Genomic DNA, 113,743 nt, shown 5'->3' on the forward strand with positions numbered 1-113,743 from the left:
AAGCAGCTTACTGAAAATGCTATCGCGAAATCGCATGCTCGGCCTTCTGTGTCTCGACAACCAGAAATGACCGATTTGCCTCGGTCGCGCCGGGCATGCACCGCGACATAGTGAATCATTCCCCGGACAGCCCTGCGCAAGGGCGGGGAGAGGGAGAGGAGAGACAGCTCACTTCGCCTTCAGGAACTCCGCCACTTCCAGCAGCACGAACTCGTTGTCGTCGGCCTTGTTGGGATCGCGGCTGGAGGAGAACGGCAGATTGTTGTCGTTGCCGACGATGATATGCGTGTCGTCGACGCGGTCGACGTTCTCGATGGTGAAGAAGGGGAAGGTGAGCACGCCGTCGTTGAGCGGCTTCCTCGCCTTCTTGTCGGGATCGCGGATCTTCATCAGGTCGATATAGGCGATCTTGCGCACGGGCTTGCCGACATTGGCGTCCGACAGCTCGATCTTGTAGATGCGCTTGAACTTGGCGAGATCGGGGAAGCAGTTCTCGCCGCGCTGACCCTGCGGGCAGGCCTTGTCGGCGGTGCCTTCGCCATTGTCGCGCTCGATGACCAGGCCGCTCGCCGCGTCGATCATGTTGAAGTCGCCGATGGCATTGCCGTTCTGCTCGAACACGTAGTGCCAGTAACGGCCGGTGAATTTTTCTGCGGCGATGTCGAACTCGAGGATGCGCGCGGCTTCCCTGCCGTTCACCTTCTCGACATCCTTCTTCTCGGCATCCCACAGCGGCCCCTCGAGCAGGCCGTACAGGAATTTGCCGTCCTTCGATCCGCCGAAGCCCTCATAGCCCTTGGAGCGGCGCAGGTTCACGGTGGTGTAGCTCGCGCCTGGCGCGCCCGGCGACTGCACCGACCAGTGATCCGGCGAGCGCACCGGCTTGCCGTCGGCCATGGTCTCGAATACGGCGAGCACCTTGCCGGTCTTGTCGGCCTTCAGGATATAGGGCCCGAGCTCGTCGCCGATCCAGAAGGTATCGCCGACGATCTGGAATCCCTCGGTGTCGAAATCGGCGCCGGTCAGGTAACGCTTCGCCGAGTCCTCATGCACGATGCGGAACGGCACCTTGCGGTCGGGATCGTGCAGGAACACGGTTTCGTGGCGATCGACCTTGCCGCTCGCCCAGTCGATCTTGTAGCGGTTGAGATACAGCATCGAGTCCGGCGAGTTGTAGCGCGAGCCCATGCCGTTGTCGGTGACGACCCAGAATTCGCCGTTGCCCATCGACTTGATGCCGGAATGGCCCTGCAGCGGCTGGCCCTTGAACGGCAGCGACACGCCGGTCGGCCGCTCGTAGGACTTGCCCATCACGCTGCCGACGGCGTCGACCCGCTTGCCGGTGGTGTACTTGCCCGCCGTCTTCAGATCGGCCGGCGCGTCGGCCGGCGCGTCGATGAAGCTTTGGGCCGGCAGCACGGCGTGACCCTTGAGGGTGGCCGGGAATTCGCCCTCGCCCTGCGCGTAGGCGGCGCCTGTAAGCAGCAAGACGGATGCGACGGAAGCGAGCAGTGACACGCGCATGGTTGTTCTCCTGAGAGTGACGATGCGCGGTGTTGTCGGGAACATGCGTGACGGAGCACTGACGGATCGATGACGCTGCCGTGACAGCGGTGGACAGCGCTTGCGGCGTTACGCCGCCATCTCGCGCATCAATCCGTCGTTGCCACAGGTTCAGCTGTTCGGACCGCGATCCATGCTGACGGGCTGCCAGCGGCGGAGCTGCGTGTTCTGCAATACCGACGGATTGACGCAGCTCACCGGCCACATGCCCTGCAGAACCAGCGACAATTCGTAGCCGACGCGACGCTTGCGCGCTTCGTCGAAACGCGCCGAGGCCGAGGCGACATGCGCAGTCAGCGTCACGTTGTCCATTCCGAGCATCGGGTTGTTGTGCGACGGCGGCTCCTTCTCCAGCACGTCGAGCGCAGCATGCGCGATCCAGCCTTCCTGCAGCGCCTTGATCAGCGCCTCCTCGTCCACGGTGGCGCCGCGGCCGGTATTGATGAAGGTTGCGGTCTTCTTCATCTGGCGGAAATGCTTCTCGCCGAGCATGTGGTGGACCTCGGGCCGCGCCGGCGCGTGCATCGAGATGAAATCCGATTGCGACAACACCTCGGACAGCGTCGCCGGCATCACGCCGTGATCGTAAATCAGCGTTTCCTGGATGAAGGGATCGAAGGCCATCATCCGCAGTCCGAACGGCGCGGCGCGTTTCGCCACGGCGCGGGCGACGCGGCCGAAGGAGATGAAGCCGAGCGTCTGGCCCATCAGCCGCGGGATCTTCAGCAGCTGCGGCCGGCCCTCTTTCCAGCGCCCCTCGCGCACCATCTTGTCCTGCTCGACCAGGCGGCGGAAGCCGCCGAGCAGCAGCGCCATGGCGTGGTCGGCGACCTCCTCGATGAAGGTGTCGGGCACGTTGGTGACGGGGATGCCGCGGGCGGTCGCGGCCTTGACGTCCACGCTGTCGACACCGACGGTGCCGAGCGTGATCACCTTGCAGCTCTCCAGTGCGTCGATGATCGCCTTGGAGATCGGCATGCCCTTGGCGTAGATCGCATCGGCATTCTTCGCGGCCGCGATGAATTCGGCTTCGTTGGCCGGCGCCTCGATGATCTCGGCCCCGATCGGGTCGAGCGCTTCCCGCTCAAGATCGTAGCCGCCGCCGGCGACCGTGAAACTCGCGCCCTTCGGCGTCAGCACCCTGTACTTCGGCATTTCCTGCTCCCGATTTGACTGGTCGGTGTTGCTTGTGGCCGCGACCGTCGCCCGGCCGCGCTCCCTGCAATTCCCGGTTGCTCAATCGGAGAGCATTCTCCTATTTCGCGTCCGGACTTCTACGGGGAACTTTCGTAAGAAACCGCTAAAGGCTCTCACGATAACGTGCAGCGAATCAATCCGCCAACTGCCTCTCCCGCCGCATATTTTCCGGAGACTTCCCTGTGAAACTGTCCAATCTGAAGATCACGCCCAAGCTCGGGATCCTGCTGGGTGTGACCCTCCTCGGTCTCTGCATGGCCGGCGTCCTTGCCGGCTACCTGATGCAGCGCGAGATGCTCAATGCGCGCGTCGAGCAGACCAAGGCCATCGTCGAGATGGCGAAGAACATGGCGGCCAGCTACAAGAAACAGATCGATGCCGGCGAAATGACCAAGGAGCAGGCGCGCGCCGAGTTCGGCAAGCGCGGCAACGCTCTCACTTACGACAACGGCAACGGCTATTTGTTCGGCACCGGCTATGACGGCATCACCGTGATGGCGCCCAACCCGGCGCACATCGGCACCAACCGCATGGATGTCGTCACCAACGGCCGCAAACTCTCCGTTGAACTGTTGGAAGGCGTCAAGAAGAACGGCGAGATACTGCTCTACTACGAATACATGAAGCCCGGCACGGAGAAGCCGATCCGCAAGCTCGGCTATGCCGTCGTCGCGCCGGGCCTCGACATGTATGTCGGCACCGGCGCCTATCTCGACGACATCGACGCCAAGATGGCGCCGATCGCCTGGCTGCTCGGTCTCGCCGTGCTCGGCATCGCCATCATCGCCGGCAGCATCGCCTGGCTGATCGGCCGCAGCATCTCGAAGCCGCTCGGCCTGCTCGGTGCACGCATGCAGGGGCTGGCCGAAGGCAAGCTGGACGGCGAGATTCCCGGCCTCGGCCGCGGCGACGAGATCGGCGGGATGGCCGCGACCGTGCAGATCTTCAAGGACAATGCGGTCCGCATCCGCGGGCTGGAGCAGGCCGAGGCCGAGACCCAGAAGCGTGCGGCCGCCGAACGGCGCTCGGCGATGGAAAGCCTCGCCAACGATTTCGAGCGCTCCGTCAGCGGCATCGTCCGCTCGGTCTCGACCGCGGCCACCGGCATGCAGGGCACCGCGCAATCGATGACGGCGACCGCCAGCGACGCCAGTGCGCGCGCCGCCACGGTGAGCGCGGCGTCCGAAAGCGCCTCCAACAATGTCGGCACGGTCGCGGCTGCCGCCGAGGAGCTGTCGAGCTCGGTTGCCGAGATTTCCCGCCAGGTCTCGCGCTCCAGCGAGATCGCCAGCAAGGCCGTGCAGGACGCCCAGCGCACCAACGGCATCGTGCAGGCGCTCTCCACCGGTGCCGAGAAGATCGGCGAGGTGGTGAAGCTGATCCACAGCATCGCCGCGCAGACCAACCTGCTCGCGCTCAACGCCACCATCGAGGCGGCGCGCGCCGGCGAATCCGGCCGCGGCTTTGCGGTGGTCGCTTCCGAAGTGAAGGCGCTGGCCAACCAGACCGCGAAGGCGACGGAAGAGATTTCCGCCCAGGTCGCGGCGATGCAGGCCTCCACCGGCGAGGCCGTCGCCTCGATCGGCGGCATCGGTCAGACCATCGCCCAGATGAGCGAGATCACCTCCTCGATCTCGACCTCGATCGACCAGCAGGGCGATGCGACCCGCGAGATCGCGCGCAACATCCAGCAGGTCGCGGCCGGCTCCAGCGAGATCAACGCCAATATCGGCAGCGTCACCTCGGCGGCGGCGGCCACCGGCACGGCGGCTTCCGACGTGCTGTCCAACGCCAAAGAGCTGGACAATCAGTCCGGCATGCTGCGCGACGCCGTCGACCAGTTCCTCGCCAAGGTCCGCGCGGCGTAATCCTTCTCAGCACCCGCCACGCATGCAAATGCCCGGCCTCGCGGCCGGGCATTCTTGTTTTGGCTCCATCCATTCGTCATGGCCGGGCTTGACCCGGCCATCCACGACTTCCTTGCCAAGTCGCACCAAAGACGTGGATGCCCGGGACAAGCCCGGGCATGACGGGAGTGAGCGGATGGCCTACTGCTTCTCGATCTTGGCGTCCGCGATCAGCTTCTCCCACACCTTGAGCTGATCCTTGACGAACGCATCGAACTCCTCCTGGGGGCCCGAAAAGGCCTCCATGCCGCGCTCCGCAAGTGCCGCCTTGATGTCCGGCCGTTCCACGATCTTGCGGATTTCCGCGTTCAGCTTCGTGACGACGTCCTTCGGCATGTTGGCGGGACCGAAATAGCCTTGCCAGGACGTGATGTCGAAGCCCTTCACCGTCTCGTCCATGGTCGGCAATTCCGGCATCAGCGCCGACTTCTTCTTGGTGGTGACGGCGAGCGCCCGCAGCGACCCCGCCTTGACATGGGGCAGGCCGGTCAGCACGTCGATGAACATCATGGAGGTTCGGCCGGCCATCAGGTCGGTCAGCGCCGGCGGCGAGCTCTTGTAGGGCACGTGCAGGAGATCGATGCCGGCCAGCTGCGCAAAGGTCGCGCCGGACACGATCGCCGCCGAAGAGCCGCTGGCATAAGAGTACTTGCCCGGCTCCTTCTTGGCCAATGCCACCAGCTCGGCGACCGACTTGGCCGGGATTTCAGGGTTGATCACCAGCATGAACGGCAAGTCGCCGGTGCGCGCGATCGGCGTGAAATCCTTGATCGGGTCATAGATCATGTTCGCGAGCAAATAGGGATTGGCCGAGTGCGGGGTGTTCGTGCTCACCATCAGCGTGTAGCCGTCGGGCGCGGAGCGCGCGACATAGCTCGCCGCGATCGAGCCGCTGGCGCCGGCCTTGTTGTCGATCACGGTGCCGACGCCCAGCGCAGTGCCGAGCTCCTTGGCGATGATGCGTGTCGTGGTGTCTGTACCGCTGCCGGCCGCGAACGGCAGCACCAGCGTGATGTTGCGGTTCGGATAGGGGGCCTGAGCAAAGGCGGCGGCCGACAGCAGCGTCAACGCCGCGGCCATTGCGCCACGCGAAATATTCTTCATCGTATGGATCATCCTCTGGCGTCTCCTGGACACGTTTCTTGGGCAGGTTGGCCGGCAAACTAGCCGGTCCGGACGCGAAGCGGAAGCCGGTCAGGCGATCCGTCGCAGCCACAATTCAGGCGCGCGCGGAAGCCTGCCTTGAGGCGATGACGATGCCGGCCAGCACCAGCGCGTAGCCCGTCAGGTGAAACAGGCGGAGCCGCTCGCCGAGCAGCAGGATCGCCATCGCCGAGCCGAATACCGGCACCAGATGCAGGAACGGCGCCGAGCGGTTGGGGCCGATCAGCGCGATGCCGCGGTTGAAGAAGAGATAGGCGAGCGTGGAGGGGAAGATCATCACGTACAGCATCGTGGCCGCGGTCAGGGCGTCCGGCTTCAGCGTGACGCCGTTCAGGAACTCCCAAACCGAGAACGGAAGCAACAGCACGGCACCGCAGCCGATGGTGAAGGAGATCAGCGAGAGCTGATGCGTCTTCGGCCGGTACGGCATCAGCGCGGAATAGAGGCCGAAGCTGAGCACGGCGGCGCCGAACATCAGGTCGCCGCGGTTGAAACGGATCGAGGCAAGTGCTGCGAGATCGCCGCGCAGGAGGATGACGAGCACGCCGGACAGCGACAGGATGATGCCTGCGAATTGCGCCAGCGTCAGCCGCACGCCGAACAGCACCAGCGACCACAGCGCCACGAACAGCGGCCCGGACGACTGGATCAGGAGCGCATTGAGCGCCTCGGTGTATTGCAGGGCCCAGTAGGAGATCGCGTTGTTGAACGCAAAGCCGGTGGCCGACAGCGCCAGCATCAGCGGCAGCTTTTCGCGCAGCGCCGGCCAGTCGGCCTTGAGATGCGGCCACGCGAACGGCAGCAGCATCGCGAATGCGCCGATCCAGCGCACGCAGGACAAGGTCATCGGCGGCACGTGGCCCGCGACGAAGCGCGCCAGCACGATGTTGCCGGCCCAGAACAGCGAGGTCAGGCTGAGCAGCAGATAGGGCTGGTTGTTGAGCCAGCCAACCGGATTGGCAGATGGCGCGGGCGCTGGATTTGTCATCTTGCTGTTGCCAACAAAGGCCGGATTTGCCCGGCACGGCAAGCCCCGTGCGTGCAAGGCTACCGTGCAAGGCTACAATGCCGGGAATCATGCGCGGGTGCAGGCCCGGGCCGCTACTCGCGGTGGCGCGTGCCCGCATCGCGCGCGGGGCCGGCTTCGCCATGACCGCGCTGCTGCTTCAGGCGATCGGCGAACTCCTGGCGCCGCCTGCGCCGCTCGCTGACCGGCCGCCACGGCGGAGGCGGGATCGCAATTCGCGGCCGTGCGCCGGCAATCCGGGCGACGGGCCGGTCGACGTCCTTCGACCATCCCCGATACCAGGCCACCGCGACCATGATCGCAAGGCCGCAGGCGCCCACGGCGAGCTGAGCCGGTACGCTGTTGGAGAACGCAATGAGGACGAAATGCGCCACGAAGGACAGGTACACGCCGACGCAGAACACCTCGAGCGAATGCTGGCCGCATTTGATCAGTGGCGCAAAGACCGGCCACTGCAGGCCGCGCCAGTCGATTGGCATGAAGTGGACGACCAGCACCATCAGTGCAGCCAGATGCGCCACCCGGTAGGGCGCCAGATAGGTCTTGTCATTGGGAACGAAGACCGCGCGAAGTCCCTCAGGGAACAGCGTACGCAGCGCGGGGACGGGCTCGGACATTGTCATGGCAAACGCAAAGACCAGGAAGGCGATGCTGAGCCACAGGCTCCAGCGCGAAAGCGCGACAGTCGCGAGCCGGGCGGCGCCGCCGAGCGCAAGCCAGGCGCCGATCAGGAACAGGAATTGCCAGGTGAAGGGATCGAAATACCAGACGCCCGTCGGATAGGAGGTGAGGTCCCAGTGGTATTGGCGGGCCGCGATGTAGAGCGCGAGCGAGGCCAGCATGACGGCGTCGGGGCCGTACAGCATCAGCCACAGCACCAGCGGAAACACCGCCATCAACACGATGTAGAGCGGCAATACGTCGAGGTTGACCGGCTTGTAGCTCAGGATGAGGACATGGGTCAGCAATTCGGCCGGGTGACTCAGCAAGTGAGCCACGTTGAATTCGTGCAGCAGGGCGGGAAGGTCGAAACCCTGCGCAATATGGTGGATGGACGCGGTGTAGACCAGGAACAGCAGCAGCTGCGCTATGTAGATCTGCCCGACGCGCTTCCACACCCGCGTCGCGCCGATGATGAAGCCCCGCTCCAGCATCATTCGGGCATAGACCAGGGTTGCCGTGTACCCGGAGATGAACACGAACATGTCCGCGCCGTCGGAAAAGCCGTAGTTGCGGATCGTCAGCCACGCCAGCAGGCTGTTTGGAATATGGCCGAAGAAGATCAGCCAGTTCGCCAACCCGCGGAACAGGTCGAGCCGCAGGTCGCGACCCAGATCCGGAAGGGCGGCGCGGACCTTCATTTGCCGGCTCGGCTGGAGGTCGTGTGTCGGCTGCAGGCGCAAATCTCGGCCAATTTGTGCTCCCGGGTCGGCCGCTGACGAGCATATACTCATATTTCTGCCTGCTTCCAGTACCGTTGACCTGGATCAACCGGTAGCGGGCCGGTCGCGCGTGCAATGGAGGAAGCGGATGGGCGTCGATCTCCTGAACATCGAGGGACTGAAGGAAATCGATCCGGAGGGGCCGGTCGTGATGGTCAATCTGATGCGCTTCCGCAAGCGCTCGCTCGACGGCGACGGCTCCGGCTGGGACGCCTATCTGCGCTACAGCGCTCTCACGGTACCGATGATCAAGGCCCGCGGCGGCACGCTGTTGTGGACCGGCGACGCCAAGGCGGTCGCGCTCGGCGCCGAGGCCGGCAACCGGTGGGACTATCTCGCACGGGTCTATTACCCCGGCGTCGCCGCCTTCCTCGACATGATGACATCGGCCGACTACGAGACGAACTGCGATCCCCACCGCCGCAACGGCTGCGAGGAGCATGTCATCATCTGCACGAAGGAAGCGTACAGCAAGTTCAGGATCGGGTAGGCAACCTCATGGAGATTATTCATTCGCCCGCGGCCAGGACAGGAAGTGCTCGAAACCGGACTACGCGGTCTGGGTGCTCAAATGCAGCAACGCGGGTGACAGGATCAGCCGGGTGCCCGACCTGCTGGCGAAGATCGAACAACTTCGGTGAGAAGCCGGCAAGCAGCGGGGCTCAGTCGTGCGGGTTGATCATCTTCGACGCCATGAACTCGGCGACTGCGGAGGAGTAGGCTTCCAGTCCCTCGAAGTTGAAATGCATGTCGCCGTCGCCCCAGTAGAAGTCTTCCGGGCTCGACCCGAACCGCTGCTTCAGCGTTGCGGTGGCGTTGAAGAAGAAAAAGCCGTTTGCGATGCATGTCTCCCGCACCGTGGAACTGACGAGATCGTTCCACACGCGTCCCTGGCCGTCAGGCTTCAAATGCTCCAGATGCGGATGGAAGACACATAGCACCCGCGTCCCGTCCTGCGTGTAGTCCTTCAGCACCTTGGCCAGCTCCTGCAAATTCCGGCGGAACACGGCGCGGGCGTCGGCGTATTTGCGCTCGACGTCGCCGCTCCGGTCCCTGGAATAATCAAACAGGCCGAAAGTCTCGCGCTGATTCTTCCTGATCACCGTCGGCATGTGCACGGAGGTCAGCCAAAGCTTCGAAATGAACCGCGTCAGGTAAAGCGCGTGCTCGCGAGTCTGCATCAAGCCGACGCTGCATTCGTGGCCGACAGGTGAAACCTTCACGCCGACATTGTTGCCCGACTCGTCGCGAACGACCAGCTTGCGATAGCGCACGAAGTCGTCATAGAAGTCGGTTTCATCCACATCCAGGACGATATATTCCGGACGCACGACAGGCAGCAGCCTTCTCGCCTGCGGCACGAAGATGGACGGAGAATAGGAAGTATAGCCAGCATTGTGGGTCTTCAGGCAAATTCCCCGGTGCTGCCTGAAGTATTTCGCGACGTGATACGGCAGGGTGTTCTTGTCGTCGTATCCTTCCATGAAGGAGTCGCCGAGGAACAGGACCGAAGTCGTGCGCTGGCAGCCGCTCAGCAGCTCGGAATCGTCGATGATCCGCACCCCGTTGGCATCGTAGGATCTCTCGTAGCTGAAGCCGCTCATGTCGCCGTAGATGCACATTTGCTGCTTGTTGGCGGCAGGCACGTGGTTCAGAACATTCGACTCCCAGCTCAGATCGACGTCGGCCAGTTCGAGGTCGTAGAGCGGCCCGAAATATTGCTGCGCCCGCAAGCCGATCTCGAAAATGGCGGCCCAGGCGACAATCAGCAACACGGCTTGTCCGAGGAAACGCAATTGTCGCCTCATGAGCAGGCTTCCCTGCCATCCAGGCGAATGAGGTTGCTTCCGACGAGTTCGCCCCGCAGGTTGACGCGAGCGCCTCCCGAGTTTCCCCCCGCAATCAGCATTATTGAACCGTGCCGTTCGCCCCGTTCCGCAATGCAATCCACCGAGGGGGCCAAAGTCAATCTATTTGAAAGTTAACCCATATAACGAAAGCGTGGGAGCACCCGCGGGTCGATTTGGCGCAAGTAGTCGCCGGGCGCCCGGCATGGCTGTCGTGGCCGGCAGGGCCTCGGCCATGGACGCCGGCGGCGCAATTCAGAACTTCCGCACCAGGTCCGGCGTGATCTCGGCGAGGCTCCGGATGCCCATCAGCGCGAGGTCGCGGTCGATCTCGTCGCGCAGCAGCGTGATCGCGCGCTCGACGGCCTCCTGACCGCCGGCGACCGCCGCATACAGGAACGGCCGGCCGACGAAGACGAAATGCGCGCCGAGTGCGAGGGCCTTGATCACGTCGGTGCCGCGGCGGATGCCGCCGTCGACCATCACGGTCATGCCCTTCGCTTCTGCAGCAATCTCCGGCAGCGTGCGCAGGCCGGCAAAGGTGTAGTCGAGCTGGCGGCCGCCATGGTTGGAGATCAGCACGCCGTCGACGCCACTTTCGCGCGCGATCCTGGCATCGTCGGGCGAAACCAGGCCCTTGATCACCAGCTTGCCCTTCCAGCGCTTGCGGATCAGCTCGACATGCTTCCAGGCGAGCTGGTCGCGCGCGCCGATATTGCGCATCAGGTTCTTCGACAGCACCGGGGGTCCTGCGGAAGCGTCCATGTTCTCGAAGCGCGGCATGCCGTGGTTGACGAAGGTGCGCGCAAAGATGTCGAACAGCCAGCGCGGATGCGTCGCGATGTCCCACGCCACGCGCGGCGTGATCTTCATCGGGGTCTGGAAGCCGTTGCGGATGTTGTTCTCGCGGTTCGGCGGCACCGGCACGTCGGCGGTGACCACGAAGGTGTCGTAGCCGGCCGCCGCGACGCGGTCGACCAGCGGCTCGATCCGCTCCGGCACGCCGGCGAGATAGGCCTGGTACCAGGCGTGCGGATTTTCCCTGATGACGTCTTCCAGCCGGATCAGCGACGCCGCGCTCAGGATCATCGGCACGTTCAATGCCCCGGCGGCGCGCGCATAGACGATGTCGCCGCGATAGGCGCACAGCGCCGACGAGCCCATCGGTGGAATGCCGAACGGCGAGGCATAAGTCCTGCCGAACAGCGTCGTGGTCTGGTCGCGGGCGGAGACGTCGTTGAGCACGCGGGGCACGAAGCCGTAATCGTCGAGCGCCTTGCGGTTATCGCGCACCGCCGCGTCGTTCTCGGCGCCTCCGGACACATAGCCGTAGAGAAACTTCGGCATGATCCGCCGCGCGGCCGGCTCGAAATCGTCGAGGCAGAGATAGCGCCGCAGGTAACGCGGCACGGCGCTCACGGGGCGGGTCATGGTCGGCGAGGGAGACGTCGGCGCAGCGGTCTTGTCGAGCACGTTGTTGTTTTCCGTTTCTGGCAGAGGGGCGTCAGCGCCGGGGCGGAGGCGGATTCGACTTGCTGATTGAGGCGCTGAAGTCGCCGAGCATCTTGCGGGTGTCGGATATCAGCGCGCCGGATTTCTTGTTGAAGCTCTCGACCAGCTCGCGAAACGACATGATGGTCGGAAGCAGCTCGCCGCCATACTTGTCGCTGCCGAGACTTTTCAGGAAGTTCTGGGTCTTGCCGAAGCCGTTGTCGAGGGAGACCATCGCCGACTCCGCGGACGAGATCACGCTGGTGATGCGCTCGCTCGAGCCGGCGAGCGTGGTGGTGAAGGATTCGAGGCCAAGCAACGTGTCCTTTACGGCGACTTCGTTCTCGGTGATGACCCTGTCGACGTTGCGCAGCGCGACGCGGATCTTCTCCTGCGTGCTCAGCGTTCCCTCCCTGTCGGCGGTCAGCGTCGGGATACCCTCGGGATCGACCGGCGGCGGCTGGCCGTCGACGGTGCCGCCGGTAAAGGAGATCGCGGCGATCCCGGTCAGCCCCTGGAATTCGAGGCCGACCTGGGTATCGGCGCGCAGCGGCGTATTGGGGTCGATCAGCGCGAGCGCGACGACGCGGCGCGGATGGTCGAGCTTGAGCGAGCGCACCTCGCCGACGCGCACGCCGGCAAAATTCACGCTGGAGCCGCGGCGCAGGCCCGATGCCGAGCCCTCGAACACGACGTGGAAAGGCACCAGCTGCTTGGTGCGCGCAAAGCGCTGGTAGCCGATCGTGCCGCCGAACGAGGCGCCGACGATCGCCAGCGCGATCGTCCCGATCATCACGTTCCTGGAGCGGAATCTCATGGCCTGCCCTGAATACTTGCTTCCAGAGATAGCGGATTTGCCGCCTCAAGTCATGCCGTCTTGGCGGCGCCAGGCGGCTTCCGCGAGGCCACGAACACCCCGGTCAGGACCAGCGCAAAGCCGATGAAATGGAACAGCTGCGGGCGCTCGCCGAGGAAGAGGATCGACATCACGGTTCCGAATACCGGCACCAGGTGGAAGAAGGGCGCGGCGCGGTTGGCGCCGATCAGCGCCACGCCGCGGTTGAAGCAGAGATAGGCGACGGTGGAAGGAAACACCGCGACATAGAACAGTGTCAGCAGGTTGGCGCCGTTCAGCGCCATCGCCGGCCGCGCATACAGCTCCCAGGCGAACAACGGGATCAGGCAGGCCGCGCCGCAGCCGAAAGTGAAGGCGACGAAGGAGAGCGGGTGGATCGCCGGGCGCTTCGCCGTCATCACCGAATAGAGCCCGAAGATCAGCAGCGCCAGCACGAAGATGAGGTCGCCGCGGTTGAAGTCGATGTCCTTCAGGCTGGTGAGATCGCCGCGCAGCATGATGACGAGGACGCCGACCAGCGACAGCGCGATGCCGATCGCCTGCGCCGCCGTCAGCCGCGTGCCGAACAGCGCCAGCGACCACATCGCCACGAACAGCGGCGCGGTCGGCTGCAGCAGCAGCGTGTTGATCGCCTGGGTGTGCTCCAGCGACCAGTACTGCATGGTGTTGAAGGCGCTGATGCCGGTGACCGACAGCAGCACCATGATGCCGGGCCGGCCGCGGATCGCGTTCCAGTCCTGCGCCAGATATTTCCAGGACAGCGGCAGGATGATCAGGAAGGCGAAGAACCAGCGCAGGAAGGACAGCGTCACCGGCGGGATGTGGCCGGCCGCGAGCTTGCCGACTACGGCATTGCCGGCCCAGCACAGCGCCGTGATGGACAGCAGCAGATAGGGCTGGTTGGCGATCCAGCGGATCGGCGAGACGTTCGCGCGTGTTTCGGTGGCAGACATCGACGGGCCCGGTTCATGCCGCCGCGCCCGGCCCGGAGATCGACGCCGGGCCGGAATCGTCGCCCGGCCCGTGCCAGTGACACGGATTTTCCGGGTCCATCAATGGGGCAGATGCATTGCGTCCATGCGCGCGTGTCTTCGCCATTGGTGGCTCAACAATGAGGGACGCACCATGTTCGGGCTCCCTCCCCCCTTGCGGGGGAGGGTTGGGGAGAGGGGTAATCACGGAAAGACTGCCGATGACGCCACCCCTCTCCCGGATTGCATCGTTCCGATGCAATCCGACCTCCCCCGCAAGGGGGGAGGTGAAGAAGAGTCACGCCGTCAGCGCGTGCGTCACGGCGCCGGCCGCGAGCGCGGCATCATTCGGATCGATCTCGATCTGCAACCCGCGCTGGCCGCCGTTGACGAACACGGTGGTGTGGGTCAGCGCCGTCTGGTCGATGGCGACGGGAACCTTCTTCCTCTGCCCGAACGGGCTGATGCCGCCGACATGGTAGCCGGTGATGCGCTCGGCATCGGAGGGCTGCATCATCCTGGCCGCCTTGGCGTCCATCGCCGCCGCCAGCTTCTTCATGCTGACTTCGCTGTCGGCCGGCACCACGACACAGACCGGGTTGCCGTCCACTTCCACCATCAGCGTCTTCAGCACGCGGTTCGGCTCGACGTCGAGCGCCTCGGCCGCCTGCAGGCCGATATGCTCGGCACCGGAATCGTAGACATAGGTGTGAAGCTTGAAGGCGATGCCAAGCTTGCGAAGCGCCGTCGTCGCGGGTGTTGTCTTGGGCATGTGAAAAAGCCCCGTAGTCGCGCCGGCCAGGGAAATATCCGGCCCAGGGGCCATGATTCCCGCAATCGCAGCCGCAATCAACGGCGGAAGTCGTCGCGCCGCGCGGCGGGCGCCCCCGGCGAGCGTTGAAGGGGATGGCGATCCCGCGCCGCCCATGAACGGATTTTCAGGGGATATCAATGGCTTGATGACCTTTTGGTAAGCCCGAAAACCCCTGTTCTTGCTTGCCTAGACAGCCCGCTTCCTTTATCCGGAGGGATGCCCGGCGAGCCGCCGGGCCGCTCGCAAGCAGGCGCGCGAAACGCACGATCCGGAGGAGACGGGGACCTCTCGTCCGGCAGCCGTGCCCCTAATCTCTGAAGCCTGAAGGATTGGACTTTCGAAATGGCCAATGTTGTCGTCGTCGGCGCCCAGTGGGGTGACGAGGGGAAGGGCAAGATCGTCGACTGGTTGTCGGAACAGGCCGACATCGTCGTGCGCTTCCAGGGCGGCCACAATGCCGGCCACACGCTGGTCATCAACGGCGCGACCTACAAGCTCGCGCTGCTGCCTTCCGGCGTGCTTCGCCCATCCAAGCTTTCCGTGATCGGCAACGGCGTGGTGTTCGACCCGCAGGCATTCTTGGATGAAGTGGAGAGGCTCCAGGGGCAGGGCGTTGCCGTCAGCCCCGACAATCTGCGCGTGGCCGAGAACGTCACGCTGATCCTGCCGCTGCACCGCGAGCTCGACGCGCTGCGCGAAACCGCGAGCGCTGCGACCGCGATCGGCACCACCCGCCGCGGCATCGGCCCTGCCTATGAGGACAAGGTCGGCCGCCGCGCCATCCGCCTGATGGACCTCGCCGACCACCAGACCTTGCCGCACAAGATCGACCGCCTGCTGGCGCATCACAATGCGCTGCGCCGCGGCCTCGGTCTTCCGGAATTCGACGGCGCCGTTATCCTGAAAGAGCTGATGGCGCTGGCGCCGCAGCTGCTGCCTTACGCTGAAACGGTGTGGCGGCTGCTCGACATCAAGCGCCGCGAGGGCAAGCGCATCCTGTTCGAGGGTGCGCAGGGCGCGCTGCTGGATGTCGACCACGGCACCTATCCCTACGTCACCTCGTCCAACACCGTGGCTGCGCAGGCCGCGACCGGAACCGGCATGGGCCCGGGCGCCGTCGGCTATGTGCTCGGCATCTGCAAGGCCTACACGACCCGGGTCGGCCAGGGTCCGTTCCCGACCGAGCAGGACAACGAGATCGGCCGCAAGATCGGCGAGCGCGGCCGCGAGTTCGGCACCAATACCGGCCGTCCCCGGCGTTGCGGCTGGTTCGACGCGGTTCTGGTCCGGCAAACCGTCCGGACCTGCGGCATCGGCGGCCTGGCGCTGACCAAGCTCGACATTCTGGACGGTTTTGACAGCATTCAGGTCTGCACCGGCTATCGGCTGGACGGCAAGGAGATCGACCATCTGCCGGCCGGCGAGGGGGCGCAGGCCAGGGTCGAGCCGATCTACGAGACCATCGAGGGCTGGAAGGAGCCGACCGCCAACGCCCGTTCCTGGGCCGATCTGCCCGCCCAGGCCATTAAATATGTTCGCAGGGTCGAGGAATTGGTGGGATGCCCAATCGCCTTGCTTTCCACCAGCCCCGAACGCGAGGATACTATCCTGGTCCAAAACCCCTTTGAGGCTTAACGGGATGTTACCGGAACGCCTGCATTGATGAGAGAATGGCTGATTACTACCCGCTGATCGCACGCGCTATTGCCGGCCTGGACCCCAATGCTCCGGGCGAGAGCCGCCGTGCGCTCTATGAGCGGGCCCGCGCCGCGCTGATTCAGCAGTTGCGCAGCGTCGACCCGCCGCTCAGCGAGTCCGAGATCACCCGCGAGCGGCTGTCGCTGGAGGAGGCCGTCCGCAAGGTCGAGTCGGAGGCCGCCCAGCGCGCCCGCGACGCCCGCGGCGGCGGCAGCTCCGCAAGCGCAACCAGCGCGCGGGATTCCTTCCGCCGCGCCACGCCGACCCGTCCGGCCGATGCCGGCAGCCCCCCGGCCGCGCCTTCAGGACGGCCCCGTCCGCCATCCCCGCCGCCAGCGCGGGGGCCGGAAGGCGACCGCCCGCGGCTGCCTCGCTCCGAGGCCCCGCCGCCGATGCCGCCGCGCCCGCAGCCGCCGCAGCCGCAGGTGCCGATGGCCGACCCGCAATTGCCGCCGCGGGGCGACCGGCCGACCCGCCGCAGTTTCGAGAACACCCCGCCGCCGGCGCAGCCGCCGCGGGTGCCCGGCTTCCGCGACATCGCTGCGGACGCCGACGATCTCGGCCGCGCCGCCGCGCAGGCCAACCGCAATGCGCGGAAAACCTTTGCCAATGTGCCGTCGCCGTCGCCCGAGTTCGACCGGCTCGAGCCCAACATGGAGAACCGCGGCGCCGATCCGGATCAGCCCTATGCCTGGGGCGACGATTCCATGGACGACGCGGACCGCTACGCGCAGCAGGCCCCTCCGCAGATGCCGACGCCGCCGACGCGCTCGCGCATCGGCTCGGCCGGCGAGCGCGAGCCGAAGCGGCAGCGCACCGCGGCGGCGTTTCCGTTCAAGAGCGCGATCGCCGTCGGCGTGGTGCTGATCCTGGTCGGCGCCGGCATCCTGTGGGGCAAGTCGCTGGTCAACACCGTGACCGGCCTGTTCAAGTCGTCACCCCAGGTGGTGGAAGCGCCGAGGGATACGGGTGCGCCCACCACGCGGCCGAAGATCCCCGATCGCGTCGGCCAGCCGTCGTCGTCGGACAACGTCGCCCCGGTCGCGCAGCGCGTCGTGCTCTATGACGAGGATCCGTCCGATCCCAAGGGCAAGCAATATGTGGGATCGGTGATCTGGCGCACCGAGCCGATCAAGGCCTCCGGCAACCAGAAGGCCGACATCGCCGTGCGCGCCGACATCGACATCCCCGACCGCAAGTTCAAGATGACCATGTCGTTCCGCCGCAACACCGACTCCTCGCTGCCGGCGAGCCACACTGCGGAGCTGACCTTCATCCTGCCGCAGGATTTCTCCGGCGGCGGCGTCGGCAACGTGCCGGGCATCCTGATGAAGTCGAACGAGCAGGCGCGCGGCACGCCGCTGTCGGCGCTCGCGGTCAAGGTCACCGACGGCTTTTTCCTGGTCGGCCTCTCCAATGTCGATTCCGAGCGCACGCGCAACCTTCAGCTCATGAAGGAGCGCTCCTGGTTCGACGTGCCTCTCGTCTATACGAACCAGCGCCGCGCCATCATCGCCATCGAGAAGGGCGCCCCCGGCGAACGCGCCTTCAACGACGCGTTCGCGCAGTGGGGGGAGTGAGGGCTTCCGGCGGCACAGACGCCGGAGTCAAGCCTGTCGCAACTCGGAAATCCATCGTATGACAGGGCCGCCTTCGGTTGATGAGAGGCCGGCATGAAACGCTATTTGATCTTTGCGGCCATCGGTCCGTTCGTCGGCGGGCTGTTGCTGCTGTTTGTGACGACCTGGCAGTCGGGCTATTGGGACCAGACCAGCATCGCCGAGGTCCAGAAATTCTTCATCGGCTTCATCAAGACGCTGCAATACAATTATCTGTTCGGCATCGTGCCGGCGCTGATGGTGGGCTCGATCGACGATATTCTCTATCACGTCAGGCGGATCGGCCCCTCCGTGCGCATCGTGCTGGTGGGCCTCGTGGGGTTTACCGCAGCGGTGATCTACAGCGCACGCGGGCCGGGCAGCGGTATCCTCCCGTACCTCCTTTACGGCATGGTCGGCCTGGTGCCGGCGATGCTGTCGTCATGGCTCGCACATAAATATGCCGACGAGCAGAAGGCGGCGGTGAAGGTGTAGGTTCTCTCAACGTCATTGCGAGCGAAGCGAAGCAATCCACCTCTCCCTGCGGGGATAGATCGATTGCTTCGTCGCTTTCGCTCCTCGCAATGACGATCGTGCCTACACATTCTCCCTCTCGATCGCCTCGATAACCCCCGCCGTCACGTCGGCGGTCCTCGCCTTGCCGCCGAGGTCGGGCGTGTGCAGGCGCGGATCGGCCGTCACCCGCTCGATCGCCTTCATCAGGCGCGTTGCCGCGGCCGGCTCGCCGAGATGCTCCAGCATCATCACGGCCGACCAGAAGGTGCCGACCGGGTTGGCGATGCCCTTGCCCATGATGTCGAAGGCCGAGCCGTGGATCGGCTCGAACATCGAGGGGAAGGCGCGCTCCGGGTTGAAGTTCGCCGTCGGCGCGATGCCGAGCGAGCCGGCGAGCGCGGCGGCAAGATCGGACAGGATGTCGGCGTGCAGGTTGGTCGCCACGACCGTGTCGATCGACTGCGGCCTGGTCACCATGCGCATGGTCATGGCATCGACCAGCATCTTGTCCCAGGTCACGTCGGGGAATTCCCTGGCCACCGCAACCGCGATCTCGTCCCACATCACCATGGCGTGGCGCTGCGCGTTGGACTTGGTGACGACGGTCAGCAGCTTGCGCGGCCGCGAGCGGGCGAGCTTGAAGGCAAAGCGCATGATGCGTTCGACGCCGGCCCGGGTGAACATGGCCACGTCGGTTGCGACCTCCAGCGGCGAGCCCTGGTGCGCCCGACCGCCGACCCCGGCATATTCGCCTTCCGAGTTCTCGCGCACGATCACCCAGTCGAGCTCGCCGCCATTGACGTGGCGCAGCGGCGAGGTGATGCCGGGCAGCACGCGGGTGGGCCGCACATTGGCGTACTGGTCGAAGGGCTGGCAGATCGCGAGCCGCAGGCCCCACAGCGTGATGTGGTCGGGGATGTCGGGATGCCCCGCGGAGCCGAACAGGATCGCGTCGTGCTTGCCGATCATGTCGCGGCCGTTCTCCGGCATCATGCGGCCATGCTTCTTGTAGTACTCGCCGCCCCAGTCGAAGTGATCGACCTTGAAACCGAAGCTGCCGTCGCGCTTGGCCAGCGCCTGGAGCACCTCGACGCCGGCGGAGATCACCTCCGTGCCGATGCCGTCGCCGGGAATGGCTGCGATTTTGTAAGTCTTCATGTTGGTTCCTTGACTACGCGTGATGCCGGCGACTTCGTAGGATGGGTTGAGCGAAGCGAAACCCATCAACACTGTCTCCGCCGATACGGTCGATGGGTTTCGCTTGCGCTCTACCCATCCTACGCACTTCCCTAGTTGCCCTTGACGCCGGCGGCCTTGATCACCGCGTCCCAGCGTTTCACTTCGGACGTGAGCTGCGATTTCAGCGCATCGGGCGTCGCCAGATTCTGCGCCACCGGCTCGGTGCCGAGATCGGCGAAGCGCTCGATCACCTTGGGGTCTTTCAGCGCGGCTTGCAGCGCCGCGACCAGTTTCTCCGTCGCCTCCTTCGGCAGCCCCTTCGGCGCCCACATCGCGTGCCATGCGGTGGCTTCGAAGCCTGGAATGGCCGCACTATCGAGCGTCGGCAGGTTCGGCAGCGAGGACACCTTGGCCTTGGTGGTGACGGCAAAGCCCTTGATGCGGCCTTCCTTGATCTGGTTGGTGGTGTTGGTGGTCTGGTCGCACATCACGTCGAACTGGCCGCCGAGCAGATCGTTCATCGCCGGTCCCGTGCCGCGATAGCCGACGCCGACCATCTCGACCTTGAGGTCCCGCATCAGCACCAGCGTGCAGAGATGCGAGGCCGAGCCGATGCCGGCATGGCCGTAGGTCACCTTGCCCTTCTCGCTGCGGATCCAGTCGATCAGCTCTTTCACGTCCTTGGCGGCGATGGCGTTCTTCGACACCAGCGTCATCGGCACGTCGGTGATGCGGCCGAGATGGTCGAAATCGTTGACGGGATCGTATTTGAGATTGTCGTACAGCGCGGGCGCGGTGGCGTGCGCGATGTGCCAGATCGCGATGGTGTAGCCGTCGGGCGCCGCCTTGGCGACGCGGGTCATGCCGATGACGCCGCCGGCGCCGCCGAGATTTTCCACGATCACGCTCTGCCCGAGCGTCTTGCCCATGGACTCGCCGATCAGGCGCGCCACCGTGTCGGTCGGTCCGCCCGCCGCCGCCGGCACCACCAGCGTGAGCGATTTGGTCGGATACGCCGCTTGCGCGGAGGCCGTCTGCGGCACCATCGCCGTTGCCAGCGCAACCGCGCCCGCCGCGAGTGCAAGCCTGATCGTAGCCATTGGGCATCTCCCTGGAGGATTTTCTGTGCCGCCAGTCTATGGCGCGCCGGGGCTCAAAGACAATTGCCGCGAGATTATACAAATTTATGATATAATAGGAGAGCAGGCAGGAAGGGCGCCATGGAACTGCACCAGCTACGCTGCTTCGTCGCGGCCGCCGAGGAGTTGCATTTCGGCAAGGCCGCGCGCCGGCTCGACATGATGCCGTCGGCGCTCGGCCGCCAGGTACGCATGCTGGAGGAAGAGCTCGGCACCCAGCTGCTGCTGCGCACCACGCGGCATGTGATGCTGTCGCAGGACGGCGCCGTGTTCCTCGACCATGCCCGGTCGCTCTTGGAAAAGGCCGACGCGCTCGGCCGCCAGTTCCGCGATCGCGGCCGCCGGAGATCGCAGGTGCTGCGCATCGGCGCGATCGATACCGCCGCCGCCGGTCTCATTCCCGACCTGCTCTACGATTTCAGAAAGCATCACGCCGGCGTCACCATCGAGCTCGTCGAGGACAAGACCATCCGGCTGCTGCCAAAGCTGTTGTCCGGCCGGCTAGATCTTGCCTTCGTCCGCCCGCCGGAGAAGGCCGACAGCCGGATCGACCTGCAAGTCCTGTTTCACGAGACGCCGGTCGTGGCCGTGCCCTCCCGGCACCGGCTCGCTACGCGCAGCCGGCTGTCCGTGGAGACGCTCGCCGCCCAGCCTTTGATCGTCCCCGAGCGCCGCTCGCGCCCGCACAGCCACGATCTCACGATGAAGCTTTTCGAGCGTGCAGGGCTTCGCCCGACGATCTCGCAGATCGCCGAGGAGAAGCAGACCATCGTCAATCTCGTCGCCGCCAGGGTCGGGCTCGCCATCGTGCCGCGCTGGACGGCGCGCCTGAAAGTCGCCGGCGTACGCTTCGTGCCCCTGGTGGTGAAACAGGCGGAAGACCTGCGCCTGTTGCCGCTCGCCGCCGCGCGGCTTCGAGATGCACCCGATCCGCTCTGCGACGCCATGCTGGCCGTGCTGCGGCTTCGGCTGCCGCGATACGCGGCGGGGGCGTGACCGCGCCACATCTCTCGGCCGTCATTCCGGGGCGCGCCTCTTGAACCAGCAAACACGCGGCGGCGTGACGCAACTTGCGGCGTGTAATTGCGTTACCATGTGATGGCCATGCCAGACGACGACATCATCGCGCCCCGCAAGGCCCGCTCCGGGCAAACCTCGCACGCCGGCTTCGGCGGCGCGGAGGCGCGCGGGCCGGTCATCGACCAGGAGGGGCGGGAAATTCCGGCCGAGAACCTGAACCAGCAGTTTCAGGGCTTCCACTTCGAATTCGGCGGGACGGCTTACGCCCCGCTCACCCGCGAGCAGCGGCTGGCGCGGCTGGAGGCGCTGGCCAAGCTTCTGGACGTCGCCTTCATCCTGCCCGGCACCAATATCCGCTACGGCATCGACGGGCTGATCGGCCTGATCCCGGTCATCGGCGACATCATCACGACGGCGATTTCGCTGTGGCTGGTGCGCGAGGCGCGCGCACTCGGCGCACCGTGGCATGTCACGGCACGGATGCTGGCCAATGTGGCGGTCGACGGTGTGGTGGGGATCGTACCGCTGGCGGGTGACGCCTTCGACGTCATGTTCCGCGCCAATGTGCGGAATGTGCGGCTGCTCCGCCGATGGATGGAGAAGCAGCCGCGAATCTAAATCTTACGCAGCATCCTTGTCGCTGGCCGCCGCAGGCTCGGGCTTGCGCGGGCGGCGCGGCAGCGGGAAGGCTTCACTCTCATAGAGCGAGCGGATGCCGCTCTGGTCGAAACGGGCTTCCTCGACCTGCAGATAGGCGCCGTTCAGCGAGTCCGCCGGCAACTCTTCGATCGCGAATTGGACGGCTTCCGCTGCGGTGCCGAAACGGCGATACGCAAAGCCAGCGCGCTTCTTCTTGCGGATGGCGGCGGGAAACAGTTCGGCGGAAGTGTTGAAGTTGAACGGACGCATGGGACGCATGGTCGAGAACCTCTTGATCTTCTTTTAGGTGTGGCGCGGGGATTCAGGGACGGCGGTATTCCGCAACCGGCGGCGCCGTACACGTCATTTCCGCCCCTAATATAGGCTTTCTTGACAGAAATGCGACCCCTATTGCGCTGCAATAGAGGAGATGATGAATCCACGCATAGCTCGCCGTGAATCGATATTATTATAATTATTTCAGATATTTATGGTGTATCAAATTTTGCGCAGCAGCTTCAGGACCACCAGCACGACCAGAATGACGCCGATCAGGCCCATGCCGGAATGGCCGTAGCCGAAGCCGTACCCGCCAAGCCGGCCGCTGAGGCCGACCATCAGGGCGATAATGAGAAGGACGATAAGGACCGTCGACACCATGGCTCTCTCCCGCAAACACTGGCAAGCCGCAGACCGGCGCCGCCGCGGGTCAAGAAAAGCACATTCATTCGCGGAAACAAGCGCGTCGTTGCGGGAGCGGATTTCATCCCAAGGTCATTCCGGGGCGCGCCTCGGAGAGAACCCGGAATCCCGTTCCGCATCGCTTCGCCCCCGGGGTGAGGCAATGACGGCGCTATTTCTTCTCGTCGATCGGAAGCACCTTCAGCGGCGTGGCATAGGGCTCGATGCGCAGCGATTCCGTCGAGATCAGGCCGATCCGGTGCACCGGCGCCTGCTCGAGATCGCCGGTGGGGGCCTTGCGCACGGCATATCGCCAGACGCTCAGCGACCCCCTGGCTACCAGCGCTTTCGCCACCCCGCCGGCATTGCCGTCCATCTGCTTGAGTTCGTCCTCGGACAGCCCGATCACGATCTCGTCCTTGGCGGTGATCACCTTGAACAGCGACACCTTGTCGGCGGCAAACGCGGGCTGAACCATCATGCTCCCCATCAGGCAGGCGAGGGCGAGGCCTCGGCCGGCACGGTTCGATATCTTCATTCCCTGACTTCCTCATGCGCGCGCGGGGCGAGCCCGAACAGGCAAAGCAAAACCCCGCGCGACCGGTTCTTGGTCGCGCGGGGTTCGAAACGCGTTCGATATGTCGGAGAGAGATATGATTCCATCCGCCGTCATGGCCGGGCTTGACCCGGCCATCCACGTCTCCCTTTCCGTGCCTCCGAAGGCGTGGATGCCCGGGTCAAGCCCGGGCATGACGAAGAAGACGGGGCTGCGAACTCTATTTCGGTTCGAGCTTCAGCGCGGCCGAGTTGATGCAGTAGCGCAGGCCTGTCGGGCCGGGGCCGTCGTCGAAAACGTGGCCGAGGTGGCCGTCGCATTTCGAGCACAGGACCTCGGTGCGGATCATGCCGTGGCTGACATCGCGTTCCTCGTCGATGTGGCTTTCGACCGCGGGCTGCGAAAAGCTCGGCCAGCCGCAGCCGGAATCGAACTTGGCGTCGGATTCGAACAGGGTCTGGCCGCAGCCGGCACAGGCATAGGTGCCCTTGCGATGCTCATGCTCGTACTCGCCGCTGAATGGCCGCTCGGTGGCCTTCTCACGCAGCACCGCATATTGCATCGGCGTCAGCTCCTTGCGCCACTCGGCCTCGCTCTTGTGGACCTTGGACTTGGTGTCGGACATCGCTCCTCCTTTGGATTAGATCGTCATTGCGAGGAGCGAAGCGACGAAGCAATCCATTTGCCCGCTTGCTGCGGTATGGATTGCTTCGCTTCGCTCGCAATGACGGCAATTGCTCCGTCAGTTGGTGGCCTTGGCCTTGCCCACCAGCGTCGGCTTCGCAATGTAATTGTCGGCAAAGATCTTCTTCAGGGCCTCGACCTTCGGAATGTCGTTGAAGACGATGTAGGGCTGGTTCGGGTGCAGCGTCAGATAGTCCTGGTGATAGTCCTCCGCCGCGTAGAAGGCGTTCAGCCTGTCGATCCTGGTGACGATCGGCTTCCTGTAGACCTTCGCCGCATTGAGCTGGTCGATATAGGCCTCGGCCACCTTCTTCTGCTCGTCATTGGCGAAGAAGATCGCGGAGCGATATTGCGGGCCGGTGTCGGGGCCCTGGCGGTTGAGCTGGGTCGGATCGTGCACGACCGAGAAGAAGATCTGCAGGATCTTGCCGTAGGAGATCTTCTTCGGGTCGTACTTGATCTCGACCGCTTCGGCATGGCTGGTCCTGCCGCTCGATACCAGATTGTAGTCGGCGGTCTCCTTGGTGCCGCCGGAATAGCCGGATACGGCGTTGATCACGCCGGCGGTGTGCTGGAACACGCCCTGCACGCCCCAGAAGCAACCGCCGGCGAGCACGGCGGTCTGGATGCCGTCGGCATCCCTTGCATCGACGGCGGGGGCGGGGATGATGACGGCTTCTTCGGCGGCACGCGACGGCGCGATCGCAAAGGCGGCGATGGCCAGCGCGCCGATGGCGGCGGCGCAGAGCGAGAGGCGGCTGAACTGGCTGCGGGGCATGGTTTCCTCGTCGGCAGGGTTGGAAGGCATACTAGAACGACGACCGCGCTTCGCAATCAGCTGGCGGTCCTCCGGCGTACCCCAAGATACGCGCCGGCACCTGGCCCGTTACGACGCCGCGCCACACGAGTTCGTGAACAAAAGCGGCTGAAATCCAAGGCGTTAGAGGGCATGGAACCGCGCTTGACCGCAGCCTTGCCGCCTCCAACAATGAACCGGCTTGGTCGACCCGCGACAACAAATCATCCCCGGAGCGTTTCGCAAATGCTGCGCGCCTTTTTCCTGTCCATCGGCCTTGTTGCCGTCGCCATGCCGGCCTTGGCGGCTACCGACGTCGAGACTTGCCGGGACAACCAGGCCGAGGCCGCGGCGCGCCTCATTGCCTGCAAGGCGGCGAGCGCGGACGACAATGTCACCGGCAAGCCGAAGAGCTTTGCCAATTGGTACATCGGCGACACGCTGTTGAAGAAGCGCGACTATGACGGCGCGCTGGCGGTCCTGAACAAGGCGCTCGAGCTCGATCCGAACAATGCGACCGTGTTGAACACGCGCGGGCTCGCCTACAGCAACAAGGGCGATGAGGAGCGGGCGCTGGCAGACTACGATCTTGCCTTGCAGGGGCGGCCGAACTTTCCGGCACCCTACAACAATCGCGGCCTGATCTTCCTGCGCCGCGGCGAGCTGCAGCGCGCCTACGACGAATTCAACATCGCCCTTTCGCTCAACCGCGGCGCCAACCGCTATACCAATTTGCTCAATCTCGGGCGCGTGCAGACCCTGCGCAAGCAATATGAATCGGCGCTCGCCTATTTCGCCGAAGGCAAGCCGCTCAATCCGGAAGGCTGGCAGATCCCGGGCTACCGCTGCATCACCTATACCGAGATGGGCCGGCTGGACGAAGCGCTGGCTGATTGCAATGAGGTGATCGCGAAGTATCCGAAGTTTTCCGGTCCCCTGGCCTGGCGCGCCGGCGTCTATCGTGCCAAGGGCAATCTCGACGCCGCCCTCAACGACTACAACGATGCGCTCAAGCTCAGCCCGAACTACGTCATTGCCTATGTCGGCCGCGGCCAGCTCCACGAGCAGCGCAAGGATCTGGCTGCCGCGCGCGCCGACTATCGCTCTGCCGGCGCCGCACTGACCAAGGTCGACGAATATGAGACCACGCTGGCGCGGCGTTTTGCCAGGGAGCGGCTGGCGGCGCTGATCGCAGCCGACCCGTCGCTGCGCAGCCAGACCACGGGACCGGTTGCCCCGCCGGGCGGCAAGCTGACCTCGCCCGCCGTGCCGGCCGCTTCCGTTACGCGCAAGGTCGCGCTGATCGTCGGCAACGGAGCCTATCGAAGCGTGCCCAAGCTCGACAATCCGCCGCGCGACGCCAGGCTGATCGCGGACACGCTGCGCGGGCTCGGTTTCGAGACGGTGACGCTCGCATCCGATCTCGCGCGCGACCAGTTCTTCACCGCGCTGCGCGACTTCGGCCGCAATGCCGAAAAGGCGGACTGGGCCGTGGTCTACTACGCCGGGCACGGCATGGAGATCGGCGGCATCAACTATCTGATTCCGACCGACGCCAGGCTCGCCGCCGACCGTGACGCGGAAAGCCAGGCGGTGGCGCTGGAACAGGTAATCGCCGCGGTCAGCGGCGCGCGCAAGCTGAAGCTGGTGATGCTGGATGCCTGCCGCGACAACCCGTTCGAGAAGAACATGCAGCACTCCATCGCGCTGAAGCTGGTCAGCAAGGGACTTTCCAACATCGAACCCGAAGCGGGCTTCATGGTGGTGTATGCCGCCAAGCACGGCGAGACCGCGCTCGACGGCGATGCCCTCAACAGCCCGTTTGCGATTGCGCTGGCGCGCGAGATCAAGGTGCCGAAGGTTGAGGTGCGAAGGTTGTTCGACATCGTCCGCGACGACGTCTGGAAAGCCACCAACCGCCAGCAGCAGCCCTTCACCTACGGCTCGCTGCCGGGACGGGAGGACTTTTTCTTCGTTGCGGAGAAATAGCTCGACCCTGACCCTCATGCTGAGGAGTCGCCAACGGGTCCGCGCAAAGCGCGGCCCGATGACAGGCTCCACGCCGTCTCGAACCATGAGGCCCCAGGATCGCTTACGGCCATCCTTCAAGACGCGCGCAAAATGCGAGCCCCTCAGGATGAGGTCCGAGTGCGTTGCGCTAGACGACGACGGAGAGCCGCTTCGCCGCCCGCGTGATGCCGGTGTAGAGCCACCGCGCCCGGCTGTCCTGGAAGGCAAAGCTCTCGTCGAACAGCACGACATCGTCCCATTGCGAGCCCTGCGACTTGTGCACGGTCAGCACATAGCCGTAGTCGAACTCGTCATAGGGCTTGCGCTGTTCCCACGGGATGCCTTCGATGCCGCCCTCGAAACATTCGCCGCGCACCGAGACTTTCGTCACCTTGTGCCCGAACTCCTCGTCGGGAGAGACGCGCATGGTGACGATCCTGGATTTCGACTGCGCGCGCGACTTCACCCGCCACAGGCCGCCGTTGAACAGGCCCTTCTTGCGGTTGTTGCGCAGGCACACCAGCTTGTCGCCGGCCACCGGCAGCGGCTCCTCGATGCTCTGCTTCTGCCGGATCCGCATGTTGTAGGCGCGGCGGGTGTTGTTGCGCCCGACCAGCACCTGGTCGGTCTTCATCACCCGCTCGGGATCCAGCTCCCTGCGCGAGATGACGTCGCTCTCGCCGTAGCGGCCGATCTCGAGCTCGCGGCCTTCGCGGATGTCCATCGACATCCGCACGATCGGATCGTCTTGCGCCTGCCGGTGCACTTCGGTGAGCATCGCGTCAGGTTCGGCATCGGTGAAGAAGCCACCGCCCGCGATCGGCGGCAACTGCGCGGGGTCGCCGAGCACGAGGAGGGGACAGTCGAACGACAGCAGATCGCGGCCGAGCTCGGCATCGACCATCGAACATTCGTCGACCACGATCAGCTTGGCCTTCGACGCCGGCGCATCGTCCCACAATTCGAAGCTCGGCTGCTCGACGCCGGACTCTCGGGCGCGGTAGATCAGCGAATGGATGGTGGAGGCGTTGTCGCAGCCCTTGTTGCGCATGACCAGCGCCGCCTTGCCGGTGAAGGCGGCGAATTTCACCTCGCCATCGACGCCTTCGGCGACGTGCCGCGCCAGCGTGGTCTTGCCGGTTCCGGCATAGCCGAACAGGCGGAACACGGGGGGCGTGCCGTTCTTGCCCGGTTTGGCCTTGAGCCAGTCGGCAACGGCCTTGAGCGCGGAATCCTGATGCGGCGTGAAGCTGGTCATGGTGTTGGGCGAGGGAAGAGGCGTGGCCTTTTGCCGCGACTCAGGGAGCCATCAACCTAACCATTGGAAACGACGGCGCAAGTCGCGCCGACACGCTGTGAACGCGGGAAAAAGCGTAGTATTCTCAGTGCTTTCAGTCTGCTAAATTTGCTGCACCGTTCGGCCAACCTCGTTTTGCATTGATCTAACGCAACGACGTTCTGCATCTGACACTTAGAATGATTACCCGGTGACGACGATGTCGACCGGAGATTCGCAATGTTGCGGTCTTCCCTTCTTCACGAGTTTTTGGAGCACGGGTCATCTGGCCCGTAGAGGACATGTCGCTCTCGCGTCGCGCATTGCTGTCTGCTGTATTTCCGATCGCATCCGGCGATGCGCCGAGCACGCCTAGCGTGGATGAGCGGCCGCCGGTTGCCAGCGTCTCCACCACAAACATCTGCGTCGAGCGGCATGGCGTGACCTGCCGGCGTTGCGCGGAGGTCTGCGATCATTCCGCGATCCGAATCCTTGCCCGCGAGGGGCAGGGCGCCGTCATCGATGCCGCGGCCTGCACGGGTTGCGGCGATTGCGTCCCCATCTGCCCCGTCGAGGCGATCATCATGGTACCTCGCGAGCGGGTCGAGCTCGCATCCGAAGTTGCAAGGCTGGTTGCCGGTCATGGCTGAAACCCAAAATATCTGCGGCATCGCCGTCTATCTCGCGCCGAATGCCGGAGCGGATCTCACGGCCAGAATCCGGGCGCTGCCCGGTGTCGAACTGCACGCCGCATCCGGCGAGCGCCGGCTTGCTGCGACCGTCGTCGATACGCCGTCATCGATGGCCATCGATCAGATCGCGGCGATCCATCGCATGCCCGGTGTTGTCGCCGCCTCGCTGATTTTTCACGCGGTGGATGAGGCGGACAGTGAGACCGATGCCTGCCGGGACAATTCCTGTGAAGACAATTCCTGCGAAGACAATGCGGCGTGCTGTGCACGTGCCGGCCATCAGGCCGACGGCACCACGCCGATCCAGCAACCCGTGATTCGCTGAGCGGAGACCGAAAATGGACACGCAATTGACCGATACCAATGAAATCAAGGCCACCCGCCGCGAGGCACTCAAGGCTGCCGCAGCGGTTGCCGCCGCCTCGACGATCGGGGCAGCGCTGCCGGAAGCTGCCATGGCGCAGGCCGGCAAGACCGACGGCATCCGGTGGGACAAGGGCGTCTGCCGCTTCTGCGGCACGGGATGTGGCGTCATCGTCGGCACCAAGAACGGCAAGGTCGTTGCGACCCAGGGCGATCCCGATGCGCCGGTCAACCGCGGCCTCAACTGCATCAAGGGATACTTCCTGTCGAAGATCATGTACGGCGAAGACCGGCTGATGCAGCCGCTGCTGCGCATGAAGAACGGCAAGTTCGACAAGAACGGCGAATTCGCCCCGATCTCATGGGACGACGCCTTCAAGATCATGGCCGAGAAGTGGAAGGCGGCGCTGAAGGCGAGCGGCCCCTCGGCGGTCGGCATGTTCGGTTCGGGCCAATGGACGATCTGGGAGGGCTACGCCGCGGCCAAGCTGTTCAAGGCCGGCTTCCGGACCAACAATCTCGATCCGAACGCGCGCCACTGCATGGCCTCAGCCGTTGCCGGTTTCATGCGCACCTTCGGCATCGACGAGCCGATGGGTTGCTACGACGACCTGGAGCAGGCCGATGCGTTCGTGCTCTGGGGCGCGAACATGGCGGAGATGCATCCGATTCTCTGGTCGCGCCTAACCGATCGCCGCCTGACGCATGAAGGCTGCGAGGTCCACGTTCTCTCCACCTTTGAACACCGCTCGTTCGAACTGGCGGACAATCCGATGATCTTCACGCCGCACGGCGATCTGGCGATCCTCAACTACATCCAGAACTACATCGTCAATACCGGGGCGGTGAACAAGGATTTCGTCGAGAAGCACATCGAGTTCGCGTCGACCGTGACCGATATCGGCTATGGCCTGCGCCCGACGAATGCGCTCGAGGTGAAGGCGGTCAACGCCTCGCACAAGGCCGGCAAGGACGGTGCGCTCGATCCGGCCGGAATGAAGGACAAGATCGGCTTCGACGAATACAAGAAGCTGCTCGAGCCCTACACGCTCGACTACGCCCACAAGGCCTCCGGCGTGCCGAAGGAGAATCTCGAGCGGCTGGCCAAGCTCTACGCCGACCCGAAGAAGAAGATCATCTCCTACTGGACGATGGGCTTCAACCAGCACACGCGCGGCACGTGGGTCAACAACATGATCTACAACGTGCACCTCCTGACCGGGAAGATCTCGGAGCCGGGCAACGGCCCGTTCTCGCTGACCGGCCAGCCGTCGGCTTGCGGCACCGCGCGCGAGGTCGGCACCTTCGCGCACCGCCTGCCGGCCGACATGGTCGTCACCAATCCGAAGCATCGCGCCGAGACGGAGAAGGTCTGGCAGCTCCCCGAAGGCACGCTGCCGGGCAACATCGGTTACCACGCCGTGGTGCAGCACCGCATGCTGAAGGACGGCAAGCTGAACGCCTATTGGGTCCAGTGCACCAACAACATGCAGACGGCCCCGAACATGAACGAGGAGGGCTATCCCGGTTACCGCAATCCGGCCAATTTCGTCGTCGTCTCCGATCCCTATCCGACCGTCACGGCACTTGCGGCGGACCTCATCCTGCCCACGGCGATGTGGATGGAGAAAGAGGGCGCCTATGGCAACGCCGAGCGGCGCACGCAGTTCTGGCGGCAGCAGGTGAAGGCGCCCGGCGAAGCGCGCTCCGACCTGTGGCAGCTCATGGAATTCTCGAAGCACTTCAAGCTCGAGGAAGTATGGCCGGAAGAGCTGATCGCCAAGAAGCCCGAGTGGCGCGGCAAGACCCTGTTCGACGTGCTCTATGCCAATGGCGAAGTGAACAGGTTCCCGATCACCGAATGCCAGAAGGGCTATGACAACTCCGAGAGTGCGGCCTTCGGCTTCTATGTTCAGAAGGGCCTGTTCGAGGAGTATGCGAAGTTCGGCCGCGGGCATGCGCACGACTTGGCGGACTTCGAGCAATACCATCAGACACGCGGCCTGCGCTGGCCGGTGGTCAACAACAAGGAAACGCTGTGGCGCTTCCGCGAAGGCTACGATCCCTATGTGAAGCCGGGCGAGGGCTTTTCCTTCTACGGCAAGCCCGACAAGAAGGCGCGGATCATCTTCTGCCCGGTCGAGCCGGCTGCCGAGACGCCCGACAAGGAGTTCGACCTGTGGCTGTGCACCGGTCGTGTGCTGGAGCACTGGCACTCCGGGTCGATGACCCGCCGCGTGCCCGAGCTGCATCGCTCCGTGCCGGCCGCGACGCTGTTCATGCATCCGGACGATGCGGCCGACCGCAAGCTCCTGCGCGGCCAGCCGGTGAAGATCCAGACCAAGCGCGGCGAAGTGGTCACGCGGGTGGAGACCAAGGGACGCAACAAGCCGCCCCGCGGGCTCGTCTACTTCCCATTCTTCGACGAGAGCCAGCTCGCTAACAAGCTCACGCTTGATGCGACCTGCCCGATCTCGAAGGAGACCGACTTCAAGAAGTGCGCCTGCCGCGTGGTGTCCGCCTGATTTCGATGGAATGAACTATGGCGGAGACAGGTGCAGGCATTCCGGGCGATCCGCGGCGCCGCAAGGCGCTGCAGGAGATGGCACGTTTCGGCGGCGGTGCAGCCGTCGCCGCGACGCTGCTGACCGCATTCGGCGTGTCCTCACGCGCCAAGCCCGCGCAGGCGCTGCGGCCTCCGGGCGCGCGGCCTGAAAAGGAATTCCTGTCGGCCTGCGTCCGCTGCGGCCTCTGTGTCCGCGACTGTCCCTACGACACCCTGAATCTCGCGGACTGGGCGGACGGTCCGGCGGTGGGAACGCCGTTCTTCGTGGCACGCAACGTGCCCTGCGAGATGTGCGACAACATTCCCTGCGTGAAGGCGTGCCCGACCGGCGCGCTCGATCATTCTCTCACGGACATCGCAAAGGCGAAGATGGGCGTGGCCGTGATCACCAGCCGCGAGACCTGCCTCAACCTGCAGGGATTGCGCTGCGACGTCTGTTATCGGGTTTGCCCCGCGCTCGGCAAGGCGATCACGCTGGAAACCTCGCACAACGTCCGCACCTCGAAACACGCCATCTTCGAACCCGTCGTCCACGCCGAATATTGCACCGGCTGCGGCAAGTGCGAGAAATCCTGCGTTCTGACCGAGGCCGCGATCAAGGTGCTGCCGATCGAGATCACCGCGCTGAAACAGGACGAGCACTACCGGCGCGGCTGGGAAGAAAAGAAGAAGGCCGGCGGCGCGCTCGTCGATGCGCCGCTCAAGCTGCCGGTGCGCAAGCCCGAGGCGGGAGGCGCACCATGACCGCGAAGGCCAGACCTTATGTGGAGGCGCGGAAGGAGAAGGGCCTTTGGGCGTCGTCGCAGTTCCTGCTGCTGCGCCGGACGAGCCAGCTGTTCTTCCTGGCGCTGTTCCTCTCGGGGCCGCTGTTCGGCATCTGGATAGCCAAGGGCACATTGGCGTCGTCCATGACGCTCGGCGTGCTGCCGCTGACCGATCCCTTCATCCTCCTGCAGTCGCTCGCGGCGCGGCACTGGCCCGAGGCGCTCTCGGTGCTGGGTGCGGCAATCGTGCTGGGCGGCTACTTGCTGCTCGGCGGCCGCAGCTATTGCGCCTGGGTGTGCCCGGTCAATCCGGTGGCCGATCTCGCCGCCTGGCTGAGGCGGCGGCTGGGAATCACATATACGGCCAAGATTCGCCCGGAGCTGCGGCTCTACTTCGTCGGCGCGGTCCTCGTCGCCTCGGCGCTGTCCGGCTCGATCGCGTGGGAGCTGATCAATCCGGTTACCGCGCTGCATCGGGCGCTGGTGTTCGGCCTCTGGTTCGGCGCGGGCGGTGCGGCGGCGATCTTCGTATTCGATCTGTTCGTGGCCAGGCATGGCTGGTGCGGCCATCTCTGCCCCGTCGGCGCGTTCTACGGCCAGATCGGCAAGGTGGCGCTGCTGCGCGTGGCAGCCGGCAATCGCACCGCCTGCAACGACTGCATGGACTGCTTCGCCGTATGCCCGGAGCCGCATGTCATAAGCCCCGCGCTCAAGGGCGAGCGCCTCGGCCTCGGTCCCGTTATCACCTCAGGCGACTGCACGCTCTGCGGGGCCTGCATCGACGTCTGCTCCAAGCGCGTCTTCAATCTGGGCCTGCGTGCCCGCAACGGCGCGCCCTCCACCGATTCCGCGATCGTGCCAGCTTCCGCTGTGCGCGTCGCCCCACCCCGTCGCAGTCCTTGAAAGGGTCATCCCATGACGCTTGTTCGATTTGTTCCACTGATTGCGGTCCTGGCCGTGGTACTCGCAGTTCCCTTTGCCGTGGTGGGCCCGCTGGCGCAGGAAGCCAAGGCGCCGAAGGCGTTGCGTGAGGCGCCGCTGACCGATGTGTCCGCGGCTCCAGACGTCACCAAGCAATCCGTGCCGGCGGGCGGCTTCGAGCGCGCCTATCGCCAGCAGCCGCCGCTGATTCCTCACAAGGTCGACGGCTACCAGATCACGACCGAGAACAATGCCTGCATGGGCTGCCATGACTGGCCCGGCAACACGCGGGTCAATGCGCCGAAAATCTCGGAAACGCACTATGTCGACCGGCAGGGCGTCCGGCTAGATAAGGTCGCGGGCACGCGCTACTTCTGCCAGCAGTGCCATGTGCCGCAGGTCGACGCCAAGCCGCTGGTCGGCAACATGTTCAAGAACGCGACGCAAGCGAAGTGAGGCGACAATGTCGGATACCAACACTGTCGCTGCTTCGGCAGCACCGCGGCCGGGCTTCCTCGGGAGGCTCTGGCGCTGGTTTCTCTCGCCCACGGCCCGCTTTGCCTGGGGTCTGATCATCATCGTCGGATTTGTCGCCGGCGTCATCTTCTGGGGCGGCTTCAACTGGGCGATGGAGGCGACGAACACGGAAACGTTCTGCATCTCCTGTCACGAGATGAAAGAAAACGTTTACGTCGAGTATCGCAACACGCCGCATTACTCCAATCGCACCGGCGTGCGCGCGAGTTGCCCGGACTGCCACGTGCCCAAGGATTGGACCCACAAGGTCGTTCGCAAGATCCAGGCATCGAACGAGTTGTTTCACAAGATGATGGGCTCGATCGACACGCCGGAGAAATTCGCCGCGCACCGTCTCGACCTGGCCAAGAACGTCTGGCGGTCCATGAAGACCACGGATTCGCGCGAATGCCGCAACTGTCACAAGTTCGATCACATGGAGTATTCCGTACAGGAGCCGCGAGCCTCGAAACTCCATCAGACCGCGTTTGCGCAAGGCAAGACCTGCATCGATTGTCATCAGGGCATCGCCCACAAGCTCCCGCCGAAGGCGCAGGAGGCCTACCGCGACATGCTGGATCACATCGACGAGGTCGGACCGCTGCAAAAACTGGTCGATTTCCTGCAGGACGCCGACGTGGCCCGCGCGAAGGCGGCGCGCTGAAGGCAGTTCCATGCGCTGATTGAAGGCGGGGCGGCAGGCCGCCCTGCCTGGCCATGTCGGACCCGTGCCGGCCTGCGTCCGCCAGTCGGCGTGGCGCGGCCGGGCGCCGCCTCGATCCGGGTCCGTGGATGGAATGAATGCTGACAGAAAGAGTTTTCCGACGGGCATTGATCGCCGTTGCGCTCGCGGGACTTGTCCTTGGCCTCGTGGCATGGGCGCTCGGGCGCACGGAATTGTCAGGATGGATCTGGGCGTCCGGCACGGCCCCCGTTGTCGCCGGCTTGCTGGTCGCGATGATTCGTGACTTTGTCGCGGGCCGCGTCGGGGTCGATGCGATCGCGTTTGTTTCGATGTTCGCGGCGCTCATGCTCGGGGAAAACCTGGCAGCGATCGTCGTGGCGGTCATGTATGCCGGCGGCAACGTTCTCGAAGACCTTGCGGTCGCACGTGCCGAACGGGACCTGAAGTCCCTGGTCGATCGGGCGCCGCGGACCGCCCACCGCCGGCAGGACGGTTCGATCGCCGACGTGCCGATCGAGCAAATCGCCATTGGCGATACAATTCTGGTGCGGGGCGGCGAAGTGATCCCCATTGACGGGATCATCGCAAGCCCGGGCGCAACGATCGATGAGGCGGTGCTGACCGGCGAGCCGATCCCGGTGGTGCGTCGCCAGGGCGAGCCGGCGAGAAGCGGCACGGTCAATGCAGGCGATACATTCGAGATGCGTGCCACCGCCACTGCCGGTGAAAGCACCTATGCGGGCATCGTGAAACTGGTCAACGCCGCGCAGACCGCGAAGGCGCCATTCATCCGGCTTGCAGATCGGTATGCCTTGTTGCTGTTTCCCGTCGCCCTGCTGGTGGCCGGCGGCGCCTGGCTGATGTCCGGCGATCCGATCCGCGGACTGGCGGTATTGGTCGCCGCCACGCCGTGCCCGCTGATCCTGGCAGCGCCGGTTGCGTTCATCGCCGGCGTCGCGCAGGCGGCGGGCCACGGCATCCTCATCAAGGGCGGGACTCCCTTCGAGGCACTGGCTCGAACGCACACGGTGATTTTCGACAAGACCGGAACATTGACGGTCGGGGGTGCCCGGCTTGTCGCCATTGAAAGCGCTCCAGGCGTCGGCCCCGATGAGGTTCTCCGGTTGGCGGGCTCGATCGAGCAAGCGTCGCACCATGTTGTGGCAGAAACCATCGTCGAACACGCCCGAAAGAAAGGCCTGGCCTTGGCCATCCCGACCGAGGTGCGCGAGACAATGGGTTCCGGCCTGCAGGGAAGAATTGGCGACCAACTCGTCTGCGTCGGCTCACATCAGCTGGTCCATGGCGGACGCAAGCCCGAGGAGTGGGCGGTGCGCGCACTGCGGCGCGCCGCCTGGCGATCGGCCCTCAGCGTTTTCGTATCCGTCGATGGTCGAGCCATCGGCGCCCTCCTGCTCGGCGATGAGCTTCGCCGGGAGACGCCGCGCGCCATACAGTCATTGCGATCGGCCGGGGTATCGCGGATCATCATGCTGACGGGCGACCGCGCCGATGCCGCAGAGGCAATAGGCGCAGCACTAGACCTCGATGCCGTGCTCGCCGATCGTGTTCCCTCCGACAAGGTTGATGCGGTCACCGTCGAGCAGCGCCTGCACCCGACCGTGATGGTCGGAGACGGGATCAATGATGCTCCCGCCCTGGCAGCAGCCGGAGTAGGCATTGCGATGGGAGCGAGAGGCGCCAGCGCCTCGTCGGAAGCAGCCGACGTCGTCATTCTGGTCGATCGCCTGGACCGGGTATCGGACGCGGTCTCCATTGCAAGACGCGCCCGCAGGATTGCGGTTCAAAGCATTCTGGCCGGCCTGTCCTTGTCCGGGATCGCGATGGCCTTTGCCGCCATTGGCTGGTTGCCCCCTGTCGCGGGGGCGCTCGCGCAGGAAGCGATCGATGTGGCCGTGATCCTCAATGCGTTGAGGGCTCTGATGCCCGGCCGTCGATTTGGCCATCCTGCCATGCCGGCCGCAACCGTTACGGCGCTGCTGCATGATCACGAGCGGGTGGAAGCCAGTCTGAACAGGCTTCGCGAAATCGCCGATGCGCTCGACGACGCCGAGCCGGGCACGGCGGTCACGTTGATCTTGGAGGCAAATCGCATCATCGAGCGGGAGATCGTGAAGCACGAGAAAGACGACGAGACGATCGTATACCCCGACCTTGCCAGGTATCTGCCCGATCGTCATGGCCTCGGCGCGATGGGACGCGCCCATCGCGAAATCATGCATCTCGGCCGCCTTCTGAGCCAGCTCGCCGACGGGCTCACGCCCAATGATGCGGATCGCTATCTCATCCGTGACGCCCAGCGCGTCATCGAATCGGTCGAGGCGTTGGTGCGCATTCATAACGCCCAGGAGGAAGACATCTACGAGCACGCCCAGCGACACGGGTCGCCGTAGCTCGAATTGCAGCTGCCCCTGCCGTTTCTCCCGCGCGGCGGAATAGCGGGGATGCTGGACTCAATCCTCCGCGGGAATAGACTGAGGACAACAAGAGATTGCCGCGGGGAGAGACGTCATGAAGTTCGGTATCTTTTACGAGCTGCAACTGCCGAGGCCCTGGGTCGAGGGCGACGAACTGAGGCTTTACCAGGATGCGCTGACGCAGCTCGAAACCGCGGATAGCCTGGGCTACGACTACGCCTGGGTGGTCGAGCATCATTTCCTGGAAGAATATTCGCATTCGCCTTCGCCGGAATCCTTCCTCGCCGCCGCCAGCCAGCGCACCAAGCAGATCAGGCTCGGTCACGGTATCTTCCAGCTCACTACCAACCACCCGGCGCGTGTCGCCGAGCGCGTCGCGGTGCTGGATCTCCTCTCCAACGGCCGCTGCGAGTTCGGCATGGGCGAGAGCGCATCGATCACGGAACTGACGCCGTTCGGCCGCGACATGGAGACCAAGCGCGAGGTGTTCGAGGAAGCCGTTCAGGCGATCTTCCCGATGTTCACCAGGATCGGCACCGAGCACCACGGCAAGTATTTCGACATTCCGCTCCGCAACGTCGTGCCGAAGCCGGTGCAGAAACCGCATCCGCCGCTGTGGATGGCCTGCTCGCAGTTGCCGACCATCGAGCGCGCCGGCGAGAACGGCTTTGGCGCGCTCGGCTTCCAGTTCGTCAGCGCCGATGCGGCGCATGCCTGGGTGCACGCCTATTACAACGCCATCACCAAGCGGCTGAAGAAGCTCGCCGACTACGTGATCAATCCGAACATGGCGCTGGTGTCGTTCTTCATGTGCGCCGAGACCGATGAAGAGGCTCGCCGCCGCGCCGACGGCGCCACCTTCTTCCAGTTCGCGTTGCGCTATTATGGTCAGGCCCAGAACCGCCAGCGTCCGGCGCCCGGCACCGTCAACATGTGGGACGAGTACAACAAGTGGAAGCGCGAGAATCCGGAAGCGCAGGAGGCGGCGCTGCGCGGCGGCCTGATCGGCTCGCCGGAAACCCTGCGCAAGAAACTGCGGCGCTTCCGCACCTCGCATATCGACCAGGTGATCCTGCTCAACCAGGCCGGCAAGAACAGCCACGAGCATATCTGCGAGTCGCTCGACCTGTTCGCCAGGGAAGTGATGCCGGAATTCCGGCACGATCCCGAGCATGACGCCTGGAAGAAGGGCGTGCTCGACGGCTCGATCCAGCTGGAGGAGATCGACACCGAGGCCTTCACGGACCGCTACGGCAAGCTCGCGGTCAGCGTGGCGCCGTCGAAGGTCGCAGCGGGTTAGGCAGTGCGGATGCCGATGTGATGAAACGCCTCGCCACCTGGGCTTTCTACGCCGTCGGCGCGCTCGCGATCGCCTATCTCGCGCTCTATGCCTATGTGACTTTCACCGGACGGGATTTCACGCCCGGCGATCCCATTCATATTTTCCGCAAGCCTGACGCGCCGAGCTATTCGTGAGCAGTATGCCGGCATAACGGCCCCCATTGCTTCGTGGACGGGATCCTCGCAGTGTCGGCGCGGGCTACCCCGCCACCGCCGCGCGGTGATAGTCGCCCGCACCGGCCGGCGTGATCGGGATGCCGCCGTCGGCGTATTCGTTGAGCTTGTTGCGCAGCGTTCTTATCGAGATGCCGAGGATGTTGGCGGCATGGGTCCGGTTGCCCAGGCAGTGCTTCAGCGTCTCCAGGATCAGGTCGCGCTCGACATCGGCCACGGTGCGGCCGACCAGGGCCCGCGTCACCTGCTCGGCGGCGAGCGTCGCATGCGCCACGGCCGGCGCGGTCTTGGCGAGGTCGAGGCGGTCGCCGTCCGGGGTGAGGATCGCATCGGCGCCGATCTCGTCGCCCTGCGCCATCAGCACCGAACGATGGATGGTGTTTTCCAGCTCGCGGACGTTGCCCTGCCAGCGGTTGGCGGTGAGCACGCGCTTGGCGTCTGCCGACAGCGGCCGCAACGGCACGCCGTTGGCCTCCGCGTATTTCTTGGCAAAGTGCTGCGCCAGTTCGAGGATGTCGGCCGGGCGCTCGCGCAGCGGCGGGATCTTCAGGTTGACGACGTTGAGGCGGAACAGCAGGTCCTCGCGGAAGGTGCCCTCACGCACGGCCTCCTGCAGGTTGCGGTTCGACGTTGCGATGATGCGGATGTCGACGGGCACGGGCTTGGTGCCGCCGACGCGGTCGATCACGCGCTCCTGGATCGCGCGGAGCAGCTTCGACTGCAGCCGCACGTCCATCTCGGAGATTTCGTCGAGCAGCAGCGTGCCGCCGGTCGCCTCCTCGAACTTGCCGATGCGGCGGGCGATCGCGCCGGTGAAGGCGCCCTTCTCGTGGCCGAACAGCTCCGACTCCAGCAGGTGTTCGGGGATCGCAGCGCAGTTGATCGAGATGAACGGCCGCTTGGCGCGGGCCGAGCGGGCGTGGACATAGCGCGCCAGCACTTCCTTGCCGGTTCCGGACTCGCCGGTGATCATCACGGAGGCATCGGAGCCCGCGATCTGCTGCGCCAGCTTGATCACCTTGCCCATGGCCTCGTCGCGCCAGACGAGGTCGCGCGAGTCGTTGGCGACGGCGGCGAGCACGGCGGCGATCAGCTCGGGGTCGGGCGGCAGCGGGATGTATTCCTTGGCGCCGGCATGAATGGCGGCAACCGCGGCGCGGGCGTCGTTGGTGATGCCGCAGGCGACGATCGGCACATGGATGTGCTCGGCTTCCAGCCGCATCACGAGGTCGCGGATGTCGAGCCCGACATCGACCATCAGCAGGTCGGCGCCCTTGCCGCCGCGCAGCACGTTCATCGCCTGCTCGTTGCCCTCGGCATGGGTCACCGAAGCGCCGTTGTCCATCGCGATCTTGGTGGCGGTGGTGAGCTGGCCCTTCAATGTGCCGACGATGAGAAGCCGCATGATAGTCTCCTGTTCTTATGCTTCGCCGTTCCCGGCGCCTTGTCGTCTGTGCGACGTGCTAGTTGCGTTCCGCCTTGATGATTTCCGTCATGGTCACGCCGAGCTTGTCTTCGACCAGCACGACCTCGCCGCGCGCAACCAGGCGATTGTTGACGTAGATGTCGATGGATTCGCCGACGCGGCGGTCGAGCTCGAGCACGGTGCCGGGCCCGAGCTTCAGGAGCTCGCCCACGTCCATCTTGGAACGGCCGAGCACGGCGGAAACCTGCACCGGCACGTCGAACACGGCTTCGAGATCGGCGGCGATGCGCGAGGCGTTCTCGTCCTCGTGGTAGCCGATATCGTCGGTGGGCGGCGCCTCGGCGGCGTTGAGGTCGGGAAGCGGGACCTGTGCGTCGGTGTCACTCATGGTTCATCCTCAGGGCCTCTCGCCCTCGTTGCGGGGTGCCAGGTAGCGCCCGACAAGTTCGCTGATCTTGGTCTCGATGGCGGCGCGATCCAGCACCACGCCGCCGTCGGCCCATTCGATCCGGCAGTCGCCGGTGGCAATCGTCGGCTCGGCCAGGATCACCAGCCGGCCTTCGAAGCCGGCGTGCGCGGCAAGCCGCTCGATTTGCGTCCGCGCGGCGTCGTAAAGGCTGTCGTTGATCCGCACCACCAGATGCGGCGTCGCCACCAGGTGCGAGAAGCAATCGGAGACCAGCGCGGTAATCTCGCCGAGCGGCTCGCGCGCGATCAATTCGGCACAGAGCTTGCGCGCGACCGCGACTGCGACGTCGACGGCCTCGGTCTCCATCCGGTTCTCGATGCCGTTGACGCGCGAGGCGATCGCCCTGATCGCGATGGCGATCTCCTCCAGCGCCAGCGCCGTGCGACGGTCGCTCTCGGCCTTGGCCTCGCGCTGCGCCGCATCGTAGCCGGCGCGATAGGCGCGCGCCTCGGCTTCGCCGATCCTCTCGGCGATCTCGGCCGCGGTCGCCGCCCTTTCCTTCTTGTCGGGGGCGGAGAAGTCGACGTCGAACAGGAATTTTGCGGGGGCTGCCATCAGTACACCAGCTCGTCGTCGGCGCGGTTCTTGGTCAGGGTGATTTCACCCTTGGCGGCGAGATCCTTGGCGAGGTTGACCAGCAGCGCCTGCGCCTCGTCGACGTCGCGCAGCCGCACCGGACCCATCGCGGCCATGTCGTCCAGCAGCATCTTGCCGGCGCGCGAGGACATGTTGCCGAGGAAGAAGGCGCGCACCTCCTCGTTGGCGCTCTTCAGCGCCACGCCGAGCTTGTCCTTGTCGACGTTGCGCATCAGCGTCTGGGCGGAGGCCGAATCCAGCTTGATCAGGTCGTCGAAGGTGAACATCAGCGCCTTGATGCGCTCGGCCGCCTCGCGGTTGTCCTCTTCCAGCGAGGTGATGAAGCGGGTTTCGGTCTGGCGGTCGAAATTGTTGAAGATTTCCGCCATCACCTCATGGGCGTCGCGGCGGCGGGTCTGCGACAGGTTCGACATGAATTCGGAGCGCAGCGTCTGCTCGACGCGCTCGATGACTTCCTTCTGCACCGCCTCCATCTTCAGCATGCGGTTGACGACGTCGAGCGCCATGTCCTCGGGCAGGATCGCCAGCACGCGCGCGGCATGTTCCGATTTCAGCTTCGACAGCACCACCGCAATGGTCTGCGGGTATTCGTTCTTCAGATAGTTGGCCAGCACCTCTTCCTGCACGTTGGAGAGCTTCTCCCACATGTTGCGGCCGGCCGGGCCGCGGATCTCGTCCATGATGCCGACCACGCGCTCGCTCGGAAGATATTGCTGCAGCAAACGCTCGGTGGCGTCGAAATTGCCCATCAGCGCGCCGGAAGCCGACATGCGGGAGACGAATTCGAGCAGCAGGTCTTCCACCGTATCGGCCTCGACGGTGCCGAGCGTCGACATGTGGATCGACAGCTCGCGCACCTCGTCGTCGTCGAGCAGCGCCCAAACCTTGCCGCCATATTGCTCGCCGAGCGCCAGCATCAGGATGGCCGCCCGCTTGGCTCCGCTCAATGGCTGGCTCTTCGGACGGTTGTTCTGCCGACTCGCCAGCGAGGAGATGACGGTGGTGATGTCGCTGGCGTTTGCTTGGGGGGCTGCCATGTCAGATCACGCGGGCTGGGTTTCTTCGCTCAGCCATTGACGGATAATGGAGGCGGTTTCGTTGGGGTTGCGTTCGGCGAGCTCGCCGACGCGGTGGACGGCCTGGGCATGGACCTGGCCCTGGACCTGGGCGACGTCGATCAGGTGGTTGGCGTTGCTGCCGGGCAAGAGTGGCTGGCCGGGCGCTCCGGCCTCGCCGGCCTTGCCCTCGGCCAGCGCCGGCACGGCGGCGGTATCGCTCAGCGCCGGAATGACTTCGGCCGCCAGGATGCGCTTGACCAGCGGACGGATCACCATGAACAGCACCACGAGGCCGAGCAGCATCATCACGCCGAGCTCGATGACGTACATGACGTCGTCCTTGGTGAACTGGAACATGCCGAGGATGCCGGCCGGCTCGACCACCGCGGGAACGCTAGGCGGCTCGGCAAAGCGCAGGTTGACCACTTCCACCTGGTCGCCGCGCTTCTGGTCGAAGCCGATCGCCGAGCGCACCAGGGCGGCGATGCGATCGAGCTGCTCCTTGGTGCGGTCCTGGTAGACCATCTCGCCCTTGTCGTTCTTGGCGTAGATACCGTCGACCAGCACCGCTACCGAGACGCGGTTGACGCGGCCCGCCTCGGTCACCTCCGTCTTGGTGGTGCGCGAGATCTCGTAATTGTTGGTTTCTTCGCTCTTCTTGCTCTGTTCGCGCGCGGCCGTCGTGCCGTCGTTACGCTGTTGACCGGGCAATTCGTTGTTGACGGTGACCTGGCCGTTGTTCTCGGCGGTCGCCGAGGATTCTTCGCGGCTCTGGCTCGAGCGCAGCACGCGGCCCTCGGGGTCGAAACGATCGGATGTCTGCGTCACCTTGTTGTAGTCGAAGTCGGCGGAGAGCTGGACCCGGGCGCGGCCCTGGCCGACCACGGAGGAGACGATGTCCTCGACCTGCTTGCGCAACCGCTTTTCGAAGGCGTTGCGGCGGTCGTCGCCGACCGCATTGTCTGCCTCGCTGGTGGCGCCGTCGGCCAACAGCTGGCCGGCCTCATCGACAATCGAGACCCGTTGCGGCTTCAGCCCGTTGACGGCGGAGGCCACGACATGGCGGATGGCACGGATCTGCTGCGGCTCCAGCGCGCCGCGGACCCGAACCACGATGGAGGCCGACGGCTCCGGCTTCTCGCGGGAGAACAGCGGCCGTTCCGGCAGCACCAAATGGACGCGGGCGGCCTGGACACGGTCGATGGCGCGGATGGTGCGGGAAAGCTCGCCCTCCAGCGCGCGCATGTGGTTGATGTTCTGGACGAAGCTGGTGGTGCCGAGCGCGTCCGACTTGTCGAAGATCTCGTAGCCGACGCCGCCGCCCTTGGGCAGGTTGCTCTCGGCGAGCTTCATGCGCAGCCGCGTCACCTTGTCCTTGGGCACCATGATGACGGCGCCTTCGTTGCGCAGCTCGAAGGGGATGGCCTGGCGCTCGAGGTCCTTGATGATGGCCGAAGAATCATCGCCCGAGAGGTCGGTGAAGAGCGTGGTCATCTGCGGCGTCGTGACGCGCATGATCACGAAGGCGAAGAAGGCGATCAGGCTGGCGGTAACCGCCACCATCGCCGCCAGCCGCGCCGCGCCAAGGCCTCTCAGGAAAGCAACGAGACTTTGCACCAACTGCCCCCAGGGATTCGGCCGAACCGGCCGAGGTGGGCAATTATTGCCTAGGGTATGGTTTCCAACTGGTTAACGACGGTTAACGGCGGGCAACGAAATCCAAAAAATGAAAAAAGCCGGCTTCGCAAGACGAAGCCGGTTTTCATCAAATGCCGTAATGGGAGAGCTTACTGGCGGTACTGCTGGATGCGGGTGGTACGCAGGCCTGCCAGGCCGTGCTGGTCGATCGAGAACTGCCAGGAGAGGAATTCGTCGACGGTCAGCGTATAGCGGCTGCAGGCCTCCTCGAGGGAGAGCAGGCCGCCGCGAACGGCAGCGACAACCTCTGCCTTGCGGCGAATGACCCACCGCTTGGTGCCGGGTGCGGGCAAATCCGCGATGGTCAACGGACTGCCGTCAGGCCCGATGACGTATTTGACCCTCGGGCGATGGGGTTCTGTCATGGCGTACTCACAAACTCTCAACCACTGAACTCACAATTCGAACGCTACGCCGACCCGCTTAAAATTTGCCTAAGCTCAAGGCTCCAATACGAATCTCCTTGCAAATGCCGAAAAGCCCGCCTGCCGGATCAACGGCTTGCGGGCTGAAATGGTTAATTTGGGTTAAGGAGTTCTGACCGAACGTTAAGAGATTCAGCTGGAGCCTCAGCTCTTGCGCACCACGCGCTTGATCTGGTCGGTGGTGTAGGTCTGGCCACCGATCGAGAGCAGCGGCGGGGAGGCGGTGAGATCCACCGAATCGACCACGCCCTGGACCTCCGTCGAGATTGCAACGTTGTTGCCTGCGGAATCCTTACCCGTGGCGGTCAGGGTGTAGGTGCCCGCCGGCCATTGCGTGCCGTCATTGCCCTTGCCGTCCCAGACGAAGCTGGCATTGCCCTGTTGCAACGAGTAGCTGCCGGAATAGGCCGTCTGCCCGGCCGAGTTGGTGATGGTGACGGTGGCGTTGGTGTCCTTGGGCGCATTCAGATTCCAGGTCGCCGAGCCGTCGAACTTGGCCTTGCTGCCGTCCACCGCCACGGTGTTGCCGACATAGACCAGCGCCTGGGTCGATTGCGCGCTCTTCTCGATCGATATCAGCGAGGCGAGCTGCTCGTTCTGCCTCATCTGCTGCTCGATGCCGGCGAACTGCACGAGCTGGGCGGTAAACTGGTTGGTGTCGAGCGGCTCAAGCGGGTTCTGGTGCTGCAGCTGGGTGGTCAGCAGGGTCAGGAAGGTCTGAAAGTTGCTGGCGATCGTTGCGGTTTTGGTCGACGCGGAATTGTTGCTCGAACTCGTCGCGGCGTTGTTGGTGGTCGCGGAGACCACCGTGGTCGGCATGGTTGCATCGACGGCCATTGCGAACTCCTTAAACCCTGATGTCCACGCCGCCGCTCGCCCCGAGCATGCGGCCGTAGCTGCCAGCCACCGTGGCGGGCACGGTTTCCTCCTCGGTGAGGATCAGGCGCTGGGCGTTGGGATTGGACTGGTTGCCGTTCTGCCCCTGGGATGACTGGTCGCGCAGGGAGAACTGCAGGCTGCTGTCGCCGGTTGAGAGGCCGGCATCGTTCAGCGCCCGCTGCAAGTGCGGCGCGTCCTGGCGCAGCATCGACAGCGTTTCCGGCTTCTCGACCGTGAGATGCGAGGTCACTTGGCCGTGGCGGTCGACGTCGATGCGGACATCGATGCGGCCGAGTTCGGCGGGATCGAGCCGGATCTCGAACCGGCTCTTGCCGCTGCGCACGGACGCTGCGATTTCCATCGCAAGCCCGGAGAGCGGCACCGCGGCCGATTGCGTCGCGGCCGTGACGGTGAAAGATGACTGCGCCTGCGTGGCCGTGGTCTGCATGAGCGGCTGGAAGGAGGCCGCGGTCTGCGCGGCGCTGGCCTGCGTGCTCGACTGGCCAGGCGCAGCGTCATGGCCGGCCGGATTGAGCTGTGCGGCCATGGCCGAGGGAGCCTGGCTGCCGGCCGATTCCGGTTTCGCCGTCTCGGCATAGGTGTTCCTGAGATTCGGCTTTGCCACCGCGGGCTGCTCGGTGCCGGTGGCGACTGCTGCCGTGGTGATGCCGGCGGCAGGCGCTTCGGTCGAAGCCGCCGGAGCCTCAGACTCGTCCGATGGTGCCGCGGCGTCGCTGGCCGCGGCTGAAGCCTTGGCCGGAGCCGCGGACTTTGGGGTTGCCGGCCGCGTCGCCGGGACCGTCAATCCGATCGCTTGTGCCGTTGCCGCTTCGTCGGCTTGCTCGCCTTGTCCGGTCGTGGCGATCGCTTCGCCGGCATTTGTCTGTACGCCAGGCTTGGCCGGAGTTGCCGCGGCCCTGTTCGCTGCGTCGGCATCGGCGGCCGTTACGGCCGGCGTGCCGGCTGCCTCCGTCACGGCGTTGCTGGCGGCAATGGCTGCGGCCGCAATCGCCAGCGGTCCGGCGCCGGGGCTGGCTGTCGTGGTGGTGGCCGGCGCGGCGGGGGCCTGCACATCGGTCGCGACGATTGCGACGGTGATCGCGGTGGCCACTGCGTCGGCGGTCTCGGCGGTTGGCTGGTCGGCAGCCGCCTGGGTGTCGGCGGAGTCGGTTGCGTCGGTTTCGCCGGAAGACTGTTTTTCAGCCGGCGTCGACTTGTCGTCCTTGCCGGCGGCCGCCTTTGTCTTGGTGCGCTTGTTCGAACCGGTCTCCGCAGCCTCGTCGGCGCCGGCCTGGTCGGCGGCAGCGACGTCGCTGTCATAAGCATCGTTGTGCTCGGGCTTGTCGGCCTTGACGTTGCGCGGTTGAGCCTTGTCGCCGGCCGCATCGTCGCGCCGGGCAGGGGCGGGCCGCTTGTCGGCAGCCGCCTGTTGCGGTGCAGGCCCGGTGTCCTGCGGGCGATCCTGCGCGCGATCCTGAACGCGGTCATTATTATTGGCGGCGGCCGTGGCGTTGCTGTCGACCAGCGCGGCGAAGCTGTCATTGGCCGGCGAAGGTTCGGCCTTGGCCCGCGGTGGGGGGGCCTGGAAGGAAGTGCTGGCGATGATATCGGGCGTAACGCTGACCACGGGCGGCCTCTCGCAAAGGAACTCGCCTTCTGGTCAGCAAGGACCGGGCCAGCTGGGTAGACTAAGAAAATAATGTTATATTTCAGATAGTTATGTAAATTGCCGGGTCCGTCGGGGTCCTCAAACCGGGCGCCTTTTCTGCCCGGCGGCAAGATTTGCCGTGGCCCCTGGAGCCTGCCCAAATGCGATCCCGCGTGATTGCTTCACGCCAGCACGGCCTATATTAAAGAGCGCGCCCACCGGACGATCCGGGGAGGGGCCACCGTTTTTCCAGGCCGCAAGCCCAAGGCCTTTCAACTCAAGGGCTTGAGCCGGCAATCGCGAGGCGGCTTTCCTGCCGCGACCGCACCGACCGACCGGAGCCATGCGCAACAGTCTCGATCTCGAAGGCCGTCCCGAAGACACCCGTGTCGTGGTCGCCATGTCCGGCGGCGTCGATTCGTCGGTGACGGCTGCGCTGTTGAAGTCGCAGGGCTATGACGTGGTCGGCATCACGCTGCAGCTTTACGACCATGGCGCTGCTGCCCATCGCAAGGGCGCCTGCTGCGCCGGGCGCGACATTCATGACGCGCGCAATGTCGCGGCCTCGATCGGTATTCCGCACTACGTGCTGGACTACGAAAGCCGTTTCCGCGAGTCCGTGATCGACAATTTTGCCGACAGCTACGCCCACGGCGAGACGCCGGTGCCCTGCATCGAGTGCAATCGTACCGTCAAGTTCCGCGACCTGCTGGAGACTGCGCGCGAGCTGGGTGCTGCCGCACTTGCCACCGGCCACTATGTCGCCTCGCGCCGCCTGCCTGACGGATCGCGCGCGCTGCACTGCGCGGCGGATGCCGATCGCGACCAGAGCTACTTCCTGTTCGCCACCACGCGCGAGCAGCTCGACTTCCTGCGATTTCCCCTCGGCGACATGAACAAGCCCGAGGTGCGCGAGCTCGCGCGCCGTTTCGGCCTCGAGGTCGCCGACAAGCAGGACAGCCAGGACATCTGCTTCGTGCCGACCGGCCGCTACACCGACATCATCGGCCGGCTGCGCCCGAACGCGATGGAGCCGGGCGAGATCGTCGATCTCTCGGGCCGCGTGCTCGGCCGCCATCAGGGGATTGCGCATTTCACCGTCGGCCAGCGCAAGGGCCTCGGCATCGCATCGGGTTCGCCGCTCTATGTGGTGCGGCTCGATGCGGACAACCGGCGCGTCGTGGTCGGCCCGCGCGAGGCGCTGCGCATGGATCGCATCGTGCTGCGCGACGTCAACTGGATCGGCGACGGCGCGCTCGACAATGTGATCGGCGACGGCATCGAGATGTTCGTGCGGGTGCGTTCGACGCGGCCGCCGCAGCCGGCCTTCCTGCGTTCCGGCAAGGACGGCTACGAGGTCGAGCTCGTCGCGGGCGAGGAGGGCGTATCGCCCGGACAGGCCTGCGTGCTCTACGATGCGGCTTCGGGCCAGGCGCGCGTGCTCGGCGGCGGATTCATCAGGAGCGCATCGGCGAAGATGACGGAGCGCGAAGCCGCGCCGCTCGAAGCCGTACGCGGATAATCACGCGCATGATCCCGCAAAGTGGGTACCGGTTTTCGGACAAGATCATGCGCCAACGGAAAAAGTAGAATCAGGACAGGGGATGGGGGACATCAATCTCACTGGCGTCACCAAGGCGTATGACCGCTGGGCGCCGATTTACGATCTCGTGTTTGGCAAGGTGTTCGACGAGGGCCGGCGCTCCACCATCGCGGAGGCCGATCGCATCGGCGGCCGCGTGCTCGACGTCGGCGTCGGCACCGGGCTGTCGCTGTCGGATTATTCGCGCAGCACGAAGCTCTGCGGTGTCGACATTTCCGAAGGCATGTTGCGCAAGGCAAAGCAGCGCGTGCGCGAGTTCGGCCTGACCAATGTCGAGACGCTGGCGGTGATGGACGCCAAGCATCTCGCCTTCGCCGACGCCTCGTTCGATGCGGTGGTCGCGCAATACGTCATCACCGCGGTGCCGGATCCCGAAGCTACGCTCGATGATTTCGTCCGCGTGCTGAAACCCGGCGGCGAGATGATCCTGGTCAATCACATCGGCGCCGAGAGCGGCCCGCGCCGCGCCTTCGAGCTCGCCTTTGCGCCTCTGGCGCGCCGCCTCGGCTGGCGTCCGGAATTCCCGTGGGAGCGTCTGGTGAACTGGGCCGCCAAGCACGGCGGCATCACGCTCGCCGAGCGCCGCCCGATGCCGCCGATGGGACACTTTTCGCTGATCCGCTATCGCAAGTCCTAGGCTTTCATCCGGGAACATCGGCCGCTGCCGGCCGTTTTGTTCGCATGATGCTGAAACGGATGCTTCTCATTTCATCGGTGGTGCTGGCCTCAGCCGGTTCCGCGCTCGCGCAGGCGCCGCCGACACCGGCAACTCCGGCACAGCAAACCGCGCCGCCGGCGCCGAACCGGCCGCAAGCCTGCGCGCCGATGGAGCGGGGTGCCCATCCCGGCGCCGCGGCGGAAGGCCAGACCACCGGCCGAAGCCGCGAGCCGCTCGGCGACAAGCTCGCCAGATCCGACGGCGTGCTGTGCCCGCCCGCCGGCGTCGATCCTGAAATCCGCGCGCCGACGCCCGATGCCGGCAAGACGCCCGTGATTCCGCCGCCCGGCAGCCCCGGCGGCGACCCCTCGGTCCGTCCGAAATAGGCCGAAGTTGCAGGCACTTGGACGGAGAGGCGGGTTTGCTTGACAGGCCAGCACCCCACTCCTTATATGCCGCGCGTTCGCGAGATGTGGCCTGTTTCGGCCGCCGCCGAACGCCGTGGCGGGGTAGCTCAGCTGGTTAGAGCACGGGAATCATAATCCTGGGGTCGGGGGTTCGAGTCCCTCCCCCGCTACCATCTTTCCCCACACTCCTTTCACGCGATTTGGATAGGCGTCTTGCCCGAGTAGCGCATTTAGCCGGCCTGCTATCTCCACAGCCACACCACCAAGACGCGTCGGATCTCGAAACACAGTGACGGTTTCGACCAGATCCCGGATCGCCTCCGCAGCTTCGGCATCTCCAGCGCTCACACCTCGCCCCAGAGCCTTTTCGAGTTGCTGCAATTGTTCCTCATACCGCTTGAGGATCGCCGGATGGAGCGCGACGGCCTCCGGAGCGGGAGGCTCGTTTTGCAGTTCTTCGGAGACTCGTTTTCGCTCAGCATCTAACGCAGTGGACCGAGGACCAAGTACAGCCGGATCTCCGTGGCCTTTCGCAATCGCGTCAACCAATCGATCAATTTCGCGGTTCAATTGGCCAAGCTGCCGTTCCAGTCGCAGCCGTTTTGCATTCGACGAAGCGGCGAGCCGTTTCCTCTCCTCGAGATACGTCCGAACGTACTCCGCAATAACCTTCGGCGCGCGCATCTCCGCTCTCAGCCCGCCGAGGACCGCTCTCTCGACCGCGTCCAGGTAGAAGGTTTTGCCGTCAGAGCAGGTGCCGCTCTCCTTCGCTGCCGAGCAGCGAATGCGGACACGCCCCGACTTGTCTTCGCCGTTCGTCGACATGCCTGCCCCGCAGGCTCCACAGCGGAGCAGTCCAGATAGCATACGACGGGGACGACGCTGGAGGCTCGGATGCGTTTGGGTCCGCTCCTGCCTTCTTTTTTGGGCGGCCTCGAACAAATCTGCGCTCACGATTGCAAGATGTGGCACCTCAGCGGTCCGCCATTCGCTCCTCGGATTCGGACGTGACAAGCGCTTTCCCGTGTCGGGGTCTTTCACCATTCGGACCTTGTTCCAGACGAGGCGCCCCACATACAATTCGTTCTGCAGAATTCCCGCACACCTGTCTCGCGTGCCATTCATGGTGGAGGCGTTCCATGCGCGACCGCGCGGAGGCGGCACCCGTTCCTTGTTCAAGCCATGCGCGATCTCGCGAGGCGTTCGGCCGTCGACGTATTCGCGGAAGATGCGGCGAACTACTTCCGCCTCATCACTGACAATGACTCGTTCGCCGCTTTTGCCTTGAACGGGAGCGTATCCGTAGGTGAGGCCTCCTCCGGCCAATCCTCTGTTCACCCGACCTGCTTGGCCCCGGCGCACCTTATGAGCGTTGTCTTCCCGATAAAGCTGTCCGACAAGTCCACGAAGGCCAACCAGAACCGTATTGACGACACCTTCATGAACAGCTCGGATTTCGACGCCAAGAAATGACAAGCGTTTGTGGATACCCGCAAGATCCTCCATGTCGCGCGAGAGACGATCAAGCGCTTCGACGATCACTACGTCAAAGTATCTCTCCCGCGCCTGGTCGAGCATGCGCAGCAGACCATCGCGCCCCATAACCGAGCCGCCGGAACGGGCTCGATCTTCGTACGTGCCGACAATATTCAGGTCCTCGCGCCGCGCATAGCTTTGGCAAAGCGAAACCTGGTCTTCAATCGAGCGTTCATTCTGAAGATCCGTTGAAAACCGGGCGTAAATGGCAGCTCGTCTCTTTGTCGGTTCGGTCGGCGAGCTCTGTTTCATGATCTTCCCTCGCAGCCTGACGAGCAAGTGCGCGCGCGAGACGTAAGATCGCTTCGTCTGCATTCGACTGCAAGGACAATTTTCGGTCCCGCACGATGCTGCCTAAGACGCCGTGAAACCTGTCGAGGCATACGCTCTTTTGGCGTTACGCATCGAGCGAATGTCGGAATTGTTAGTCATCCCGAGCATCATGCTCAGGCAAAGTCAAACCGGAAAGGCTAGTAAGAATTCGTCGTACGATTACATGCCACAGCGAAGAGAAGGCATGGCTGCCTTAGTTTGAATCTTCGTCGGCACCTGTGCCACGCGCAGTTCCGAAGATTGAGGCATTTTCGGTGTTTGGAGCGTAACCGCGCCGCAAGAGCAATGGAGTAGCTATCCGGCTACTGATTTCGTTGTCGGTTTGGAAGCAATCGGACCGCTATGCGCGGGAGAATATCGCCTCCGCTAATTTTCCTGCAATTCTGTTTGATTTTCGATCGCCTTCGTTGCGCTTCGATCGCTTCGTTTCTGGTGCGAAACTGGTGCGGTCACTCGACGTATGGGCTGCCGATGGTTGCGGCTCGCATTCAGTTTGTCAGTCTTAAGCGTCTCGACGGCATGCTGGATTTCAGAGACGATGCGATGAGGAGGAAGCGTTACGTTGCGTGCAAGAATCTTGCTTGCACTACGTAAGCCGCGTCCGGTCTCCTTGCTAGCCCTGTGAAGCCCCCCGGTAACCACCGACCTCACTGGACCTCATCGAACTCGCGTTTCGGACGCCATGCGACCGGATTTGCGATCCAGCGGTTGATGTCCGATTCATGCCAGCCGGTCCCGTTGGTGCTGATTTTGAGCTGAGCTGGGAACGTGCCCTCGGCGATCTTTCGGTAGATTGTGGACCGGGACAGCCCGGTCCTAGCGAGGACGGTTTTCAAACGGATGATGCGGTCTGGCTCGCGCATGGCCGCGCGCTGCCTCCTGCTGGCTGTTTCTGACGACTGCTGAGATCAGACAGGACAGGCCGTTGCGGCGCGCAAGAGAGTTGTTCGGGTCGCCGTGCAGTGGCGTAGAGCCGGCAGAAAATAGGATGGATCAAATTCCAAGGCCCCGGCCTCTGCCGATGTCGATGCCGTGGGTGAATGCCAATTCGTGGCCGAGTCGACGACCTGATTCGAACGTGATGCCGAGCTCCCGCTTGCGATTGGCGAGAATGGACTCCAGTTGCGGATCGCGTTCGAGGCTTTTGGCCATATCTCCCATCGCCGAGCGCGTGGCCTTGTAGCCGGATATGTCGCCGGCGTGATACTGGCGCAGGCTGGTGTGGTCGAGCTTCTGCCAGCGCTCCACGAAGCGGTCAGCGCGTCGGCCAGGGTCGGTGCGGAGTTCGGTTTCGAGCTGGAGCGCTCGGATAGCGCGGTTGACTTGGCCGCCAGCCGCTTCGCGGGCGAGTTCCGGATTCTTCTTGTAGGCGGCTTCGGCGTCGTGCGAGCCATTGGGGCGCACCTCTTCGAAGACCTTGCGGGCCTCCTGCAATTCCTTCACCTGCGCCGGGCTGGCCTTGCTGCCCCGCTCTTGCACGCCGAAGACCGCATCCACAGCGCGGGCATGACGTTTCAGGGCATCGGTGCGGGCCTTGCGCATCGCCGCGTCCGGGTCTTCCATCACCTTCCTTTCCGGCGCTTCCCGTTGCGGCTTCCGCGCGTCGTGCGGGCCGGGCACGACGTCGGTAGACGGCCGCAGGCCGTCGAGCATCTCGCGCACCTTCTCCGGCACGACCTTGCGCAGGATCTCGGCCACTCGTTCGCGGAAGGTAATGCCCCGCCGCTCGGCATAGTCCTGGGCCGGATCGGCACGCTCGTAGTCCGACGCCATATCCTTGGACCGGTTGCGCGACAGGGTGCGGGTGAGCCGCTCCTGACTGGCAAAATCGTCGCGGCCGTAATGCAGGTCGACGCCGTCGCGGTGCCGCGACAACGCGACATAGCTGCCGTGTGCGTCCATGCCTGGTGTAGCCAGCACATGGGTGCGGTCCACCGTCATGCCCTGCGCCTTGTGAATGGTCGCGGCATACCCGTGGTCGAGGCGGTTGTAATCTTTCAGGTCGAACGAGACATCGCGCCCGTCGTCGGTGCGCGCGGTCATGCTCTGGGCGTTGACCCGTTCGATGGTCCCGAGCGTGCCGTTCTTCACGCCAAGCCCGCGCTCGTTCTGCAGGAACATGACACGGTCCCCGCTGGCGAAGTCTCGCGCGCCGCGCTCGACCGTCAGACGCACCTCCTCGCCCAGATCGCCGGCAGCCCGCATCCGCTCGCGCGCGGCCTCATTGAGGGCCCGTACCTCGTCGTTGGTATGGGTGAGAATGATCCGGCTGCGGTCCGGCGTCGCTTGCCGGTCGCGGTCCCAGCGATCGATCAGATCGCCGCGCGCCTGCTCGCGGGTTTTGGCTTCATGCACGTTGCCACGGGAACGATAGGCCTCCAGCGCAATGCCGGTTCTGCCGCTTGCCAGATCGCGCGTGGCCTCCCGCTGCCAGTCCTCGCGCTGGCGGCGTACCTCGCCGATTTCCGCGCCGCCATAACGCTCATGGATGGAACGGAACGCCGCACCAGCCTCGATGGATTGCAGCTGCCTGGGATCGCCGACCAGCACGACCTTTGCGCCAGCTTCTGCAGCATGCGACAGCACCCTCTCCAACCGGCGCGTACCGACCATGCCGGCCTCGTCGATGACAAGGACATGGCGCGACGTGAGCAGGTCGCGGCCCTGGCCCCAGCCATGTTCAAGGCTGGCGATGGTGCGGGACGCGATGCCCGATCCTGCTTTCAGATTCTCGGCCGCAATGCCGGATAGCGCCGCGCCCCGGACCTCATAACCGGCCGCTTCCCATGCTTCCCGAGCCACGCCCAGCATCGCGCTCTTTCCCGTCCCGGCATGGCCGACCACGACGCCTAGATCGCGCCCATCCGTGACATGCGCCATCGCGTCTACCTGCTCGCCGGACAGGACAAGGCCGCGCTGTTCGGCATGGACCAGGGCCGCCTGGCGGTGCTTGTCATTCACCTGATGACGTTGCCGTCCGGCCATCGATTCCGCAGCGCGGTGCAAATGCCGTTCGGCCTCGATCATCTGCCGGGTGGTGAAACGTTCCTCGCCGCGTCCATCCTTACCGAGTTCGACCAGATCGGGCGCGCTGCCCATCGCGCCCATCACCTCGTTGAACTGGTCGACCCCGTCGCTGTGCCGGTACGCAAACTTTGCCATGTCGCGACGCGTGAAGGTCGATTGCTGCTGTGTGATGGCGTCCAGCCCCACCATAGGATCGACAATGATGCGCTCGCCATTGCCGCGCGCGATCTCACGGTGCATTTCCGCGCGGTCGGCGGTTTCGATCCCTTCGCCCTCGATGCGCTGCGCGGGGGCGCCGATCTGGCTTTGCGGCTCCAGTGCAATGCCTTGCGCTTCCAGACTGCGATGGTCGATGCGCGCGTCGATGTCGAGTTCGGCCAGCCGCTCGTTGGCAAGCTCAGCCCAGCGTTTGCGCCAGCGCTCCACCATCTCAGTTCGATTCCAGTCCCGAACTTTTGGGCCAAAGCCGTTCTCGTCCACCGACCGCATGGTCAGCATGACATGGGCATGGGGTTTGGCGAGGCCGTCTTCACCGATGTCCCGGTGCAAGTTGAGATCGGCGATCATGCCCCGATCCACAAACTCCGATTGCACGAAGTCCCGAGCGAGTTCGATGCCCTGAGCCTGCGTCATCTCCCGCGGGAGGGCGAATTCGACCTCGCGGGCAAGCTGCGCGTCCTTGCGAACTTCGAACGCCTCGACATCGTTCCAGAGCCGTTCGCGATCGCACCATGCCTCCGGAGCGCGTTCCGGCAGCATCACCTCGGAATGGACCACGCCCCGCTTGCCGGTAAAGTCGTGACTACGCTCAATCCGCTCATCGCGCAGGCGCGAGCCCGAACGGTAGGCGGCTGACGCCACCGCGCTGGAGCCGGCCTTGCGGCCAATGACCTTGACGTGAAGATGATAGATCGCCATCGCGACCGGATCATTGACACGGCGGAGCGCACGTCGGAACGACGTATAAGCGCGCCCTCCCTCGAAAAAATCTCGGGAGGGACTACCGCGTCCCGGGCCGTCCTAACAACCTTACAGCATTGTGCCGAGCCCTCGACTATCATTTCTCCATCAACGCTTATGGAGACGATTATGCGCAAGCCACGGGATTTTGATGCAGAACTGAAGGCGCTTGGGGACAAGGCGCGTAACCTCAAGGGTCGCAAGGTGCAGCAGCTCGGCGAGCTGGTGATTGCTACCGGGGCCGATGCGCTTAGCACCGATGAACTAGCGGGCGCGCTGATCGTACTTGCGGAGACAAAAGAGGCCGGAAGGAGGGAGGCATGGGCGAAGCGAGGGGCAGCATTCTTTCAGGGACGGCCGCGGCGAAATGCGTCAGCAGCTGGCCGCAACGCTAGCGGCGCTTCGGTGCAACCGGACGGCGCGCAACCGGCATCAGGCCGCAAGGGCGCGGCATGACATGCGCTCGTGGCAGATCGAGCGCCGCAAGCGGACGCGGCACCTCATCGAACTCGGGGGGCTCGTCGTCAAAGCCGGGATCGTGGACCTGACCGGCGGAGACCGCGCCATCATCCTCGGCGCGCTGCTCTGGATGGCCGAAAAGCTCAAAGGCGATCAAGGCGAACAGGCGCGCAAGGCGTGGTCGGCAACGGGAAAACAGGCGTTCGCGGCAACACATAAGGATACTGCGCAAACCCTTCCAGTAGCTCGACGTTGATGCGCGACAATGACATGCCGGCCAAGCGACTGCCGGACAGGAGCGAATAACGATTCAAGCGGTCGGTGCTTGAATTCAAATCAAGAATTTCTGGTATGTGTAGGAACTCGTATCGACGGGTTGGCCTGCTGGGAATGGTCGCGTTCAAGAAAAAATGCTGAAACGGAGTCAGTTTTGCGACTGATAGGACTTTCGTGCAAATGGAGTCAGTCAGCGGACTGATGAGGAAAGAGCGAAAAGCTTATCAGCTCAGAAGCGGATACCGGATGAACTGTCTTGTGGCAGATTCTAGGAAACAGGTTCCGGCCAGTTGGTGGTTCGGCGATTGGCCGATTTGTTTCAGAATCCTCCTATCGGAGCGCGACTAAGCCAGACCTGTCATTCCCAAATGGCGAACATCGACTTGATCCGATCGGGTAATGCGACGGATAGGTTCATACCATCCAGATAAATGCTCGGATCCGCGTTGCGGCTGAGGAAAACGTCTAGCTGTGGTTGCGTTGCTGGCTCCTTTAAGATAATGGAATAGAAGCCACGTTATGTTCGGTACGGGGTGCGATGGCGCTTAGCGATGCCCAGCAAGCAATCGATGATCCGATTTCGGTCCTGACTGCTGCGGGGTTGCTCGGCCAAGAGGCTCTTGCGCGAGCGCGGCGGCTCGCCGTTGACTCCGGCGAAACTCTTACGGCCACTCTCACACGACTTGGACTTGTGTCAGAGCATGACATGGCCGCGGCTTTTTCCAAGGCGCTCGATTTGCCCCAAGTCGATGCTGCCTCCCTGGCTTCGGGCCCAGAGTCTCTTGAAGGATTAAGCCCGGAGTTTCTGCGACACTCGCGGGTGCTGCCGCTGGCTCAGGGAGCCGACGGAGGTATCGCACTGGCGATGGCCAATCCCTCGGACGACTCCGCGGCCGAGTCAGTCGCGCTGTTTGTCGGTCGGCCGGTGCGTCGTTTCGTTGCTTTGCCTACCGACATTGAAGCTGCCCTCGATCGGTTGGTACCTCAAGAAGCGGCTGACGAAACATTGGAAGCCAGCTCGGGATCCGATCGTATCACGGTTGGCTTGGGAACTTCCGATCTCGATCGATTGAAAGAGGCGGCAAGCGACGCGCCAGTTATTCGATTGGTCAATACGCTCTTGGGACGCGCGGTCGATGAAAGAGGGTCCGACCTTCACCTCGAACCTACGGCCGATGGTCTGACGGTGCGCCTGCGCATTGACGGTCGATTGCGCCCGCTCGAACCTCCAATTCCGGCGCGGGTAAGGGATGCAGTCGTCAGCCGCGTCAAACTGATGGCCGGCCTTGATATTGCCGAACGGCGCCTCCCGCAGGACGGCCGTATTGCCCATGCCGTTCGCGGCCACGAAATCGATTTCCGCGTCGCAACAACGCCGACGGCCCATGGTGAAAGCGTTGTCATACGGATCCTCGATCGCTCGCAAGTGCAACTTAGCTTTGACGCCCTCGGATTCGATCGCGGGGCAATGGATGCCCTGACGCCTTTGCTCGACGCGCCGCACGGCATGATCCTTGTGACCGGACCAACTGGTAGCGGCAAGACGACAACGCTTTATGCGGCGCTTTCGCGGCTCAACACATCCGATCGCAAGCTGATGACAATTGAAGATCCGGTCGAATACCAGCTTGCCGGTGTCCAGCAGGTTCAAGTGCAGCCCCAGATCGGATTGACCTTTGCACGTGCGCTGCGCTCGTTTCTGCGCCACAATCCCAATGTGGTCATGGTCGGCGAGATACGCGATCTCGAAACGGCGCAAGTAGCCGTGCAAGTCGCTCTGACTGGGCATTTGGTTTTGTCCACCTTGCATACCAACGATGCCGCGACCGGCGTAACCCGTCTGCTCGACATGGGGGTCGAAGACTACCTCATCGCTTCGACGTGCAATGCGCTGCTCGCGCAGCGTTTGGTTCGCACATTGTGCCCCGACTGCCGGAGGCCCTACGACGTGAGCGCCGGCTATTTGTCGCGCCTGGGAATTCACAGCAAGGAGATGAAGACCTTGTTCAAGGCCGAAGGCTGCCCGTCGTGCAGGGGGAGTGGCTATCGAGGCCGCACGACGATCATCGAAGTCCTGCCTTTGACAGATGGCATTCGCGAACTCGTCTTGCGCCGCGCATCGGCGGCCGAGATTGGTCGTCTCGCTGTCGAACAAGGAATGCGCACGATGCACGATCATGGGATGGAGAAAGCCCTGTTGGGACTAACGACGGTCGACGAAGTGCTTGCTGCAACTCGTGCAACGTAAGCGTTGGGAACGATTCGGCCGGACTGTTGAATGGCGCAATTTCAGTACAAAGCTGTAGGTCCCGACGGGACAGTGGCGCGGGGGCAGATGGAAGCCCCCGATCGCGCGGCTGCAGCGGCACGCCTGCAATCGCAGGGGCATCTTCCACTGACACTTGAAGCGTTCGAGCCTGCGAGAGGCGTCCGGGCGTTGCTGTCGATGGAAATTGGAAAAGGGCGGCACCGCGGACCCAGGCTTGCGACGGATCTCGTTTGCCGCCTTGCCCTGTTGCTTCAGGCCGGCGTTGCGCTGGAAATCGCTTTGGCCCTGCTCTCCGGCTCGGAAGGCCGCGGTCCCCTCAGGGATGTCGCAGCTGGCCTGCTTCAGAAGCTCCGAGGAGGTGCCAGCCTTTCCGCTTCCATGTCCGACCGACCGGATATCTTTTCGCCGGTCGTCGTCGCGATGGTGCGAGCTGGCGAGAGCAGTGGCGCGCTGGGACCCACCCTTGAGCGCCTGGCCGATCATCTCGCGCGCGCCGAGTCGGTGCGCCAATCCATCCAATCTGCCCTGATCTATCCTGCTGTATTGCTGGCAACGGCGATCGGTGCGGTATTGCTGATCTTGCTGGTGGTGCTACCGCAGCTGCAACCGGTCTTCGTCGAGGCAGGGAACCGTTTGCCGGTGCTGACGCGATTGGCATTCGCCGCGAGTGTCTTGGTCAGACAATTCTGGTGGTTGGGTCTTGCCATTATTTTTGCCATGGCTCTGCTGAGCCATCGATTGCTGCAAAATCCGATCTTTCGTGTGCGAAGGGACGCCTGGCTCCTGCGGCTGCCCGTCGTCGGGCTGGCCGTCCGTCGCGCCGAAGCGGGCCGGTTCGTTCGCGTCCTCGGAACCTTGGTCGGGGGTGGCGTGGCGCTGCCGGCAGCCCTTCCGCTGGCACGGCCTGTGCTCGCAAATCGGGTCGTCGCAGACGCTATCGAAGGTGTCATAAAGGCTGTCAGAGAAGGAGACAGCCTTGCCCGTCCCCTTTCTCAAATCAACATATTCCCCGATCTCGCCGTGCAAATGATCCAAATCGGCGAAACGACGGGACGGCTTGATGCAATGCTGCTGCGTCTGGCAGATCTGCTGGAAGCTGAAGTCCAAACGACGCTGAACCGTGCTGTGTCACTTCTCGTGCCGGTATTGACGATATGTCTGGGCGGCATGGTGGCAGCCATCATTGCGTCCGTCATGCTTGCGGTTCTCGGTATCAACGACTTGCTGCATTGAAGATGACAAGGGAAATCGATCGCGGGACGGAGGCTTCAGTCGGGTTCACCCTGCTGGAACTGCTAGTGGTGCTTGCGATCCTCGGTGTTCTCTCGATGGTTGCGTTGCCAAAACTGCGATTGAATGAGGGAGCGCGATTGCGTGAAACAGCGCACACCCTTGTTGTGAATCTGCGCTTGGCGCGCGATCAGGCCATACGCCAGGGAACAATAACGACGGTTGTTCCAATCGAGACCGGGTACCAGTTGTTGCCCACGGGCCGCAGCCAAAACCTGCCAAGGGGAATGGGCCTTGTCGTGGAGCCGTCGCCTGCGCGCCTCGTTTCTGACGGCAGCGGAAAAATCCGGTTCTTTCCTGATGGGAGTGCGACCGCCGGTTCTTTGCTCCTCAGACAAGGCAGCTCGACCATTCGCCTGACGGTCGGCGGCCCGGATGGAAGGATACGACTGCATGAGTGACCATCGAGCGGGAGAAGGGGGCTTTACTCTTCTTGAAGTTCTGATCGGGCTCGTCATTCTTATTGCCGGACTGGCGGGGTACTACTTCGCGTTTGGAAGCAGCCTTCTGGCGAGCGCTTCTGCCGAACGAAGTTGGCGCGCCGCACAGGCCGCGGATAGTCTCGTCGTTCAGCTCGGCCGATCAATTCCGATCGATCAAGAGGTAATGAGGGGCGAATTTCCGGATGGACGACATTGGAGGGTTGAGTTGACGCCCTTCAAGCCTGTCGATTCCAACGAGCCTGCATCGCAATTGGTCGCTCGCGTTGCGACGATTGCCGTAACGGAATCAGATGGCAAAACGGAAGCGATCCGGCTGCAAACCCTCGTCATTGGAATCGAGCCGAAATGACACAGGCGCCGGAGCGGAGAGATGCCGGAATGACTCTCGTCGAGCTGCTGGTTGTTTTGGCACTGCTCAGTTTGCTGGGAGGTCTGGTCGCCGCGGGTCTCAACTCAGCGGCAGGAAGCTGGCAGCGTGTCTTCCATCACAACTCGAACAATGAAGCGGTGCTCGCGACAGGCAGAATGCTAAGTCAGCTTCTTTCGGAGATTGTGCCGCAGCGGATCGGCGGCGTTTCCCGCGGAACCGTGCGATTTGCCGGCACGTCCGATCGCATGGAATTCCTTGCGCCCTTGGCTCAACGGTTCGGTGCAGCGGATATTGTCGCCTATACACTGACGCTGCCTGGCGACGGTACATTTCGTGTATCGTGGCAACTCGATCGGGAATCCCCATCCGGGAGAAAAAGCTACGCGCCGCACGGGACCGAGGAAGTTATCGAAGGTATTTCCGAGGGAACGTTCTCGTATTTCGGTCGGGGTAGCGATGGCGGCGAGAATCGCTGGCGGAGTGACTGGCAGAACCGGACAGGGCTTCCGTTGCTTTTGCGAGTGCGATTGACCTGGGGCGGGAGATCGGAAGAAATCATTGCGGCCCCGCTGCTGACATCAGGTCCTTGTTCCATGCCAGATTCGGACCTGGCATGCCCCGACTAGTCGGCGTCAACCGTATTCCGCCAGTCAGTGGCAGAAACTATGCCAAAACGAACAGGAGTGGTCCGTAAAGATGGATGATCCACGAAGCAGTACAGAGGAACGGGCCGAATGGGACGGCAGTGAATGAATCGATCGTTCTGTCGTCGAGTCGCCTGACCACCACAAAGAGTATGGCGAGCAGCGCGGCCAGAAATATCACGTCGGGCAACGCCGTCCAACCGAGCCAGGCTCCGCTCGCCGCAAGCAGTTTTGCGTCTCCCGCTCCAAGCCCGTCGCGTTTGCGGATCGCACGATACATGAGGGCGATTCCCCGAAAGCCTGCATATCCGGCAACGGCGCCCAGCACGCCGGCTGGCAATCGTTCGGGCGTCAGCAATGCCTGGGCAGACAAGCCGATCACCAAAAGCGACAGTGTGATAGCATCGGGCAGCCGCATGTGCCGAGCATCGATCCAAGCCAGCGCAAGCAGTCCCCAGCCTAACAAGCAGGACATCCAGATCCGGATCGGATCGGGGTCCACAATAGCCGCCCAGCCTGCTACCAGAATAGACGCCAGTTCGATCGCAATATGAAATGGCGGGATGGGCGTGCCACAGGTATTGCACCGGCCTCGCTGTGCCGCGTAACTGGCAATGGGAACAAGCTCGAGAGGCGATAGATCGCGTCGGCAACTCTCGCATTGCGAGCGTGCCCAGACGATGCTTCTCCCTTCCGGCAGCCGCCTTATGAGCACGCCGACGAAGCTGCCGGCAAGCGGTGACATCAAAACCGGAACGAGCCAGCCGGGGAGCTCGGACTCGAGGCCCAAAACGGTGCTCCTTAGTGGGAGGCGGAGATCGATTTGATCAGGACGCGTTACAGATGATGTCTGGACCATTCTCTGCCGCGTCCCCGTTGGGGCCCTTCGAGCAGAGGTCGTACTCGCGTCCCGTCCGGGGGGACGGACTGCGATAAAGATAAGATCGTCCCCAGGCATCGAGCGGCACGCCGTCACCCTTAATGTAAGGTCCGTTCCATCTAGGGATCGCTGCTGGACGAGTGATGAGGGCTTGCAGCCCCTGGTCTGTCGTAGGAAACGTTCCGACATCGAGCTTGTACATCTCGAGAATGGAGCCGAGCCGCTCGATCGATTGCTGCGCGATCGACGTCCGAGCGCTGCCCAGTTGACGAAGAGCAACCGGTGCGACCAAGCCGATGAGCAGACCGAGTATGGCTACAACGACCAGGAGCTCCAGTAGCGTGAACCCGGCATCTGAATTTTGAGGCGCTCTTGCTGTGTTATGTCGGTCTACGCGACGCTTGATGCGCGGTTGCGGATCAATTGCCGTGTTGATCATGGGGATCTCCTCCGTCGATAGCAGTAGAATCTTGCCGCAAGTCGTCAGGCGTCAACGCATTGAGAAACGCGACGATCGCATCGACTTCAACGTCTGCGAGATAAAGAGGACCAAGTCGGCCATCGCGCATGCGGGGATCCGTCTTAATTCCACGATTGTAACGCTCGATCGCCGCGCGTAACGAGGTAATGCTTCCGTCGTGCATCAGATAAGGTCGCAGCGCGACGCCGCGAAGGCTCGGCGTTTTGAAAGCGCCATTGTCGGCAGGATTCCCGGTGATCGCCGCACGGCCGCGGTCCAGGCAGGAGCTCGCATCGCAGCCGATGCCCATCGCGTGAAACCCGTCGTCTGTTAACGGTGTACCCAGGCCGTTCAGTAGATGGCAGCCAGCGCAACGTGCCTTGTGTGTGAAGAGCCTCAGGCCAAGGACCTCCTGTTGGGAGAGAGCCTGGGAGTCATGTCTATAATAGTACCGGTCAAATCGGGATTCTCCTGCTTCAAGCGACGCCACATAGGCCGCCAGCGCATCCAGGCAAGTATCTCGATCGATGTCGACGAAGCCGGCTTCTTGCAGTGTTTTTCTGAAAGTTGGATCGACTGCAAGTTGAGAGAGCGCCGTGGGCCAGTTGACCGCCATCTCCGGTGACTCCAGGGGGATGGCTACCTGGGTGCGGAGATCGGTGGCTCTCCCGTCCCACATCAATTTTGTTGCGTGATTCAATCCCAGAAGAGAGGGGGCGCGACGATTGCTTGTGAAGCCAGCGACTCCAATCGCGACCGGACGATCACCGGAAAAGCCGAGGGCCGGAATATGGCAGGTCTGGCAGGATACCGAGCCATCGCGGGAAAGAAGCGTTGAGCGGAATAGCTGCTCCCCGAGTCTAACAAGACCCCCGCCAGACGCGTCTACAGGCGCACTTGGGTGAACGTCGCGTTGGCTGGCCTGTGACACAAAAGCCAATCCACCAAACACAAGCGGAACACATAGTGCCAACTTCCGTAGGCGATTGATGCGGGGTCGACCGAAATCTCCGCGAATTCTAGCAACGAGAAGTGACTTTATTGCCACGCCAGCACCCGATACGGTTGATTCCTGTCGCCGGCGATCTGAATGGACGCCTTTCGCGTAACGGTTACGCCCGAGGTTTCGGCTACGGCCGTTACCGTTAGAACCTCGCCCAGAGCTGCAGTACGAGTTGCTCCAGCTGAGTTGCCCTTCTTGCGTGCCGCCAATTGCATAGAAGCAAGGTTGTCGTTCTGCGCTGCGAGTAGTTCAAGAAGATCATCGCCTGCCACGCTCAGATCCACAGCGCCTGCGTTGGACCAGACAGTAAGAAAGGGTGCAATCCTCTCCTGCAGGGAGTCGTTCATGCCAATGACGAGGCGCAATTCCCCAACCGAGCGGAACATGCCAAATCGCGGACCGTAGGAGCGGCCGGCATCTCGATAGATGTTAACCGCTGACTCATCCGCACTGTTTCGAAGAGGTGAGCGCCAGATTGAGATCTGCTGCGCCAAGGCATCGGCCTCCTCTCTCGATAGACCGGCAGCCGTTAACAACGACATGAGTAATTGAGGCGAAGCTGTATTCAAGTCCACTTTGCCAGCCTCACTTTGGCAACTAACCGTGAACTGATGCTTGAGAAGTGCGATTTCACGCAGTGTCCCATCAAGCGGTAGCCGCAACGGATCGCGCGGGTCGAGCAGCGACAAGATGATCCGGTTAATGGCACCATCGGCCAGCATCCGCGCTGCAAGTTGATTTGTTGCAGTGTTGGCGACGGTGCGAACCGCACGTGCTTCCGCAAGGAAGCTGCTGCCCAAGACAGACAGCAGCAGCAAGGCCCAAAGAACGATCAGAAGGGCGAAGCCTCTATCGCGTGAGCTAGTGCGGACGTCGAGCACGGAAATTGTCCTGTAGCATCGGTAGTTTCGTCGCCAATTCGTTGGTTGCCGCATCGGCTCCCGCCGCATTGCGGATGACATAGGGCTTGATCAAGACGAGAAGCTCCGTTCGATCGACTTTCTCGTCACTGATGCCGAACAGCCCCCCTACGGCTGGAATGTCCTTTAGCCAGGGAACGCCGGTACGATCAGACGTTCGGTTGTCTCGTATCAACCCCCCAATTGCCACGGTCTGACCATCTTCGACGACGACCGAGGTGGACACGCGCCGCTGCTGGATGGTCGGGCTGTTGAGCGTCGAAGTCGTGGTGGGCACGCTCTGGCTGACTTCCTGCGCAATATCCATCAACACCCGTCCATTCCGGTTTGCGCGCGGGGTGACACGAAGGATGATGCCGGTGTCATGCATCTGAATGGTGTTAACGGTGGGCGCATTCGTCGTGATGTTGCTCACCGACGAGGAGGTCGCGATCGGAACCTGATCTCCAACCTGAAGGGCAGCGGTGCGATTGTTCAGCACCATGAGCTTGGGCGACGAGATGACGCGCACATTGGTATAGTTGGAAAGAAAATCCAGCGTGGCCTTGATATCGTTGCGCAAAAGGGCTGCCGACAGCCCGCCCGTGCTGGGTCCCAACGCCGCGGCCGCGACGACTGAACTCAGGGCAGAAAACGCGCCTCTGTTGACCGATGCTTGCACGCCGTATTTCAGCCCGTCTGTGAGATCAACCTCCGCGATCGAAGCCTCCAGCAGAACTTGCAATGGAGCGGAATCAAGCCTGACGAGCGCGGCCTCAACCTGGGCGTATCGCTCGGGCGTGGTCATGATCAACAGCGCATTATTGGTCTCATCAGCGGTGATGCGCAGGTCGCCTGATGCCAGGGCTGTCTCCTTTGGTGAGCCTTCCGGCGCCCTCGACCCGGCTGCAGGAAAAGTGGTCGAACTTGAAACCGGAGTGATGCCTGGAGAACCGCCGCCCGAAGGAAACGTGTTTTGACTCAACAGGCCGGAGGCGCCCCCCTGATCGGGCATGTCCGGCTGAACCGTCCCGTCGTCGCCGGGAAATGATGCTGCCGGTGAATTGCCCGCGTCCCGCGCTTGAGACAATGCCTTGGTCAGCACGCCCGCCAAATCGCGGGCACGACCATTCTGTACGTAGTAAACGAATAGACGAGGCTTGGTGACATTTCGCCCACGATCGAACCGATCTACCCAAGCTCGCATCGCCTCGACCTGCGCATAGTCTTTGGAGACGACTAGGATCGCGTTGAGATGGGTTATTGGCGTGATCTTCGCCATCCCGGCCATCGGGCCCTGCTTACCCACGATTCCATTGAGGCCATCGGCGACGCTTGTCGCCGATGAATAGCGCAGTGGAAACAGCCCGAACGATTGGCTACGCAGCCAATCGACGTCGAACATGGCGACCGCGCGTTCGGCTCGCTCCACGTCACCCGCAGTACCGGCCAGCGTGACCAGGTTGGCGTTCGGTGTGTTGACCGATATCACCGTCCCGGAAGGCACCAGCGGATCGAGCACACGCTGCACATCGGAGGCTGTCACGTACCGCAGTGGAACAAGCCGAACCTGGTACCCAGGTCCAAGGGCGCTCCCACCGAGGCCTATAGCGCCGCGTTGCGCCGCGCCCGTGAGCGGCACGACCTGATAACCGTTTGCCCCCGGTACGAGCGCAGCGCCGGCAAGCTTCATGGCTTCTTCGAACGCGGGCAGGACAGCGGAACGTGTTATCGGCCTTGCTGTACGCAGGGAGATCGAGCCCTGAACAGCCGGATCCACCGTGTAACTCATGCCGAGCATATCGGTCAGCACGGTCTTGAGGACATCTCGAATATCGACGTTGTCAAAATTAAGAACGTACTCGCCATTCCTGGCTGCAGCGTTCCGCGCTTCGGCCGGCATGGCGATGGGATTGTCGGTCCCGCGTACAAGGATAGGCGACGCAGCGTCGCCAGCCGGACTGAGGCCAGAGGTTACGTCGCCGGATACGAGTTTCGTTCCATGTCTTGGCGCAACGCTCGCTTGTGATCGAAGCGCCGGCGATCCCGGCAGAGAATTGATGTCGTCCAGGGACTGGGGAGGGATGCTCGGTCCAAACGTCTGGCAGGAGGTGAGAGCAAGTACGCACAGAAGACCGCCTAACATCGTTTTGACGGTGTGATCAGGCTTATAATTGCTCATGAGCTTCTACTGCCTTCTGCGCACGAGTGCGCCCGGCACCGAAGCGGGGCTTGCTCGACCACTTGAAGCCTGGCGGACTGGGAAGGTCAGTTCGGCAACAGCGGTGTTTCGCTCGAATCGAACCGATTCAGGCGTGACCCTTTTCAGTTTCCATCCTTCGATTGTTTCGCCTTCAGCGACAGTAACGCTCTTGCCGCTGGCCAGCCGCACGACTGCGGACTTGACATTGGGCGAGACGATAACCCCGAGGAGGGTCGCCGCCAGCGGCGGTGTCGCAATGGCTTCGGGTTGGCTTGAAGAGACTGCTGGTGCCGGCTTGGGCGGAATAGGCCGTCTCGTCTCCAGGAAGAGAGGACGCGCAACTATCGCCTCGAAGTTTGAGGCAAGCTTTTTCGGAGGCGTCGTCGAAATTGGGGTCGCAGGTGCACGGGGCGCTAGCGACGTTGCCGATGTATCCTCCTCGGCCGTGACAGTCCAAACCACGGCTGCCGATGCGAGCCCAAAGCCAGCCGCTAGTACTATGCGAGCGTTGCGCGTGAACGTGCTGTTCATGTCTTGGAGCCGATCTGTGCGCGCCTTGCGTAGGAGACGAGACGTAACGTGACCGCGATGGCAGGTTGGCCATCGACTGCGGCCGAGGTGGTGCCGGTTTCCGGTACCTGCGCGAACAGTCGGTCGACCAACACAATAGGCTCGGCACCCGCTATCGCTCGCAACAAAGCGACCAGTTCTGCCGTAGAGGCCGTCACCTCGAGGTCAATGCCGACGCGGTCAAACCCTTGCTCGACGCTCGCCTGCAAACCCTTGCTGCTGCGCAGCACGGCGCCGCTGGCAGAGACCAGGCCTCGTATCGTATTCTGCATCTCTGCGGTGGCGAGAGCCGAGGAAGCCGAAATGAAGTAGTAGCGTTGGTTCCCCGCCGCACCACGGAGTTCCTCAATTTGTGCCTTGATCCTCGGCGTGTCGGCTTCGAGCTGGCGATACCTCGCGAGCATTTCCCGCGAGCTCACTATGGCTTCACGCTCGCTCGCAACCTGGTTGAGCAAAGGAAAGACGACAAACATGCCTGCTGCCCAGCATAGATTTGCCAGGATTCCCCAAGCTATGATCCGTCTGGTCAGCGGCGACAGCGTCATGAGCCAACCCTGTACTGTACCCGCAAGTCGAAGCGCGACGAGCCGCCGGTGCGTCCCTGGACAACCGGCGAGGTAAGTTCTGGCGCAGCAAAGGGTGGCGTTCCAAGACGTTGCAGCAGCGCCGGAACGTCGGTGGAGAACCCCGACACGGTCGCCTCGTTGGCGCGAACTTCAAGTCGAAATATCCATGCAGTATCGGGAATCTGCTGGGTAAGCGCGTCGAGCATCTCGATTGCCTGCGGGCCGCGCAATCGATTGGGCAAGAATGTTTCCGTGGAGACCAGAGTTTCCAGCTGATCGCGAGCTGCGGCCGCGCTCCGCGCAACTTTGGCCGCGGCCACGACGTCGGCCCGCGATGTTTCCGCGATAGTGTGTATCCGGTAGACGGCAAGTAGAGGCAGTGCAAATCCCAACGCAAGGCAACCGACCAGCAATGGCTTCCAGGCCGGCTTACCCGCCGACTTGGCTGCTGGGCCATAACGTGGCCGAAAATCCAGACGTGGTCGAAGCACGTCGCCCTCGACCAGAATCGCCGTCGGCCCAATTCCATGGGCTTCCAATTTCGCCATCGTACGCTCGAACTGAGCCCGCTGCACCACGGCAACTTCGGCGCATATGGTCTTCTTCGCGCGATCTCGACCAAGTAATCGAGTGAGATAGTGGACCTGATCGAGCTTGAACGGCGTGACACGGCCGATCTGAAAAGATGCGGTCTCGTCAAGACTTGCTGCGGCCGCAACAGGCAGGTTCAATTTTCGACGCAGGACCGATTGCGCGGGCAGCAGAAGAACGGCCGATCCAAGTTTTGGGTGTTGGGCTTGCGCCTCATCCAATGAGCTCCAGGAAACTTCGCCCGAGCTTCGCGCGATCCCAACCTCGATCATATCGCTTTGGACGCGAACCAGGAATTCGTCGCGTCGGGGCACTAGCTTGCTTCGGATCGAGGACGGCACTGAAAGTATGAGCTCGTTGATCCACCAACGCACAAGGGTGCCACCGAACTCGCAAGCGCGACTTACAGTATCAGATCGCACAAATTCTACGACTTGTTTCATTGTACCCGTGCTCAGCCGGGATGCTCCCTTAAGTAGTGAGATCAATTTCCCTCTTTGTCAAAGGCATCTGTGTTCGAAATATGAAATGCTCGGTTTGATTGAGTCGAATTTTGGTTTTCGCGGATATTGATGCGGCTTCAGTTCATGATGTTGTCGCGCACGCGAGGCAGACAAACTAACTGTGGATAACTAGAGCCAGGCTCTCTGCTTGTTGGAGTTGGCGGAGCGCGCTCCAGTCAATCTGAGAGCCTAGTTGCTGAGCGGCAAGCCGGTGCGCTGTTTTAGATGAGCGAGTTGTTCCGGAAAAATAGGGACATTCTGCTGCAATGCTGTTGTCGCCACGAGCGGCGGGCGCTTGCGACATTTCTTAGAGATGTCGGTTCATTCCGCGAATTCTTGAAAAGGTGTTGCTTTCGCGCCGGTGCTTTTCGTTAAGCGCGCCGCCTGCGAGGCGAGTTCGATGGAACCGGCTTACAGCGCAATCCCGTCAGAGAGTTAGCTTCGATCAATATCGCCATCCAAGCGGTACGACCACTGATAGTGAGCCGGAATTTTCGAGCGCCAGTAATTCGTTCGAAAAAATTTTCATCTTGCAACCTAAGGTGATTCTATGCCTGAGTGATGAGCGATGTGAATGTGGAGAGAGATCTCTCTCCTTGGGTCGTTGAGTTGCTTCTCCGACGGGTTTTGACTCGAAGGGCTGCACTGAGCGCGTGGTGGTGCCGCATGATGTGCTTGGTTGTTTGCTGGCGTTTCGCGTCCAGTCTGCTCGCTCTCTCGGCCAATGTCATCAAGCGGGTCACATCCAGATCGCGAACCACGAGATTTCGGGCGTTCGCCTTCGCTCTTCCGGCGATCGTCATGTTCTTTGGGGCTTGTTGTCCCGGCCGTGCCGATAACGCGCAGTATTTCTATGATCCAGCCGGACGCCTCACTGGCGTGGTGGATCCCGCCAATGGCAGCGCGCAGTATAATTACGATGCGGTGGGTAACATCCTTTCGGTGGTACGCAGGCCGATCACCGATCTCTTCGTGGCGCAGGTGTCGCCCAGTCGCGGCCATCCAGGTGACGTCGTCACCATCTCCGGTACGGGCTTCGGTACGACCGCAGACACGACCGTGAGCTTCAACGGCCAGGCCGCGACGCCGACCGCAGTAAGCGCCACGCAAATTACGGTCACTGTGCCGTCGGGAGCCGCGAGCGGGGCGGTTTCGGTCACTTCACCTGCCGGCACGGCGCTATCCAGCGCAACCTTCACGGTGACACCGATCAACCCGGTGTCGATCAGCGGGGTATCTCCTTCGCAGGCCGATCAGGGCGCGACGGTCACGATCTCCGGCAGCGGTTTTGATCCCGTGCCTGCCAACAACAAGGTGCGAGTCAATGGACGCTTTGCTAGGTTGACTGCTGCGACCAGCTCTACGCTGACCGCGGTAGTGCCCGCCGTCTCGTCGGGCAACGTGACTGTCACGACGAAAGATGGAACGGCGACCTCCAGCAGTTACCTTGTGGTTCCGCCGCTGCCTTATCTCGCCAGCGCGGTGGGTTCCACTGTCAACTCGTCGATCGGAAGCTCCGGGACCGTTTCGATCGCAAGCGCCGGCAAGATCGGCCTGATCCTGTTCGACGCGACCGCCGGCCAGCAAATGTCGATGACGGTTACTGCTTCCTCGTTCAGCAGCGGGACGGTCACGCTATACGGTCCGGACGGTTCTACGGTCGCGTCGGCATCCACCGTGTCGGCCGGCACGGCCATCGGGAGACAGCTTTTGACTCTCAGCGGGACCTACGCGGTTCTGCTCGCGCCGGGGAGCGGACAGACCGGCTCCGCTACGGTCAGCTTGAACACGGTCCCGCCTGATGTAACCGGAACGATAGCGGCGAATGCGACACCGGTATCGCTAACTACGACGCTGGCAGGCCAGAACATGAGCCTGACCTTCAGCGGCACTGCAGGCCAGCGCGTTGATCTGCTCGCGCAATTCACGGGGCTTGGTGGTTGCCCCTCGTTCGGGGTCACGATTCTGCAGCCCGATGGCGTGACGAAGCTCTTTAACAGCACTGGGTGTGGCAATGGACCCCTGTTTACCGGGCCGTTGCTGTTGCCTGTCGGCGGTACCTATAAGATCATGGCGAGCCTCGTCGGAAGTGCCGTCGGCACGGGTACGTTCACCCTATACACGGTCCCACCCGATTTGACTGCGACGATAGCGGCGAACGGGACGCCCGTTTCGCTAACGACGACAGTGCCGGGTCAGAACATGAGTCTGACCTTCAGCGGCACGGCAGGTCAGCGCATCTCGTTGTACGCGCAATTCAGCGGCCTGGGTGGCTGCTCCTCGTTCGGTCTGGCGATCCTGCAACCCGACGGTATAACGCAGCTCTTCGGCAATACCGGCTGCGGCAATGGTCCCCTGTTCGTCGAGCCGCTCGTGCTGCCGGTGGGAGGGACCTATACGATCCTGGTTGGCTTTGCCGGCACCAACGTCGGTACCGCCACGTTAACGTTGTACACGGTCCCACCCGATCCGACCGCGACGATCGCTGCGAATGCCACACCGGTGTCGCTGACGACGACGGTGCCGGGTCAGAACATGAGCCTGACGTTCTCGGGCACGGCCGGGCAAAGGATCAGCCTGACGACGCAGGGCAGTAGCGGGCTGAACAGCTGCGGAATCGTCATGAAAATTCTGCAGCCTGATGGCACCACGACGCTCTACTCGGATACGTGTCTCACCACGAGTCCGCGCTTCTCCGATGTCCTGGTTCTTCCGGTGACCGGAACCTACACGATTCAGTACAATCCGGCTCTGATAGCCATCGGCACCGCGACGTTCACCCTGAATACCGTGCCGCCTGACGTGACAGGAACGATCACTATCGGCGGCGGCGCTGTTTCGTTGACCACGACCGTGGGTGGTCAGAACATGAGCCTGACCTTCACGGGCGCGGCCGGGCAAAGGATCAGCATGCTCTCGCAGAGTGATGCTGCGCTGAACAGCTGCGGAATTACCCTGAAAATTCTGCAGCCCAACGGCACGACGGTGGTGTACTCGGACTCGTGTCTCACCACGAGCCCGCGTTTCTCCGATGTCCTGATTCTTCCGGTGGCCGGGACCTACACGATTCAGTACAGCCCGGCAGGCGCGGCTGTCGGCACCGCCACGTTCACGCTGACCGAGGTGCCGGCAGACGTGAGCGCAACGATCACTCCCGGTGGCGGAACTGTCTCGGTGACGACGACGGTGGCTGGCCAGAACATGAGCCTGGCGTTTACGGGCGCGGCCGGGCAAAGGGTAAGCCTGCTGTCGCAGAGTGATGCTGCGCTGAATGGCTGCGGAATAACCCTGAAAATTGTGCAGCCGAACGGCACGACGGTCGTCTACTCGGATACGTGTCTCACCACGAGCCCGCGTTTCTCCGACGTCCAGACTCTTCCGGTCGCCGGGACCTACACGATCCAGTACAACCCGGCCGGGACGGCCATCGGCACCGCGACGTTCACGCTCTACGACGTTCCGCCTGATGTAACGGGTACGACGACCGTGGGGCAGGCGGCGGCGAACTACACGACGACGGTGCCTGGCCAGGCGATCCGGGTGAGCTTTGCGGGCACGTCAGGACAAAGCGTCACCGTTGCGGCTGGCAGGGTGAGCGCGACGCCGTCCTCTGCTTGCTACAAGATCACGACGCTGGCCCCCAATGGCTCGACGGTGCGCGGCGACCAGAGCTGCAGCGCAAGTTACTCGAGCGGCTCGCTGAGCCTGTCGCAGACCGGGACCTACACGGTCGTCGTCGACCCAACCGATGTTGCGATCGGTACCTTCAGCGCCGGGGTAAGCACGCCATGAGGGAGAGCTGGATGAATCGTGTCTGGAAAAACAGCCCTCGAATGAACACGGCGTGGACGAGTTCGATGTGGGGCCGGATGGGTGTTGCCTTGTCCGCGCAGTGGGCCGGCCCTGTGTTTCGCGCGGTGGGGCTGGTGTGCGCGGCCGGGCTGCTGACGGCCGCCACGCCACACCCGGACAATCTGCCGGACCGGCCGCTTCAGGGCGCAGAGGGCGTGACATCGCTGTCGGGCCAGGTCATGGACGTCACGGGGCAGGGGCTTGCGGGCGTGGAGCTGAGCGTCGGCGCCTCGCACACGGTGACGGACAATGCCGGGCGCTTCCTGCTGCCCTATGTAATCCCGGGCAAGACGGTGCTGCAGATCGACGGCCGCAGGGCGGGCGCGAAACGCGACGTGGATTACGGCTTCCACGAGGTGAGCGTGGAGGCGGCCCCGGGACAAACCACGGTGCTGCCTTTCCGCAACTGGTTGACGCGGATCAATCATACGCATGACGTGGTGATCGAATCCCCGACGCGCTCCGAGGTGGTGGTTCGCACGCCGGCGTTTCCGGACTTTGAGCTTCGCATCCCCGCCGGCGTGGTGATCCGCGATGTCGACGGCAAGGTGGTCAGGCGCGTTGGTATCACCGCCGTTCCATCGAACCGGTTGCCGGCGCCTCTGCCTGAAAAGCTCGAAGTTCCCATGGTACCGCTGATTCACCCCGGGGCGGCCTGCCTCTATGACGCCAAGGGCGGCGTCGGCACGGCCACCATGGTGTTTCCAAATTTCTTGCGGGAGCTTCCGAAGGCGCGGGCCGTGTTGTGGCGCTACGAGCCCGACGGAAACGGCTGGGCTCCCTACGGCATGGGATCGGTGAGCGCCGATGGGCGCCAGGTGGTGCCTGATCCCGGCGTCGTGATCACCGACTTCGGCAGTGCGGAGTGTGAGCCCGGGAAAGCGACACGGCAGCCGCCGATCGAGCGGCCTGAGCATAGGCGGCGAGGCGTGCAGTCTGATCCCGCACCGTCGGTTGTTCCGGGTAGTGCAGTGAGGAAGCCATGAGCAGTGGAAACATGAGCGGAACGACTAGGCAAACATGGCGTCCCCTGATCTTGCGCCGCGCAAGTTCGTTGGGCCCCACGAGCACCGCCAGCCTGCATGGCATCTTGCTGCGGTGGCTGCTTGTATTGGTGCTGGGTATCGAGCCCGGGCTGATCCCGCTCGCTAATGCGGCGGCGACATCGACAGAGCAAGTCGCGATCGCCAAGCGCGCGGCGGCGAATGTCGAGAACTCGCGAGTTGCGACTTCACGTGGTGATGCTGCAAAGCTCGAGATGGGTTCGCAGCGCGACGAGCCGTCCGATCCGGCGCCGGCGGGCAGCCCGCCGCTGCGTAGCGCAAAGGACGGGATGACGGCCGTAGCCGGACGTGTTCTGGCAACGGACGGCGCGGTGCTGGCGGACGTGGTGCTGCGGCTGGGGGCGGTGCGCGCGCAAACCGACCGGGATGGCTTGTTCCTGCTCGAGAACGTTGCGCCAGGCGCGGGCGTGCTGGTGATCGATGGGCGCAAGGCGCGGGTGCAGGGAGCGTCCGAAGCGGTCGATCACGGAATCTATGAAGCAAGAATCCACGCCGAGGCAGGCCGCACCACGCACCTTCCGTGGGTGAGCTGGCTGCCGCGCATCGATCATGAGCATGACGTCGCGTTGGCTGCTCCCGCTGCAGAGGACGCGGTCGTGCGCACGCCCGCAGTGCCTGGACTGGAGCTTCGCATTCCCAAGGGAGCCGTGCTGACCGGCATTGACGGCGACGTGGTGCGACGCGTGGGCTTGACGCCGGTCCCCGTGAACCGTCCGCCGTTTCCATTGCCCCGCAATGTGAGCGTGCCGGTGTATTTCACTGCGCAGCCCGGCGGCGCCGTCATCAGCAGCGTCGACGGCGAGTGGCTCGGCGCGCAGGTGGTCTATCCCAATTTCAACAATGAGCTTCCAAAGGCGCGCGGGCTGTTCTGGCGTTACGAGCCGGACAGCTTCGGCTGGTCGCCCTACGGTATGGGTACCGTCACGGCGGATGGTCGACAGGTGGTGCCCGATCCGGGTACGCGGATCTATGCGCTCTCCGGGGCCATGTTCAACGGAGGCCCAGGTGTGCCGCCGCAGGCCGGGCCGCCTCCGCCCCCCGGGCCATCGATGCCGCCGCCGCCGTTGCCGATCGGTCCGACGCCGCCAAAAGCGCCTTCGCCACCGAACTATCCTCCGCCACCGAAGGGCCCGCCGCCAAATGACGGCGACCCCGTGGATTTGGCAACGGGATTCTTCGTCCAGCAGCAAACGGATCTCAGCGTAGGGGGCATCCTGCCTCTGGCGGTGACGCGAACCTACCGGCCCGGGGACTACAATCGTCGCGCCTTCGGCGTGGGGATGTCGTTGCCTTATTCCTCGGCACTGCATTCGACGAATCAATACCAGGTGGTCGACCTCATCATGCCCGACGGCGGCCTGGTGCACTACAACCGCATCATCAACCCCGCGAACCCGGCCGACAACGCCTTTACGACTGCACGCTTCATCTCCAATACGCCGGGAGTGTTCTATCGCTCTCGTATTGAATATAACGGCAACGGCTGGAACCTGACCCGGACCGACGGGGTGGTGCTTGTGTTCGGCGACAACGCGCCCATGCAGAGCATGCAGGACCGGTTCGGCAACAAGATCACGCTCAGCTATTCGAACGGCAACAGCGGCAACATCGTTCAGGTGAGTTCATCAAGCGGGCAGCACATCCGCTTCAGTTATGACGGCAGCGGTCGCATCACTAGCGCGGTCGACAATATCGGCCGCACGGTCGGCTATGTCTATGATGCGCAGGGACGCCTGTCGACCGTGACAGACCCCAACGGAGGTGTGACCACCTACACCTGGGATAGTTCGAACCGCATGCACACCATCGTCGATGCGCGCGGCATCACCTTCCTCACCAACACCTACGATGCCAATGACCGGCTGACAAATCAGGTGTCGGCTGATGGCACCTCCTATCAGTTCGCCTATACGCTCGATGGCAACGGCAAGGTCACCGAGACCGATGTCACGGATCCGCGCGGTTATGTGCGCAAGGTGACTTTCAATGCGGCAGGCTATGTCCTGACGGATCGATCGGCCACCGGCACGCCGCAAGAGGCCGGATGGACCTTTACCCGCGATCCAGTCTCGAATCTTCCCGTTTCGATCACCGATCCGCTCGGACGGCGCACTGATCGCAGCTACGATGCCAACGGTAACGTGCTGAGCAGCATCGAGCTTGCAGGCACCGCGAACGCAGCGACGACGAGCTACACTTACGACACGTTCAACGGTCCTACGAGTGTCACCGATCCCCTCGGCCATATCACCGCGCTTCAGCGCGACGGGTTGGGGCAGGTCGTCAGCATTACCGATCCTCTCAGTAACACGACGCAATTTACCTACAATGCGAAGGGACAGATGCTGACGGTGACGGATCCGCTCAGCCATGTCATTCAGTTTGGCTATGGTCCGGACAGTGACCTGGTTTCCGTGACGGATCCGCTCGGGCGGATCGCAGCCTATCACACCGATGCGATAGGCAGGCGCCTGTTTGCGACCGACCCGTCAGGGGGTGTAGTCCAGTGGGTGCACGACGCAATCAACGGATTGAAGCAGGTTGTCGATGGCAACGGCGCGTCGGTCACAAATACCTATACTGCCGTTGGCAAGCTCGCCAGCGTGACCGATGCACGCGGCGGCCAAATCGCCTACACCTACGATGCGCTGACGCTTCTGGCGACCCGCACGGATGCGGTGAACGGCGTCGGCACCGTGACGCAGCGCGATGGCATGGGGAACGCACTCGCGGCCACCGACCGCAAGGGGCAGGCCTGGTCGATGAGCTACGATCCGTTGAATCGTCCGCTCACGGCGAGCTATGCGGACGGCAGCACAGTCTCCTTGACTTGGGACCTTGGAGGGCGGCTGACCCAGGTGCAGGACAGTCTCGGCGGCACGATCACGCGCAGCTATGACGGCCTCGACCGAATTCTCAGTGAGACGACGCCGCAAGGGACTGTAACTTACACCTACGATGCTGCCGGTCGTCGGTTGACCATGCAAGCGGCCGTTCAGGCGCAGGTCACATACAGCTACGACAATGCTAACCGTCTGACCGGAATTGTCCAAGGTAGCAGCAACGTCGCCTTTGGCTATGATAATGCGAACAGGCGAACATCTGCGACATTGCCGGGCGGAGTAACTGCCTCCTATGACTGGGACGCAGCCTCCCAGCTTACCGGGATTACCTATGCGAGCGGTGCGACGACGCTTGGCACGCTGACCTACACTTATGATCTGGCCGGGCGTATCACCACGCGAGGCGGCACGTTGTTCCAGTCGGTTCTGCCGGCCGCAGTCACCAGCGCGACCTATGACCTAGCCAACCGGCTGACGGCGCGCACCGCAGCGGGGGTGACGGCTAACCCGACTTGGGATGCCAACGGCAATCTGACCAGTGACGGAGTCCGCTCCTATACATGGGACGCGCGTGATCGCCTGACGGGAATCACGGGCGTAGCGAGTTTCGTATATGACGCATCCGGGCGACGCCAAACGGCGACGCGCGGCGGCACCGCGACGTCTTTCCTTTACGACGGCTGGGACGTCGCGCAGGAACAGCAAGGCGGCAGCCCGAGTGCCGACGTGGTCCTTGGTCTTGGCGTCGACGAGCGCTTCTCGCGCAACGGTGCGACCTTGCTCACAGACGCGCTCGGATCAACTGTAGCGTTAGTGAGCTCTGGCTCGGTGCAAACCACTTACGGCTATGACGCCTTTGGTGTTGCTCAGGTGACTGGTACGGCGTCCGATAGTCCGTTCCAATATACTGGTCGCGAGAATGACGGCACCGGCCTGCTCAACTATCGCAACCGATACTATAATCCGACCTGGGGACGCTTCATCTCGGAGGATCCAATCGGACTGGCCGGCGGCGACAGTAATCTCTATCGCTATGTCGCCAACAATCCTGTGCAATTGAACGATCCGAGCGGAAACTACGCGATTGTTATACCAATTATTATGGATGGCTTAGCAATAGGATCAGCTTACCTGGCTTGCAGGTACGCTGGAGCTTGCCAAGGAGGCGGTTCGGGATCAGGTTCTGGTTCAACACCGTCTCACCCGAAAGCGCCACCTGCTGATCCTTGCGCGTCGGGCAACGTGTATTGTGCAGCGGAGCATGATAAGAACAAACGCCCATCATCGAGGGAAGATCATGAAAAGGGTCAAGCGCGAAAGGACCAGGATTACGGCGGCGAGAAAGGCGACCAGCGTCGCGACCCACCGAGAAAGCCCCCGCCAGATTGGAAAGGGCCGTGGCCGCCGCGCGACAAGTGATCTTAGGTTGAAGCCTAATGATCGAGAGCGTTCGACGTATCGGCAAGCATTCGAACTTGCTGTCAAGGAAGGAAACAACGAGCGCGTTGTGCAGCTGCTTCGGAAAAGCCACAGGGAAGGAGATCGCAGGGCAACTTATGCGCTGGCCACATGGTACATTCACGGCGTCGTTTTGAAGGCCGATCGGGCGAAGGCATTTCGTTTGCTGAAGATGAGCGCTGCAGCTGGCATAGCGGATGCCTCGTTCGACCTCGCGCGAAGCTATGAGGTTGGATACGGCACCAGGAAGTCGCCGGTGAAGGCCTTGGAGTGCTACATAGATTCGGCGTCGAAACATGACGTTGATGCGGCTCTTCAGGTGGTTCGCTGCGTTTTCTGGGGAATCGGTGCTCAAAGGTCTAAGAAGCTTGCATATCTCATTGAGGATCTCGTGAAGGGAAAAATCTCGTTTGCGCCGCGATGATGGTGACGGCGGTTCGCCTGAGACGACAAATTGAAAAGGGCTCGGTCGCCGCGTGGCGAGATCAGGTCTATGAGACGATGAGCGGGTGTTGAAGTGCTGATGGGCCAATCCGGGGACTGCGGTCAACCAAAGATGACCTGTTTTGACTAGTTGAGCTGGCTCCGAGCAGAGGACATGGTCCAATGCCTGTCGAATAAGACTGTTGCCAGGAGCGACATCGTCGCGCTTTCAACCCCATCGAAAGCTCCCGAGGAACTCCGGACCGCCGGAACTGGCCCAGCCCATGGCTGGGCGTTCCTTTTTGAGATTGTTGACTGTGACGACTACAGACTACAGTCCCATCATACGGGGCTAGCGCCGAACATACGCCACGATTCGAATTTCAGCGATTTCGGCCGCTCTCGCCCGAGTCTCGGGCTTGTGGCCGTTCAACGCCCATACCAGAGAGCATAAGAGCTGAGCCCGCTGCATTAATTGCCTCATGCGAAAGATTGGATGAGATATCGTAGGTTTGGTTGGTGTGGGGAAAGGCGGTAGCGCTCCCCCGCTACCAAAGCTGCGATTTGTCCGGCCCTCAGGGAACCTTGATCCCGGCACGCTCGATCACACGCGCATACCCTGCACGCTCCTTGGCAAGCGCATCGGCGTAGGCCGGGCCGGGCAGTTCGGTCTGCAGTACACCAAACTTTTCGAGTGCGGTGCGCACTTCGGGTATCTTGCCGACCGCGACAAGCTCTTCAATGAGCTTCTTCACGATGTCGGGCGGCATGTTGGCGGGGCCGACCCAGCCGAACGCCGGCATCAGTTCGAAGCCCGGCAGGGTCGCAGCTGTCGGCTCGATCTCCTTGGCGAGCGGATAGGGCCCGAGCGACGTGACCGAGACGGCACGCAGCGTGCCCGCTTTCACCTGCTCATACGCCACGGCGAAGTTGTCGCAGGCGAGCCGGATCTGACCACTGATCAGGTCCTGGATGCTGAGGTTTGATGCGCGGTAGGAAACTGCCGTCATCTTGACCCCCGCTGCGTCCTCCAGCATCACGCCGCAGATATGTTGGGTCGTGCCGGGGCCGGATGTCGCATACGGCGTATCCGGGTTCGCCTTCAACCAGGCGATCAGCTCGGCCATGGTCTTGGCCGGGACGGACGGGTTGACGATCCAGATGTTCGGTTGCGCCGCCATGCCATAGAGGTAAGTGAAGTCCTTCTCGACGTTGTAGGGAATCTTGTCCTTCATCAGTAACGGATTGATGGCGATTCCGCCGGAGGTTGCCACCGCGACGGTATAGCCGTCCGGCGCCGCGCGCGTCATCGCGTGGAGGCCGTTGACCCCGCCTGCACCGGCCCGGTTCTCGACCACGAACTGCTGGCCAAGCCGCTTCGTCAGTTGCTCGGCGAAAATGCGCGCCATGACGTCCGTGTTGCCGCCGGCGGCGAACGGCACGATGACCGTCACGGGCCGGGATGGCCACTTTTCTTGCGCCACCGCAGCGCCAGCAAGCAAGCCGAGCGTCACCGCCATCACGGCGAGCCTTGCGAGAATACGGGACGTCATTTCATCCTCCGGTCTCTGACGGATGGTACTGCAGGAAAGTCGGACAGATCGAGGATCGACCGAGCGTGGCGAACGATATTTTGCCGGACGCACGCATGTCAATGACGGGTCAGCATGGCTTGCCCGACGAATTCCGTTTTGCCAAATTGGCTTGTCAATTCCGCCAGCGGTCAGGTCACGGCGGACGAACTTGAGACAACGCAGGCCGTGCTGAAATCCTGAGGTCGGGGGTTCGAGTCCCTCCCCGCTACCAAGCCTGCGATCTCCCACGCCAAGGTGCGCCCCCCGCAACTTAGTGTATGATGGCAGCGCCCAAGGAGCGCTGAAGTACAGCAGTTTGTCGTCGGGAGATTTCGCGGAATGAGCGAGGATCGAAAGCCTCCATCGTTGATCGCATTCGTGCGCATATAAGAACTGGCTCATCAACTGAAGCACAGGGGTCTCATGGGCGGCATCAATCATCGCGAAAGCGTGCAATCGGCGGGCGAGATCGAAGACCGTCGTCTGATCGGCGAGTTGCTGCAGAATTGGGTCTTGTGGCGCGATGCGGGCGACTGGGAGCGCTTCCGCACGGTCTGGCACCCGGACGGGCGCATGATGGCGACCTGGACGCAGGGCACCGGCGACGAGTTCATCGCCATCAGCAAGGAAGGCTGGGCCAAGGGGGTCAGCATCCTGCACTTCCTGGGCGGAATCTCGATTGACCTGGCGGGTCACCGGGCGATCTCCCAGACCAAGATGACGATCTCGCAGCGGGCCGTCGTCGAAGGTGTCGAGGTGGACGTGCTCTGCACCGGGCGCTTCTACGACTTCCTCGAGAAGCGCGGCAATCGCTGGGGCATCGTGTTGCGCCAACCGATCTACGAGAAGGATCGCATGGACTTGGTGACGCCGGGGGCCGCGCCGACACTCGACCGCGCGTTGCTTGAGGCGTTTCCAGTTGGCTACCGTCACCTCGCCTATCTGCAGACCCGTATCGGCTACACCGTCAAGCGGGACATGCCCGGCCTCAAGGGGCCGGAGGTCGAGGCACTGTACGCCCGCGGAGCAGCTTGGCTCGCGGGCAAACCGCTCTGACGGTCGGACGCGCTCGGTCGCGGCAAATTGTCGTGGCAGCCGGATTTGTGCTGTATCAATGAGGCGCGGCCGGCAGGTGCTATTGAAGATCAGTTTCGAGGGCTCTGCGATGGCATTGGATCCTGACGTTCTGGACGTGCTGCGCGGCATCGTCGATCCGGAGATCGGCATCAACATTGTCGATCTCGGCCTCGTCTATCGTGCCGAGCGTGCGGACGACGTGATAGACGTCGACATGACCATGACGACGCGCGCCTGTCCGCTGGGAGAGATGATCCTGGAGGAGGCGAGGGCGGCGTTGTCGCAGCGCTTCCCCGGTGTGCGCAATGCAGTCCGTCTCGTGTGGGATCCGGCCTGGACGCCGGACATGATGACGCTGCAAGGGCGGGAATCGCTTGCGATGTGATCCCATGCGCGCCACACCGCCTTCCGCAACCCCGATCGATCCGGTGCCGCATGTGCAGGGACGGCCGGACTGGTGGTGGCTGAGGCTTGCTGCACTTGCCGTTGCGCCGGTTGCGCTCATCACCGGACTTGCCGGCGGCCTGTGGCGCCTGGGCTGGGATGTGCCCGATGGTGCGAGACTCGCCGCCCTGCATGGGCCGTTGATGATCTCCGGCCTGTTCGGAACGGTGATCGGTCTGGAGCGTGCGGTCGCGTTCGGAAAAGGTTTTGCCTATACAGCGCCGATCCTTTCCGGCCTCGGCACACTCGCGCTGCTGGCGGGGGCGCCGCCGTGGTTCGGCGCGACATTCTATCTGGCGGCCGCCGGCTTCCTCGCCATCGTGTCGGGCCTCATCGTGCGGGTGCAGCCCGCGGTCTTCACCGTCGTCCTCTTGCTCGGTGCGCTGTCGTGGGGGATCGGTAGTGCGTTGTGGCTCGCCGGCGAAGCGATTCCCGCGGTCGTTGGCTGGTGGCTCGCCTTCCTGGTACTGACGATCGGCGGCGAGCGGCTCGAGATGAGCCGGCTGTTGCCTCCGCGGCGCGGCAGCCAGGTCCTGTTTGTGATTTCCGTCGCGCTGATCGGCGCCGGCGCCTGCATCGGCTTCGCCGATGACACGGGTGGGCGCATCTACGGCCTCGGACTGCTCGCCTGCACGATCTGGCTGCTGCGCCACGACATCGCGCGCCGCAACATACGGATGAAGGGAGCGCCGCGATATTTCGCCATCTGCATGCTTGCGGGCTATGCATGGCTCGGCATTTCCGGCGGCCTCATGGTGGTTCTTCCGTCGTCCACCGCCGCGTTCCGCTACGACATGGTGCTTCACGCGGTGCTGATCGGCTTTGTGCTGTCGATGGTGTTCGGACATGCACTCATTATCCTGCCGGCGGTGATCCGGCTCAGGATCGGCTACAGCCCGCTGCTCTACGTGCCGCTCGCGATCCTGCACGGCTCGCTCGCGATGCGAATGGCCGGCGGCCTTGGCGAGTGGAGTCTCTCCCGGCAGTGGAGCGGCATCGCCACCGCGCTGGCGATCGTGACATTCGCGGCTGCGTTGATCCGCGGTGCGGCAGCGAGCCGTCGAAACATTGGCGGTGAACAGGCGGCGGCCCGTAAACCTGTGCCTTGAATTCGGTCAAGTGCCGACTTCCGCCTGTCTGATATGCATCCAGACAATAACAATTCAAATGCGGAGGGATCCCATGGGTGCATTGCAACGCTTTGCCGTAACCGCCGCTGTTGGCTGCATCGCACTGTTGAGTGCCGGCGATCGGGCATCGGCCCAGATCAAGATTGGCTCCGTCCTGTCGGTGACCGGGCCGGCATCCTTTCTCGGTGATCCCGAGAAGAGGACGCTGGAAATCTATGTCGACGAGATCAACGCCAAGGGCGGCGTGAACGGTCAGAAGCTGCAGCTGGTGGTCTACGATGACGCCGGCAGCGCCGACAACGCCCGCACCTTCGCCACCCGCCTTGTCGAGGAAGACAAGGTCGTCGCGATGGTCGGCGGCAGCACCACCGGCACCACCATGGCCATGGTGCAGATCTTCGAAGAGGCCAAGATTCCGTTCATCTCGCTCGCCGGCGCCATTCAGATCGTCGAGCCCGTCCGCAAATGGGTGTTCAAGACGCCGCACACCGACAAGATGGCCTGCGAAAAGATCTTCGGCGATCTCAAGCGGCGCAACCTGACGACGATAGCCCTGATTTCGGGTACGGACGCGTTCGGCAAGTCAATGCGCGATCAGTGCGTCGCGGTGGCGCCCAAGATGGGCATCACGGTCGCCATCGAGGAGAATTACGGGCCGCGTGACAGCGACATGACGCCGCAGCTCACTAACATCCGCAACAAGGCGGGTGTGCAGGCGGTGGTCAATCCGGGCTTCGGCCAGGGACCGGCGATCGTGACGCGCAACTACCGTCAGCTCGGAATCGCGCTGCCGCTGTACCAAAGCCATGGCGTGGCCTCGAAGCAGTTCATCGAACTTGCAGGTGCCGCGGCCGAGGGCGTGCGGCTGCCCGCGGCGGCGCTGCTGATCGCAGGCAAGCTCCCGGACAGCGACAAGCAGAAGCCCGTCGTCGAGAACTATTCGCGCACCTATCAGACGAAAGCCGGGCAGGCGGTCTCGACCTTCGGCGGTCATGCCTATGACGGCTTCATGATCCTGGTCGAGGCGATGCAGCGCGCCAAGAGTGCCGACCCTTCCAAGGTCCGCGATGAGATCGAGCGGACCAAGGGCTATGTCGGGACCGGCGGCATCGTCAACATGTCGGCGACCGATCACATGGGGCTCGATCTGTCGGCGTTCAAGATTCTCGAGATCAAGGGCGGCGACTGGACGCTGGTCCCCGATACCTGAGACCGAACAGCGGGCGGGCCTCGAGGGGCCCGCCCGCATTTCGTTGCTGCGGTTGAACCCAACCCGTACGAGGCCTTTCGAGCGATGGCCGAGTTGCTTCAATTCATCTCGTCGGGTTTGACCGTGGGCGCCATCTACGCACTGGTCGCTCTCGGCTTCACGCTGATCTACAAGGCGTCGGACATCATCAATTTCGCCCAGGGCGAGTTCGTCATGCTGGGCGGGATGACGACGGTGTTCGTGACGCTTGCCGGCGTGCCGCTGCCGCTCGCCGCGCTCATCGCCGTCGTCTCGACCACCGCCATAGGCGTGGCGCTGCATCGCTTTGCGATCGAGCCGGCGCGCGGGGCGAGCCCGGTCGCACTGATCATGATCACGATCGGCGCCTCCATTTTCCTGCGCGGTGTCGCCCAGATCGTGTTCGACCGGCGCTTCCACAGCCTGCCGCCGGTGTTCGGCGCCGATCCGATCCAGTTCGGCGGGGCGGCGATCCTGCCGCAAAGCCTTGTCGTGCTGGCCAGCGCGACCGTCATCGTGACCGTGCTCTGGCTGTTCATCGAGCGTACCCTGCTCGGCAAGGCCGTGATCGCGACCGCAGCCAACCGCCTCGCGGCGCGGCTCATCGGCATCGATACGCGGCGCGTCGTGGCGCTCTCGTTTGCGGTCTCTGCGGCGATCGGAGCAATCGCAGGCATTCTCATCACGCCGATCGCGCTGACCAGCTACGATGCAGGGACATTGCTGGCCCTGAAGGGGTTTGCGGCGGCGATGCTCGGCGGGATAGGCAGCGCCCCCGGGGCGGTGGTTGGCGGTCTTCTGATCGGGATGATGGAGGCATTCGCCGCCGGCTACATTTCCTCGAACTACAAGGACGCGGTCGCCTTCCTGATTATCCTCGCCGTCCTGCTTTCGATCCCGCAAGGCCTGTTCGGCCGCGCCAAAGTCGAACGGGTGTAGGTTGCGCGCGCTGCTCGATAACCGATTGATGCCGGCGATCGTGATTGCGGCATTGATCGCGATCCTGCCGCTGCTGTTTCCGTCGGCCTATTACTACCGCATCGGCGTGCTCGTCTTCGTGTTCGCGCTCGCGGTCGTGGGCCTCAATTTGCTGATGGGCTTTGCCGGCCCGGTCAGCCTCGGTCCCGCCGGCTTTCTCGGGATCGGCGCCTATTCGGTTGCCATTGGTCCCGTCCATCTCGGAATGCCGTCATGGCTCTGCCTGCTCGGCGGCGCGCTGCTCTCGGGCGCGATCGCCTTCCTGGTGGGCCGGCCGATCCTGAAGCTGAAGGGACACTATCTCGCCGTCGCGACGCTCGGGCTGGGATTGCTGCTGGCAATCGTTCTGACCAACGAGGCGCGCTGGACCGGCGGACCGGATGGAATGAGCGTTCCCCGGCTCGTGCTGTTCGGCTGGAGCGTGCGCGGGGCGACGACGTGGTACTGGATCGCAGGCGCGACATTCGTCGCCGGATTTGTGCTCGCGCTCAATCTGATGGACAGCCCGACCGGGCGCGCGCTGCAAGCCATTCACGACAGCGAGATCGCCGCACGCGTGCTCGGCATCGACGTGGCGCGCAAGAAGCTCGCAATCTTCGTCATCTCGGCGATTTACGCGTCGGTAGCGGGATCGTTTCTCGCGCTGTTCAACGGCTACATCACGCCGGACGCTGCAGGGTTCCTCCGTTCGATCGAACTGGTCGCCATGGTCGTGCTCGGCGGCATGGGATCGATCGTCGGCTCCCTGGTCGGCGCCATCGTGCTGGTCGTGCTGCCGCAGGTGCTTACCGTCTTTCACGACTACGAGCAGGCGCTGCTCGGGCTCATCGTGATGGTGTTCATGATCTTCCTGCGCCGCGGCATCGTGCCGTCGCTCGCCGTGGCATTGGCGGGGTGGCGCAAATGATGATCCTGGAGGCCGAGCGGCTTTCGGTCAGCTTCGGCGGCGTGCGGGCCGTCGATGAGGTCAGCATTGCCGTCGAAGCCGGCCAGGTGTTTTCAATCATCGGGCCGAACGGCTCCGGCAAGACTACGCTGTTCAACCTGGTGTCCGGCATCTACACGCCGAACCACGGCAGCATCCGCTTTGCCGGCGAGACCGTAACAGGCCTCGAGCCCGACCGCCTGGCGCGGCGCGGATTGTCGCGAACCTTCCAGAACCTGCAGATATTCCTGCGAATGTCGGTGCTGGAAAATGTCATGGTCGGCCACCACCGCCACGAAGACACGGGGATCCTCGCCGACCTGATGCATTGGCCGTCGGTCAGGCGGCAAAATGCGGCGACGCGGGAAGTGGCTCTGGCGGCACTCGCCCGCGTCGGGCTTGCCGATGACGCCGGACAGGCATCGGGCTCGCTGTCCTATGGCGCGCTCAAGCGTCTCGAGATCGCCCGTGCGCTCGCCAGCGACCCGAAACTGTTGCTGCTCGACGAGCCTGCCGCCGGCTGCAATCCGGTGGAAACCCAGGAGATCGATCGGGTCATCCGCTCCCTCGTCAGGGACGGGATTACGGTGATGCTGGTCGAGCACGACATGCGCCTGGTGATGAACATCTCCGACCGCGTTCATGTCCTTGCCAGGGGGCGGACGCTCGCCGAAGGCACGCCCGAGGAGGTGCGCTCCAACGCCGCGGTGATCGAGGCATATCTTGGCGATCACGGTGCAAAGGAGGCGGTTCGTGCTTTCGGTTGAAAACGTCCGGAGTGCATATGGCCGCATCGAGGTTCTCCACGGCGTGACGCTGCATGTCGACGCCGGGGAAATCGTGACGCTGATCGGCGCCAACGGCGCCGGCAAGACCACGCTGATGCATGCGGTCTCCGGCGTTCAGCCGATCACCGGCGGCACGATACGGTTCGAGGGCCGCTCGATTGAGCAATTGCCCGCGCACGCGCGGGTGGCGGCCGGCATCTCGCAAGTGCCGGAGGGCCGCCAGGTGTTCGACCCGCTGTCCGTGCAGGACAATCTCAGGCTCGGCGCCTGGTCGCGCCGCTCGCGCGATCTCAAGGCGGACCTTGCGCGCGTCCTTCAGCTGTTTCCGATGCTCGAAGCGTTCTGGGAAAAGCCGGCCGGCACGCTGTCGGGCGGGCAACAGCAAATGCTGGCGATCGGACGGGCCTTGATGGCGAAGCCGCGATTGTTGCTGCTCGACGAGCCGTCCATGGGCCTTGCGCCCAATCTGGTCGATCACGTGCTCGCCGTGGTCCGCTCGCTCAAGCACGAGGGCCTGACCATTCTGCTCGTCGAGCAGAATGCAGGCGCTGCCCTGGCGATCGCGGATCGCGCCTATGTGCTGGAAACAGGCAGGATAGCACTGAGCGGAAATGCCGGCGACGTTCATAACGATCAACGGGTCCGGGAGGCGTATCTGGGAATCTGAGCAAATGCGACCGGCCGTTGACATCGGTCAAGAAGATCAATTCGCAATATCAATCTAATTGGAAACCAACACATATCAATGCGAGGGAGAGCGGCGATGAAGGCGGACCTCCGTCCCGGGGTTTCACGAACCAGCCAGCTTAGCGTGGATCGTGACCGGAGCATCGGCTTCATGGGCGAGGATGGCCGCGTCTACGGTACGCCCTATCTGGTGCGCGATATCGAGCACGCCTGCCGCGACCTGTTGCTGGAGTACGGCGACGCCGGCGAGGATTCGGTCGGCACCGACATCGCCATCAAGCATGTCGCGCCGACCCTGCTCGGCATGAAGGTCGAGATCACGGTCACGGTCAGTGCGGTCGAGGGACGCAAGGTCTCGTTCGACGTGTCGGCCAAGGACGAGATCGAGGCCATCTGCAGCGGAACGCATGGCCGCTTCGTGGTCGACGTGGGCAAGACGATCGACCGTCTGAAGGCGAAGGCCGCCAAGCGGGCGGTCAAGGCGGGATAATCGCCATGCCGGGCACATCCGCACCAAGCAGGCCGAAGCATAGCGAGCGAACCGTCTCGACCTATTGCTACCAGTGCGTGGCCGGCCCGGACCTGTTGAAGGTACGCATCGAGGACAACGTCGCCACCGAGGTGACCCCGAACTTCGATGCGGCGACGATTCATCCGGCCGGCGGCAAGGTGTGCGTCAAGGCGTTCGGCCTGGTGCAGAAGGCGTACACGCCCAACCGCGTGCTGACGCCGATGAAGCGCACCAATCCGAAGAAGGGGCGCGGCGAGGATCCCGGCTTCGTGGCGATCTCGTGGGACGAGGCGCTCGATCTGGTCGCCGGAAAACTCAATGCGGCGCGCGCGGCCGGCCTGACCGACAAGGCCGGTTATCCGCGCGTGGCGGCGAGCTTTGGCGGCGGCGGCACGCCGACGGCCTATATGGGGACGCTGCCAGCGTTTCTCGGCGCGTGGGGCCCGGTCGACATGAGCTTCGGCTCGGGGCAGGGCGTGAAGTGCACGCATTCGGAACATCTCTACGGCGAGCTGTGGCACCGCGCTTTCACCGTCGCGCCTGATACGCCGCTGTGCGAATATGTGCTGTCATTCGGCGCCAATGTCGAGGCATCCGGCGGCGTTTGCGGCGTCAAGCGTCATGCCGATGCGCGCAACCGCGGCATGAAGCGGGTGCAGGTCGAGCCGCATCTGTCCGTGACCGGCGGTGCGTCGGCCGAATGGATTCCGATCAAGCCCAAGACCGACGTCGCGTTCCTGTTCGCCATGATCCACGTGCTGCTGCACGAGCATGCGCGCGACCGGCTCGACCTGCCGTTCCTGAAGAACGTCACCTCGTCGCCTTATTTGATCGGGCCGAATGGATATTTTCTGCGCAGCGCCGATACGCGCAAGCCGCTGATGTTCGATCTCGGCAGCGCCCGCGCCGTGCCATTCGATACCCCGGGCGCCGATCCGGCGCTCGAAGGCAGTTTCAAGGTCGATGGCGTCGAGGTCGGACCGGACAACGAGTTGTTCACGCATCGCGGCATCGAGGCGCGTCCGGCCTTCGCGCACCTTGTCGATCACGTGAGGTCGTATTCGCCGGAGTGGGCGAGCTGGATCTGCGACGTGCCGGCCGCCACCATCCGCCGGATCACGAACGAATTCCTCGACCACGCCCATGTCGGCGAGACCATCGAGATCGAGGGCGTCACCTTGCCCTACCGGCCGGTATCGATCTCGTTCGGCAAGACCGTCAACAATGGCTGGGGCGGCTATGAATGCTGCTGGGCGCGCACCCTGATTCCGTGCCTGCTCGGCGCGCTCGAAGTGCCGGGCGGCACGCTCGGCAGTACGGTGCGGCTCAATCGCCCGGCCGACAATCGCTGGTCGAGCATCAAGCCGGGGCCGGACGGATTCATGGACTATCCCATGAACCCGACCAGCAAGGAGGCATGGATATCGCGTCCCACCGCGCGCTCCGGTCATCGCACGCTGGTGCCGCTGGTTGCCAATTCCGCCTGGAGCCAGGCGCTGGGCCCGACCCATCTCGCCTGGATGCAGCAGAGCGAGGATTTCGAGCATTTCCCGCATGCATCGCCGCCCGACGTGTGGTTCGTCTACCGCACCAATCCCGTCATCTCGTTCTGGGACACCAAGCGGATCGGCGAGGCCGTCGCCAATTTCCCGTTCACGGTCTGCTTTACGCTGACGCGCGACGAGACCAATCACATGGCCGACGTGCTGCTGCCTGATTGCACCGACCTCGAAGGCCTGCAGCTGCTGCGGATCGGCGGCACCAAGTACATCGAGCAATTCTGGGACTACCAGGGTTTTGCGTTGCGCGATCCCGCCGTCACGCCGCAGGGCGAGGCGCGCGATTTCACGTGGATCGCAACCGAGCTGGCGCTCCGCTCCGGCATCCTCGAAGCCTACAATGCCGCGGTCAATCGCGGCGGCCATGGCGTCAAGCTGTCGGGCAAGAACTACGACTTCTCCCTCGATGTTTCTGTCCCGCATGGCGTCGAGGAGATATGGGATGCCACCTGCCGCGCCGCGAGCGCGGAGATCACGGACGGCCAGTCGAGCGACGGTCTCGCCTGGTTCCGCGAGCACGGTTTTCGCGTCGCGCCGTTTCCGCGCCTGATGTGGTACCTCTATCCGCGGCTGGTCGAGCAGGGCCTGCGCTTCGAGCAACCCTATCAGGAGCGGCTATTGCGCGTCGGCAAGGAGCTCGGCCGCCGCCTGCACGAGCAGGGCATCACCTGGTGGGACCGCCAGCTTGAGGAATATGAAGCCATCCCGCATTGGCGCGACCTCGGCAAATTGTGGGAAGACGCGCTCGCCAAGCACTTCAAGGTCGACATCTCGGACTATCCGTTCTGGCTGGTGACCTCGCGCAGCATGCAGTACTCGTGGGGCAACAATGTCGGCTTGCAGCTGATCAAGGAAGTTGCCGACAACGTCATCGGCCACGGCAGCGTGGTGATGAACGAGAGCGCCGCCGCAAGGCTCGGCATAGAGGACGGCGACCGCATCGAGGTGCGCTCGCCGCTCAATGCCACGGAAGGCCGCGTCGTGCTGCGGGAGGGCATCCGGCCCGATACGCTGCTGATCATCGGGCAGTTCGAGCACTGGGCGACGCCCTACGCCAAGGACTTCGATGCGCCCAGCATGAATCCGCTGGTGCCGATGCTGCTCGACCTCACCGATGCCACTGGTTCGGCGGCCGATCTCGTCAAGGTCAAGGTCACGAAGCTGCGGGGCGCGGCATGACCCGTTGGGCGATGATCGCCGATCTCGAGCGCTGCGTCGGTTGCCAGACCTGCACGGCGGCCTGCAAGCACACCAACGCGACGTCGCCGGCGGTGCAATGGCGCAAGGTGCTGGATATCGAGGCGGGCTCATATCCGGCAGTATCCCGCACCTATGTACCCGTCGGATGCCAGCATTGCGAGGATCCGCCCTGCATGAAGGTCTGCCCTTCGACGGCGACGCGCAAGCGTGCCGATGGCATCGTCACGATCGACTACGACATCTGCATCGGCTGCGCCTATTGCGACGTCGCCTGTCCCTATCAGGCGCGCTTCAAGGTCGATGCCGCAGACTTCGCCTATGGCGCAGGGCGACAGATGCAGCACGAGGCCGAGCGCGAGGATCCGGCACGGCTCGGCGTCGCGCAGAAATGCACGTTCTGCTCGGATCGCATCGACTTTGGCCTGGAAAACGGCCTGACCCCGGGCGTCGATCCGCGTGCGACGCCCGCCTGTGCCAACGCCTGCATCGCCAGCGCGTTGCACTTTGGCGATCTTGACGATCCCTCCAGCAATGTTTCGATGCTGCTGAGGCATCACAAGCATTTTCGCATGCATGAGGAAATCGGCACCGGGCCCGGTTTCTATTATCTCTACGAGCACGCGGGTTCGCCGGCCGCCGCTGAGGAACGCAGCGCCCGGACCACGCCGACGGCGCCGTCGCGCATTCGCTCCCGTGGCGTCGAGCCGTGGCACCAGAAGCATTGGGACTGGAAGGCGGCAGGCAATTTCCTGACCGGCGGAGTTGGCACCGGACTGTTCGCTGCTGCAGCCTTCGCGGCGGCGACCGTCGGCCCGTCACCCTTGCTCGGGCTGCTCGCCATGGTCCTTGTCGGCCTCGGCCTCCTCTTGGTGATGATGAAGATCGGCCGCCCCTTGCGGGCGGCGTCGGTGCTGCGTCAGCCGCAATACTCATGGATGTCGCGCGAGGCGTGGGTCGCCATGGTCTTCTTTCCGCTGGCGCTCGCCGCCGTGTGGACCGGCATGACGGTGCTGTGGCTCGCGGCAGCCGCGCTTGCGCTCCTGTTCCTGTTTTGCCAGGGCATGATCCTGCGCGAGGCAAAGGGCATCCCCGCCTGGCGTGCGCAGCCCATCGTGCCGCTGATCGTCGCCACCGGCCTGACCGAAGGGGCGGGCGCGTTCCTTGTCGCGTGCACGGTGCTGCCGGCGCTTGCGCCGTTGACGCGCGGTGCGGCCGTCGCCGTCGTCGCGCTCGCCGCCGTCCGCGCACTAGCTTGGGTCACCTATCGTGGTGCGCTTACGCGCGACGGCGCGCCCACCAAGGCGCTTGCCGTGCTCGATGACTACAGGCCGTGGCTGCTGATCGGCGGACTCGCAGTTCCCGCCGTCGGCGTCATCGCCGCCATGCTGGCGCAAAGCCTGGTGGAGCCGCTGTTCGTCCTCGCCGGCGTGGCGGCCGCGGCGGCCGGGCTGGGTTTCAAATTCCTGCTCATCACCCGCGCCGGCTACAACCAGGGTTTTGCGCTGCCGCACACGCCCGTGCGAGGTACCGGTCATGCTGGTCCGGCGGTCAAGCCGGGGTGGATCCTGCCATCCGAGGGGCTCCGGCAAGGCGGTCCATAACGAAGCAAACGGGAGATCACGCCATGACCAGACAAAGCGCACTGCGCGAGCCCGAAATCTTCATGTTCGACCACGCCGCCGAGACCATGTCGCGCGATGCGCTCGCGGGCCTGCAGCTCAAGCGGCTGAAACGCACGCTGGAGCACGCCTATGCCAATGTTCCGCACTACCGGCGCGCGTTCGATGCGGCCGGCGTGAAGCCCGAGAGCCTCATGTCTCTCGGCGACATCGTCCGCTTTCCCTTCACGCTCAAGACCGATCTGCGGGACAATTATCCCTTCGGAATGTTCGCCGTCCCGCGCCAGCAGGTGACGCGGTTGCATGCTTCTTCCGGGACGACGGGAAGGCCGACCGTGGTTGGCTACACCGGCGGCGACCTCGAGCGCTGGGCGGGTCTGATGGCCCGATCGCTCGGTTGCGCCGGAGCCGGGCCCGGCGACGTCATACACAACGCGTACGGCTATGGCCTGTTCACCGGCGGCCTCGGCGCGCATTACGGCGCGGAACGGCTCGGCTGCACCGTGGTTCCGATGTCCGGCGGCGGCACCGAGCGGCAGGTCCAGCTGCTCAACGATTTCGGCGCGAATATCCTCTGCGCCACGCCGTCCTATGCGCTGAACATTGCCGAGGTGGCGGAAGCGGCGGGGATCGACTTGCGGCGATCGCCGCTGCGCTGCGGCGTGTTCGGCGCGGAGCCCTGGAGCGAGGCGCTGCGCCAGGATCTGCAGCAGCGGCTGGGCATCAAGGCCGTCGACATCTACGGCCTGTCGGAAATCATGGGCCCGGGCGTTGCCTGCGAATGCCATGTCGCGCAGTCGGGACTGCATGGATGGGAAGACCATTTCCTGTTCGAGGTGATCGACCCCGAGACACTGGCGCCCCGGCGGTTCGGCGAGGCGGGCGAGCTCGTCATCACCACGCTCACCAAGGAAGCGCTGCCGATGATCCGCTACCGGACGCGCGACATCACGCGCCTGGACGATACGCCTTGCGCCTGCGGCCGCACCCATCTGCGCATCATGCGCGTCACCGGGCGCGACGACGACATGCTCATCATCCGCGGGGTCAACGTCTACCCGTCGCAGGTCGAGGCCGTGCTGGTCGGCTTTGCCGGGCTTTCACCGCACTACCAGATCGTGCTCACGCGCGCCGGCGCACTCGATGCCATGACGGTGGAGGTGGAGCTGGCGCCGGGCGCGCCGGACGACGATGACGCCCGCAAACGCAAGGGCGCGGAGGTGCGTCATCACATCAAGTCGATGATCGGCGTGACCTGCGACATCGCGGTGAAGCGGCAAGGCGAAGTGCCGCGCTCGCAGGGCAAGGCGGTGCGGGTGAAGGACGAGCGAAAGGCGCCGAAGTGAATGGGCGCCGCGTTCACTCCGGCGACGCCGGCGGATCGGGATCGTCGGCCCAGGAATCCGCGGGCTTCGGATAGCGGCGCAGCAGCCGGTGCACCAGATTGACGTGCTCGGCTTCCTCCTCGACCAGTTCCTCCGCCAGCGCCTTCACCTTGGGATCGGTTGCCGTCTCCACGATCCGGGCGAAATAGGCCAGCGCACGCTCCTCGCCGGCGAGCGAGAGCTGCAGGGCGTGCCAGGGCGTCATCAGGTAATGCGCGGCATCGAGCTCGGCTTCCTCCGGGCTTCCCATTCGGCCGAACCGCGCCATCTCGCGGGCGTGGCTGACGACATCGAAACTGCCTGCGAGGCGGCGGATTTCCTCGCCATGAATGCCCTCGGCGCGGGCGAGATCGCGGAAGATCTTCACCAGTTCCGGGTTGTTGTGCGTTTCCATCTGGTCGGCCAGCAGATTGTAGCGCTCGACCGCATCGCTCTCGATCTGGTAGGCCACGGCCAGGAGGTCGTTCAGGCCGGAGATTTTCGGCTGGCCGGATGACTTGCTCATAGCTCGAAATCCTTCTCCAGCTCCGTCAGGTCGACGTCGCGGGCTCCGACCGCAGGCTGGAACGGCGGGCGATTGCCGCGGTAGAGGATGCCGAGATTGAAGCCGTCATCCGTCATGAGCCGGCGCGCTGCCTTGCCCTGGTCGCTGGTCGCCGGGACCGAGGCCGGGCGTACCAGCTCCTTCCATTCCTTCTCATCGGGACGGAAGGTCACGCAGGGGCTGAGGATCTCGACGAAGGAAAACCCGGGATGCCGGATCGCTTCCGCCAGCACGTCGGCGGTCTCGTTCGGGTCGCCGGAGAAGCAGCGGGCGATGAAGTTTGCGCCCGAGGCAAGCGCGACGACGAGCGGGTGGAATGGCGCGACGCCAGTGCCGCCGGGCGTCAGCGCGGTATCGAATTCCGGCTCCGTGGTCGGGGAGGGTTGCCCCTTGGTCATGCCGTAGATGCGATTGTCCATCACCACATAGGTCATGTCGATGTTCCGGCGGCAGGCATGCAGGAAGTGATTGCCGCCGATCGAGTAGCCGTCGCCGTCGCCGCTGGCGACAACGACCGTCAGATCCGGCCGCGTCACCTTTAGTCCGGCGGCGAGTGCCAGCGAGCGTCCATGCACGCCATGGAAGCCGTAGCAGTTCGTATAGGCGGGAATGCGCGACGAGCAGCCGATGCCGGACACCACCGCGATGCTTTCGGACGGTAGGCCCAGTTGCGCAAATGCGCGCGTGAACGACATCAATACGTGATAATCGCCGCAGCCGGGGCACCAGATCGGCTTCAGGTCCGATTTGTAATCGGCGGGCTTGCAGGCGAGGCGCGTGGTGAGGCCTGACATCGTCAACTCCAATCGATGATGGCGCGATGAATTTCGCCCGCCGTGATCGGCAGCGGTCCCGGTCGATGGAAGGCACGAACCGGCGCCGGCAGGTCGTGGTGGGCGCGCAGATAGCGGTGGAACTGGCCGCCATGCGTCTGTTCGACGACCAGGATCCGCCTGACGCCTTCCAGCGCGGCGGCCAGCCGTTCCGGCTGCACCGGCGCTAGCAGGCGCGGCGCGATCATGCGGACGTTGACGCCGTCGGCGGCCGCGCGGGCTGCCGCTTCCCGCGCAGCGCCGGTGAGCGAGCCCCAGGTGATGATGGCGAGATCGCCGCTGCCTTCGATGCTTGCCCAATGGTCGCCGAAATTGAAGCGATCGAGCTTGTCGCGCCGCTTGTCGAGCTGCGCGAGATGGTCTCCGGCGCCGCTGGTCGGGATGCCAAGCTCAGTATGGGTCAGTCCGTCGGCGGTATATTGACCGCCCGGCATGCCCGGAAGCGCCATGGCCGAGACGCCGCCGGGCGCCAGCGCATAGCGCTTGTAGCTGCCGGAAATGTTGGCGGCGACCGACCGGGCGCCGATGAACGCCACGTCGGCGGGGCGCTCGATCGCGGCGCGGGACTGTCCCATGAACTGGTCCGACAGCACGATGGCCGGTGTCTGCAGCGCTTCGGCGAGAAAAGTGGCCCATTGTGTCGTGAACAGGCTGTCGCTGACCGACTGCGGCGCCAGCACGAGATGCGGCGCGTCGCCGTGCAGGCCATAGATGGCGATATTCAGATCGGTCTGCTCGGACTTGGTGGGAATGCCGGTGGAAGGCCCGCCGCGCATCACGTCGATGACCACGATCGGAATCTCGGCGGCGGTGGCAAGCCCAATGGCCTCGATCATCAGGGAGAGTCCGGGACCGGACGTGGCCGTCAAAGCCGGCGTGCCGCCATAGGACGAGCCGATGATCATGTTGATCGCCGCCAGTTCATCCTCGGCCTGCAGCAGGATGCCGCCCACCTTGGTGAGGTTCGGCGAAAGCCATTCGAGGATTTCCGTCGCCGGCGTAATCGGGTAGGCGGCGGCAAACCGGACGCCGCCGCGAATGGCGCCGAGCGCGGCGGCCTCGTTACCGGAGAGCAGCCATCTGCGGGCCTCGCTCGGAACCGGCTTGGCAAGCTCCGCCTCGAACCCGATACCGGCGGCCGCCTCGAAGCCGGCCTTGATTCCGGCGCGGCTGGCCTCGATGGCGGCAGTTCCCTTGTCGCCGAGCTGCTTTGCGATCAGCGCGAACACCTGCTCGGTGGTGAATCCCAGGAGCCGGCTGGCGATGCCGAGTGCGATCATGTTGGGCCGCCCGCCGGAAATCGACTTGGCGATTTCCTTCATCTCGACTTCGACGACGCGGGCGCCGGATTGGGTCACCATCGGCGGCGGTTCGCCGCCGCGCGGATCGCTGATCACCAGGGTCTGCGGTCCGGCCTTGATTTCATTGCCGAAACGGTGCGCGTTGAGCCAGTCGATGCCGATGATGAGGTCGAACTGGTCCGGCAGGCACTCGACCGGGTGCACCGCCAGTCGCAGCAGACCTGCCGCTTCGCCGCCGCGGATCTGGGGGCCGAGGGTGCGTGTGAACAGCCCGTGCCATCCGGCCGCGCAGGCTACTTCCAGCAGGAAATTCACCGTGGTCAGGGCGCCGGCGCCGCCGCTGCCGACGATCGCGATCGAGATGCTGGGCGAAGCCGCCATGGCGATTGCCTCCTGATCCGGGTCTTTTTCGCTCCAATATGTATTTAAGTACTAGAATACGTTTTTTTGCCCTGCCTTGACGTCAGTCAAGGCACCCCGGGGGTGACTGGTCAAAGAATGACAAAAAACCGGCACCTCCCGAACGACGGGACCGAAGCCGCCAAACCGGAGGAATGTCGTATGAGCGCCAAGCCAGTTCGCTGGGTGATGACGGGCACCGGCAAGCCTCTCGTCCCGGCCGAATTCGAACTCGCCATCCCTGCCGCCGACGAGGTGGTGGTCGAAATCGCCGGCTGCGGCGTCTGCCACACCGATCTCGGCTATTATTATGACGGCGTGCGCACCAAGCACGCGCTGCCGCTGGCGCTCGGGCACGAAATCAGCGGCCGCGTCATCGAGGCCGGCGCGGACGCGCTCTGGTACATCGACAAGGCGGTGATCGTTCCCGCGGTGATCCCGTGCGGCAAATGTGACGCCTGTCGCCGCGGCAAGGCGACGATCTGCCCGAACCAGAAGATGCCGGGCAACGACATCCATGGCGGCTTCGCCACCCACATCACCGTTCCCGCGCACGGACTTTGCGTCGTCGATGAACGGCGCCTCGCAGCGGTCGGCATCGAACTGGCCGATCTTTCCGTCATCGCCGACGCGGTGACCACGCCTTACCAGGCGGTCGTGCAGGCCGGCGTCAAGAAGGGCGACCTCGTCATCGTCAACGGCGTTGGTGGCGTCGGCGGCTATGCCGCCCAGATCGCGGCTGCGCTCGGCGGCGTCGTCATCGCGCTCGACGTCAACGAGGACAAGCTCGCCGCCATTGCCGGTCCCGGTATCGCGCTGACGCTCAATGCCAGGCAGATGACGCCGCGCGACATCAAGGCGACGATCCAGGAATTCGCGAAGCGGCACAACCTGCCGCAGACCGAGTGGATCATCTTCGAATGCTCCGGCACGCGCGCCGGCCAGGAAACTGCGTTCAGCCTGATCAATCACGGCGCGACGCTGGCCGTGGTCGGGTTCACGATGGACAAGGTGGAGATCCGGCTCTCCAACCTTATGGCGTTCCACGCGCGGGCGATCGGCAATTGGGGTTGCCCGCCCGACATGTATCCGGCGGCGCTCGAGCTCGTCATGGACGGCCGCGTCAAGGTCGGCCAGTTCGTCGAGAAGCATCCGCTCAAAGAGATCAATCAGGTGTTCGAGGCGGCTCATGCCGGCGCGCTGAAGCGCCGGGCCGTACTCGTTCCCGAACAGTGAGGACCAGCCCATGACCGCCACTGCCGCCCGAGCCATCGCCCCGCGGGACAGCGAAGCCAAGGACCACAACCTCGTCTCCGACGCGGTGCGCGAAACCATTTCCAGGAGCGTGCATTACGAGAAGCGGCCGGTGAAGGGCATCGACGGCAAGCCGGTGCCCGGACTGTTCAACGCCTGGATCACGCTCGACAACCAGAACCAGTTCAACTCCTACACCACGGACATGGTGAAGGCGACGATCCTGGCGTTTCGCGCCGCGAGCGCCGCGCGCGATGTGGTGGCCGTGGTCTTCACCGGTGCCGGCGACAAGGCGTTCTGCACCGGCGGCAACACCAAGGAATATGCCGAGTACTACGCCGGCAATCCCCAGGAGTACCGGGGCTATATGCGGCTGTTCAACGACATGGTCTCGGCCATCATCGGTTGCGACAAGCCGGTGGTCTGCCGCGTCAACGGCATGCGGATCGGCGGCGGCCAGGAGATCGGCATGGCCTGCGATTTCTCGATAGCGCAGGACCTCGCCCGCTTCGGCCAGGCCGGACCCAAGCACGGCTCGGCGCCGATCGGCGGCGCGACCGACTTCCTTCCCTACATGATCGGCTGCGAGCAGGCGATGGTTTCCGGCCTGCTCTGCGAGCCGTTCTCGGCGCACAAGGCCTATCGCCTCGGCATCGTCAGCGAGATCGTGCCCGCCCTGAAGGTCGACGGGAAGTTCGTCGCCAATCCCTCGGTCTGCACCGACCGGTTCCTCGACGAAAATGGCCGCATCATCCACGGCGAGTTCAAGACGGGTGCGGCAGCCGCCGAAGGGCAGGCTCTGCTGAAGCGCGGCACCGTCGATCTCAGCCTGCTCGACGAACGGGTCGAGGCGCTCTGCACCAAGCTTCTCTACACGTTCCCGGAATGCACCACCAAGACGGTCGAGGAACTGCGCAAGCCGAAGCTCAACGCCTGGAACGCCAACAAGGAGAATGCGCGCGACTGGCTGGCGCTGAATATGATGACCGAAGCGCGCGCCGGCTTCCGCGCCTTCAATGAAGGCACGCGCGAGACCGGCAGGGAGATCGATTTCGTGGCGCTGCGCCAGGCGCTCGCCGCCAATTCGCCCTGGACGAACGAACTGACCGAAAGCATCCAGCCGCGGGCGAGGGCATAGACGTGACCGAGCCGCTGAAGATCTGGTCGGAGGCAGAAGGCCGCTTGCTGCGGCTGCGGCTCAGCCGGCCCAAGGCCAATCTCATCGACGCCGCGATGATCGCGGCGCTCGATGCGGCGTTGGCGCGCCACGGCGGCGACGGCCAGCTCGGCGCGGTGCTGCTCGACGCCGAAGGGCCGCATTTCAGCTTCGGCGCCAGCGTCGAGGAGCACATGCCCGGGCAATGCGCCGCGATGCTGGCCGGGCTGCACAGCCTGGTGCTGCGGATGATCGAATTCCCGGTGCCGCTGCTGGTTGCGGTACGCGGGCAATGCCTGGGCGGCGGGCTGGAAGTCGCGCTCGCCGGCCATCTGATGTTCGTGGCGCCCGATGCCGCGCTTGGTCAGCCCGAGATGAAGCTCGGCGTGTTCGCGCCGGCCGCGAGCTGCCTGTTGCCGGAACTGATCGGGCCGCTGCGCGCGCTCGATCTCCTGGCGTCCGGCCGCAGCATCACCGGCACCGAGGCCGCCGCAATGGGCATTGCCAACGAGGCGGCCGCCGATCCGGAGCGCACCGCACTCGCCTATTTCGAGGAGCATCTCGGGCCGAAGAGCGCGAGCTCGCTGCGCTACGCGGTCAAGGCCGCGCGGCTCGACTATGTCGCGCGCGTCAGGGACAAGCTCCGGACCGTTGAAGGGCTTTATCTCGACGAGTTGATGGCCACCCACGATGCCGTGGCTGGTCTTGAGGCATTCATCGCAAAGAGGCCGCCGCAATGGCAACATCGCTGAACCCACAGGCTACGGCCGACATCGTCGCCCGCGCCAACGCGCTGTTCGAGGATCTCTCCTTCGGCACGGCCCGCGCATGGAAGGAGGCCGTTCCCGGCCGCAAGGTGGTCGGCTACATGCCGATCTACGTGCCGCGCGAGCTGATTCATGCCGCGGACATGCTGCCGCTCGGCATTGTCGGCGGCGGCGACCAGCTCGAGGTGATCCACGGCGACGCCTATTACCAGAGCTACATTTGCCGGATCCCGCGCTCGACCATCGAGCTCGGCGTGTCGGGCCGGCTGGATTTCGTCGACGGCATGCTGTTCCCGTCGATCTGCGACGTGATCCGCAATCTGTCGGGCATGTGGAAGCTGATGTTTCCGAAAGTGTATTCGCGGTACTTCGACGTGCCGCAGAACTACCGTGACGACATCGGCGGCAATTTCTACATCAATGAGCTGGCCGAGCTCAGGCACGATCTCGGCGAGCTCCGCGGCAAGCCGATCACCGACGACGAGCTGCGCAGTTCGATCGCGGTCTATAACGACAATCGCAGGCTGATCCGCGAGCTCTACGCGCTGCGTGCCGAGCGGCCCTGGCAGGCGCCGGCCGCCGAGGTCTATCTGATGGTGCGCGCCGGCCTCCTGCTTCCGGTCGAGGAGCATAGCGCCCTGCTGCGCCACTATCTTGCCGCCGCGCGGGCGGAGGAGCGGCCGATGCGCGACAATTGCCGCGTCGTGCTCACCGGCATGTTCTGCGAGCAGCCGCCGCTCAATCTCATCAAGTCGCTGGAGCTGTCCGGCTGCTACGTGGTGGACGACGATCTCTTGCTGGTCACCCGCTGGCTGACCGGCGATGTCGAGATCGAGGGCGACCCGCTGCGCAACCTTTCCAGCGCCTTCCTGCACCATTCCGAATCGACGGCGGCCAAGTATGAGCCGAACCAGAAGGAGAAGGGGCAGCATCTCGTTCGCGCGGTCAAGCGCACCGCGGCGGAAGGCGTGATCTTCGCGGCCCCGAGCTTCTGCGATCCCGCGCTGCTCGAACGGCCGATGCTGCAGCACGTGCTCAAGGAAGCCGGCATTCCCTACATCGCGTTCAAGTACGCCGAGAACTCCGGCCAGATGCAGCCGATCAGGGAGCAGGCCGGCACATTCGCAGATTCGATCAAACTATGGAGCGCAGCATGACGACGGTGAAGGTGGCGACGCCGAAGGCGGCGGCAAGAGCGCCGGCAAAGGAGGTGATCAAGGACGCCTCCATGCTGAAGCAGAAGGAGATGATGGCTGCGCATTACGATCGCCTGACCAGCGCGCCGGAGACCGGCGCCAAGGTGGCGGCAACCTTCGTCCCCGGCAATCTCAACGAACTGGTCATGTGCTTCGACCTGCTGAACAACCTGCCGGAGGTCAACGCCATTCAGAACGGCCTGCGCCGCGTCAGCGGCAGCTACGTGCTGGAGGCGGAGAAGATCGGTCATTCCGAGGACGTCTGTACCTATGTGAAGTCCGACATCGGGATGATGGCCAAGGGCAACATCGCGCCCAACGGCAAGAAGTTTCCCAATCCGGACGTACTGCTGCTCTCCTATACCGGCTGCTTCACTTTCATGAAGTGGTTCGAGCTGCTGCGCGAGCAGTACAAGTGCGAAACCATCATGCTGCACACGCCCTATATGGGCGACGGCAAGATCACCAAGGGCATGATCGACTACATGGTGAAGCAGCTCCGCGAGGAGGTGATTCCGACGCTCGAACGCGTCTCCGGCGTCAAGTTCGATATCGACCGGCTGCGCGAGAACCTGAAGAGATCCAGCAAGGCCGAGGACGATCTGGTGCGCGTGCTGCAGAGCGCCAAGGCCAAGCCGTCGCCGATCGACGCCTATTTCGGCGGCATCTACTACATCGGGCCGATCTTCGGCGCATTCCGCGGCACCCAGGATGCGATCGACTATTACCGCTTCCTGCGCGAGGAAGTCGAGGACCGCCTCGCCAAGGGTCAGGGCCCGGTCACGCCCGATGGCGACATGGGCAAGGAGAAGTACCGGCTCGTCGTCGAAGGACCGCCCAACTACACCAGCTTCCGCCAGTTCTGGAAGATGTTCTACGACGAAGGCGCGGTCGTCGTTGCCTCCAGTTACACCAAGGTCGGCGGCGTCTACGATTTCGGCTTCCGCCACGACCCGAGCAAGCCGCTGGAGACGCTGGCCGAATACTGCCTCGGCGTTTACACCAACCGAAGCCTGCCGATGCGTATCGACATGCTGGTGAACTACATCAACGAATACGAGGCGGACGGGCTTCTGATCAACTCGATCAAGAGCTGCAACAGCTTCTCGGCGGGGCAGCTCCTGATGATGCGCGAGGTCGAGAAGCGCACCGGCAAGCCGGCGGCGTTCGTCGAATCCGACCTGGTGGATCCCCGCTACTTCTCGGCGGCGAACATCAAGAACCGCTTGGAGAGCTACTTCCAGATGATCGACCAGAAGCGTTCAGGCGCCAACGCGGCGGCTTGAGGAGGAATGCATGAAGACGTTCGTCGGCATCGATCTTGGTTCGACAACGACCAAGGCCGTCCTCCTCGATGAGGACCGCAATCCCATCGGCCACGGCATCACCAATTCGCGCTCCAACTACGCTACCGCAGCGCGGGTGGCGAGCCAGGAGGCGCGCGTCGACGGGCAATTCACGCTGTTCCGGCGGGCGCTTGGCGACGCCAACGGCGTGATCGAGCTCGACAGCTTCCTCGGTTCGCTGGAGCGGGCCTTTCGGCTCGAACAGTTCCTCGAGCAGCTCGACGACCTCGAGCAGACCTGCATCGGCCAGATCCAGGGCGAGCGCTTCGCCAAGGTCGGGTCCGGCGTCAAGAGCTCGCTCGGCGAAGTGTTCCAGCGGCTGCGCAAGGAGGCGCCGGAACTATACGCGCCCGGCGCCAAGCGCAAGTCGGATTTCTTCCGCGATATCGCGGGATCGCGCTACCACAACCACGCCGAGGAGGTGGCCCGCGAGGCGGGCCTTCCCTACGACCTGCTGCTCAACGTCTACGACAAGTCGATCATCGAGGTCGAGAACCGGCCTCCCGCGGGCGAGCTCAGCGAAAAATTCCGCCGCGCGCTCGGGCGCGTGCTGCAGAGCGAGCCTTCGGTCAAATCGGCGGCGGCCGACATCCAGAAGATGATCGAAAAGGCGCTCGCGGTCGAGCTGGAGGAAACTTATCTCGTCGGCACCGGCTATGGCCGCGTGACGCTGCCGTTCTCCAAGGAGCACATCCGCTCGGAAATCCTGTGCCACGGCCTCGGCGCCCATCTGATGTATCCGAAGACGCGCACTGTTCTCGACATCGGCGGCCAGGACACCAAGGGCATTCAGATCGACACGGCGGGCATCGTCGAGAATTTCCAGATGAATGACCGTTGCGCGGCCGGATGCGGCCGCTATCTCGGCTATATCGCCGACGAGATGAACATGGGCCTGCACGAGCTGGGCCCGATGGCGATGCAGTCGGACAAGCCAGCACGCATCAACTCGACCTGCACGGTGTTCGCCGGCGCCGAACTGCGCGACCGGCTGTCGCTCGGCGAGAAGCGCGAGGACATCCTGGCCGGATTGCACCGGGCCATCATCCTGCGCGCGATCTCGATCATTTCGCGTTCGGGCGGCATCACCAACGAATTCACCTTCACCGGCGGGGTCGCCAAGAACGAGGCCGCGGTGCGCGAGTTGCGCAAGGTGATCAAGGAGAACTACGGCGACGTCGTCATCAACATCAATCCGGACTCGATCTATACCGGCGCGCTCGGCGCGGCGGAGTTCGCGCGCCGGGCACATTTCGGCCAGGCGGACGGGAGCGAGCAATGACCATCGCGGCGGGGATCGATATCGGCACCAGCACCATCAAGGCGACCCTGTTCAAGGTCGAGAACGGGGAGGAGACCTGGCTGTCGCGCTACATCATGCGCATCCGCCAGCGCGACCCGCTGGAGCTGGCGCGCGTCGCCTATGATGCCGTGCTGGCAGACGCGAACATGCGCCCCGAGGACGTCGATTACGTCGCGACCACGGGCGAGGGAGAGAGCGTGCCGTTTCACACCGGCCACTTCTACTCGATGACGACCCACGCGCGCGGCGCCATCTATCTCAATCCGGACTCGCGGGCCGCGCTCGACATCGGCGCGCTGCACGGCCGTGCGATCCTGATCGACGAGCGCGGCAAGGTCTTGAGCTACAAGATGACGAGCCAGTGCGCATCGGGTTCGGGACAGTTCCTGGAGAACATCGCCCGCTATCTCGGCATTGCGCAGGAAGAGATCGGATCGCTGTCCTGCCAGGGCGAGACGCCTGAAGTGGTCAGCAGCATTTGCGCCGTGCTGGCGGAGACCGACGTGATCAACATGGTGTCGCGCGGAATCTCGACGCCCAACATTTTGAAGGGCATCCATCTTTCGATGGCGGCGCGGCTGACGAAGCTGCTGAAGTCGATCGGTGCGCGCGAGGGCGCCGTCATGGTGACCGGAGGTCTCGCGCTCGACAGCGGGCTGATTGCCGCGATCGAGGAGGATCTCTCGCACATCAAGGACATGAAGATCGCCGTGCGCAGCCATGACGATTCGATCTATGCCGGCGCGATCGGGGCCGCTCTCTGGGGGGCTTTCCGCTTCGAGAAGCTCGCGGCGGCCAACCGCGTGTCCAGGGCCGCATGAGGATAGGGAGAAATTGCCATGGCGCTGATGATCAATGAAGCCTGCACGGCCTGTGATGCCTGCGAGCCCGTGTGCCCGAACCAGGCGATCTCCACCGGCGATCCGATCTACGTGATCGATCCCCTGAAATGCACCGAATGCGTCGGTGCCGAGGACGAGCCGCAATGCAAGCTGGTTTGTCCTGCGGACTGCATCCTGCCCAACCCGGACTGGGAAGAATCGCAGGACGATCTGCTGCTCAAATACCAGCAGCTGCACAGCTGATGTCTGCCGGCCCCGGCGGGCCGGATCGCGTCCGAACAGAGGATCCCTGATGAGCTTCACCAACCGGATCAGCCAGGCCCTGCATGACGAGCATGGAGCGACGGTCGCGCTGATGGAGCGGGTCGAGCAGATGCTGGCGCGCGGGCGCCGCGGCGGTCCTCCGGACAAGGCCGACGGCAATGTCGCGCGCCTGCTGTCCGATCTCTCGAGCGGCGTGGAGGCGGAGATCGAGCGCCACTTCGCGTTCGAGGAGAATCACATCTTCGCCTATCTCGAAGCCATGGGCGATGCCGGAATCGGCGAGCACCTGACCCGCGAGCATGAGGCGATGCGGCCTATCGGTGCTCGTGTCGCCGCGATTGCGCGTGCAGCCGCGAGCAACGGCTTCACGCCCGCCGAGTGGGAGGAATTCATGCGCCTGGCCCAGGACCTCAGTGATCGCATGCTCGCCCACGTCCAGAAGGAAGAAATGGCGTTGTTGCCGGTGATCGAGGAAAACATGGATCCCGAAACCGAGGCCCGGCTCTATCAGGAATACGTCGAACATGCATGAGGTCCCCATGAGCGATACCGCAGTCAATATGGCGACCCGCCGGTTGCGTCCGGCCGATCTCGAGCAGGTCATTGCCATCGATTCCGGCCATTTCGGTGCACCGCGCCGCGCCTTCTTCGAGAAGCGGTTGGCCAACGCCAGGGAGCATCCGGAGGATTACGTCCAGGTCGGCATCGATCGCAACGGCATCCTGATTGGCTTTGCGTTCGTTCGCATTCTGCGCGGCGAATTCGGTCGCGAAGCTGCGATTGCCACGCTCGATGCCATCGGGGTCATGACCAGCAATCGCGAGCAAGGCGTCGGTCATGCCCTGATGGACGGCCTCACCGGCGCCCTGCGCAAGGCGGGCGTCCGGTCGCTGCAGTCGCAGGCCGGCTGGAGCGACCATGCCCTGCTGCGGTTCTTCGATGCCTGCGGCTTCAGCCTGGCGCCGCGCCTGGTGCTGGAACGGTCCGCCGTGACGCCGCTGCCCGAACCCGTCGATAGCGAGTGAAGACAAGACTGGATGGATGAGCATGACCCGAAACACCGAATTAGCCATTCCGCACCAGGTCGGAGAAGCATTCGAAATCAGCTATGGCTCCGAGCCCGCGGCGGATTTCGGGCCGCTGGCGCGTGACCGGATTCCGGTTCGTTCGATGGCGGTGAGCGATCTGGCCGCACTGGTGGCGATCGACCGCCGCATTACCGGCCACGAACGAAGGGCGTATTTCGAGCGCAAGCTGGCGGACGCGCTGAAGGGCTCCGATGTGCGGGTGTCCCTCGTTGCCGAACTCGACGGCGTTCCCGTCGGCTTCATCATGGCGCGCGTCGATCTCGGCGAATTCGGCCGGGTCGACGCCACGGCAGTGCTCGATACGATCGGGGTCGATCCCGACTACCGCAACCGGGGCGTCGGGCACGCCCTGATCTCTCAATTGCTGATGAATCTCGCCACGCTGCGCGTCGAAAATGTGCGGACGGAAGTGGACTGGGAAGATCGGGAATTGCTGGCTTACCTGGATAGTTGCGGTTTCCGTCCCTCGCAGCAATTGTGCTTCGATCGATCCCTCAACTGATCGCAGCCGCCGTCCGCATCGCGTTCAACTCTCCGGCATGATTCGCCGGATAACGTCGGCCGTGAACCAGGCAAACGCGATTGCGCCGATCAGGCCGATCGCGCTGCCCAGGCGCGCCATCATCGCATCATCGAGCAGGATTGCGGCAGCCAGTGCCGCGAGGGCGAGGCCGTGGCAGGCGGCGTGGACCCTGAGCGATCGGACATTGGCGAGTTCTGATACGATGGCTGTGCCGCCCATGGCCTGCGGGGCTGCGAACATCGAGGCGAGAAAGGGCATGATGCGCTGAAGGATCGCGACCAGAAACGTCAACAGCCAACCGAACAGCAGCAGGAAGCCGAACAGGGTGGCTCCATTCCTTCCCGCAAGGCCATACAGCACGGCCAGACCGGCAAGAAGTGTCGCCGGCAGCATGATCCATGCCGTACGCACGAGGATGAACGAGAGTCCGAGCCGCTTGCGCATCCCGGCCCTGAGCACGCGCTGCATCAGCCAGAGATGCAGCGCGGCTGCGGCGAGACCGACGAGCAGGGCGACGGTCAGCAGGATGCGGTTGTCCGAGAGCGCTCCGAACGTTCCGAGAAGGATTGCGGCGGAGGCGGCGGCGAGGCTGGCGTAGCTCGGCCGTTTCGGCGGCGCCGATGCCAGTGCAAACATCGGTATCAATATGTGGCTGAAGCCGAGCGCGAGCAGGCCCATGAACCCGAACCCGCCGAGGATCATGTGGGCGAGCGCAACGGCGCCATGGTCCGGGAGGAAGCCGCTTCCTTCGTTGATCGAAAGCGTGACCCCGAGCGCGATCACCAGCACCAGCATCGCCAGTGCGGCCCAGCCGTAGGCACCAACCACCGGGAGGCTGCTCGCGCGTCGCAAGTTGTCCGCCAGAAGCGCGCAATACACGAGCAGGCCGCCCGCCGTGGCGACGGAGGCCGGAATGAGAATAGCCGTTTGCGCGGTGTGCATGCCGACGATCAGTGCAGCCAGTCCCGGCACGGTGAGCCAGAAGATCAGCTTGATCGGCCATACCGCGTGCAGGATGCGTCGCGTTGCAACAGGCAGGAGCTGAACCGACGCTCCTATCGCCGTCATGGTCAGGACGCCGAGGGTCAACAGGTGCAGGGATGCCAGGGGAGTGCCGAGACCGCCGCGAAAGCTCACCGCTTCGCCTGCGCCGGCAAGCAACTCGATCCACATCAGGACATGGAAGGCGGCAGCGGCTGCAAAGAATCTGAACGGGATCGAGCGAGGCAGCAACCGGCTCTTCGCGCCGCCGAGAAAGCCCGCCGCGACGTTCATGGACCCCATCGCTCCATGCGAAGCATGATGCCGTCCTCGCAATCGGCGTCCCCGCAATGGGACGGCATGAGTTCGTGGTTCCAGCCGCGGTCCTCGAGCTCGGGATAGAGGAAGATCGGCTCGCGATCGAGGTGGGCGACGAGCACGGTATCGGCCTCGCCGCTGTCGATCGCCTGCAGGATCGCGACCATCGGCTCCGGCGGCTCGAGGCCGCGGACGTCGATATGGACGGCATCGTCAGCTCGCCACATCCGGGATTTCTCCTCTGGTCGCGCGCAGCTCATGACGACACCTCAGCCAGCTTCTATAGATAAATCAGTACCACAATACTTGATTATGCGCTATGAATTCCTGAGTGTCGGAAGCGGCGATGCCGGGAAAATGCAGGAATTGACGGAGATCAATTCGGCTGTGCGGGTGCGGCGGGTGCGAGCCGCCGACATCTCGCACGTGATCGCGCTCGATACCCGCGTGACGAAGATCGCCAAGGCGGAATACTGGAACGACATTTTTCGCCGCTACGGCAAGCAGCGAAATTCCGAGCGCTTCTTTCTGGTGGCCGAGGGCCGCGCGGAGGGGGCAGGCCCGGGCTTTCTCGGTTTCATCATAGGAGAGGTTCGCGCCTGGGAGTTCGGATCCTCGCCCTGCGGCTGGGTATTTGCCCTGTCGGTCGAACCGAAGGCGCGCCTGCACGGCATCGGCAGCGCGCTCCTCGAAGCCATCTCGGCCGAGTTCAGGAAAGCCGGTGTCGGCAAGATGCGTACGATGGTGGCACGGGACGGCCGTCTTCCCCTGCTGTTCTTCCGCAGCGAAGGCATGATCGCAGGCCCTTACATCCAGCTCGAAAAGGATCTCGATTGAAGACCCGGCGCGACAATCAAAGTCCTGAACCGGATCGCATCCCGATGGCGGCGCCATGAGGCTGCAGGTTTCGACCCGGCTTGCCATCTTCGCGGTGCTCGAACTGGCCGCGCGCGAAGGCAGCCAGCTTTCGGTCGCCGAGATCGGCGAAAAATACGGCGTTTCCAGCCATCACCTTGCCAAGGTGATGCATGTGCTGGGCCGCGCCGGTCTCGTCCGCTCGGTCCGCGGTGCGGGAGGCGGCTATCAGTTCGCCGGAAATGCACGGCGAATGACGCTTCTCGACGTGGCACAGTTGTTCGAGGACCTGAATTCCGTCGAGCAGGGCGCCGCGGATGCGACGCGCGAGGAGCAGACATTGAGCGATGTTCTCGGCGAGATCGACGATATCGCGCGCGCCACGCTCGGATCGATCACGATCGCCACGATGCGCAAGCTGGTGGACCGTCGCGCCGCGGCCGGCAGCCGCAACGCGGAGGCAGGTTCCTCGCGCAGGAAGGGCGCGCCGCTGCGGCCGGTACGCTGACGCACAGGTGGTAATGCCAGCGCGAGGCATTTGCAGCTGGCGTGCATCGCAGCAAGAATATTTCGCTGGGCGGTTTGATCGGGATCAATGCAGCCCAATCGGTGAGCCGTCCCAATAAGCCGGGTTTGTCCGGAGACCTTGCAATGTCTTCAAAGCTGACAGCCGGCGATTTGCAGGTCATCAACCGCGTTGCGGTGTTCAGAGGGCTGAAGCCGGAGACGGTTCAGCACATCATCGCGCCGGCGACCGCCAGCATGCTGCGGCCGCACGAAACGATCATGCGGCAGGACGACCCGGCGACCGCGTTCTTCATCGTGATCGATGGCTGGCTGAAGATCTCCCGTAGCACCCAGGCCGGCGACGAAACCGTGATCGACATGATGCAGAAAGGCGACAGCTTTGCAGAGGCCGTCGCCTTCTCCGGAAACCGGTACATCGCGAGCGCGGAAGCGGTCAACATCGCGCGCGTCGCACGCATCCCCGCCGACCACCTGATCCGCTGCATCCGCCAGACCCCGGATATTGCGCTGGCAATGGTCGCATCGGTCTCGCAGCGCATGCATCATCTCGTGCAGCAGGTCGAGCAGCTCAAGGCGCAGAGCGGTGTGCAGAGGGTCGCCGAGTTTCTCGCCTCGCTGTCGCTGGCCGAGCACGGCCACTGCGCGCTGGCGTTGCCCTACGACAAGATCCTGATCGCGGGCAGGCTCGGCCTCACGCCGGAATCGCTGTCGCGTGCCTTCGCGAAGTTGAGGGGCGTGGGGGTGACCATCAATGCGTCTCAGGTCAACGTCAAGGATATTGAAGAGCTGCGCCGGATCGCGGCGGACGCCCGCAACGCGGTGCGGGGCACCTTGCGGCCGGTACGTTGAGGCGCAGATCGAACTTGGCGAACGGGGGTTTCCTGCAATGACGAACAGGGTTCTTCAACCCAAAGGCTGGCTGCCGCCGCTCGGTTATGCAAACGGCATCAGCGCGGCTGGGGGACGAATCGTGTTCGTGGCCGGGCAGATCGGCTGGAATGCCGAGCAGAAGTTCGAGAGCGAGGAGATCGCGCCGCAATTCAGGCAGGCGCTCGAGAATATTCTCGCCGTTCTGGCCGAAGAAGGCGGCAAGGCGGAGCACGTCTGCCGGATGACCGCATTCTGCATCGACAAGCCCGCCTATCTCGCAGCCCGGCGCGAACTCGGCCGCATCTGGAAATCGCTGATGGGAGACCATTATCCCGCGATGAGCATGATCTTCGTGGCCGACCTGCTCGACACGCCGGCAAAGATCGAGCTGGAAGCCACGGCGGTGATTCCCGCGCCATAGCGCGGGCGCGTGCTCCGCTCAGGCAGCGCCTGCGGTGCCAAGAGTTGTGATCAGGCGCCTCGCCAGTGCTGCGGCGGCGACGCGGCGGTAATTGGCCGACGTGATCGTGGTGCGCATCGGCTGGACCTGCTTCTGCACCAGCCGGTCCACCTCGTTCAGCAGCTTGTCGTCGATGCACCGCCCGGCGAAGGCTTCCGTGCCGGCGAGCAGGAACGGCCGCGAGTTCGTGCCGGTCAGCGCCAGCCGCAGCGATACGATGTCGGCGCCGGATGTTTCGAGCGCCACGGCCACGCCAGCGAGCGGGAAGTCGATGGCGGCGCGCGTGCGTATCTTTGCATAGGCCGACGCAGGCGGGTCCGGCGGCAGATGCACCGCCGTGACGAGTTCGCCATCGGCTAGGGCAAGATGGGCCTTGCCGTCTTCGACATAGAGCTGGCTAAGGAATATCCGGCGGGTTCCGCGCGTCCCTGAAATGTCGATTTCGGCGCCGAGGGCGAGCAGCGCCGGCGCCACATCGCCGCAGAAGGCGGCGTGGCAGCGCTGTCCCTGCGGGGCGACATGGCAGCTGTCGCCGCGGTTCTTCAGGCAATAGGCGTTGGCGCTTCGCCACCATTCGCTTTGATTGTAGTAGATGCAGCGGGTGTCGAGGCACAGATTGCCGCCGACCGTTCCCATGGTGCGATGGCCGGGGCCGGCAATCGCTGCGGCAGCCTGGGCGAGGGCGCGATAGCGCGCAACGATCACGTCGTTCTGGGCGAGGGCGGCAATCGTCACGCCGGCGCCGATCGTCACGCCATCATCGGTGATCCGGATCTCGGCCAGCTCGTCGATGCCGGAGAGGTCGACCAGATAGGTGGGATTGCCGATGCCGCGCCGCATGTTCACCAGGAGGTCGGTTCCGCCGGCAATGAAACGGCTGCCCGGATGATCGCGATAGGCAGCGACGGCCTCCGTGACGGTCCGGGGGGCGGCGAGACGAAACTGCGGAAGCGGAGCGCTCATGATGCAGCCTTCAGGGTGCGGGCGAGCCGCGCTTGCCGCCGGCGTTCGATCAGCGCGTCCATGATCCGGTCGGGCGTCGCGGGCAGTTCGTTCAGATCGATTCCGATGGCGTTGGCGATGGCGTTGACCAGTGCCGGCGGAAAGCCGGCCAGCGCGCCCTCGCTGGCTTCCTTGGCGCCCAGCGGCCCGTAGGGATCATGGCTCTCGACGATGTGGGTCTCGATCGGCGGAGAATCCATCGTGGTCGGCATCCGGTATTCGAGCATGCTGGCATGGGCCGGCAGGCCGTCGAGATAGCGGGTTTCCTCGCAGAGCGCCTGACCCATGCCCATCCAGACCGATCCCTGCATCTGTCCTTCGACCGCGAGCGGGTTGATGGCGCGGCCGCAGTCGAGCGCGACCCACACCTTGTCGACCGTCACCTGCGCGGTCACCTCGTCCACGCTGACTTCCACGACCTGGGCGGCGTAGCTGAACCCCATGGTGGAGCCGACGGCGCCGCCGCGGTGCTTGCCGCCCTGGGCCTCCGGCGGGCAGGTGAAGGCGCCCTTGACGGTGATCGCGCCTTCGTCGACCAGCGCCGCGGCCACGACTTCGGCAAACGGCAACGTCGACTGGTTGCCGACGCGAAACACCTCGTTGATGCACTCGACGTCCTCCGGGCGCGCTTCCAGCTTGCGTGCGGCGGTGGCGATGAGCAGCGCCTTCAGCCTGCGCGCCGCATCGATTGCCGCATTGCCCACCATGAAGGTGATGCGCGAGGAGTAGGCGCCGTTGTCCTTCGGCGTAATGGCGGTGTCGGCGGCGATCACGCGGAGGCGGTCGAGCGAAATGTCCAGGGTCTCGGCGACGGCGATCGCGACCATGGTGGAGGAGCCTTGCCCGATATCGGCGGCGCCGGTGAGCGCCGTTATCCCGCCATCGAAGTCGAGCTTGAGATTGACCACCGCGTGCGGCTCGCCGGTGAAATGAATCGGCTTGGCTGCGCCGCTGACATAGTGGGAACAGGCCATTCCCAGGCCCTTGCCGGGAGCCATCCGGCCGATGCGCTCTTTCCACCGGCTGGCGCGCTCGACGCGGTCGAGGCATTCGGCCAGTCCGTAGCTGTTGATCATCAGGTCGTTCGCCGTGCGGGTGGGCGCATGCAGCAGGTTGGCACGGCGCACGGCGAAGGGATCGAGGCCAAGCTCGCGCGCCATGCGATCGACCAGGCATTCGAAGGCGTGCCTGGTATCGACCGAACCGTGCCCGCGCATGGCGCCGCAGGGCGGCAGGTTGGTGTAGACGCGGTAGCCTTCATATTTGACGGCCGGGATGTCGTAGATGCCGTGCAACAGCGAGCCGGCATAGAGAATGGTGATGACGCCGTAGCCGGCGTAGGCGCCGCCCCGCTGCACGACCTGCAATTCGCAGGCGGTCATGCGGCCTGTCCTGCTCATGCCGAGCTTGAGGCGGATGTCGGTGTGGGGGCGAGCGCGGTGGGTGATGAACGTCTCTTCGCGGCTGAGCTCCATGAATACCTTGCCGGCGGCGGCACGGGCGAGCAGCGCGGTCACGATCTCGAAGTTCAGCGCTTCGACGCGCGCGCCGAAGCCGCCGCCGATGAACGGCTTGATCACCCGGATTTGCGCAGTCTCCATGCCGAGGCATCGCGCCAGCATCAGGTGCAGGTAGTAGCCGACCTGGGAGACGGTCTGCACGGTGAGGCGGCCGGTGAGCGGATCGAATTCGGCCAGACTCGCATGCGGCTCGATTTGCGCATGATTGATCTCGGCGCAGCAGAAGCTTTCCTCGCGCACCAGATCGGCCGCGGCAAAGCCGAGCTCGACCTCGCCGAACTGATGGTGGACGTCGCGTTCGACATTGCCGGGCTTGTTGTCGTGCAGCAGGATCGCGTCTGGCGCCCGCGCGTCTTCGGACGTGTAGTAGGCGGGCAGCTCCGCGATCTTCAGTTCGATCAACCCGAGAGCGCGCTCGGCCGTCTCAGCATCGATGGCCGCAACCGCCGCCACCGGCTCGCCGCGATAGCGGACGCGGCCGCGGGCCAGCGGATATTCGTTCATCGCGATCGGAAGCACGCCGTAGGTGTAGGCGCAGTCGTCGCCGGTAATGACCGCCACCACGCCATCGAGGGCGCGTGCCTTGGAGACGTCGAGCACGACGATGTCGCCGTGACTAGCCGGGCTGCGCAGGATGCGTCCGACGAGGGCATCGGCATGGTCGAGGTCGGCGGTGTAGCGCGCGCGCCCCGTGACCTTCTCGACACCGTCGATCAGGGGGACGGGGCGGCGAAGCTGCCGGATGCTGGCGCCGGAATCAGCGGTCATGGACTGTCTCCGTGGCCGCCTTCACGGACTCGATGATCTTCACATAGCCCGTGCACCGGCAGAGATTGCCGGACAGGGCGGCGCGTATTTCGTCATCGGTCGGCTGCGGATTGTGGCGCAGCAGCGCTTCGGCCGCCATGATCATGCCCGGCGTGCAGAAGCCGCATTGCGCGCCCAGTTTCTCGTGAAACGCACGCTG

General features: G+C 63.9%; 104 protein-coding genes and 2 tRNA genes (1 of these 106 cut by a window edge). 61 read left to right on the top strand and 45 right to left on the bottom strand.

What is annotated here, in order from left to right; genetic code table 11:
* Positions 1-168: 168 nt before the first annotated feature.
* Both HZB49_RS16920 and HZB49_RS16925 read right to left on the bottom strand, forming a co-directional pair.
* Positions 169-1,524, bottom strand: coding sequence for an esterase-like activity of phytase family protein (locus HZB49_RS16920; protein WP_291613356.1), 1,356 nt, complete (start codon positions 1,522-1,524; stop codon positions 169-171).
* 150 nt (positions 1,525-1,674) lie between these two features.
* Positions 1,675-2,718: a C-terminal binding protein gene (locus HZB49_RS16925; protein ID WP_291613358.1), complete on the bottom strand. Its 1,044-nt coding sequence runs from the start codon at positions 2,716-2,718 to the stop codon at positions 1,675-1,677.
* A 224-nt stretch (positions 2,719-2,942) separates the two neighbouring features.
* Between HZB49_RS16925 and HZB49_RS16930 the strand changes: the two genes are divergently transcribed.
* On the top strand, positions 2,943-4,628 hold the full coding sequence (locus HZB49_RS16930; protein ID WP_291613360.1) for a methyl-accepting chemotaxis protein: 1,686 nt from the start codon (positions 2,943-2,945) through the stop codon (positions 4,626-4,628).
* A 180-nt stretch (positions 4,629-4,808) separates the two neighbouring features.
* On the opposite strand, the gene HZB49_RS16935 is transcribed toward HZB49_RS16930, so the two are convergent.
* The 3 genes from HZB49_RS16935 to HZB49_RS16945 all read right to left on the bottom strand — a co-directional run bounded on the left by HZB49_RS16935 (position 4,809) and on the right by HZB49_RS16945 (position 8,219).
* Complete coding sequence (locus tag HZB49_RS16935) at positions 4,809-5,783, bottom strand: tripartite tricarboxylate transporter substrate binding protein (RefSeq protein ID WP_291613362.1); 975 nt, start codon at positions 5,781-5,783, stop codon at positions 4,809-4,811.
* 103 nt (positions 5,784-5,886) lie between these two features.
* Positions 5,887-6,819 carry a DMT family transporter gene (locus HZB49_RS16940; protein WP_291613364.1) on the bottom strand — a complete coding sequence of 311 codons (933 nt, stop codon included), beginning with the start codon at positions 6,817-6,819 and terminating at the stop codon, positions 5,887-5,889.
* A gap of 113 nt (positions 6,820-6,932) precedes the next feature.
* Entirely contained in the window at positions 6,933-8,219 is a 1,287-nt protein-coding gene (locus HZB49_RS16945; protein WP_291613366.1) for an OpgC domain-containing protein, read from the bottom strand.
* Between the two features lie 169 nt (positions 8,220-8,388).
* On the opposite strand from HZB49_RS16945, the gene HZB49_RS16950 reads away from it, so the two are divergent.
* Positions 8,389-8,790, top strand: a complete 402-nt coding sequence (locus HZB49_RS16950; RefSeq protein WP_291613368.1) for a DUF1330 domain-containing protein — start codon at positions 8,389-8,391, stop codon at positions 8,788-8,790.
* A 172-nt stretch (positions 8,791-8,962) separates the two neighbouring features.
* Here the strand turns inward: HZB49_RS16950 and HZB49_RS16955 are convergent, their stop codons facing one another.
* From HZB49_RS16955 to ybaK, 5 genes are all read right to left on the bottom strand, one after another.
* Positions 8,963-10,108 carry a hypothetical protein gene (locus HZB49_RS16955; protein WP_291613370.1) on the bottom strand — a complete coding sequence of 382 codons (1,146 nt, stop codon included), beginning with the start codon at positions 10,106-10,108 and terminating at the stop codon, positions 8,963-8,965.
* A 294-nt stretch (positions 10,109-10,402) separates the two neighbouring features.
* Entirely contained in the window at positions 10,403-11,620 is a 1,218-nt protein-coding gene (locus HZB49_RS16960) for an alpha-hydroxy acid oxidase (RefSeq protein ID WP_291613372.1), read from the bottom strand.
* 31 nt (positions 11,621-11,651) lie between these two features.
* The gene (locus HZB49_RS16965) at positions 11,652-12,455 is read right to left on the bottom strand and encodes an MlaD family protein (RefSeq protein ID WP_291613374.1); all 804 of its coding nucleotides are present in this window, start codon (positions 12,453-12,455) and stop codon (positions 11,652-11,654) included.
* Between the two features lie 50 nt (positions 12,456-12,505).
* On the bottom strand, positions 12,506-13,447 hold the full coding sequence (locus HZB49_RS16970) for a DMT family transporter (protein ID WP_291613377.1): 942 nt from the start codon (positions 13,445-13,447) through the stop codon (positions 12,506-12,508).
* A gap of 316 nt (positions 13,448-13,763) precedes the next feature.
* A complete protein-coding gene (gene ybaK / locus HZB49_RS16975) occupies positions 13,764-14,237 on the bottom strand; it encodes a Cys-tRNA(Pro) deacylase (protein ID WP_291613378.1) in 474 nt (157 codons plus the stop codon).
* A 384-nt stretch (positions 14,238-14,621) separates the two neighbouring features.
* Here ybaK and HZB49_RS16980 point away from each other — a divergent pair, with 384 nt between their 5' ends.
* The 3 genes from HZB49_RS16980 (at position 14,622) to HZB49_RS16990 (ending at position 18,070) form a co-directional block, all read left to right on the top strand.
* A complete protein-coding gene (locus HZB49_RS16980) occupies positions 14,622-15,914 on the top strand; it encodes an adenylosuccinate synthase (RefSeq protein WP_291613380.1) in 1,293 nt (430 codons plus the stop codon).
* A gap of 35 nt (positions 15,915-15,949) precedes the next feature.
* Positions 15,950-17,557, top strand: a complete 1,608-nt coding sequence (locus HZB49_RS16985; protein WP_291613382.1) for a hypothetical protein — start codon at positions 15,950-15,952, stop codon at positions 17,555-17,557.
* Positions 17,558-17,650: 93 nt separating this feature from the next.
* Positions 17,651-18,070 (top strand): DUF5413 family protein, encoded by a 420-nt coding sequence (locus HZB49_RS16990; protein ID WP_291613384.1) that lies wholly within the window; start codon positions 17,651-17,653, stop codon positions 18,068-18,070.
* Between the two features lie 102 nt (positions 18,071-18,172).
* Here the strand turns inward: HZB49_RS16990 and HZB49_RS16995 are convergent, their stop codons facing one another.
* Both HZB49_RS16995 and HZB49_RS17000 read right to left on the bottom strand, forming a co-directional pair.
* On the bottom strand, positions 18,173-19,249 hold the full coding sequence (locus HZB49_RS16995; protein WP_291613385.1) for a tartrate dehydrogenase: 1,077 nt from the start codon (positions 19,247-19,249) through the stop codon (positions 18,173-18,175).
* Positions 19,250-19,380: 131 nt separating this feature from the next.
* The gene (locus tag HZB49_RS17000) at positions 19,381-20,370 is read right to left on the bottom strand and encodes a tripartite tricarboxylate transporter substrate-binding protein (protein WP_291613387.1); all 990 of its coding nucleotides are present in this window, start codon (positions 20,368-20,370) and stop codon (positions 19,381-19,383) included.
* A 120-nt stretch (positions 20,371-20,490) separates the two neighbouring features.
* Between HZB49_RS17000 and HZB49_RS17005 the strand changes: the two genes are divergently transcribed.
* Positions 20,491-21,405 (top strand): LysR family transcriptional regulator, encoded by a 915-nt coding sequence (locus tag HZB49_RS17005; protein WP_291613389.1) that lies wholly within the window; start codon positions 20,491-20,493, stop codon positions 21,403-21,405.
* 102 nt (positions 21,406-21,507) lie between these two features.
* A complete protein-coding gene (locus tag HZB49_RS17010; RefSeq protein WP_291613390.1) occupies positions 21,508-22,047 on the top strand; it encodes a DUF4112 domain-containing protein in 540 nt (179 codons plus the stop codon).
* A 3-nt stretch (positions 22,048-22,050) separates the two neighbouring features.
* Here the strand turns inward: HZB49_RS17010 and HZB49_RS17015 are convergent, their stop codons facing one another.
* From HZB49_RS17015 to msrA, 5 genes are all read right to left on the bottom strand, one after another.
* On the bottom strand, positions 22,051-22,347 hold the full coding sequence (locus HZB49_RS17015) for a hypothetical protein (RefSeq protein WP_291613392.1): 297 nt from the start codon (positions 22,345-22,347) through the stop codon (positions 22,051-22,053).
* 219 nt (positions 22,348-22,566) lie between these two features.
* A complete protein-coding gene (locus HZB49_RS17020) occupies positions 22,567-22,728 on the bottom strand; it encodes a DUF3309 family protein (RefSeq protein ID WP_291613394.1) in 162 nt (53 codons plus the stop codon).
* A gap of 193 nt (positions 22,729-22,921) precedes the next feature.
* Positions 22,922-23,287, bottom strand: coding sequence for a hypothetical protein (locus tag HZB49_RS17025; RefSeq protein WP_291613396.1), 366 nt, complete (start codon positions 23,285-23,287; stop codon positions 22,922-22,924).
* Between the two features lie 238 nt (positions 23,288-23,525).
* Positions 23,526-23,930 carry a peptide-methionine (R)-S-oxide reductase MsrB gene (gene msrB, locus HZB49_RS17030; protein ID WP_291613398.1) on the bottom strand — a complete coding sequence of 135 codons (405 nt, stop codon included), beginning with the start codon at positions 23,928-23,930 and terminating at the stop codon, positions 23,526-23,528.
* Between the two features lie 117 nt (positions 23,931-24,047).
* The gene (msrA, locus tag HZB49_RS17035) at positions 24,048-24,767 is read right to left on the bottom strand and encodes a peptide-methionine (S)-S-oxide reductase MsrA (protein ID WP_291613400.1); all 720 of its coding nucleotides are present in this window, start codon (positions 24,765-24,767) and stop codon (positions 24,048-24,050) included.
* A 264-nt stretch (positions 24,768-25,031) separates the two neighbouring features.
* Between msrA and HZB49_RS17040 the strand changes: the two genes are divergently transcribed.
* Complete coding sequence (locus tag HZB49_RS17040; RefSeq protein ID WP_291613402.1) at positions 25,032-26,774, top strand: caspase family protein; 1,743 nt, start codon at positions 25,032-25,034, stop codon at positions 26,772-26,774.
* Between the two features lie 169 nt (positions 26,775-26,943).
* On the opposite strand, the gene HZB49_RS17045 is transcribed toward HZB49_RS17040, so the two are convergent.
* Positions 26,944-28,053 (bottom strand): ATP-dependent RecD-like DNA helicase, encoded by a 1,110-nt coding sequence (locus tag HZB49_RS17045; protein ID WP_291613404.1) that lies wholly within the window; start codon positions 28,051-28,053, stop codon positions 26,944-26,946.
* 395 nt (positions 28,054-28,448) lie between these two features.
* Between HZB49_RS17045 and HZB49_RS17050 the strand changes: the two genes are divergently transcribed.
* The 10 genes from HZB49_RS17050 (at position 28,449) to HZB49_RS17095 (ending at position 38,492) form a co-directional block, all read left to right on the top strand.
* Positions 28,449-28,721, top strand: coding sequence for a 4Fe-4S dicluster domain-containing protein (locus HZB49_RS17050; RefSeq protein WP_291613406.1), 273 nt, complete (start codon positions 28,449-28,451; stop codon positions 28,719-28,721).
* Complete coding sequence (locus HZB49_RS17055; protein WP_291613745.1) at positions 28,714-29,088, top strand: chaperone NapD; 375 nt, start codon at positions 28,714-28,716, stop codon at positions 29,086-29,088. The genes HZB49_RS17050 and HZB49_RS17055 overlap by 8 nt, the downstream gene beginning before the upstream one ends.
* 13 nt (positions 29,089-29,101) lie before the next feature.
* Positions 29,102-31,651 carry a nitrate reductase catalytic subunit NapA gene (gene napA / locus HZB49_RS17060; RefSeq protein ID WP_291613408.1) on the top strand — a complete coding sequence of 850 codons (2,550 nt, stop codon included), beginning with the start codon at positions 29,102-29,104 and terminating at the stop codon, positions 31,649-31,651.
* A 17-nt stretch (positions 31,652-31,668) separates the two neighbouring features.
* Complete coding sequence (napG, locus tag HZB49_RS17065; protein WP_291613410.1) at positions 31,669-32,436, top strand: ferredoxin-type protein NapG; 768 nt, start codon at positions 31,669-31,671, stop codon at positions 32,434-32,436.
* Positions 32,433-33,359, top strand: coding sequence for a quinol dehydrogenase ferredoxin subunit NapH (napH, locus tag HZB49_RS17070; RefSeq protein ID WP_291613412.1), 927 nt, complete (start codon positions 32,433-32,435; stop codon positions 33,357-33,359). The genes napG and napH overlap by 4 nt, the downstream gene beginning before the upstream one ends.
* Before the next feature lie 12 nt (positions 33,360-33,371).
* A complete protein-coding gene (locus HZB49_RS17075) occupies positions 33,372-33,833 on the top strand; it encodes a nitrate reductase cytochrome c-type subunit (protein WP_291613415.1) in 462 nt (153 codons plus the stop codon).
* 7 nt (positions 33,834-33,840) lie between these two features.
* On the top strand, positions 33,841-34,557 hold the full coding sequence (locus HZB49_RS17080; RefSeq protein WP_291613416.1) for a NapC/NirT family cytochrome c: 717 nt from the start codon (positions 33,841-33,843) through the stop codon (positions 34,555-34,557).
* A gap of 137 nt (positions 34,558-34,694) precedes the next feature.
* Positions 34,695-36,992, top strand: a complete 2,298-nt coding sequence (locus HZB49_RS17085) for a heavy metal translocating P-type ATPase (protein WP_291613417.1) — start codon at positions 34,695-34,697, stop codon at positions 36,990-36,992.
* A 118-nt stretch (positions 36,993-37,110) separates the two neighbouring features.
* Positions 37,111-38,316, top strand: a complete 1,206-nt coding sequence (locus HZB49_RS17090) for an LLM class flavin-dependent oxidoreductase (protein WP_291613418.1) — start codon at positions 37,111-37,113, stop codon at positions 38,314-38,316.
* 20 nt (positions 38,317-38,336) lie between these two features.
* On the top strand, positions 38,337-38,492 hold the full coding sequence (locus tag HZB49_RS17095) for a hypothetical protein (protein ID WP_291613419.1): 156 nt from the start codon (positions 38,337-38,339) through the stop codon (positions 38,490-38,492).
* 64 nt (positions 38,493-38,556) lie between these two features.
* Here HZB49_RS17095 and HZB49_RS17100 read toward each other — a convergent pair whose 3' ends face one another.
* The 8 genes from HZB49_RS17100 to HZB49_RS17135 form a co-directional block, all read right to left on the bottom strand.
* Positions 38,557-39,936 carry a sigma-54 dependent transcriptional regulator gene (locus HZB49_RS17100; RefSeq protein ID WP_291613420.1) on the bottom strand — a complete coding sequence of 460 codons (1,380 nt, stop codon included), beginning with the start codon at positions 39,934-39,936 and terminating at the stop codon, positions 38,557-38,559.
* 58 nt (positions 39,937-39,994) lie between these two features.
* A complete protein-coding gene (fliN, locus tag HZB49_RS17105; protein ID WP_291613421.1) occupies positions 39,995-40,345 on the bottom strand; it encodes a flagellar motor switch protein FliN in 351 nt (116 codons plus the stop codon).
* A gap of 9 nt (positions 40,346-40,354) precedes the next feature.
* Positions 40,355-40,981, bottom strand: coding sequence for a FliH/SctL family protein (locus HZB49_RS17110; RefSeq protein WP_291613422.1), 627 nt, complete (start codon positions 40,979-40,981; stop codon positions 40,355-40,357).
* Complete coding sequence (gene fliG, locus HZB49_RS17115) at positions 40,981-42,060, bottom strand: flagellar motor switch protein FliG (RefSeq protein WP_291613423.1); 1,080 nt, start codon at positions 42,058-42,060, stop codon at positions 40,981-40,983. Before fliG ends, HZB49_RS17110 begins: the two co-directional genes overlap by 1 nt.
* Positions 42,061-42,066: 6 nt before the next feature.
* A complete protein-coding gene (fliF, locus tag HZB49_RS17120) occupies positions 42,067-43,698 on the bottom strand; it encodes a flagellar basal-body MS-ring/collar protein FliF (protein ID WP_291613424.1) in 1,632 nt (543 codons plus the stop codon).
* Between the two features lie 170 nt (positions 43,699-43,868).
* On the bottom strand, positions 43,869-44,144 hold the full coding sequence (locus HZB49_RS17125; protein WP_002714638.1) for a DUF1153 domain-containing protein: 276 nt from the start codon (positions 44,142-44,144) through the stop codon (positions 43,869-43,871).
* Positions 44,145-44,348: 204 nt separating this feature from the next.
* Complete coding sequence (locus HZB49_RS17130; protein ID WP_291613425.1) at positions 44,349-45,041, bottom strand: flagellar hook capping FlgD N-terminal domain-containing protein; 693 nt, start codon at positions 45,039-45,041, stop codon at positions 44,349-44,351.
* Between the two features lie 10 nt (positions 45,042-45,051).
* The gene (locus tag HZB49_RS17135; RefSeq protein WP_291613426.1) at positions 45,052-46,710 is read right to left on the bottom strand and encodes a flagellar hook-length control protein FliK; all 1,659 of its coding nucleotides are present in this window, start codon (positions 46,708-46,710) and stop codon (positions 45,052-45,054) included.
* A gap of 364 nt (positions 46,711-47,074) precedes the next feature.
* On the opposite strand from HZB49_RS17135, the gene mnmA reads away from it, so the two are divergent.
* The 4 genes from mnmA to HZB49_RS17155 all read left to right on the top strand — a co-directional run bounded on the left by mnmA (position 47,075) and on the right by HZB49_RS17155 (position 49,572).
* Positions 47,075-48,253, top strand: a complete 1,179-nt coding sequence (gene mnmA, locus HZB49_RS17140) for a tRNA 2-thiouridine(34) synthase MnmA (RefSeq protein ID WP_291613427.1) — start codon at positions 47,075-47,077, stop codon at positions 48,251-48,253.
* 82 nt (positions 48,254-48,335) lie between these two features.
* Entirely contained in the window at positions 48,336-48,971 is a 636-nt protein-coding gene (locus tag HZB49_RS17145) for a class I SAM-dependent methyltransferase (RefSeq protein ID WP_291613429.1), read from the top strand.
* Between the two features lie 44 nt (positions 48,972-49,015).
* On the top strand, positions 49,016-49,378 hold the full coding sequence (locus HZB49_RS17150) for a hypothetical protein (protein ID WP_291613431.1): 363 nt from the start codon (positions 49,016-49,018) through the stop codon (positions 49,376-49,378).
* Positions 49,379-49,495: 117 nt separating this feature from the next.
* Positions 49,496-49,572 (top strand) — tRNA-Met (locus HZB49_RS17155).
* Here the strand turns inward: HZB49_RS17155 and HZB49_RS17160 are convergent.
* From HZB49_RS17160 to traA, 3 genes are all read right to left on the bottom strand, one after another.
* Positions 49,529-51,250, bottom strand: coding sequence for a recombinase family protein (locus tag HZB49_RS17160; protein WP_365858342.1), 1,722 nt, complete (start codon positions 51,248-51,250; stop codon positions 49,529-49,531). The genes HZB49_RS17155 and HZB49_RS17160 overlap by 44 nt on opposite strands.
* Positions 51,251-51,915: 665 nt before the next feature.
* Positions 51,916-52,131, bottom strand: coding sequence for an AlpA family transcriptional regulator (locus tag HZB49_RS17165; protein ID WP_291613433.1), 216 nt, complete (start codon positions 52,129-52,131; stop codon positions 51,916-51,918).
* A gap of 130 nt (positions 52,132-52,261) precedes the next feature.
* Positions 52,262-55,213, bottom strand: a complete 2,952-nt coding sequence (traA, locus tag HZB49_RS17170; RefSeq protein ID WP_291613434.1) for a Ti-type conjugative transfer relaxase TraA — start codon at positions 55,211-55,213, stop codon at positions 52,262-52,264.
* A gap of 171 nt (positions 55,214-55,384) precedes the next feature.
* Between traA and HZB49_RS17175 the strand changes: the two genes are divergently transcribed.
* From HZB49_RS17175 to HZB49_RS17205, 7 genes are all read left to right on the top strand, one after another.
* Complete coding sequence (locus tag HZB49_RS17175) at positions 55,385-55,711, top strand: conjugal transfer protein TraD (protein WP_291613436.1); 327 nt, start codon at positions 55,385-55,387, stop codon at positions 55,709-55,711.
* Between the two features lies 1 nt (position 55,712).
* Positions 55,713-55,970 carry a conjugal transfer protein TraD gene (locus tag HZB49_RS17180; RefSeq protein WP_291613437.1) on the top strand — a complete coding sequence of 86 codons (258 nt, stop codon included), beginning with the start codon at positions 55,713-55,715 and terminating at the stop codon, positions 55,968-55,970.
* Positions 55,971-56,528: 558 nt separating this feature from the next.
* The gene (locus tag HZB49_RS17185) at positions 56,529-58,238 is read left to right on the top strand and encodes an ATPase, T2SS/T4P/T4SS family (RefSeq protein ID WP_291613440.1); all 1,710 of its coding nucleotides are present in this window, start codon (positions 56,529-56,531) and stop codon (positions 58,236-58,238) included.
* A gap of 30 nt (positions 58,239-58,268) precedes the next feature.
* Complete coding sequence (locus HZB49_RS17190) at positions 58,269-59,492, top strand: type II secretion system F family protein (RefSeq protein ID WP_291613442.1); 1,224 nt, start codon at positions 58,269-58,271, stop codon at positions 59,490-59,492.
* A gap of 2 nt (positions 59,493-59,494) precedes the next feature.
* Positions 59,495-59,950, top strand: coding sequence for a GspH/FimT family pseudopilin (locus tag HZB49_RS17195; RefSeq protein WP_291613444.1), 456 nt, complete (start codon positions 59,495-59,497; stop codon positions 59,948-59,950).
* On the top strand, positions 59,943-60,341 hold the full coding sequence (locus tag HZB49_RS17200; RefSeq protein WP_291613447.1) for a prepilin-type N-terminal cleavage/methylation domain-containing protein: 399 nt from the start codon (positions 59,943-59,945) through the stop codon (positions 60,339-60,341). Before HZB49_RS17195 ends, HZB49_RS17200 begins: the two co-directional genes overlap by 8 nt.
* Positions 60,338-60,988 carry a prepilin-type N-terminal cleavage/methylation domain-containing protein gene (locus tag HZB49_RS17205; RefSeq protein ID WP_291613449.1) on the top strand — a complete coding sequence of 217 codons (651 nt, stop codon included), beginning with the start codon at positions 60,338-60,340 and terminating at the stop codon, positions 60,986-60,988. Before HZB49_RS17200 ends, HZB49_RS17205 begins: the two co-directional genes overlap by 4 nt.
* 37 nt (positions 60,989-61,025) lie before the next feature.
* Here the strand turns inward: HZB49_RS17205 and HZB49_RS17210 are convergent, their stop codons facing one another.
* The 7 genes from HZB49_RS17210 to HZB49_RS17240 all read right to left on the bottom strand — a co-directional run bounded on the left by HZB49_RS17210 (position 61,026) and on the right by HZB49_RS17240 (position 68,450).
* Positions 61,026-61,796, bottom strand: coding sequence for an A24 family peptidase (locus HZB49_RS17210; RefSeq protein ID WP_291613451.1), 771 nt, complete (start codon positions 61,794-61,796; stop codon positions 61,026-61,028).
* A 37-nt stretch (positions 61,797-61,833) separates the two neighbouring features.
* Positions 61,834-62,325, bottom strand: a complete 492-nt coding sequence (gene gspG / locus HZB49_RS17215; protein ID WP_291613453.1) for a type II secretion system major pseudopilin GspG — start codon at positions 62,323-62,325, stop codon at positions 61,834-61,836.
* Positions 62,306-63,394 (bottom strand): cytochrome c peroxidase, encoded by a 1,089-nt coding sequence (locus tag HZB49_RS17220; RefSeq protein WP_365858244.1) that lies wholly within the window; start codon positions 63,392-63,394, stop codon positions 62,306-62,308. Before HZB49_RS17220 ends, gspG begins: the two co-directional genes overlap by 20 nt.
* Entirely contained in the window at positions 63,385-64,230 is an 846-nt protein-coding gene (locus tag HZB49_RS17225; RefSeq protein WP_291613457.1) for a type II secretion system protein GspK, read from the bottom strand. Before HZB49_RS17225 ends, HZB49_RS17220 begins: the two co-directional genes overlap by 10 nt.
* Positions 64,211-66,151: a type II secretion system secretin GspD gene (gene gspD / locus HZB49_RS17230; protein ID WP_291613460.1), complete on the bottom strand. Its 1,941-nt coding sequence runs from the start codon at positions 66,149-66,151 to the stop codon at positions 64,211-64,213. The genes HZB49_RS17225 and gspD overlap by 20 nt, the downstream gene beginning before the upstream one ends.
* A gap of 827 nt (positions 66,152-66,978) precedes the next feature.
* Positions 66,979-67,566, bottom strand: coding sequence for a type II secretion system protein GspM (gene gspM, locus HZB49_RS17235; protein WP_291613462.1), 588 nt, complete (start codon positions 67,564-67,566; stop codon positions 66,979-66,981).
* Positions 67,563-68,450, bottom strand: coding sequence for a type II secretion system protein GspL (locus HZB49_RS17240; protein WP_291613464.1), 888 nt, complete (start codon positions 68,448-68,450; stop codon positions 67,563-67,565). The genes gspM and HZB49_RS17240 overlap by 4 nt, the downstream gene beginning before the upstream one ends.
* A 792-nt stretch (positions 68,451-69,242) precedes the next feature.
* On the opposite strand from HZB49_RS17240, the gene HZB49_RS17245 reads away from it, so the two are divergent.
* The 4 genes from HZB49_RS17245 (at position 69,243) to HZB49_RS17260 (ending at position 78,322) form a co-directional block, all read left to right on the top strand.
* Positions 69,243-72,473 carry an IPT/TIG domain-containing protein gene (locus HZB49_RS17245; protein WP_291613466.1) on the top strand — a complete coding sequence of 1,077 codons (3,231 nt, stop codon included), beginning with the start codon at positions 69,243-69,245 and terminating at the stop codon, positions 72,471-72,473.
* Positions 72,474-72,484: 11 nt separating this feature from the next.
* Positions 72,485-73,519 (top strand): carboxypeptidase-like regulatory domain-containing protein, encoded by a 1,035-nt coding sequence (locus HZB49_RS17250; RefSeq protein ID WP_291613468.1) that lies wholly within the window; start codon positions 72,485-72,487, stop codon positions 73,517-73,519.
* A 104-nt stretch (positions 73,520-73,623) separates the two neighbouring features.
* On the top strand, positions 73,624-77,859 hold the full coding sequence (locus tag HZB49_RS17255) for an RHS repeat-associated core domain-containing protein (protein ID WP_291613470.1): 4,236 nt from the start codon (positions 73,624-73,626) through the stop codon (positions 77,857-77,859).
* A gap of 88 nt (positions 77,860-77,947) precedes the next feature.
* Positions 77,948-78,322 carry a hypothetical protein gene (locus HZB49_RS17260; RefSeq protein WP_291613472.1) on the top strand — a complete coding sequence of 125 codons (375 nt, stop codon included), beginning with the start codon at positions 77,948-77,950 and terminating at the stop codon, positions 78,320-78,322.
* 574 nt (positions 78,323-78,896) lie between these two features.
* Here the strand turns inward: HZB49_RS17260 and HZB49_RS17265 are convergent.
* A complete protein-coding gene (locus tag HZB49_RS17265; RefSeq protein WP_291613474.1) occupies positions 78,897-79,841 on the bottom strand; it encodes a tripartite tricarboxylate transporter substrate binding protein in 945 nt (314 codons plus the stop codon).
* A gap of 198 nt (positions 79,842-80,039) precedes the next feature.
* Here HZB49_RS17265 and HZB49_RS17270 point away from each other — a divergent pair.
* The 13 genes from HZB49_RS17270 to HZB49_RS17330 all read left to right on the top strand — a co-directional run bounded on the left by HZB49_RS17270 (position 80,040) and on the right by HZB49_RS17330 (position 93,387).
* Positions 80,040-80,127 (top strand) — tRNA-OTHER (locus tag HZB49_RS17270).
* Positions 80,128-80,318: 191 nt separating this feature from the next.
* Positions 80,319-80,951, top strand: a complete 633-nt coding sequence (locus HZB49_RS17275) for a nuclear transport factor 2 family protein (RefSeq protein WP_291613475.1) — start codon at positions 80,319-80,321, stop codon at positions 80,949-80,951.
* 109 nt (positions 80,952-81,060) lie between these two features.
* Positions 81,061-81,357: a metal-sulfur cluster assembly factor gene (locus HZB49_RS17280; RefSeq protein WP_291613477.1), complete on the top strand. Its 297-nt coding sequence runs from the start codon at positions 81,061-81,063 to the stop codon at positions 81,355-81,357.
* A 4-nt stretch (positions 81,358-81,361) separates the two neighbouring features.
* Positions 81,362-82,525 carry a hypothetical protein gene (locus tag HZB49_RS17285; protein WP_291613479.1) on the top strand — a complete coding sequence of 388 codons (1,164 nt, stop codon included), beginning with the start codon at positions 81,362-81,364 and terminating at the stop codon, positions 82,523-82,525.
* 73 nt (positions 82,526-82,598) lie between these two features.
* Positions 82,599-83,756: an ABC transporter substrate-binding protein gene (locus tag HZB49_RS17290; RefSeq protein WP_291613481.1), complete on the top strand. Its 1,158-nt coding sequence runs from the start codon at positions 82,599-82,601 to the stop codon at positions 83,754-83,756.
* Positions 83,757-83,840: 84 nt separating this feature from the next.
* On the top strand, positions 83,841-84,713 hold the full coding sequence (locus HZB49_RS17295) for a branched-chain amino acid ABC transporter permease (RefSeq protein WP_291613482.1): 873 nt from the start codon (positions 83,841-83,843) through the stop codon (positions 84,711-84,713).
* Between the two features lie 28 nt (positions 84,714-84,741).
* The gene (locus HZB49_RS17300; protein WP_291613483.1) at positions 84,742-85,659 is read left to right on the top strand and encodes a branched-chain amino acid ABC transporter permease; all 918 of its coding nucleotides are present in this window, start codon (positions 84,742-84,744) and stop codon (positions 85,657-85,659) included.
* On the top strand, positions 85,656-86,444 hold the full coding sequence (locus tag HZB49_RS17305) for an ABC transporter ATP-binding protein (RefSeq protein WP_291613484.1): 789 nt from the start codon (positions 85,656-85,658) through the stop codon (positions 86,442-86,444). The genes HZB49_RS17300 and HZB49_RS17305 overlap by 4 nt, the downstream gene beginning before the upstream one ends.
* On the top strand, positions 86,431-87,132 hold the full coding sequence (locus HZB49_RS17310) for an ABC transporter ATP-binding protein (protein WP_291613485.1): 702 nt from the start codon (positions 86,431-86,433) through the stop codon (positions 87,130-87,132). The genes HZB49_RS17305 and HZB49_RS17310 overlap by 14 nt, the downstream gene beginning before the upstream one ends.
* A gap of 96 nt (positions 87,133-87,228) precedes the next feature.
* A complete protein-coding gene (locus tag HZB49_RS17315) occupies positions 87,229-87,642 on the top strand; it encodes a hotdog domain-containing protein (RefSeq protein WP_291613487.1) in 414 nt (137 codons plus the stop codon).
* A 5-nt stretch (positions 87,643-87,647) separates the two neighbouring features.
* Entirely contained in the window at positions 87,648-90,401 is a 2,754-nt protein-coding gene (locus HZB49_RS17320) for a molybdopterin-dependent oxidoreductase (RefSeq protein ID WP_291613489.1), read from the top strand.
* Entirely contained in the window at positions 90,398-92,023 is a 1,626-nt protein-coding gene (locus HZB49_RS17325; RefSeq protein WP_291613491.1) for a 4Fe-4S dicluster domain-containing protein, read from the top strand. The genes HZB49_RS17320 and HZB49_RS17325 overlap by 4 nt, the downstream gene beginning before the upstream one ends.
* 23 nt (positions 92,024-92,046) lie before the next feature.
* Positions 92,047-93,387, top strand: a complete 1,341-nt coding sequence (locus tag HZB49_RS17330; RefSeq protein ID WP_291613493.1) for a phenylacetate--CoA ligase — start codon at positions 92,047-92,049, stop codon at positions 93,385-93,387.
* Positions 93,388-93,400: 13 nt separating this feature from the next.
* Here HZB49_RS17330 and HZB49_RS17335 read toward each other — a convergent pair whose 3' ends face one another.
* From HZB49_RS17335 to HZB49_RS17345, 3 genes are read right to left on the bottom strand one after another with little or no spacing between them, the layout of a single operon-like run.
* Positions 93,401-93,931, bottom strand: coding sequence for a ferritin family protein (locus HZB49_RS17335; protein ID WP_291613495.1), 531 nt, complete (start codon positions 93,929-93,931; stop codon positions 93,401-93,403).
* A complete protein-coding gene (locus tag HZB49_RS17340) occupies positions 93,928-94,764 on the bottom strand; it encodes a 2-oxoacid:ferredoxin oxidoreductase subunit beta (RefSeq protein WP_291613497.1) in 837 nt (278 codons plus the stop codon). Before HZB49_RS17340 ends, HZB49_RS17335 begins: the two co-directional genes overlap by 4 nt.
* Positions 94,765-94,766: 2 nt before the next feature.
* Positions 94,767-96,485 (bottom strand): 2-oxoacid:acceptor oxidoreductase subunit alpha, encoded by a 1,719-nt coding sequence (locus HZB49_RS17345; RefSeq protein WP_291613499.1) that lies wholly within the window; start codon positions 96,483-96,485, stop codon positions 94,767-94,769.
* Positions 96,486-96,665: 180 nt separating this feature from the next.
* Here HZB49_RS17345 and had point away from each other — a divergent pair, with 180 nt between their 5' ends.
* From had to HZB49_RS17400, 11 genes are read left to right on the top strand one after another with little or no spacing between them, the layout of a single operon-like run.
* The gene (had, locus tag HZB49_RS17350; RefSeq protein WP_291613501.1) at positions 96,666-97,739 is read left to right on the top strand and encodes a 6-hydroxycyclohex-1-ene-1-carbonyl-CoA dehydrogenase; all 1,074 of its coding nucleotides are present in this window, start codon (positions 96,666-96,668) and stop codon (positions 97,737-97,739) included.
* A 10-nt stretch (positions 97,740-97,749) separates the two neighbouring features.
* The gene (gene oah / locus HZB49_RS17355; RefSeq protein WP_291613503.1) at positions 97,750-98,895 is read left to right on the top strand and encodes a 6-oxocyclohex-1-ene-1-carbonyl-CoA hydratase; all 1,146 of its coding nucleotides are present in this window, start codon (positions 97,750-97,752) and stop codon (positions 98,893-98,895) included.
* Positions 98,896-98,897: 2 nt separating this feature from the next.
* Positions 98,898-99,665: a cyclohexa-1,5-dienecarbonyl-CoA hydratase gene (locus HZB49_RS17360; RefSeq protein ID WP_291613505.1), complete on the top strand. Its 768-nt coding sequence runs from the start codon at positions 98,898-98,900 to the stop codon at positions 99,663-99,665.
* Positions 99,650-100,837 carry a benzoyl-CoA reductase subunit C gene (gene bcrC, locus HZB49_RS17365; protein WP_291613506.1) on the top strand — a complete coding sequence of 396 codons (1,188 nt, stop codon included), beginning with the start codon at positions 99,650-99,652 and terminating at the stop codon, positions 100,835-100,837. Before HZB49_RS17360 ends, bcrC begins: the two co-directional genes overlap by 16 nt.
* Positions 100,834-102,162 carry a benzoyl-CoA reductase subunit B gene (gene bcrB / locus HZB49_RS17370; protein ID WP_291613508.1) on the top strand — a complete coding sequence of 443 codons (1,329 nt, stop codon included), beginning with the start codon at positions 100,834-100,836 and terminating at the stop codon, positions 102,160-102,162. The genes bcrC and bcrB overlap by 4 nt, the downstream gene beginning before the upstream one ends.
* Before the next feature lie 10 nt (positions 102,163-102,172).
* A complete protein-coding gene (bcrA, locus tag HZB49_RS17375; RefSeq protein WP_291613510.1) occupies positions 102,173-103,504 on the top strand; it encodes a benzoyl-CoA reductase subunit A in 1,332 nt (443 codons plus the stop codon).
* Positions 103,501-104,346: a benzoyl-CoA reductase subunit D gene (gene bcrD, locus HZB49_RS17380; RefSeq protein ID WP_291613511.1), complete on the top strand. Its 846-nt coding sequence runs from the start codon at positions 103,501-103,503 to the stop codon at positions 104,344-104,346. The genes bcrA and bcrD overlap by 4 nt, the downstream gene beginning before the upstream one ends.
* An 18-nt stretch (positions 104,347-104,364) precedes the next feature.
* Entirely contained in the window at positions 104,365-104,610 is a 246-nt protein-coding gene (locus HZB49_RS17385) for a YfhL family 4Fe-4S dicluster ferredoxin (protein WP_291613513.1), read from the top strand.
* A 49-nt stretch (positions 104,611-104,659) separates the two neighbouring features.
* Complete coding sequence (locus HZB49_RS17390; RefSeq protein ID WP_291613515.1) at positions 104,660-105,163, top strand: hemerythrin domain-containing protein; 504 nt, start codon at positions 104,660-104,662, stop codon at positions 105,161-105,163.
* A 7-nt stretch (positions 105,164-105,170) separates the two neighbouring features.
* Positions 105,171-105,656, top strand: a complete 486-nt coding sequence (locus tag HZB49_RS17395; RefSeq protein WP_291613517.1) for a GNAT family N-acetyltransferase — start codon at positions 105,171-105,173, stop codon at positions 105,654-105,656.
* Between the two features lie 22 nt (positions 105,657-105,678).
* Positions 105,679-106,221 carry a GNAT family N-acetyltransferase gene (locus HZB49_RS17400; protein ID WP_291613519.1) on the top strand — a complete coding sequence of 181 codons (543 nt, stop codon included), beginning with the start codon at positions 105,679-105,681 and terminating at the stop codon, positions 106,219-106,221.
* Positions 106,222-106,245: 24 nt separating this feature from the next.
* On the opposite strand, the gene HZB49_RS17405 is transcribed toward HZB49_RS17400, so the two are convergent.
* Positions 106,246-107,517 carry a hypothetical protein gene (locus tag HZB49_RS17405; RefSeq protein WP_291613521.1) on the bottom strand — a complete coding sequence of 424 codons (1,272 nt, stop codon included), beginning with the start codon at positions 107,515-107,517 and terminating at the stop codon, positions 106,246-106,248.
* Positions 107,514-107,768: a DUF2249 domain-containing protein gene (locus HZB49_RS17410; protein WP_291613522.1), complete on the bottom strand. Its 255-nt coding sequence runs from the start codon at positions 107,766-107,768 to the stop codon at positions 107,514-107,516. The genes HZB49_RS17405 and HZB49_RS17410 overlap by 4 nt, the downstream gene beginning before the upstream one ends.
* A gap of 130 nt (positions 107,769-107,898) precedes the next feature.
* On the opposite strand from HZB49_RS17410, the gene HZB49_RS17415 reads away from it, so the two are divergent.
* The 4 genes from HZB49_RS17415 to HZB49_RS17430 all read left to right on the top strand — a co-directional run bounded on the left by HZB49_RS17415 (position 107,899) and on the right by HZB49_RS17430 (position 110,215).
* Complete coding sequence (locus tag HZB49_RS17415; protein WP_291613524.1) at positions 107,899-108,378, top strand: GNAT family N-acetyltransferase; 480 nt, start codon at positions 107,899-107,901, stop codon at positions 108,376-108,378.
* Between the two features lie 55 nt (positions 108,379-108,433).
* Positions 108,434-108,904, top strand: coding sequence for an Rrf2 family transcriptional regulator (locus HZB49_RS17420; protein ID WP_291613525.1), 471 nt, complete (start codon positions 108,434-108,436; stop codon positions 108,902-108,904).
* Positions 108,905-109,047: 143 nt separating this feature from the next.
* Complete coding sequence (locus tag HZB49_RS17425; RefSeq protein WP_291613526.1) at positions 109,048-109,773, top strand: cyclic nucleotide-binding domain-containing protein; 726 nt, start codon at positions 109,048-109,050, stop codon at positions 109,771-109,773.
* A 37-nt stretch (positions 109,774-109,810) separates the two neighbouring features.
* Positions 109,811-110,215: a RidA family protein gene (locus tag HZB49_RS17430; protein ID WP_291613527.1), complete on the top strand. Its 405-nt coding sequence runs from the start codon at positions 109,811-109,813 to the stop codon at positions 110,213-110,215.
* An 18-nt stretch (positions 110,216-110,233) separates the two neighbouring features.
* On the opposite strand, the gene hcrB is transcribed toward HZB49_RS17430, so the two are convergent.
* The 3 genes in view from hcrB to hcrC are tightly spaced (each overlapping or abutting the next) and all read right to left on the bottom strand, a layout consistent with a single transcriptional unit that may run on beyond the window.
* Positions 110,234-111,217 carry a 4-hydroxybenzoyl-CoA reductase subunit beta gene (gene hcrB, locus HZB49_RS17435; RefSeq protein WP_291613528.1) on the bottom strand — a complete coding sequence of 328 codons (984 nt, stop codon included), beginning with the start codon at positions 111,215-111,217 and terminating at the stop codon, positions 110,234-110,236.
* Positions 111,214-113,544 carry a 4-hydroxybenzoyl-CoA reductase subunit alpha gene (gene hcrA / locus HZB49_RS17440; protein WP_291613529.1) on the bottom strand — a complete coding sequence of 777 codons (2,331 nt, stop codon included), beginning with the start codon at positions 113,542-113,544 and terminating at the stop codon, positions 111,214-111,216. The genes hcrB and hcrA overlap by 4 nt, the downstream gene beginning before the upstream one ends.
* Positions 113,534-113,743, bottom strand: the 3' end of a protein-coding gene (gene hcrC / locus HZB49_RS17445; protein ID WP_291613530.1) for a 4-hydroxybenzoyl-CoA reductase subunit gamma. 288 nt of this gene lie beyond the right edge of the window; the window shows 210 of its 498 coding nt (coding positions 289-498); its start codon lies off the right edge, out of view; the stop codon is at positions 113,534-113,536. Before hcrC ends, hcrA begins: the two co-directional genes overlap by 11 nt.

The sequence above is a fragment of the Bradyrhizobium sp. genome (genome assembly GCF_016219575.1).
Lineage (GTDB): Bacteria > Pseudomonadota > Alphaproteobacteria > Rhizobiales > Xanthobacteraceae > Bradyrhizobium.

What these genes read in the sequence shown, in the direction of transcription:
- HZB49_RS16920 (WP_291613356.1), bottom strand. Translation starts at nt 1,524, where the DNA reads ATGCGCGTGTCACTGCTCGCTTCCGTCGCATCCGTCTTGCTGCTTACA.
- HZB49_RS16925 (WP_291613358.1), bottom strand. Translation starts at nt 2,718, where the DNA reads ATGCCGAAGTACAGGGTGCTGACGCCGAAGGGCGCGAGTTTCACGGTC.
- HZB49_RS16935 (WP_291613362.1), bottom strand. Translation starts at nt 5,783, where the DNA reads ATGATCCATACGATGAAGAATATTTCGCGTGGCGCAATGGCCGCGGCG.
- HZB49_RS16940 (WP_291613364.1), bottom strand. Translation starts at nt 6,819, where the DNA reads ATGACAAATCCAGCGCCCGCGCCATCTGCCAATCCGGTTGGCTGGCTC.
- HZB49_RS16945 (WP_291613366.1), bottom strand. Translation starts at nt 8,219, where the DNA reads ATGAAGGTCCGCGCCGCCCTTCCGGATCTGGGTCGCGACCTGCGGCTC.
- HZB49_RS16950 (WP_291613368.1), top strand. Translation starts at nt 8,389, where the DNA reads ATGGGCGTCGATCTCCTGAACATCGAGGGACTGAAGGAAATCGATCCG.
- HZB49_RS16955 (WP_291613370.1), bottom strand. Translation starts at nt 10,108, where the DNA reads ATGAGGCGACAATTGCGTTTCCTCGGACAAGCCGTGTTGCTGATTGTC.
- HZB49_RS16965 (WP_291613374.1), bottom strand. Translation starts at nt 12,455, where the DNA reads ATGAGATTCCGCTCCAGGAACGTGATGATCGGGACGATCGCGCTGGCG.
- HZB49_RS16970 (WP_291613377.1), bottom strand. Translation starts at nt 13,447, where the DNA reads ATGTCTGCCACCGAAACACGCGCGAACGTCTCGCCGATCCGCTGGATC.
- ybaK (WP_291613378.1), bottom strand. Translation starts at nt 14,237, where the DNA reads ATGCCCAAGACAACACCCGCGACGACGGCGCTTCGCAAGCTTGGCATC.
- HZB49_RS16980 (WP_291613380.1), top strand. Translation starts at nt 14,622, where the DNA reads ATGGCCAATGTTGTCGTCGTCGGCGCCCAGTGGGGTGACGAGGGGAAG.
- HZB49_RS16985 (WP_291613382.1), top strand. Translation starts at nt 15,950, where the DNA reads ATGGCTGATTACTACCCGCTGATCGCACGCGCTATTGCCGGCCTGGAC.
- HZB49_RS16990 (WP_291613384.1), top strand. Translation starts at nt 17,651, where the DNA reads ATGAAACGCTATTTGATCTTTGCGGCCATCGGTCCGTTCGTCGGCGGG.
- HZB49_RS16995 (WP_291613385.1), bottom strand. Translation starts at nt 19,249, where the DNA reads ATGAAGACTTACAAAATCGCAGCCATTCCCGGCGACGGCATCGGCACG.
- HZB49_RS17000 (WP_291613387.1), bottom strand. Translation starts at nt 20,370, where the DNA reads ATGGCTACGATCAGGCTTGCACTCGCGGCGGGCGCGGTTGCGCTGGCA.
- HZB49_RS17005 (WP_291613389.1), top strand. Translation starts at nt 20,491, where the DNA reads ATGGAACTGCACCAGCTACGCTGCTTCGTCGCGGCCGCCGAGGAGTTG.
- HZB49_RS17010 (WP_291613390.1), top strand. Translation starts at nt 21,508, where the DNA reads ATGGCCATGCCAGACGACGACATCATCGCGCCCCGCAAGGCCCGCTCC.
- HZB49_RS17015 (WP_291613392.1), bottom strand. Translation starts at nt 22,347, where the DNA reads ATGCGTCCCATGCGTCCGTTCAACTTCAACACTTCCGCCGAACTGTTT.
- HZB49_RS17020 (WP_291613394.1), bottom strand. Translation starts at nt 22,728, where the DNA reads ATGGTGTCGACGGTCCTTATCGTCCTTCTCATTATCGCCCTGATGGTC.
- HZB49_RS17025 (WP_291613396.1), bottom strand. Translation starts at nt 23,287, where the DNA reads ATGAAGATATCGAACCGTGCCGGCCGAGGCCTCGCCCTCGCCTGCCTG.
- msrB (WP_291613398.1), bottom strand. Translation starts at nt 23,930, where the DNA reads ATGTCCGACACCAAGTCCAAGGTCCACAAGAGCGAGGCCGAGTGGCGC.
- msrA (WP_291613400.1), bottom strand. Translation starts at nt 24,767, where the DNA reads ATGCCCCGCAGCCAGTTCAGCCGCCTCTCGCTCTGCGCCGCCGCCATC.
- HZB49_RS17040 (WP_291613402.1), top strand. Translation starts at nt 25,032, where the DNA reads ATGCTGCGCGCCTTTTTCCTGTCCATCGGCCTTGTTGCCGTCGCCATG.
- HZB49_RS17045 (WP_291613404.1), bottom strand. Translation starts at nt 28,053, where the DNA reads ATGACCAGCTTCACGCCGCATCAGGATTCCGCGCTCAAGGCCGTTGCC.
- HZB49_RS17055 (WP_291613745.1), top strand. Translation starts at nt 28,714, where the DNA reads ATGGCTGAAACCCAAAATATCTGCGGCATCGCCGTCTATCTCGCGCCG.
- napA (WP_291613408.1), top strand. Translation starts at nt 29,102, where the DNA reads ATGGACACGCAATTGACCGATACCAATGAAATCAAGGCCACCCGCCGC.
- napG (WP_291613410.1), top strand. Translation starts at nt 31,669, where the DNA reads ATGGCGGAGACAGGTGCAGGCATTCCGGGCGATCCGCGGCGCCGCAAG.
- napH (WP_291613412.1), top strand. Translation starts at nt 32,433, where the DNA reads ATGACCGCGAAGGCCAGACCTTATGTGGAGGCGCGGAAGGAGAAGGGC.
- HZB49_RS17075 (WP_291613415.1), top strand. Translation starts at nt 33,372, where the DNA reads ATGACGCTTGTTCGATTTGTTCCACTGATTGCGGTCCTGGCCGTGGTA.
- HZB49_RS17080 (WP_291613416.1), top strand. Translation starts at nt 33,841, where the DNA reads ATGTCGGATACCAACACTGTCGCTGCTTCGGCAGCACCGCGGCCGGGC.
- HZB49_RS17085 (WP_291613417.1), top strand. Translation starts at nt 34,695, where the DNA reads ATGCTGACAGAAAGAGTTTTCCGACGGGCATTGATCGCCGTTGCGCTC.
- HZB49_RS17090 (WP_291613418.1), top strand. Translation starts at nt 37,111, where the DNA reads ATGAAGTTCGGTATCTTTTACGAGCTGCAACTGCCGAGGCCCTGGGTC.
- HZB49_RS17095 (WP_291613419.1), top strand. Translation starts at nt 38,337, where the DNA reads ATGAAACGCCTCGCCACCTGGGCTTTCTACGCCGTCGGCGCGCTCGCG.
- HZB49_RS17100 (WP_291613420.1), bottom strand. Translation starts at nt 39,936, where the DNA reads ATGCGGCTTCTCATCGTCGGCACATTGAAGGGCCAGCTCACCACCGCC.
- fliN (WP_291613421.1), bottom strand. Translation starts at nt 40,345, where the DNA reads ATGAGTGACACCGACGCACAGGTCCCGCTTCCCGACCTCAACGCCGCC.
- HZB49_RS17110 (WP_291613422.1), bottom strand. Translation starts at nt 40,981, where the DNA reads ATGGCAGCCCCCGCAAAATTCCTGTTCGACGTCGACTTCTCCGCCCCC.
- fliG (WP_291613423.1), bottom strand. Translation starts at nt 42,060, where the DNA reads ATGGCAGCCCCCCAAGCAAACGCCAGCGACATCACCACCGTCATCTCC.
- HZB49_RS17125 (WP_002714638.1), bottom strand. Translation starts at nt 44,144, where the DNA reads ATGACAGAACCCCATCGCCCGAGGGTCAAATACGTCATCGGGCCTGAC.
- HZB49_RS17130 (WP_291613425.1), bottom strand. Translation starts at nt 45,041, where the DNA reads ATGGCCGTCGATGCAACCATGCCGACCACGGTGGTCTCCGCGACCACC.
- mnmA (WP_291613427.1), top strand. Translation starts at nt 47,075, where the DNA reads ATGCGCAACAGTCTCGATCTCGAAGGCCGTCCCGAAGACACCCGTGTC.
- HZB49_RS17145 (WP_291613429.1), top strand. Translation starts at nt 48,336, where the DNA reads ATGGGGGACATCAATCTCACTGGCGTCACCAAGGCGTATGACCGCTGG.
- HZB49_RS17150 (WP_291613431.1), top strand. Translation starts at nt 49,016, where the DNA reads ATGATGCTGAAACGGATGCTTCTCATTTCATCGGTGGTGCTGGCCTCA.
- HZB49_RS17160 (WP_365858342.1), bottom strand. Translation starts at nt 51,250, where the DNA reads ATGCAGACGAAGCGATCTTACGTCTCGCGCGCGCACTTGCTCGTCAGG.
- HZB49_RS17165 (WP_291613433.1), bottom strand. Translation starts at nt 52,131, where the DNA reads ATGCGCGAGCCAGACCGCATCATCCGTTTGAAAACCGTCCTCGCTAGG.
- traA (WP_291613434.1), bottom strand. Translation starts at nt 55,213, where the DNA reads ATGGCGATCTATCATCTTCACGTCAAGGTCATTGGCCGCAAGGCCGGC.
- HZB49_RS17175 (WP_291613436.1), top strand. Translation starts at nt 55,385, where the DNA reads ATGCGCAAGCCACGGGATTTTGATGCAGAACTGAAGGCGCTTGGGGAC.
- HZB49_RS17180 (WP_291613437.1), top strand. Translation starts at nt 55,713, where the DNA reads ATGCGCTCGTGGCAGATCGAGCGCCGCAAGCGGACGCGGCACCTCATC.
- HZB49_RS17185 (WP_291613440.1), top strand. Translation starts at nt 56,529, where the DNA reads ATGGCGCTTAGCGATGCCCAGCAAGCAATCGATGATCCGATTTCGGTC.
- HZB49_RS17190 (WP_291613442.1), top strand. Translation starts at nt 58,269, where the DNA reads ATGGCGCAATTTCAGTACAAAGCTGTAGGTCCCGACGGGACAGTGGCG.
- HZB49_RS17195 (WP_291613444.1), top strand. Translation starts at nt 59,495, where the DNA reads ATGACAAGGGAAATCGATCGCGGGACGGAGGCTTCAGTCGGGTTCACC.
- HZB49_RS17200 (WP_291613447.1), top strand. Translation starts at nt 59,943, where the DNA reads ATGAGTGACCATCGAGCGGGAGAAGGGGGCTTTACTCTTCTTGAAGTT.
- HZB49_RS17205 (WP_291613449.1), top strand. Translation starts at nt 60,338, where the DNA reads ATGACACAGGCGCCGGAGCGGAGAGATGCCGGAATGACTCTCGTCGAG.
- gspG (WP_291613453.1), bottom strand. Translation starts at nt 62,325, where the DNA reads ATGATCAACACGGCAATTGATCCGCAACCGCGCATCAAGCGTCGCGTA.
- gspD (WP_291613460.1), bottom strand. Translation starts at nt 66,151, where the DNA reads ATGCCGGCCGAAGCGCGGAACGCTGCAGCCAGGAATGGCGAGTACGTT.
- gspM (WP_291613462.1), bottom strand. Translation starts at nt 67,566, where the DNA reads ATGACGCTGTCGCCGCTGACCAGACGGATCATAGCTTGGGGAATCCTG.
- HZB49_RS17240 (WP_291613464.1), bottom strand. Translation starts at nt 68,450, where the DNA reads ATGATCGAGGTTGGGATCGCGCGAAGCTCGGGCGAAGTTTCCTGGAGC.
- HZB49_RS17245 (WP_291613466.1), top strand. Translation starts at nt 69,243, where the DNA reads ATGAGCGATGTGAATGTGGAGAGAGATCTCTCTCCTTGGGTCGTTGAG.
- HZB49_RS17250 (WP_291613468.1), top strand. Translation starts at nt 72,485, where the DNA reads ATGAATCGTGTCTGGAAAAACAGCCCTCGAATGAACACGGCGTGGACG.
- HZB49_RS17265 (WP_291613474.1), bottom strand. Translation starts at nt 79,841, where the DNA reads ATGGCGGTGACGCTCGGCTTGCTTGCTGGCGCTGCGGTGGCGCAAGAA.
- HZB49_RS17275 (WP_291613475.1), top strand. Translation starts at nt 80,319, where the DNA reads ATGGGCGGCATCAATCATCGCGAAAGCGTGCAATCGGCGGGCGAGATC.
- HZB49_RS17280 (WP_291613477.1), top strand. Translation starts at nt 81,061, where the DNA reads ATGGCATTGGATCCTGACGTTCTGGACGTGCTGCGCGGCATCGTCGAT.
- HZB49_RS17285 (WP_291613479.1), top strand. Translation starts at nt 81,362, where the DNA reads ATGCGCGCCACACCGCCTTCCGCAACCCCGATCGATCCGGTGCCGCAT.
- HZB49_RS17290 (WP_291613481.1), top strand. Translation starts at nt 82,599, where the DNA reads ATGGGTGCATTGCAACGCTTTGCCGTAACCGCCGCTGTTGGCTGCATC.
- HZB49_RS17295 (WP_291613482.1), top strand. Translation starts at nt 83,841, where the DNA reads ATGGCCGAGTTGCTTCAATTCATCTCGTCGGGTTTGACCGTGGGCGCC.
- HZB49_RS17300 (WP_291613483.1), top strand. Translation starts at nt 84,742, where the DNA reads ATGCCGGCGATCGTGATTGCGGCATTGATCGCGATCCTGCCGCTGCTG.
- HZB49_RS17305 (WP_291613484.1), top strand. Translation starts at nt 85,656, where the DNA reads ATGATGATCCTGGAGGCCGAGCGGCTTTCGGTCAGCTTCGGCGGCGTG.
- HZB49_RS17315 (WP_291613487.1), top strand. Translation starts at nt 87,229, where the DNA reads ATGAAGGCGGACCTCCGTCCCGGGGTTTCACGAACCAGCCAGCTTAGC.
- HZB49_RS17320 (WP_291613489.1), top strand. Translation starts at nt 87,648, where the DNA reads ATGCCGGGCACATCCGCACCAAGCAGGCCGAAGCATAGCGAGCGAACC.
- HZB49_RS17325 (WP_291613491.1), top strand. Translation starts at nt 90,398, where the DNA reads ATGACCCGTTGGGCGATGATCGCCGATCTCGAGCGCTGCGTCGGTTGC.
- HZB49_RS17330 (WP_291613493.1), top strand. Translation starts at nt 92,047, where the DNA reads ATGACCAGACAAAGCGCACTGCGCGAGCCCGAAATCTTCATGTTCGAC.
- HZB49_RS17335 (WP_291613495.1), bottom strand. Translation starts at nt 93,931, where the DNA reads ATGAGCAAGTCATCCGGCCAGCCGAAAATCTCCGGCCTGAACGACCTC.
- HZB49_RS17340 (WP_291613497.1), bottom strand. Translation starts at nt 94,764, where the DNA reads ATGTCAGGCCTCACCACGCGCCTCGCCTGCAAGCCCGCCGATTACAAA.
- HZB49_RS17345 (WP_291613499.1), bottom strand. Translation starts at nt 96,485, where the DNA reads ATGGCGGCTTCGCCCAGCATCTCGATCGCGATCGTCGGCAGCGGCGGC.
- had (WP_291613501.1), top strand. Translation starts at nt 96,666, where the DNA reads ATGAGCGCCAAGCCAGTTCGCTGGGTGATGACGGGCACCGGCAAGCCT.
- oah (WP_291613503.1), top strand. Translation starts at nt 97,750, where the DNA reads ATGACCGCCACTGCCGCCCGAGCCATCGCCCCGCGGGACAGCGAAGCC.
- bcrC (WP_291613506.1), top strand. Translation starts at nt 99,650, where the DNA reads ATGGCAACATCGCTGAACCCACAGGCTACGGCCGACATCGTCGCCCGC.
- bcrB (WP_291613508.1), top strand. Translation starts at nt 100,834, where the DNA reads ATGACGACGGTGAAGGTGGCGACGCCGAAGGCGGCGGCAAGAGCGCCG.
- bcrA (WP_291613510.1), top strand. Translation starts at nt 102,173, where the DNA reads ATGAAGACGTTCGTCGGCATCGATCTTGGTTCGACAACGACCAAGGCC.
- bcrD (WP_291613511.1), top strand. Translation starts at nt 103,501, where the DNA reads ATGACCATCGCGGCGGGGATCGATATCGGCACCAGCACCATCAAGGCG.
- HZB49_RS17385 (WP_291613513.1), top strand. Translation starts at nt 104,365, where the DNA reads ATGGCGCTGATGATCAATGAAGCCTGCACGGCCTGTGATGCCTGCGAG.
- HZB49_RS17390 (WP_291613515.1), top strand. Translation starts at nt 104,660, where the DNA reads ATGAGCTTCACCAACCGGATCAGCCAGGCCCTGCATGACGAGCATGGA.
- HZB49_RS17395 (WP_291613517.1), top strand. Translation starts at nt 105,171, where the DNA reads ATGAGCGATACCGCAGTCAATATGGCGACCCGCCGGTTGCGTCCGGCC.
- HZB49_RS17400 (WP_291613519.1), top strand. Translation starts at nt 105,679, where the DNA reads ATGACCCGAAACACCGAATTAGCCATTCCGCACCAGGTCGGAGAAGCA.
- HZB49_RS17405 (WP_291613521.1), bottom strand. Translation starts at nt 107,517, where the DNA reads ATGAACGTCGCGGCGGGCTTTCTCGGCGGCGCGAAGAGCCGGTTGCTG.
- HZB49_RS17410 (WP_291613522.1), bottom strand. Translation starts at nt 107,768, where the DNA reads ATGTGGCGAGCTGACGATGCCGTCCATATCGACGTCCGCGGCCTCGAG.
- HZB49_RS17415 (WP_291613524.1), top strand. Translation starts at nt 107,899, where the DNA reads ATGCAGGAATTGACGGAGATCAATTCGGCTGTGCGGGTGCGGCGGGTG.
- HZB49_RS17420 (WP_291613525.1), top strand. Translation starts at nt 108,434, where the DNA reads ATGAGGCTGCAGGTTTCGACCCGGCTTGCCATCTTCGCGGTGCTCGAA.
- HZB49_RS17425 (WP_291613526.1), top strand. Translation starts at nt 109,048, where the DNA reads ATGTCTTCAAAGCTGACAGCCGGCGATTTGCAGGTCATCAACCGCGTT.
- HZB49_RS17430 (WP_291613527.1), top strand. Translation starts at nt 109,811, where the DNA reads ATGACGAACAGGGTTCTTCAACCCAAAGGCTGGCTGCCGCCGCTCGGT.
- hcrB (WP_291613528.1), bottom strand. Translation starts at nt 111,217, where the DNA reads ATGAGCGCTCCGCTTCCGCAGTTTCGTCTCGCCGCCCCCCGGACCGTC.
- hcrA (WP_291613529.1), bottom strand. Translation starts at nt 113,544, where the DNA reads ATGACCGCTGATTCCGGCGCCAGCATCCGGCAGCTTCGCCGCCCCGTC.